The sequence below is a fragment of the Stenotrophomonas sp. AG209 genome (assembly GCF_003550055.1).
Lineage (GTDB): Bacteria > Pseudomonadota > Gammaproteobacteria > Xanthomonadales > Xanthomonadaceae > Stenotrophomonas.
In genome coordinates this window covers 979,948-1,093,643 of the sequence record NZ_QXDB01000001.1, presented here as the reverse complement: position 1 = coordinate 1,093,643, position 113,696 = coordinate 979,948, and the positions used below count along the sequence as shown (strand labels likewise).

103 protein-coding genes and 2 tRNA genes (2 of these 105 only partly in view) are annotated in these 113,696 nt (G+C 67.5%); 55 read left to right on the top strand and 50 right to left on the bottom strand.

From position 1 onward, the window contains the following. Positions 1-229, bottom strand: partial view of a ribonuclease D gene (gene rnd / locus DFO63_RS05090; RefSeq protein ID WP_119006547.1) — the 5' end (the start) only. It extends 851 nt beyond the left edge of the window; only the first 229 of its 1,080 coding nucleotides appear in the window; the start codon lies at positions 227-229; its stop codon lies off the left edge, out of view. An 84-nt stretch (positions 230-313) separates the two neighbouring features. On the opposite strand from rnd, the gene DFO63_RS05085 reads away from it, so the two are divergent. Both DFO63_RS05085 and DFO63_RS05080 read left to right on the top strand, forming a co-directional pair. Continuing rightward, positions 314-2,206: a formylglycine-generating enzyme family protein gene (locus tag DFO63_RS05085; RefSeq protein ID WP_119006546.1), complete on the top strand. Its 1,893-nt coding sequence runs from the start codon at positions 314-316 to the stop codon at positions 2,204-2,206. Positions 2,207-2,294: 88 nt separating this feature from the next. Beyond that, a complete protein-coding gene (locus DFO63_RS05080) occupies positions 2,295-3,191 on the top strand; it encodes a M48 family metallopeptidase (protein ID WP_088026614.1) in 897 nt (298 codons plus the stop codon). Between the two features lie 626 nt (positions 3,192-3,817). On the opposite strand, the gene xseA is transcribed toward DFO63_RS05080, so the two are convergent. Both xseA and queG read right to left on the bottom strand, forming a co-directional pair. Continuing rightward, positions 3,818-5,149 carry an exodeoxyribonuclease VII large subunit gene (gene xseA / locus DFO63_RS05065; protein ID WP_119006545.1) on the bottom strand — a complete coding sequence of 444 codons (1,332 nt, stop codon included), beginning with the start codon at positions 5,147-5,149 and terminating at the stop codon, positions 3,818-3,820. Between the two features lie 43 nt (positions 5,150-5,192). After that, positions 5,193-6,263, bottom strand: coding sequence for a tRNA epoxyqueuosine(34) reductase QueG (gene queG / locus DFO63_RS05060; RefSeq protein ID WP_119006544.1), 1,071 nt, complete (start codon positions 6,261-6,263; stop codon positions 5,193-5,195). A gap of 23 nt (positions 6,264-6,286) precedes the next feature. Between queG and DFO63_RS05055 the strand changes: the two genes are divergently transcribed. The 6 genes from DFO63_RS05055 to DFO63_RS05030 all read left to right on the top strand — a co-directional run bounded on the left by DFO63_RS05055 (position 6,287) and on the right by DFO63_RS05030 (position 13,897). Next, positions 6,287-7,771, top strand: a complete 1,485-nt coding sequence (locus tag DFO63_RS05055; RefSeq protein ID WP_119006543.1) for an NAD(P)H-hydrate dehydratase — start codon at positions 6,287-6,289, stop codon at positions 7,769-7,771. After that, entirely contained in the window at positions 7,768-8,250 is a 483-nt protein-coding gene (tsaE, locus tag DFO63_RS05050; protein ID WP_101765823.1) for a tRNA (adenosine(37)-N6)-threonylcarbamoyltransferase complex ATPase subunit type 1 TsaE, read from the top strand. The genes DFO63_RS05055 and tsaE overlap by 4 nt, the downstream gene beginning before the upstream one ends. Positions 8,251-8,332: 82 nt before the next feature. Next, a complete protein-coding gene (locus DFO63_RS05045; protein ID WP_119006542.1) occupies positions 8,333-9,901 on the top strand; it encodes an N-acetylmuramoyl-L-alanine amidase in 1,569 nt (522 codons plus the stop codon). A gap of 188 nt (positions 9,902-10,089) precedes the next feature. Further along, the gene (gene mutL, locus DFO63_RS05040; protein ID WP_119006541.1) at positions 10,090-11,991 is read left to right on the top strand and encodes a DNA mismatch repair endonuclease MutL; all 1,902 of its coding nucleotides are present in this window, start codon (positions 10,090-10,092) and stop codon (positions 11,989-11,991) included. A gap of 11 nt (positions 11,992-12,002) precedes the next feature. After that, entirely contained in the window at positions 12,003-12,932 is a 930-nt protein-coding gene (locus DFO63_RS05035) for a DUF1684 domain-containing protein (protein ID WP_119006540.1), read from the top strand. A 2-nt stretch (positions 12,933-12,934) separates the two neighbouring features. Continuing rightward, a complete protein-coding gene (locus DFO63_RS05030) occupies positions 12,935-13,897 on the top strand; it encodes a TraB/GumN family protein (protein ID WP_101765819.1) in 963 nt (320 codons plus the stop codon). Between the two features lie 74 nt (positions 13,898-13,971). Here DFO63_RS05030 and phaR read toward each other — a convergent pair whose 3' ends face one another. The 3 genes from phaR to gluQRS all read right to left on the bottom strand — a co-directional run bounded on the left by phaR (position 13,972) and on the right by gluQRS (position 16,366). Continuing rightward, positions 13,972-14,505 (bottom strand): polyhydroxyalkanoate synthesis repressor PhaR, encoded by a 534-nt coding sequence (phaR, locus tag DFO63_RS05025; RefSeq protein WP_041864232.1) that lies wholly within the window; start codon positions 14,503-14,505, stop codon positions 13,972-13,974. 182 nt (positions 14,506-14,687) lie between these two features. Continuing rightward, the gene (locus DFO63_RS05020) at positions 14,688-15,428 is read right to left on the bottom strand and encodes a beta-ketoacyl-ACP reductase (protein WP_014037880.1); all 741 of its coding nucleotides are present in this window, start codon (positions 15,426-15,428) and stop codon (positions 14,688-14,690) included. 17 nt (positions 15,429-15,445) lie between these two features. Then, positions 15,446-16,366 carry a tRNA glutamyl-Q(34) synthetase GluQRS gene (gene gluQRS / locus DFO63_RS05015; RefSeq protein WP_119006539.1) on the bottom strand — a complete coding sequence of 307 codons (921 nt, stop codon included), beginning with the start codon at positions 16,364-16,366 and terminating at the stop codon, positions 15,446-15,448. 93 nt (positions 16,367-16,459) lie between these two features. Here gluQRS and htpX point away from each other — a divergent pair, with 93 nt between their 5' ends. Continuing rightward, positions 16,460-17,326: a protease HtpX gene (gene htpX, locus DFO63_RS05010; RefSeq protein ID WP_049442768.1), complete on the top strand. Its 867-nt coding sequence runs from the start codon at positions 16,460-16,462 to the stop codon at positions 17,324-17,326. Positions 17,327-18,068: 742 nt separating this feature from the next. Here the strand turns inward: htpX and DFO63_RS05005 are convergent. Then, positions 18,069-18,896 (bottom strand): inositol monophosphatase family protein, encoded by an 828-nt coding sequence (locus DFO63_RS05005; protein ID WP_005417749.1) that lies wholly within the window; start codon positions 18,894-18,896, stop codon positions 18,069-18,071. A gap of 120 nt (positions 18,897-19,016) precedes the next feature. Here DFO63_RS05005 and DFO63_RS05000 point away from each other — a divergent pair, with 120 nt between their 5' ends. From DFO63_RS05000 to DFO63_RS04990, 3 genes are read left to right on the top strand one after another with little or no spacing between them, the layout of a single operon-like run. Next, complete coding sequence (locus tag DFO63_RS05000) at positions 19,017-19,787, top strand: RNA methyltransferase (protein WP_010486603.1); 771 nt, start codon at positions 19,017-19,019, stop codon at positions 19,785-19,787. Positions 19,788-19,833: 46 nt separating this feature from the next. Beyond that, a complete protein-coding gene (locus DFO63_RS04995; RefSeq protein ID WP_049442769.1) occupies positions 19,834-20,766 on the top strand; it encodes a phosphate/phosphite/phosphonate ABC transporter substrate-binding protein in 933 nt (310 codons plus the stop codon). After that, the gene (locus tag DFO63_RS04990) at positions 20,763-22,889 is read left to right on the top strand and encodes an EAL domain-containing protein (protein ID WP_014037876.1); all 2,127 of its coding nucleotides are present in this window, start codon (positions 20,763-20,765) and stop codon (positions 22,887-22,889) included. Before DFO63_RS04995 ends, DFO63_RS04990 begins: the two co-directional genes overlap by 4 nt. A 144-nt stretch (positions 22,890-23,033) precedes the next feature. Here DFO63_RS04990 and epmB read toward each other — a convergent pair whose 3' ends face one another. After that, entirely contained in the window at positions 23,034-24,050 is a 1,017-nt protein-coding gene (gene epmB, locus DFO63_RS04985) for an EF-P beta-lysylation protein EpmB (RefSeq protein WP_182474388.1), read from the bottom strand. Positions 24,051-24,170: 120 nt separating this feature from the next. Here epmB and efp point away from each other — a divergent pair, with 120 nt between their 5' ends. The 5 genes from efp (at position 24,171) to DFO63_RS04960 (ending at position 28,431) form a co-directional block, all read left to right on the top strand. Beyond that, a complete protein-coding gene (gene efp / locus DFO63_RS04980; protein ID WP_014037874.1) occupies positions 24,171-24,737 on the top strand; it encodes an elongation factor P in 567 nt (188 codons plus the stop codon). Positions 24,738-24,937: 200 nt separating this feature from the next. Continuing rightward, a complete protein-coding gene (locus DFO63_RS04975; protein ID WP_014037873.1) occupies positions 24,938-26,281 on the top strand; it encodes a TRZ/ATZ family hydrolase in 1,344 nt (447 codons plus the stop codon). A 25-nt stretch (positions 26,282-26,306) separates the two neighbouring features. Next, a complete protein-coding gene (gene ubiG, locus DFO63_RS04970) occupies positions 26,307-27,023 on the top strand; it encodes a bifunctional 2-polyprenyl-6-hydroxyphenol methylase/3-demethylubiquinol 3-O-methyltransferase UbiG (protein WP_014037872.1) in 717 nt (238 codons plus the stop codon). Continuing rightward, the gene (locus DFO63_RS04965) at positions 27,020-27,715 is read left to right on the top strand and encodes a phosphoglycolate phosphatase (protein WP_014037871.1); all 696 of its coding nucleotides are present in this window, start codon (positions 27,020-27,022) and stop codon (positions 27,713-27,715) included. The genes ubiG and DFO63_RS04965 overlap by 4 nt, the downstream gene beginning before the upstream one ends. Before the next feature lie 11 nt (positions 27,716-27,726). Next, positions 27,727-28,431, top strand: coding sequence for a squalene/phytoene synthase family protein (locus tag DFO63_RS04960; protein WP_093999890.1), 705 nt, complete (start codon positions 27,727-27,729; stop codon positions 28,429-28,431). 105 nt (positions 28,432-28,536) lie between these two features. On the opposite strand, the gene DFO63_RS04955 is transcribed toward DFO63_RS04960, so the two are convergent. From DFO63_RS04955 to yidD, 3 genes are read right to left on the bottom strand one after another with little or no spacing between them, the layout of a single operon-like run. Further along, the gene (locus DFO63_RS04955) at positions 28,537-29,382 is read right to left on the bottom strand and encodes a M23 family metallopeptidase (protein WP_182474387.1); all 846 of its coding nucleotides are present in this window, start codon (positions 29,380-29,382) and stop codon (positions 28,537-28,539) included. Further along, positions 29,382-30,728, bottom strand: a complete 1,347-nt coding sequence (locus DFO63_RS04950) for a dihydroorotase (RefSeq protein WP_049442773.1) — start codon at positions 30,726-30,728, stop codon at positions 29,382-29,384. The genes DFO63_RS04955 and DFO63_RS04950 overlap by 1 nt, the downstream gene beginning before the upstream one ends. 1 nt (position 30,729) lies before the next feature. Continuing rightward, complete coding sequence (gene yidD, locus DFO63_RS04945; protein WP_005414016.1) at positions 30,730-30,984, bottom strand: membrane protein insertion efficiency factor YidD; 255 nt, start codon at positions 30,982-30,984, stop codon at positions 30,730-30,732. Between the two features lie 271 nt (positions 30,985-31,255). Here yidD and dksA point away from each other — a divergent pair, with 271 nt between their 5' ends. Beyond that, positions 31,256-32,485 carry an RNA polymerase-binding protein DksA gene (dksA, locus tag DFO63_RS04940; RefSeq protein ID WP_049442774.1) on the top strand — a complete coding sequence of 410 codons (1,230 nt, stop codon included), beginning with the start codon at positions 31,256-31,258 and terminating at the stop codon, positions 32,483-32,485. 523 nt (positions 32,486-33,008) lie between these two features. Here dksA and DFO63_RS04935 read toward each other — a convergent pair. From DFO63_RS04935 to cysS, 3 genes are read right to left on the bottom strand one after another with little or no spacing between them, the layout of a single operon-like run. Beyond that, on the bottom strand, positions 33,009-34,256 hold the full coding sequence (locus tag DFO63_RS04935; protein ID WP_101765814.1) for an MFS transporter: 1,248 nt from the start codon (positions 34,254-34,256) through the stop codon (positions 33,009-33,011). Continuing rightward, positions 34,253-34,705 (bottom strand): SufE family protein, encoded by a 453-nt coding sequence (locus DFO63_RS04930; RefSeq protein ID WP_010486631.1) that lies wholly within the window; start codon positions 34,703-34,705, stop codon positions 34,253-34,255. Before DFO63_RS04930 ends, DFO63_RS04935 begins: the two co-directional genes overlap by 4 nt. 54 nt (positions 34,706-34,759) lie before the next feature. After that, on the bottom strand, positions 34,760-36,136 hold the full coding sequence (cysS, locus tag DFO63_RS04925; protein ID WP_049442776.1) for a cysteine--tRNA ligase: 1,377 nt from the start codon (positions 36,134-36,136) through the stop codon (positions 34,760-34,762). A gap of 188 nt (positions 36,137-36,324) precedes the next feature. Between cysS and DFO63_RS04920 the strand changes: the two genes are divergently transcribed. The 11 genes from DFO63_RS04920 to DFO63_RS04870 all read left to right on the top strand — a co-directional run bounded on the left by DFO63_RS04920 (position 36,325) and on the right by DFO63_RS04870 (position 47,735). Then, positions 36,325-36,888, top strand: a complete 564-nt coding sequence (locus tag DFO63_RS04920) for a hypothetical protein (RefSeq protein ID WP_049442777.1) — start codon at positions 36,325-36,327, stop codon at positions 36,886-36,888. 319 nt (positions 36,889-37,207) lie between these two features. Continuing rightward, positions 37,208-38,218, top strand: a complete 1,011-nt coding sequence (locus DFO63_RS04915; protein WP_014037861.1) for an N-acetylornithine carbamoyltransferase — start codon at positions 37,208-37,210, stop codon at positions 38,216-38,218. Positions 38,219-38,337: 119 nt separating this feature from the next. Further along, entirely contained in the window at positions 38,338-39,534 is a 1,197-nt protein-coding gene (locus DFO63_RS04910) for an argininosuccinate synthase (protein WP_049442778.1), read from the top strand. A 137-nt stretch (positions 39,535-39,671) separates the two neighbouring features. Continuing rightward, positions 39,672-40,760 (top strand): acetylornithine deacetylase, encoded by a 1,089-nt coding sequence (locus tag DFO63_RS04905; protein WP_049442779.1) that lies wholly within the window; start codon positions 39,672-39,674, stop codon positions 40,758-40,760. Between the two features lie 74 nt (positions 40,761-40,834). Beyond that, entirely contained in the window at positions 40,835-42,163 is a 1,329-nt protein-coding gene (locus tag DFO63_RS04900) for an acetylglutamate kinase (RefSeq protein ID WP_049442780.1), read from the top strand. 3 nt (positions 42,164-42,166) lie between these two features. Next, positions 42,167-42,769, top strand: a complete 603-nt coding sequence (locus DFO63_RS04895) for a GNAT family protein (RefSeq protein WP_049442822.1) — start codon at positions 42,167-42,169, stop codon at positions 42,767-42,769. Further along, the gene (gene argC / locus DFO63_RS04890) at positions 42,766-43,719 is read left to right on the top strand and encodes an N-acetyl-gamma-glutamyl-phosphate reductase (RefSeq protein ID WP_049442781.1); all 954 of its coding nucleotides are present in this window, start codon (positions 42,766-42,768) and stop codon (positions 43,717-43,719) included. The genes DFO63_RS04895 and argC overlap by 4 nt, the downstream gene beginning before the upstream one ends. Before the next feature lie 20 nt (positions 43,720-43,739). Next, the gene (gene argH / locus DFO63_RS04885; RefSeq protein WP_049442782.1) at positions 43,740-45,035 is read left to right on the top strand and encodes an argininosuccinate lyase; all 1,296 of its coding nucleotides are present in this window, start codon (positions 43,740-43,742) and stop codon (positions 45,033-45,035) included. Then, entirely contained in the window at positions 45,035-45,298 is a 264-nt protein-coding gene (locus DFO63_RS04880; RefSeq protein WP_049442783.1) for a YciI family protein, read from the top strand. Before argH ends, DFO63_RS04880 begins: the two co-directional genes overlap by 1 nt. Before the next feature lie 11 nt (positions 45,299-45,309). Then, the gene (gene proB / locus DFO63_RS04875) at positions 45,310-46,467 is read left to right on the top strand and encodes a glutamate 5-kinase (protein WP_049442784.1); all 1,158 of its coding nucleotides are present in this window, start codon (positions 45,310-45,312) and stop codon (positions 46,465-46,467) included. Beyond that, entirely contained in the window at positions 46,464-47,735 is a 1,272-nt protein-coding gene (locus DFO63_RS04870) for a glutamate-5-semialdehyde dehydrogenase (protein WP_049442785.1), read from the top strand. The genes proB and DFO63_RS04870 overlap by 4 nt, the downstream gene beginning before the upstream one ends. A 95-nt stretch (positions 47,736-47,830) precedes the next feature. Here DFO63_RS04870 and pgaD read toward each other — a convergent pair whose 3' ends face one another. From pgaD to DFO63_RS04820, 10 genes are all read right to left on the bottom strand, one after another. Beyond that, positions 47,831-48,301 carry a poly-beta-1,6-N-acetyl-D-glucosamine biosynthesis protein PgaD gene (gene pgaD, locus DFO63_RS04865; protein WP_049442786.1) on the bottom strand — a complete coding sequence of 157 codons (471 nt, stop codon included), beginning with the start codon at positions 48,299-48,301 and terminating at the stop codon, positions 47,831-47,833. Beyond that, positions 48,298-49,554, bottom strand: a complete 1,257-nt coding sequence (gene pgaC, locus DFO63_RS04860) for a poly-beta-1,6-N-acetyl-D-glucosamine synthase (RefSeq protein ID WP_049442787.1) — start codon at positions 49,552-49,554, stop codon at positions 48,298-48,300. Before pgaC ends, pgaD begins: the two co-directional genes overlap by 4 nt. A 1-nt stretch (position 49,555) precedes the next feature. Continuing rightward, entirely contained in the window at positions 49,556-51,442 is a 1,887-nt protein-coding gene (gene pgaB / locus DFO63_RS04855) for a poly-beta-1,6-N-acetyl-D-glucosamine N-deacetylase PgaB (RefSeq protein WP_119006537.1), read from the bottom strand. A gap of 1 nt (position 51,443) precedes the next feature. Next, on the bottom strand, positions 51,444-53,471 hold the full coding sequence (pgaA, locus tag DFO63_RS04850; protein WP_119006536.1) for a poly-beta-1,6 N-acetyl-D-glucosamine export porin PgaA: 2,028 nt from the start codon (positions 53,469-53,471) through the stop codon (positions 51,444-51,446). 341 nt (positions 53,472-53,812) lie between these two features. Continuing rightward, positions 53,813-55,018, bottom strand: a complete 1,206-nt coding sequence (locus tag DFO63_RS04845; RefSeq protein ID WP_014037847.1) for an MFS transporter — start codon at positions 55,016-55,018, stop codon at positions 53,813-53,815. Positions 55,019-55,239: 221 nt separating this feature from the next. Continuing rightward, a tRNA-Pro gene (locus tag DFO63_RS04840) sits at positions 55,240-55,316 on the bottom strand. A gap of 140 nt (positions 55,317-55,456) precedes the next feature. Continuing rightward, positions 55,457-55,533, bottom strand: a tRNA-Pro gene (locus DFO63_RS04835). Positions 55,534-55,588: 55 nt separating this feature from the next. Beyond that, the gene (gene cydX, locus DFO63_RS04830; protein WP_005410354.1) at positions 55,589-55,705 is read right to left on the bottom strand and encodes a cytochrome bd-I oxidase subunit CydX; all 117 of its coding nucleotides are present in this window, start codon (positions 55,703-55,705) and stop codon (positions 55,589-55,591) included. Between the two features lie 58 nt (positions 55,706-55,763). Beyond that, complete coding sequence (gene cydB / locus DFO63_RS04825) at positions 55,764-56,915, bottom strand: cytochrome d ubiquinol oxidase subunit II (RefSeq protein ID WP_014037846.1); 1,152 nt, start codon at positions 56,913-56,915, stop codon at positions 55,764-55,766. Between the two features lie 15 nt (positions 56,916-56,930). After that, on the bottom strand, positions 56,931-58,520 hold the full coding sequence (locus DFO63_RS04820) for a cytochrome ubiquinol oxidase subunit I (protein WP_014037845.1): 1,590 nt from the start codon (positions 58,518-58,520) through the stop codon (positions 56,931-56,933). A 227-nt stretch (positions 58,521-58,747) separates the two neighbouring features. On the opposite strand from DFO63_RS04820, the gene cydD reads away from it, so the two are divergent. Beyond that, on the top strand, positions 58,748-60,493 hold the full coding sequence (gene cydD, locus DFO63_RS04815) for a thiol reductant ABC exporter subunit CydD (RefSeq protein ID WP_049442790.1): 1,746 nt from the start codon (positions 58,748-58,750) through the stop codon (positions 60,491-60,493). Beyond that, complete coding sequence (cydC, locus tag DFO63_RS04810) at positions 60,490-62,163, top strand: thiol reductant ABC exporter subunit CydC (protein WP_119006535.1); 1,674 nt, start codon at positions 60,490-60,492, stop codon at positions 62,161-62,163. The genes cydD and cydC overlap by 4 nt, the downstream gene beginning before the upstream one ends. 98 nt (positions 62,164-62,261) lie before the next feature. On the opposite strand, the gene DFO63_RS04805 is transcribed toward cydC, so the two are convergent. From DFO63_RS04805 to ccmA, 11 genes are all read right to left on the bottom strand, one after another. Then, positions 62,262-62,606 carry a DUF1294 domain-containing protein gene (locus DFO63_RS04805; protein ID WP_101765807.1) on the bottom strand — a complete coding sequence of 115 codons (345 nt, stop codon included), beginning with the start codon at positions 62,604-62,606 and terminating at the stop codon, positions 62,262-62,264. Continuing rightward, a complete protein-coding gene (locus DFO63_RS04800; protein ID WP_119006534.1) occupies positions 62,607-63,719 on the bottom strand; it encodes a homoserine O-acetyltransferase in 1,113 nt (370 codons plus the stop codon). A gap of 152 nt (positions 63,720-63,871) precedes the next feature. Further along, positions 63,872-64,861, bottom strand: coding sequence for a cytochrome C biogenesis protein (locus DFO63_RS04795; RefSeq protein WP_119006533.1), 990 nt, complete (start codon positions 64,859-64,861; stop codon positions 63,872-63,874). Further along, entirely contained in the window at positions 64,855-65,304 is a 450-nt protein-coding gene (locus DFO63_RS04790) for a cytochrome c-type biogenesis protein (RefSeq protein WP_014037839.1), read from the bottom strand. Before DFO63_RS04790 ends, DFO63_RS04795 begins: the two co-directional genes overlap by 7 nt. 4 nt (positions 65,305-65,308) lie before the next feature. Then, on the bottom strand, positions 65,309-65,926 hold the full coding sequence (locus DFO63_RS04785; protein WP_014037838.1) for a DsbE family thiol:disulfide interchange protein: 618 nt from the start codon (positions 65,924-65,926) through the stop codon (positions 65,309-65,311). An 8-nt stretch (positions 65,927-65,934) separates the two neighbouring features. Then, a complete protein-coding gene (locus DFO63_RS04780) occupies positions 65,935-67,854 on the bottom strand; it encodes a heme lyase CcmF/NrfE family subunit (protein WP_119006532.1) in 1,920 nt (639 codons plus the stop codon). Beyond that, on the bottom strand, positions 67,855-68,316 hold the full coding sequence (ccmE, locus tag DFO63_RS04775; RefSeq protein ID WP_014647764.1) for a cytochrome c maturation protein CcmE: 462 nt from the start codon (positions 68,314-68,316) through the stop codon (positions 67,855-67,857). Then, a complete protein-coding gene (locus DFO63_RS04770; protein ID WP_049442657.1) occupies positions 68,313-68,501 on the bottom strand; it encodes a heme exporter protein CcmD in 189 nt (62 codons plus the stop codon). The genes ccmE and DFO63_RS04770 overlap by 4 nt, the downstream gene beginning before the upstream one ends. Beyond that, positions 68,498-69,268, bottom strand: a complete 771-nt coding sequence (gene ccmC, locus DFO63_RS04765; RefSeq protein ID WP_049442658.1) for a heme ABC transporter permease CcmC — start codon at positions 69,266-69,268, stop codon at positions 68,498-68,500. Before ccmC ends, DFO63_RS04770 begins: the two co-directional genes overlap by 4 nt. A gap of 43 nt (positions 69,269-69,311) precedes the next feature. Further along, positions 69,312-70,007 (bottom strand): heme exporter protein CcmB, encoded by a 696-nt coding sequence (gene ccmB, locus DFO63_RS04760; protein ID WP_006456616.1) that lies wholly within the window; start codon positions 70,005-70,007, stop codon positions 69,312-69,314. Then, positions 70,004-70,633 carry a heme ABC exporter ATP-binding protein CcmA gene (gene ccmA / locus DFO63_RS04755; protein ID WP_014037834.1) on the bottom strand — a complete coding sequence of 210 codons (630 nt, stop codon included), beginning with the start codon at positions 70,631-70,633 and terminating at the stop codon, positions 70,004-70,006. Before ccmA ends, ccmB begins: the two co-directional genes overlap by 4 nt. A gap of 188 nt (positions 70,634-70,821) precedes the next feature. Between ccmA and DFO63_RS04750 the strand changes: the two genes are divergently transcribed. The 3 genes from DFO63_RS04750 to DFO63_RS04740 all read left to right on the top strand — a co-directional run bounded on the left by DFO63_RS04750 (position 70,822) and on the right by DFO63_RS04740 (position 73,329). Continuing rightward, complete coding sequence (locus DFO63_RS04750) at positions 70,822-71,970, top strand: pyridoxal phosphate-dependent aminotransferase (protein WP_119006531.1); 1,149 nt, start codon at positions 70,822-70,824, stop codon at positions 71,968-71,970. 14 nt (positions 71,971-71,984) lie between these two features. Further along, positions 71,985-72,791, top strand: a complete 807-nt coding sequence (locus DFO63_RS04745) for an amidohydrolase (protein ID WP_119006530.1) — start codon at positions 71,985-71,987, stop codon at positions 72,789-72,791. A gap of 103 nt (positions 72,792-72,894) precedes the next feature. Continuing rightward, the gene (locus tag DFO63_RS04740; protein ID WP_014037831.1) at positions 72,895-73,329 is read left to right on the top strand and encodes a hypothetical protein; all 435 of its coding nucleotides are present in this window, start codon (positions 72,895-72,897) and stop codon (positions 73,327-73,329) included. Here DFO63_RS04740 and DFO63_RS04735 read toward each other — a convergent pair. Further along, positions 73,316-73,609, bottom strand: a complete 294-nt coding sequence (locus tag DFO63_RS04735) for a hypothetical protein (protein WP_014037830.1) — start codon at positions 73,607-73,609, stop codon at positions 73,316-73,318. The genes DFO63_RS04740 and DFO63_RS04735 overlap by 14 nt on opposite strands. A 95-nt stretch (positions 73,610-73,704) precedes the next feature. After that, complete coding sequence (locus DFO63_RS04730; protein WP_049442660.1) at positions 73,705-74,832, bottom strand: MFS transporter; 1,128 nt, start codon at positions 74,830-74,832, stop codon at positions 73,705-73,707. Between the two features lie 90 nt (positions 74,833-74,922). On the opposite strand from DFO63_RS04730, the gene DFO63_RS04725 reads away from it, so the two are divergent. Next, on the top strand, positions 74,923-75,711 hold the full coding sequence (locus tag DFO63_RS04725) for a helix-turn-helix transcriptional regulator (RefSeq protein ID WP_049442661.1): 789 nt from the start codon (positions 74,923-74,925) through the stop codon (positions 75,709-75,711). A 107-nt stretch (positions 75,712-75,818) separates the two neighbouring features. Here DFO63_RS04725 and DFO63_RS04720 read toward each other — a convergent pair whose 3' ends face one another. From DFO63_RS04720 to DFO63_RS04710, 3 genes are read right to left on the bottom strand one after another with little or no spacing between them, the layout of a single operon-like run. After that, a complete protein-coding gene (locus tag DFO63_RS04720) occupies positions 75,819-77,456 on the bottom strand; it encodes a pseudouridine synthase (protein WP_119006529.1) in 1,638 nt (545 codons plus the stop codon). After that, positions 77,449-78,324: an SMC-Scp complex subunit ScpB gene (scpB, locus tag DFO63_RS04715; RefSeq protein ID WP_101765803.1), complete on the bottom strand. Its 876-nt coding sequence runs from the start codon at positions 78,322-78,324 to the stop codon at positions 77,449-77,451. The genes DFO63_RS04720 and scpB overlap by 8 nt, the downstream gene beginning before the upstream one ends. A 13-nt stretch (positions 78,325-78,337) precedes the next feature. Continuing rightward, positions 78,338-79,243 carry a ScpA family protein gene (locus DFO63_RS04710; RefSeq protein WP_006456456.1) on the bottom strand — a complete coding sequence of 302 codons (906 nt, stop codon included), beginning with the start codon at positions 79,241-79,243 and terminating at the stop codon, positions 78,338-78,340. Between the two features lie 376 nt (positions 79,244-79,619). Between DFO63_RS04710 and DFO63_RS04705 the strand changes: the two genes are divergently transcribed. The 10 genes from DFO63_RS04705 to DFO63_RS04660 all read left to right on the top strand — a co-directional run bounded on the left by DFO63_RS04705 (position 79,620) and on the right by DFO63_RS04660 (position 93,475). Then, entirely contained in the window at positions 79,620-79,919 is a 300-nt protein-coding gene (locus tag DFO63_RS04705) for a YciI family protein (protein ID WP_049442759.1), read from the top strand. Next, on the top strand, positions 79,916-80,191 hold the full coding sequence (locus DFO63_RS04700; protein WP_014647753.1) for a BolA family protein: 276 nt from the start codon (positions 79,916-79,918) through the stop codon (positions 80,189-80,191). The genes DFO63_RS04705 and DFO63_RS04700 overlap by 4 nt, the downstream gene beginning before the upstream one ends. Positions 80,192-80,339: 148 nt before the next feature. Next, positions 80,340-81,377: a LacI family DNA-binding transcriptional regulator gene (locus DFO63_RS04695; protein WP_042358849.1), complete on the top strand. Its 1,038-nt coding sequence runs from the start codon at positions 80,340-80,342 to the stop codon at positions 81,375-81,377. A gap of 76 nt (positions 81,378-81,453) precedes the next feature. Continuing rightward, the gene (locus tag DFO63_RS04690; protein ID WP_049442663.1) at positions 81,454-84,510 is read left to right on the top strand and encodes a TonB-dependent receptor; all 3,057 of its coding nucleotides are present in this window, start codon (positions 81,454-81,456) and stop codon (positions 84,508-84,510) included. A gap of 250 nt (positions 84,511-84,760) precedes the next feature. Continuing rightward, entirely contained in the window at positions 84,761-86,365 is a 1,605-nt protein-coding gene (locus DFO63_RS04685; RefSeq protein ID WP_119006528.1) for a glucoamylase family protein, read from the top strand. Between the two features lie 4 nt (positions 86,366-86,369). Beyond that, positions 86,370-87,710 (top strand): sugar ABC transporter substrate-binding protein, encoded by a 1,341-nt coding sequence (locus DFO63_RS04680; protein ID WP_049442665.1) that lies wholly within the window; start codon positions 86,370-86,372, stop codon positions 87,708-87,710. Then, the gene (locus DFO63_RS04675) at positions 87,707-88,588 is read left to right on the top strand and encodes a sugar ABC transporter permease (RefSeq protein WP_005410323.1); all 882 of its coding nucleotides are present in this window, start codon (positions 87,707-87,709) and stop codon (positions 88,586-88,588) included. The genes DFO63_RS04680 and DFO63_RS04675 overlap by 4 nt, the downstream gene beginning before the upstream one ends. After that, a complete protein-coding gene (locus DFO63_RS04670; protein WP_049442666.1) occupies positions 88,585-89,421 on the top strand; it encodes a carbohydrate ABC transporter permease in 837 nt (278 codons plus the stop codon). Before DFO63_RS04675 ends, DFO63_RS04670 begins: the two co-directional genes overlap by 4 nt. Then, a complete protein-coding gene (locus tag DFO63_RS04665) occupies positions 89,418-92,585 on the top strand; it encodes a discoidin domain-containing protein (protein ID WP_119006527.1) in 3,168 nt (1,055 codons plus the stop codon). The genes DFO63_RS04670 and DFO63_RS04665 overlap by 4 nt, the downstream gene beginning before the upstream one ends. Before the next feature lie 2 nt (positions 92,586-92,587). Further along, a complete protein-coding gene (locus DFO63_RS04660; protein ID WP_119006526.1) occupies positions 92,588-93,475 on the top strand; it encodes an endonuclease/exonuclease/phosphatase family protein in 888 nt (295 codons plus the stop codon). A 184-nt stretch (positions 93,476-93,659) separates the two neighbouring features. Here the strand turns inward: DFO63_RS04660 and DFO63_RS04655 are convergent, their stop codons facing one another. After that, positions 93,660-96,923: an Rne/Rng family ribonuclease gene (locus DFO63_RS04655; protein ID WP_119006525.1), complete on the bottom strand. Its 3,264-nt coding sequence runs from the start codon at positions 96,921-96,923 to the stop codon at positions 93,660-93,662. A gap of 407 nt (positions 96,924-97,330) precedes the next feature. Here DFO63_RS04655 and DFO63_RS04650 point away from each other — a divergent pair, with 407 nt between their 5' ends. Then, complete coding sequence (locus DFO63_RS04650; protein ID WP_049403782.1) at positions 97,331-98,305, top strand: RluA family pseudouridine synthase; 975 nt, start codon at positions 97,331-97,333, stop codon at positions 98,303-98,305. A 287-nt stretch (positions 98,306-98,592) separates the two neighbouring features. On the opposite strand, the gene zupT is transcribed toward DFO63_RS04650, so the two are convergent. The 3 genes from zupT to DFO63_RS04635 form a co-directional block, all read right to left on the bottom strand. Next, positions 98,593-99,402, bottom strand: a complete 810-nt coding sequence (zupT, locus tag DFO63_RS04645) for a zinc transporter ZupT (RefSeq protein WP_014037815.1) — start codon at positions 99,400-99,402, stop codon at positions 98,593-98,595. A 98-nt stretch (positions 99,403-99,500) separates the two neighbouring features. Then, a complete protein-coding gene (locus tag DFO63_RS04640; RefSeq protein WP_014037814.1) occupies positions 99,501-99,917 on the bottom strand; it encodes an energy transducer TonB in 417 nt (138 codons plus the stop codon). Then, on the bottom strand, positions 99,914-100,264 hold the full coding sequence (locus tag DFO63_RS04635) for a 4a-hydroxytetrahydrobiopterin dehydratase (RefSeq protein WP_100440645.1): 351 nt from the start codon (positions 100,262-100,264) through the stop codon (positions 99,914-99,916). The genes DFO63_RS04640 and DFO63_RS04635 overlap by 4 nt, the downstream gene beginning before the upstream one ends. Positions 100,265-100,354: 90 nt before the next feature. Here DFO63_RS04635 and DFO63_RS04630 point away from each other — a divergent pair, with 90 nt between their 5' ends. Beyond that, the gene (locus DFO63_RS04630) at positions 100,355-100,954 is read left to right on the top strand and encodes an NfuA family Fe-S biogenesis protein (protein ID WP_014037813.1); all 600 of its coding nucleotides are present in this window, start codon (positions 100,355-100,357) and stop codon (positions 100,952-100,954) included. A gap of 10 nt (positions 100,955-100,964) precedes the next feature. After that, positions 100,965-102,725 (top strand): hypothetical protein, encoded by a 1,761-nt coding sequence (locus tag DFO63_RS04625; RefSeq protein WP_119006524.1) that lies wholly within the window; start codon positions 100,965-100,967, stop codon positions 102,723-102,725. A 132-nt stretch (positions 102,726-102,857) separates the two neighbouring features. Here DFO63_RS04625 and DFO63_RS04620 read toward each other — a convergent pair whose 3' ends face one another. Beyond that, positions 102,858-103,271 (bottom strand): barstar family protein, encoded by a 414-nt coding sequence (locus DFO63_RS04620; protein WP_049444791.1) that lies wholly within the window; start codon positions 103,269-103,271, stop codon positions 102,858-102,860. Next, entirely contained in the window at positions 103,271-103,723 is a 453-nt protein-coding gene (locus tag DFO63_RS04615) for a ribonuclease domain-containing protein (RefSeq protein ID WP_014037810.1), read from the bottom strand. Before DFO63_RS04615 ends, DFO63_RS04620 begins: the two co-directional genes overlap by 1 nt. Positions 103,724-103,942: 219 nt before the next feature. Here DFO63_RS04615 and DFO63_RS04610 point away from each other — a divergent pair, with 219 nt between their 5' ends. Further along, positions 103,943-104,554 carry a superoxide dismutase gene (locus tag DFO63_RS04610; RefSeq protein ID WP_101765797.1) on the top strand — a complete coding sequence of 204 codons (612 nt, stop codon included), beginning with the start codon at positions 103,943-103,945 and terminating at the stop codon, positions 104,552-104,554. A gap of 103 nt (positions 104,555-104,657) precedes the next feature. Here DFO63_RS04610 and DFO63_RS04605 read toward each other — a convergent pair whose 3' ends face one another. Beyond that, on the bottom strand, positions 104,658-105,506 hold the full coding sequence (locus tag DFO63_RS04605) for an endonuclease/exonuclease/phosphatase family protein (protein ID WP_101765796.1): 849 nt from the start codon (positions 105,504-105,506) through the stop codon (positions 104,658-104,660). 162 nt (positions 105,507-105,668) lie between these two features. Here DFO63_RS04605 and DFO63_RS04600 point away from each other — a divergent pair, with 162 nt between their 5' ends. Continuing rightward, positions 105,669-107,234, top strand: coding sequence for an oligopeptide:H+ symporter (locus DFO63_RS04600; protein WP_014037808.1), 1,566 nt, complete (start codon positions 105,669-105,671; stop codon positions 107,232-107,234). Between the two features lie 7 nt (positions 107,235-107,241). Next, on the top strand, positions 107,242-107,868 hold the full coding sequence (locus DFO63_RS04595) for a rhomboid family intramembrane serine protease (RefSeq protein ID WP_014037807.1): 627 nt from the start codon (positions 107,242-107,244) through the stop codon (positions 107,866-107,868). A gap of 43 nt (positions 107,869-107,911) precedes the next feature. Here the strand turns inward: DFO63_RS04595 and DFO63_RS22090 are convergent, their stop codons facing one another. After that, a complete protein-coding gene (locus tag DFO63_RS22090; protein ID WP_014037806.1) occupies positions 107,912-108,073 on the bottom strand; it encodes a hypothetical protein in 162 nt (53 codons plus the stop codon). A gap of 209 nt (positions 108,074-108,282) precedes the next feature. Between DFO63_RS22090 and DFO63_RS04585 the strand changes: the two genes are divergently transcribed. From DFO63_RS04585 to cfa, 3 genes are read left to right on the top strand one after another with little or no spacing between them, the layout of a single operon-like run. Further along, a complete protein-coding gene (locus DFO63_RS04585; RefSeq protein WP_005417588.1) occupies positions 108,283-108,585 on the top strand; it encodes a GNAT family N-acetyltransferase in 303 nt (100 codons plus the stop codon). 37 nt (positions 108,586-108,622) lie between these two features. Continuing rightward, complete coding sequence (locus tag DFO63_RS04580; RefSeq protein WP_049444810.1) at positions 108,623-109,504, top strand: DUF3298 and DUF4163 domain-containing protein; 882 nt, start codon at positions 108,623-108,625, stop codon at positions 109,502-109,504. Positions 109,505-109,523: 19 nt separating this feature from the next. After that, a complete protein-coding gene (cfa, locus tag DFO63_RS04575; RefSeq protein WP_119006523.1) occupies positions 109,524-110,639 on the top strand; it encodes a cyclopropane fatty acyl phospholipid synthase in 1,116 nt (371 codons plus the stop codon). 149 nt (positions 110,640-110,788) lie between these two features. Here cfa and DFO63_RS04570 read toward each other — a convergent pair whose 3' ends face one another. Then, complete coding sequence (locus DFO63_RS04570; RefSeq protein WP_119006522.1) at positions 110,789-112,957, bottom strand: M3 family metallopeptidase; 2,169 nt, start codon at positions 112,955-112,957, stop codon at positions 110,789-110,791. Between the two features lie 130 nt (positions 112,958-113,087). Here DFO63_RS04570 and DFO63_RS04565 point away from each other — a divergent pair, with 130 nt between their 5' ends. Next, entirely contained in the window at positions 113,088-113,567 is a 480-nt protein-coding gene (locus tag DFO63_RS04565; protein ID WP_119006521.1) for a glutathione peroxidase, read from the top strand. Positions 113,568-113,644: 77 nt separating this feature from the next. On the opposite strand, the gene DFO63_RS04560 is transcribed toward DFO63_RS04565, so the two are convergent. Further along, positions 113,645-113,696 carry the 3' portion of a ferredoxin--NADP reductase gene (locus tag DFO63_RS04560; protein WP_014037801.1) on the bottom strand. The gene runs 728 nt beyond the window's last position, so only the last 52 of its 780 coding nucleotides appear in the window; its start codon lies off the right edge, out of view; it ends in the stop codon at positions 113,645-113,647.

Below are 113,696 nucleotides of genomic sequence, written 5' to 3'. Positions count from 1 at the left end.
GCATCACCTTGATGATCGATTCATCGGTCAGCCAGGGCGCCAGGGCCTCGGTCATGCCGGGAATCAGCGGGTCGATCAGCAGGATGTCCTGCCCGACCGCCATCTGCACCAGGGCCAGCTGCGGCCAGAAGGTGCGTTCACGGATGAATTCGGTGTCCAGGCCAATGCGGGCCGGGCGCTGCTGGAAGTATGCATCCAGCTCGGCGGGGGTGGTGATCCAGGTTGCCACGGGTCAGGGCCTACTACTCGGGTTTGCTCAGGCAGGGGAGAATAGCCTAACGTCGGTCCGCATCCGTGCTGAAGGAGATCCTGCTTGCGTTTTCCGCTGTCGTCCGCGCTGTGCACCGCCCTGGCCGTGGCCCTGGCCGGCTGCACGCCGTCGCCCTCGGCGACGCCGGAGCCGGGATCGGCTGCTGGCGAAGACGCACGGCCGCAGCAGGGTTCGCAGGCGGACGCGACGCCGGAGGCAGGGCAGGGCAGCGTCACCATCGCCGGTGAGGATGCCGCCGAGGATGTGCAGCGGTGGACGCCACCGCGGGTCGATCGGCAGGGGCGCAGCCTGGCCCAGCTGCGTCGCGCGGCCGAGAAGGCGTTCAGCGAAGGGCACCTGTACGAAGACGCCGACGCGGCGGTTCCGCTGTGGCTGGCGGTGCAGGAGGAAGACCCGGATGACCGCCAGGCCCGCAACGGCCTGCAGCGTGCACGCCAGCGCCTGCAGCAGCAGGCCGATGCCCTGCTGGTCCGGCCGCTGCAGCAGCGCGAGGCGCTGGCCGAGGCCAGCCGCCAGGCACTGGTGCTGCTGACCCTGGCGCCGAAGGATGAGAAGGTGCGCGCGCTGCAGGGCCGGGTGGAGCTCGCCCAGCGCGTGGTGGCCTACAACCGTGCCGGTGAGGAAGACCTGCGTTCGGGGCGGATCGGTGAGGACGGTGACGGTGCGATCGGCAACTTCCGTGAAGCGCTGGCCCTGGATGAACACAACAGCCGGGCACGGCAGGGCCTGGCGGCGGCTGAGAGTGGCCTGATCCGCCGTGCCGAGGATGCGGCGCGGGTGCGCGACTTCGCCAGCGCGGGCACCTGGCTGGCCGAAGCCAGCAAGGTCCGCGACTCGTCACCGACCATTGCCGATGCCTTCGAGCGCATCGAACAGATCCGCGCGGCGGCACTGCTGCAGCTGCGCGACGATGGCCTGCGCGAGCTGGCGACGCCGCAGGGCCTGAAGCCGGCGCGTGAAAAGCTGGCCGAGGCCCTGCGCATCGCCTTGCCCGGGGACGCGGTGGTGGCCCAGTTGCGCGAACGCATCGACCTGGCCACGCATTACGGCAGCTTCCGTCCCGGGCAGGTGTTCAGCGACGCGATGCGCGATGGTGGGCGCGGTCCGCAGATGGTGGTGGTGCCGCATGGCGGCTTCCAGATGGGCGCGGGTGATGCCGAGCCCGGTGCCACCGACGCCGAGCGGCCCTCGCATTACGTGCGCTTCGACCGCGGGTTTGCGATGGCGATCACCGAGGTCACCGTCGGCGATTTCGAGCGCTATGTGAAGTCGACCAATGCGCGGCCGCGGGCAACCCGGCGCGGCCACTCGGTGGTGTATGACGAGCGCAGCGGCAATTTCATCCGCCGCAGCGGTGTGGACTGGCGTTCCGACTACGATGGCGCGCGCGCACTGGGCAATTCGCCGGTGATGCATGTGAGCGTGCGTGATGCCGAAAACTACGCGGCGTGGCTGTCCGAGCAGACAGGACGCAGCTACCGGCTGCCCAGCGAGGCCGAATTCGAATATGCGCTGCGCGCTGGCAGCAGCGGCCGCTATCCATGGGGCGACGCCGGCACGCCGCCGCCCGGCACCGGCAACTTTACCGGCAGCAAGGATGTTTCGCCTTCGGGACGGCACTGGCACAACGCCTTCATCGGCTATGGCGATGGCTGGTGGGGACCGGCACCGGTGGCCAGTTTCCAGGCAAATGCCTTCGGCCTGCACGACATGGCCGGCAATCTCAGTGAATGGGTGGCCGACTGCTGGCATGCCAGCTACCGGCGTGCGCCCTCCGATGGTGTCGCCTGGTTCAACCCGGGCTGCCGGTCACGGGTGATCCGGGGTGGCAACTGGGCCAACGCGCCCGAGCAGACCCGTGCGGCCTGGCGGCAATCGCAGGATTCGGATACCACCAACGCGCGCATCGGCTTCCGCCTGGTGCGCGGCATCTGAGCGGCCCCGGCTTCACCCGCTGCGGGCATCGGCGCACTAAGATTGCGCCGTGCCCGCCAGCCGGCGGGACCTGCCGGAAGACCGCCTGATGCGCAACGATCCCTTCTCCCGCTCGCCGCAAGGCCCGCAACGGCGCGGCCTGTTCGGCAACATCCGTTGGTGGGTGCTGCTGCTGGCGGCCGGCTATGCGGTGTTCTACTGGTTTTCCAACCGCACGGTCGATCCGTATACCGGCGAGAAGGTGATGATCGACAGCAGCCTGGATGCGCGCCAGGAAACCGCGCTGGGGCTGCAGGCCTACCAGCAGATCCTGTCGCAGGAACGGCCGATGGATCCGAATGCACCGATCGCGCGCGATGTACGCGACATCGCCCAGCGGCTGATTGCCAAGGTCGACGTGGTGGAGACCGCGCTGGCGCAGGAGCACGGCGTGCAGCCGGCGCATTTCGCACGGGATTTCCAGTGGGAAGTGAACGTGATCCCGTCCGAACAGGCCAATGCGTTCTGCCTGCCGGGGGGCAAGATGGCCGTCTACACCGGCCTGGTGCCGGTGGCGCGTACGCGTGATGCGATGGCGGTGGTGATGGGCCACGAGATCGCCCATGCACTGCTGCGCCATGGTGCACAGCGGATGGCGCAGCAGAAGCTGACCCAGATCGGGCAGATGGCCGGCGCCGCCAGCGGCATGGACGCGCAGCAGCAACAGATGATGATGTCGGCGATGGGTTACGGCTACCTGCTGCCCTACGCGCGCAGCCACGAGACGCAGGCGGATGAAGTGGGACTGATGCTGGCCGCAGCGGCGTGCTTCGATCCCCGCGAGGCGGTGCCGCTGTGGCAGCGCATGGGCCAGGCCAGTGGGGGGCAGTCGCCGCCGGAGTTCGCCTCCACCCACCCGAATCCGGGTACCCGCATCCAGAACCTGCAGGCGCTGATGCCGAAGGCGCTCGAGTACCGGCAGAAATTCTGCGAGCAGGCAAAGTAGGGGGGGGGGCGGCAGGGCTGCGCCCTGCACCTGCCGAAGCCAGAGCAACAGCAACAGCAACAGCGTGCATTCCGCGGGATGGCGGGGTGGGTCCGGTTGCGGGGGGCGCTGCAAGTACGTCCATGTAAGCTCGGTCGCCGCATCCATGCGGCTCACGCCCCCGCAACCGGACCCACCCCGCCTTCGACAGATTTCTGCGATCTGTCGGAATGGAGCGGGGTCAGATCCGTTTTCCGTAGGAAAACGGATCTGACCCCGAATTGATTCGATATCTGACAGAGATTCATCCACGCATGGCGTAGATCTACCGTGTCGACCAAGGTCGACACCTACCAACAGCCTCCGGAATCTGTCAGAGGTGGGGCGGTGTCGGAGTGCGGGGTGTCAGCCGCATGGGCCCGAGGCATGCCTCGGGCGGGTTGGGCAGGACGCCCAACCCCGGTCTTGCCGTGTGCGCAGGACTGCGCACACGAGCAAGCGGCTGCCAAGCCCCCAGGGACGGGTTAACGGCGTCCCCGCACTCCGACACCGCCCCGCCATCCCACGGAATGCATGCTTTTGACGTTGACTTTGCCTTGGCTTGAAGCCTCTGCAGGTGCAGGGCGCCGCCCTGCCGACCCCCCCTTTTACTTGACCTGCACGTCGATCACGCCGTCGCCGACGCGGGCCTGCAGGGCGTCACCGGGCTGTACCTGGTCGACCTTCCGCACCAGGGTACCGTCATCGCTGCGGGTCAGGATGCTGTAGCCACGGGCCACGGTCGCCAGCGGGCTGACTGCTTCAAGTGAACGCGCCAGCCCGCGCAGGCGCAGTCCATCGCGCTCCAGCAGACGCTGTATCGCTGCCTGCGGCCGCCCGCGCAGGGCAGCCAGACGACGCTGCATCGCATCGAGCTGGCGCTGCGGATGGTGCCCGCGCAGCACCGCCGCGGCATGGCGCAGGCGCGCGGCACGGCGTTCCTGCTGCTGGTTGAAGGCGGCATGCAGGCGCCGGCCCAGATCCAGCTGGCGTCGGCGCAGCAGGTCCAGCCGTGCCTGCGGGCTCTGGGCGTTCAGGCGCAGCAGGGCGCGGTCGGCGCGCTGCATGGCCTGCTGCATCGCATGTCGTTGCAGCTGCACCATGCGCGCGGCCGTGCGGCGCAGGCGCAGCGCCAGTTCGCGCTGGTCGGGTACCAGCAGTTCAGCGGCCACCGAAGGCGTCGGCGCGCGCAGGTCGGCGGCGAAATCGCTGAGGCTGAAGTCGGTTTCATGGCCGACCGCCGAAACCACCGGGGTGCGGCTGGCGGCGATCGCACGGGCCAGGGCTTCGTCGTTGAAGGCCCACAGGTCCTCCAGCGAACCGCCACCGCGGGTCAGCAGGATCACGTCGTAGCGGCCACTGGCATCGGCCGCCTGCAGCAGGCGGGTGATCTGCGCGGCGGCGCTGCTGCCCTGTACCAGGGTCGGCAGCAGGTCCACTTCCAGCAGCGGGAAGCGGCGGCCGAGCACGCTCAGCACGTCGCGCACGGCGGCGCCGGTTGGCGAGGTGATCACTGCCAGGCGCTGTACGTGCGCCGGCAGTGGCCGTTTGCGCGCCGGGTCGAACAGGCCCTCGGCCTCCAGCCGTGCCTTCAATTCCTCGAAGGCGCGGCGCAGTGCGCCTTCGCCGGCTTCCTCCATGTGGTCCAGCACCATCTGGTACTCACCACGGGCGTCGTACAGGGTCACCTTGCCGCGCACCAGTACGCGCATGCCTTCGCGCGGCACGAATTTCAGGTACTGCGCCTTCATCCGGAACATGGCCGCACGCAGCTGCGCGCGCGCGTCCTTCAGGGTGAAGTAGAGGTGCCCGGAGGCAGGGCGCGCCACGCTGCCCAGCTCGGCCTCGACCCAGATCGCCGGGAAGCTGCCTTCCAGCAGGTCGCGGGCCAGGGTATTGAGCTGGCTGGGGGTCAGGATGTCGTTGTTGCGTGGTTGCATGGAACAGCGTGCGGCGGGCGGAACGGGAGCTCAGGATCGCACGTCAGCGCGCCGTGTGCTGGCCCAGCGCCCATTGCACGTGTTCACGCACCAGCGGCGAGGGATCGTCGACGCGGCTGTGCAGGGCGGCCAGTGCTTCGGCCGAGGACGGTGCATTGCCCAGCGCCACGGCGATGTTGCGCAGCCAGCGCTCATGCCCGCTGCGGCGGATCGGGCTGCCCTCGGTGCGGCGCAGGAATTCGGCCTCGTTCCAGGCGAACAGCTGGTCCAGGCGCGCCGTATCCAGATTGTTGCGGGCGCGGAAATCGGCTTCGTCGGTGCGCTTGGCGAATTTGTTCCAGGGGCAGACCAGCTGGCAGTCGTCGCAGCCGTAGATGCGGTTGCCCATCAGTGGCCGCATGTCTTCGGGAATGGCGCCGTCGTGCTCGATGGTCAGGTAGGAAATGCAGCGCCGCGCATCCAGCCGCTGCGGGCCGATGATGGCCTGGGTCGGGCAGACATCGATGCAGCGCGTGCAGGTGCCGCAGTGCGCCGTGGCTGGCGTATCGATCGGCAGCGGGATATCGATGTAGATCTCGCCGATGAAGAACCAGGAACCACCATGGCGGTCGATCAGGCAGGTGTGCTTGCCGATCCATCCGAGGCCGGCATTGCGTGCCAGTGCACGTTCCAGCACGGGGGCGGAATCGACGAACACGCGATAGCCCAGCGGTGCCACTTCATCATTGATCTGCGTGGCCAGCTTCTGCAGGCGGTTGCGCATCAGCTTGTGATAGTCGCGGCCCAACGCGTAGCGGGCCACGTAAGCGCGGCCCGGATCGGCCAGGGTCGCCCAGGCTTCGGTATCGTCCTTGTGACTGTAGTCCATGCCCACTGAAATCACGCGCACGGTGCCGGGCAGCAGCTCGGCCGGGCGCGCGCGCAGCGTGCCGTGGCGCGCCATCCAGTCCATCGTGCCGTACAGGCCCTGGCCCAGCCAGTCGGCCAGGTGCGCTTCATCCTCGCCCAGTTCGATACCGGCGATGCCGCAGCGCTGGAAGCCATGCGCACGCGCCAGTTCGCGGATGCGCTGCACGGCCTGGGCCGGATCGACAGGGGTGAGGGCGGGGGACATGTGCACCAGTATAAAATCCCTGCATGGCCAACCTTGCCGATCTGTTCGATTCCGCTGCCGCGCGTGCGCTTGATGCGCAGGCTTCGGCGCTGGCCGCCGACGGCGGCTGGGGCCTGATGGCGCAGGCCGGCCAGGCCGCCTGGCAGTGCCTGTTGCAGCATTGGCCGCAGGCGCGGCGGATCGGCGTGGTGGTCGGCGCTGGCAACAATGGGGGCGACGGCCATGTGCTGGCCCGTCATGCGCTGCAGGCCGGGTGCGAGGTGACGGTGATCGCCCTGCCGGGCAGGCCGCCTTCGACCGCGCTGGCACAGCGTGCGGCGCTGGAGTTCAGGTCCGCAGGCGGCGCCATCGCCGAGTTCGACGGCGCGCTGCCCGGGGCTGACATCTGGGTCGATGCCCTGTTCGGGCTGGGCTTCGATCGCGCGCCGGAGGGTACGGCGCAGGCGCTGATTGCCGCGCTCAACGCGCAGACAGCGCCGGTGCTGGCGCTGGATGTTCCCAGTGGTGTCGATGCCGACCGTGGGGCGGTGCCGGGCGAGGCGGTGCGTGCCACGCTGACCCTGCAGTTCATCGTGGCGCATCGCGGGCTGTATTCCGGCGATGCGCTGGATCATTGCGGGCGGAAGGTCCTGGCGCCCCTGCAGTTGCCCGCGACGGCCTGGCAAGGCGTGGTACCCGCTGCGGAGCACTGGACGCAGGTGCGGTTGCGGGCCCTGTTGCCACCACGCCGCGCCAATACCCACAAGGGCGAATCCGGGCACGTGCTGTGCGTCGGCGGCAACCACGGCAGCGGCGGTGCCATCGCGATGGCGGCCGAAGCCGCCTTGCGCGCAGGTGCGGGGCTGTTGAGCCTGGGCACCCGCCGCGACCACGTCGGTCCACTGCTGGCCCGGTTGCCCGAGGCCATGACCCATGCACTGGAAGACGGCGATGTGCTGCCGGCGCTGCTGGACAAGGCGAAGGTGGTGGCGATCGGACCCGGGCTGGGCCAGGACGAATGGGCACGCGCCTTGTTTGCGCGGGTGCTGGCCAGCGCCAAACCATTGGTGGTCGATGCCGATGCCCTGAACCTGCTGGCGCAGGATCCGCGAGCCTTGCCCGATGCCATTCTCACCCCGCACCCGGGCGAGGCCGCACGCCTGCTCGGCTGCAGCACGGCTGAAATCCAGGCCGATCGCTATGCCTGCGCGCAGAGGCTGGCCGAACGTTTCCACGCCGTAGTGGTACTGAAGGGCGCCGGCAGCATCGTGGCGGCGCCTGGGCAAACGCCGCGGTTGATCGCCGCCGGCAATCCCGGGATGGCCGTGGGTGGCATGGGCGACCTGCTCACCGGCATCATCGCCAGCCTGCGCGCGCAGGGCCTGATGGCCTTCGATGCCGCGGCCGCGGGTGCGTTGCTGCACGCGCTGGCCGGCGACGTGGCTGCCGCCGATGGCGCGCGCGGCCTGCTTCCTACTGATCTGCTGGTGCCGCTGCGGCGACTGGCCAACCCGGACCTCTCCCCATGACCGAATTCTTCCTTGCCGACAGCGACGCCACCGAACTGCTCGGGCAATGGCTGGCGGCCACCCGGCCGCCGCAGGCGCTGATCGAACTGCGCGGCGACCTGGGTGCCGGCAAGTCCACCACGGCCCGTGCGCTGCTGCGTGCGCTGGGCGTGCAGGGCGCGATCCGCAGCCCCACCTACACCCTGGTCGAGCGCTATCCGCTGGCCAGTGGCGGTGAGGCGTGGCACCTGGACCTGTACCGCATCGGCCAGGCCGGCGAGCTGGATTTCCTCGGTCTGGACGAGGGCAGTGCGGTGCTGTGGCTGGTGGAATGGCCGGAACGGGGCGCCGGCGCGCTGCCGCCCACCGACCTGGTGGTGGCGCTGGAGATCGAGGGGCAGGGGCGTCGCGTCCGTCTCACTGGGGCCAGCGACGCAGGACATGAATGGCTGGAACGGCTGCCCCAAGGGGGCGACTTGCAGGCCATTTCTGTCGGCTGACGAGAACAAACACCGGCAGGTTACGGATTATTAAGGAAAAAGGTGTTGCATTCCGTTCAGCGCGGTGATTGAATCCTGAGCCATGCGCCCGGGGAACCGTCTCATCGCCATCTGTGCCGCCGTCGGACTGGGTCTGGCGAGCGTCAGTGCGTGGGCGGGTGAAGTCCGCCAGGTCCTGCTGAATACCGGCGCGACCGGCACCCGTGCCGAGATCTCGCTGGTCGGCAGTGGCGGCTACAAGACCTTGTCGCTGGCCGGCCCGAACCGGCTGGTGGTCGATTTCCCCGACTCCAGCGCCATACGCAACCTGAAGATGCCGGCCGCGCAGGGCGTGGTCACGGCGGTGCGTACCGGACAGCCGGTCCCGGGTACGTTCCGTGTCGTTTTCGACCTCGCGGAATCGGTGGCGCCGTTCCGCCCGCAGATGCAGCGCGAGGGCAATGAATCCAAGCTGGTGATCGAATGGCCGGGTGATGGCCCGGCCGTGGCCGCCAGCCGCCCGGCGACGCCGCCGGCCGCGCAGCCGCAGGCACCCGCTGCGGGTGCCTCGCCTGCGCCCACGCCGGCCGAGAGCGCGCAGTCGCGCACCGATGCCGCGCGTGCCACGGCCTTGCTGACCGCACAGGTACAGCAGCAGGCCAGCGCCACTGCCGCCGCACCGGCCACGCCAACCCCGGCACCGACCACCGCACCGGCCCAGGTTGCTGCGGCCGGCGTCACCGCCACCAGCTCGTCTTCGTCCTCGCCGGCCGCGATCCTCGCCGGCCAGCGCACCGCAGCGGTGGTGACCACGCCGCCGGCCACCGTGCCCACACCGGCACCAACGCCGGCGGAGCCGCCGCGTCCGGCCATGCCCAGCGATGCGTCGCGTATCCGCATGCAGGCCGGCATGCGCCACCTGGTGGTGGCGATCGATCCCGGTCATGGCGGCCAGGATCCGGGTGCGATCGGCCCGACCGGCAAGCGCGAGAAGGACGTCACCTTGGCAGTGGCGCGCGAGCTGGCCCGCCAGGTCAACGCCACGCCGGGCCTGAAGGCCTACCTGACGCGCGACAGCGACGTGTTCATTCCGCTGCCGATGCGTGCGCAGAAGGCGCGTGCGAACAAGGCGGACATCTTCATCTCGATCCATGCCGACGCGGCCGAAAACCGTTCGGCCACCGGTTCGTCGGTCTACGTGCTGTCGACCAAGGGTGCCTCTTCGCAGCGCGCCCGCTGGCTGGCGGACAAGGAAAACGCGGCCGACCTGGTGGGTGGCGTGCGCCTGCAGCAGACCGAAGGCACCCTGGCCAACGTGCTGCTGGACCTGGCGCAGAGTGGCTACATGAAGGCGTCTGAAGACGCGGCCGGCCACGTGCTGGGCGGCCTGAAGCGGATCGGCAACAACCACAAGCCGAACATCGAGCGCGCCAACTTCGCGGTGCTGCGCACCTCGGACATGCCGGCGATGCTGGTGGAAACCGCGTTCATCTCCAATCCGGATGAAGAGCGCCGCCTGATGGATCCGGCGTACCAGCGCAAGATCGCTGGTGCCGTGCTGGATGGCGTGCACACCTTCTTCAGCCGCCAGCCGCCGCCGGGTACGTTGTATGCCGCCCGCGCCCAGGCCGAGATCGACGCGGCCGGCACCATGGCCGGCGGCAGCAAATAACCCGCCCAAGCTGGATTGCCGTTTTCTGTAGAGTCGAGCCGCGCCCCATGACCGATGGGCGCCCTTCTGATGAACGCATCGCCATGCGCGCGGACCCTGCTGCTGGGCACGCGGCATGATCCATGCCCGGCGGACGACGGGCTGCTCCGCTATCATCGACCCATGAAGTCTGCTGCCCATCACCTCCCATGAGCGCGCCCGGTCCGCGTCCGATCCGGCCGTTGCCGGACATCCTGATCAACCAGATCGCCGCTGGCGAAGTGGTCGAACGGCCCGCGTCGGTGGTCAAGGAACTGGTCGAGAACGCGATCGATGCCGGCGCCAGCCGCGTCGACATCGACCTGGAAGAAGGCGGTGTACGCCTGATCCGCATCCGCGACAACGGCAGTGGCATCGCGCCCGAACAGTTGCCCCTGGCGGTGTCGCGGCATGCGACCAGCAAGATCGCCGATCTGGACGATCTCGAATCGGTGGCCACCCTTGGTTTCCGGGGTGAGGCGCTGCCGTCGATCGCGTCGGTCAGCCGCTTCACCCTGTCCTCGCGCCGCGCGCACGACGAGCACGGTTCGGCGCTGCATATCGAAGGCGGCAAGATCGGCGAGGTGACCCCGCGCGCGCATGCGCCGGGTACCACGGTGGAAGTGCGCGAGCTGTTCTACAACGTGCCGGCGCGGCGCAAGTTCCTGCGCGCCGAGCGTACCGAACTGGGCCATATCGAAGAGTGGCTGCGTTCGCTGGCGCTGGCACGGCCGGATGTCGAGCTGCGCGTATCGCACAACGGCAAGGCCTCGCGCCGCTACAAGCCGGGCGATCTGTACTCCGATGCGCGCCTTGCCGAAACGCTGGGCGAGGATTTCGCCAACCAGGCCGTGCGCGTGGACCACAGCGGTGCCGGCCTGCGCCTGCATGGCTGGATCGCGCAGCCGCATTATTCGCGTGCCAGCGCGGACCAGCAGTACCTGTACGTCAATGGACGTTCGGTGCGTGACCGCAGCGTTGCACACGCAGTGAAGATGGCCTACGGCGATGTGCTGTACCACGGCCGCCAGCCGGCCTATGTGCTGTTCCTCGAACTGGACCCGACCCGCGTCGACGTCAACGTGCATCCGGCCAAGCACGAGGTGCGCTTCCGTGATTCGCGGCTGGTCCATGATTTCGTCTACCGCACGCTGAAGGATGCGCTGGCTGATACCCGTGCCGGCATGTCGGCGCAGGAGATCGGTGCTGGCCCGGTGCATCCGGCGGATGCCGTGGCTGCAGCCACGGCATCGAGCGCGGGCGCCTCCGGTTTCGGGCTGGTGCGCGGTCCGGCACCCGGTGCCGGCTCCGGCGGTGGTGGTGGATTCTCCGGGTGGCGACCGCAGCAGCCACTGGGCCTGCAGGTAGCCGATGCACCGGCAGCCTACGCTGCGCTGTATGCCGCGCCGGCCGGTGCCGAACGCGGGGTGGCACTGCCACCGATGCCGACCGAGAACGGGCTGCCGGTGACCAGCGCCGACGCGGGCGTGCCACCGCTGGGCTACGCGATCGCGCAGCTGCACGGCATCTACATCCTGGCCGAGAATGCCGAAGGCCTGATCGTGGTCGACATGCATGCGGCACACGAACGCATCGGCTACGAGCGCCTGAAGAACGCGCACGATGGCATCGGCCTGCAGTCGCAGCCGCTGCTGGTGCCGATCACGCTGGCGGTGGGCGAGCGCGAGGCCGATACCGCCGAAAGCGAAGCCGAAACCCTGGCGGCGCTCGGCTTCGAGGTGACCCGTGCTGGCCCCGGTTCGCTGCACGTGCGCAGCATTCCGGCACTGCTGGCGCATGCCGAACCGGAAGGGCTGCTGCGCGACGTGCTGACCGACCTGCGCGAGCATGGCCAGAGCCGCCGCGTGGCCAGTGCACGTGACGAACTGCTGTCGACCATGGCCTGCCATGGCGCGGTGCGTGCCAACCGGCGCCTGACCGTGCCGGAAATGAACGCGCTGCTGCGCGACATGGAAATCACCGAACGGTCCGGCCAGTGCAACCACGGCCGACCGACCTGGGCCCGTTTTTCGCTGGCGGAGATCGACCGCTGGTTCCTGCGCGGACGTTGAGGGGAGCATCGATGCGTTATCGGGGAATGGCGGGCCTGCTGGCCGCCGTGGTGTTGGCCGCCTGCAGCCCGGCAACACCGCCGGCACCGACGGTCGCTGAAGATCCGGCCTACGCGGCCGCGCAGCAGCAATGGCGTGTGGCGCGCTACCAGGACCTGACCCGGCCCGATGGCTGGACGGCCCTGGTCGGCCTGCACTGGCTGCAGAACAGATCCCATTTCGTTGGCAGCGGCGCCACCAACGGCATCCGCCTGACGGTTGGCCCGGACAAGCTGGGCCTGCTGCGTCGCGAAGGGACGCAGTGGTGGTTCACGCCTGAAGCCGGTGTCGATGTCAGTCATGATGGCCAGCCGGTGCGCGGCCGCATCCGCGTCGACACCGACAAGGACGCGCAGCCGACGCTGCTGGCCTTCGATGGCGGCAAGGGGCAGCTCAGCATCATCCGCCGGGGGCCGCGTGACGCGCTGCGGGTCAAGCATGCCGATGCGCCTGCGCGGCGTGATTTCGCTGGCCTGCAGTACTGGCCGGGCGGCGCGGACTGGCAGGTGCAGGCGCGCTTCATCGCGCACCCGCCGGGCAAGACCCTGCCGATCGTCGACATCACCGGCCTGACCACCGAGATGCCCAATGCCGGCGCGGTCGAGTTCGAGCGCGACGGCCGCAGCTGGCGGCTGGAAGCGATCGGTGCGCCCGGGCAGCCGCTGTTCCTGATCTTCGCCGACCGCACCAGCGGCCGCGGCAGCTATCCGGCCGGGCGCTACCTGGACACCGATGCGCCCGCCGCAGACGGCACCGTGCGCATCGATTTCAACCATGCCTACAACCCGCCGTGCGCGTTCACCGCCTACGCCACCTGTCCGCTGGCGCCACCGGAAAACCGGCTGGACCTGCGCGTGGAAGCGGGCGAGAAGGCTTACCACCTGCCTGAAGGAGAAGGCTGACCATGCCGATCAAACATCTGTTCCGCGCCGCGCTGCTGATGGCGGCGTGCGCGATGGCGCCACTGGCCACTGCCCGTGACGCGCCGGGCACCACGGCTGCGGCCGCGACCGCCGCGGCGGCCAAGCCGCCCGTACCGCTGTTGTGGAAAGTCACCGGCCCGGGCGATGCACGCGTGTACCTGCTGGGATCGTTCCATCTGCTGAAACCGCAGGACTACCCGCTGTCGCCCGATGTCGAACAGGCGTTCGAAGCCTCGCAGCGGGTGGTGTTCGAACTCTCGCCGGAAGACATGCAGTCGCCACAGCTGGCCAGCCGCATGGTGCAGGCCGCGACCCGCACCGATGGCAGCGAGCTCAAGCGTGATCTCGATGCGGCGACCTGGCAGAAGCTGCAGGCCTTTGCCACCGAGAACAAGCTGCCGCTGGCACAGATGCAGGGCATGAAGGCCTGGTTCGTCGGCCTGAGCATTTCGGTCGGGCAGATGCAGAAGCTGGGCCTGGACCCGGCGCTGGGCCTGGACCGCCACTTCATGGAGCGCGCGCAGAAGACCGGCCGCAAGACCGCTGGCCTGGAGGACATCGATACCCAGATCGGCATGCTTGACGGGATGACGGTGCAGGAACAGCGGCAGATGCTGGCCGAAGCGCTGGACCAGGCCGGCAAGGCCGATGAGCAGGCGCGGCTGCTGCATGATGCATGGCGCCGCGGCGACGAACGCCTGCTGTGGACCAAGATGGCGGCGGAGATGCGCCAGCAGTATCCGCAGCTGTATCAGCGCATCAACACCGGGCGCAACGATGCCTGGGTACCGAAGCTGCAGCCGTACCTGCAGGCCGGGCAGGGCGGTACGCTGGTGGTGGTCGGCACGCTGCACCTGCTGGGCAGTGATGGCGTGGTCGAGAAGTTGAAGGCCAAGGGCTACAAGGTCGAGCGCGTGTGCACGGGGTGCAAGGCGAAACGCTGACGCATCGTTGGCGCGATGCCAAGCAAAACGGCGCGCCAGGGGCGCGCCGTTTTCGTATCAGCCGTAGCTGCCGCTCAGCGGCGGGTCTTGCCGCCGGTGCCGGTGCCCGGTTCGCCGGGCTTGTTGCCGGTGCCGGTGCCCGTTCCGGTGCCGCCCGGGCGCGGGCCACCGAAACCGCTGCCCATGCTGCGCTGGAATTCCTGCCACAGCTCCAGGTTGCGCTCGGTCAGCTGGTTCATCATCGCCCACGGGGTCTGGCCCAGCAGGTTGCCCATCTGCTGGCGGAACTGCTGCTGCTGGTCGAGGAAGACCTGCATGCTGCGCTCCAGGTAGTTGCCCATGAAGCCCTGCAGGGAATCGCCGTAGAAGCGGATCAGCTGGCTCAGCAGCTGGGTGGACAGCATCGGTTCGCCGTCCTGTTCCTGGTCGGCGATGATCTGCAGCAGGACCGATCGAGTGAGGTCGTCGCCGCTCTTGGCGTCGCGGACTTCGAAGTCTTCACCGTCCAGGATCAGCTGGCGCACGTCCTCGATGGTGATGTAGCTGGAGATCTCGGTGTCGTAGAGACGGCGGTTCGGATACTTCTTGATGATGCGGGTCGCAGCCATGAAGCGGTACTCGTCACAGTAGACGCGCAGCATGGCGCAGTGCAGCAGCGGTTGCAACCGCCCCAGCCCCCGCCAGGCTTGGCTTTCAGGGGCGATCATGTTGCGCAACAAGGGTTTGCGTGCTGCGCAACATGACTCTTGGCAGGGGCCGGCGGTGATCGCCGCAGCGCCCCCTGCGCGGCTCACCAGCCCATGTGGTGGCCGCCGTTGATGTCCAGGTTGCTGCCGGTGATCCACGAGGCTTCCTCGGCCACCAGGAAGGACACGCCATAGGCGATTTCCTCCGGTTTGCCGAGGCGTCCGGTGGGGATGTCGGCGATGATCTTGGCGCGCACGTCCTCCGGAACCGCCATCACCATGTCGGTGGCGACGTAGCCGGGCGAAATGGTGTTCACGGTGATGCCGAAGCCTGCGTTCTCGCGCGCCAGCGAGATGGTGAAACCGTGCATGCCGGCCTTGGCCGCGGCGTAGTTGGCCTGGCCGTACTGGCCCTTCAGGCCGTTGATGGAGCTGATCTGGATGACCCGGCCCCAACCGCGGCGGCGCATGCCTTCGATGACCGGCCGGGTGACGTTGAATACCGAGTTGAGGTTGGTGTTGATCACATCGTGCCACTGGTCCGCGCGCATGCGGTGGAAGGTGGTGTCCCGGGTGATGCCGGCGTTGTTGACCAGGATCTCGACCGGGCCCAGCTCGGCCTCGACGGCGCGCACCAGCGCTTCGGCGCTGTCCGGATCGGAGACATCGCCCGGGAAGATCGACACGCTGTAGCCGCGTTCGGTCATCGCCTGCTGCCAGGCGCGGGCCTTGGCCTCGTCGCGGTAATTGGTGGCGACCCGGTGGCCCTGGTCGGCCAGGCGTTGGCAGATGGCGGTACCGATGCCGCCGGTTCCGCCGGTGACCAGTGCGACGCGAGATGTCATGGAATGCTGTCCGGGTATCAGGTGGGGGAAGGGGGATTCTGCAACATCGGCGCGGAAAGTGCGCCGGCTGGCAACAGGATGTCGGCACGCGGCAGCCGCGCCGGGTCGAAGGCCTGTCGAGCGGCGGCCAGCAGCGCGTCCAGATCGTGTGCCTGCGCCAGCGCCTCAGGGGCTTGGCCGAGCAGCTGCCAGAGCTGGCGCAGCACGGGCAGCGGGCGCGAGCTGTCCACCGGCAGCGCCGCCAGCGACTTGGACAGTTTGTGGCCCGGGGCATCGAGCAGCAGCGGCAGATGCCAGTAGCGTGGCACCGCCAGGCCCAGCGCCTGCTGCAGCAGGATCTGCCGCGCGGTGGAATCGAGCAGGTCGGCGCCGCGCACCACTTCAGTCACGCCCTGTGCGGCGTCATCGACCACCACGGCCAACTGGTAGGCCCAGCAGCCATCCGCACGGCGCAACACGAAGTCGCCAACCTCGGCATGCACGTCCTGGTGCTGCGGCCCGCGCAGGCCATCATTGAAGTGCACGATGCTGCCGCGCGGCACGCGGAAGCGGACGGCAGGGTCCGGTCGTGGCTGTCGCGCAACGCAGCGGTGGTGGATGCCGCCGCTGGCGGCCAGTTCGCTGCGGCTGCAGTGGCAGACGAAGGCCAGGTCGCTGGCCAGCAGCACGTCCAGGGCCGCCTGGTAGGCCTCGCCGCGCGAACTCTGCCAGAGGATCGGGCCGTCGTGGACCAGGCCGAACGCGGCCAGTGCTTGAAGTTGCGCATCCGCTGCGCCGGGCACGGTGCGCGGCGGATCGACATCTTCAACGCGCAGCCGCCACAGGCCGCCATGATGGCGGGCGAGCAGCCAGCTGCCGAAGGCGGCAAGCAGGGATCCGGGGTGGAGCAGGCCGGTCGGTGAGGGCGCGAAGCGGCCGCAGGGAATGGGGGAGGTCATGCTGGCTGAATCGTCGGTCAGGTTGGCGCTTGAATTCAAGCTGACCACACCGCAAATTGACCGGTATCGACCCCTTCCAAGCCGGATTTTCCCATGTTTACCCGCATTGCCCTGTTCCTGGCGACCAACTTCGCGGTCCTGATCCTCGCCAGCATCGTGATGTCGTTGCTGGGGGTCAATCCGAGCCAGATGAGCGGCCTGCTGGTCATGGCTGCGATCTTCGGCTTCGGTGGCTCCTTCATCTCGCTGCTGCTGTCCAAGTGGATGGCCAAGCGCTCCACCGGTGCGGTGGTGATCACCGAGCCGCGCAACCAGACCGAGCGCTGGCTGCTGGCCACGGTCGAGCGCCAGGCCAAGGCGGCCGGCATCGGCATGCCCGAAGTGGCGGTCTATGACGGCCCGGAAATCAATGCCTTCGCCACCGGCGCCAACCGCAACAACGCGCTGGTGGCAGTGTCCACCGGCCTGCTGCACAACATGAGCGAAGACGAGGCCGAAGCGGTGCTGGGCCACGAGATCGCCCACGTCGCCAACGGTGACATGATCACCATGGCACTGCTGCAGGGCGTGTTGAACACCTTCGTGATCGTGCTGGCCCGTGTGGTCGGCGGCATCATCGACAGCGCGCTGTCGGGCAACCGCGAAGGCGGCGGCCGCGGCTTCGCCTACTACATCATCGTGTTCGTGCTGGAGATGGTGTTCGGCCTGTTCGCCACCATGATCTCGATGTGGTTCTCGCGCCACCGCGAATTCCGTGCCGATGCGGGTGGTGCCTCGCTGGCGGGCCGCCAGAAGATGATCGCCGCGCTGGAGCGCCTGCAGCTCAACCACGGCCAGAGCACGCTGCCGACCCAGATTGCGGCGTTCGGTATTGCCGGTTCGACGGCGAAGAAGCTGTTCATGAGCCACCCGCCGCTGGAAGAGCGCATCGCCGCGCTGCGGGCGTCGACGGTGGCGTAAGCCTCCGTACTTCCACGGTAGTGCAGGAACGCCTGGCCTCGCGCCGGGCGTTTTTGTTTGCGTGCCCGCGCATGGGTGGCGCCGGGTACGACCCGGCGAGAGTCATTTCCGCGACCGCGGAGGGGTGTCACTTTCTTTGCTCGTGCAAAGAAAGTAACCAAAGAAACACGCCGCCAGGGCGCGAGCCGTCGCTACGCGACGGTTCCCTGCGCTTCTCGGTGAATCAGGGGGCGGCGCCGAACTCGCTTCGCTCAAACATCGGCGCCTCTTCGCCCCTGATTCCCCTGCGATGCTCGGCTCGCTCTAGGCGGACCCAAGGTCAATTGCCACAGCTGCACCCAGTAGATCCACGCCATGCGTGGATGCTGTTGCCCTTGATCTTGATTTTCCAGTCCGCCTTGAGCGAGCCGAGCACCGCAGGTCCGGCGAGGGCGAAGAGGTGCGGGTGTCTGAGCGCAGCGAGTTCCCGTACCGTCCCTCGACGGGCCGAGGAGCGCAGGGAACCGTCGCGTAGCGACGGCTCGCGCCCTGGCGGCGTGTTTCTTTGGTTACTTTCTTGATGGCGCACATCCATGTGCGCCACCCTACGGGCCGGCTACGCCGTTCCACGCTGCTCCTGCAGCGCGGTGCACGAGCAAAGAAAGTGACACCCCTCCGCGGTCGCGGAAACGAATCTCCGTGCGCACAAACGAAAACGGCACCCTCGCAGGTGCCGTCTCCATGAACCGCTTTACACGAGATCTCAGAACTTCGCGTCGAACTCGGCAGCGTAGCCGGTGTTCACCAGCACCTTCTGCAGCGACTCGGCCACCTTCAGGTTGCCGGCCACGATCTGGTGGGTCTCCGGGCCACGGTTGTCCATGCGGCCCAGGGTCGCGCCCTTGAAGTCGCAGACCTTGCCACCGGCCTCGCGGACCAGCAGCAGGCCGGCGGCGATGTCCCACGCCTTCACGCCGGCTTCGAAGTAGGCGTCGGCGCGGCCGCAGGCCACGTAGGCCAGGTCCAGTGCTGCCGAACCGGTGCGGCGGATGTCCTCGCCGTGCACCAGCAGGGCGTCGACCGCCTTCAGCTGGGCGCTGGCACGGCTGCGCTCGCGCGGGGCGAAGCCGGTGTGGATCATCGTGCCTTCCAGATCCTTGCGGTCGGCCACGCGGATGCGGCGGTCGTTCAGCACGGCGCCGGCGCCACGGCTGGCGGTGAACAGTTCATTGCGCAGCGGGTCGAAGATGACCGCATCGGTCGGCTCGCCATTCTCGACCAGGGCGATCGACACGCAGTAGTGCGGCACGCCGCGCAGGTAATTGCTGGTGCCGTCCAGCGGGTCGATGACCCACATCTGGCGGCGCTCGCCCTGCACGCCACCTTCTTCGCCGAAGATGCCGTAGTCCGGGTAAGCGCGCTTGAGTTCCTTGACGATGACCTTTTCCGCGTCCGCATCCACTTCGCTGGCGTAGTCCATCCGGCCCTTCTGCACCACGTTCAGTGCCTCGAGCTTGTTGATGTTGCGCAACAGGACGTTGCCGGCGAGGCGGGCGGCCTTGACCATGACGGTTACGGCGGGTTTCTGCATGGCGTGGGCTCCCGGAAAGGCAGAAGAGATGGACTGGCGGGGGAAAAGAGCGGGTCCGGCGCAGTGGCCGGCCGCACAGTTTACCATTGGTCATCGTCCAGCTCGACCTTTTCCCTGTTCATGTCCCAGTTTCCCGCCGCCACCCGCCTCCGATTCGTCCTGGTCGGTACCCAGCACCCCGGCAACATGGGCGCTGCCGCCCGTGCCCTGAAGACCATGGGCCTGGCCCGCCTGGTGCTGGTCGCCCCCGAAAAACCGCTGGACGAGGAGGCTTTCCGCCGCTCGGCCGGTGCCGAAGACGTGCTGGGGGACGCCCCGGTGGTGGCCACCCTGGCCGAGGCCGTGGCCGATTGCCGTCTGGTGCTGGGCTGCACCGCCCGCGCCCGCCGCGTCCAGCTGGAGGAGTACCTGCCGGCCGATGCCGCCGCCCGTGCGGTGGCCAAGGCCGGCGAAGGGGCCGAGGTGGCGCTGGTGTTCGGCCGTGAGCGTACCGGCCTGACCAACGAGGAACTGCAGCTCTGCCACGCGGCGGTGCATATCCCGTCCGACCCGGAGTTCAGCTCGCTCAACCTGGCTGCCGCGGTGCAGGTGCTGGCCTATGAAACGCGCATGCAGCTGCTGGGCGCGCAGCCGGCCGCCGACGCCGAACCGGGTTTCCGCGAACAGGCGGCCAGCCACGAGCAGATGGAGAGCTTCTTCGCCCAGCTCGGCGACACGTTGGACGAGATCGATTTCCACAAGGGCCGCGCGCCGGAATCGGCGATGCGCAAGCTGCGCCGCCTGTTCCTGCGCAGCGAGCCGAGCGAGCAGGAAGTGCGCCTGCTGCGCGGCATCCTGGCCGACACCCAGCGCATGGCGCGACTGGCACAAGCGGGCAACAAGGACAGCTGACGACGTTCTCATTTTTTCGGGTAGTCTGTCTGGATACCCAGGGGGGATGAAGCCTGTGTCGGGTCTGCGAAGGGCAGTGCAGAGGGGACTGCTGAGCCTGGTCATGATCCTGCTGGCCGGGACGGTGCATGCAGCACCGGACCCGGTGCTGGTGCTGGGCCGGATCAGCGATGATCCCAAGGCCCATTACGAGCAGCTGCAGCCGTTGCTGGACTATGTGGTGGCACGCATGCATGACGTCGGCATCAAGGAGGGGCGGATCCTGATGGCGCGCGACCCGCAGCAGATGGCCAGCTATCTGCGGCGGGGGCGGGTCGACTGGGTCACGGAAACGTCGGGCACGGCGGTGGCGCTGGGCCAGCGCAGTGGCGCGCGGCCGCTGCTGCTGACCGAGCGCAACGGCGTGCGCGAGTACCAGACCGTGTTCTTCGTGCGCCGCGACAGTCCAATCCAGCGGATCCAGGACCTGCGCGGGCATCGCCTGGCCCTGCAGAACACGGCGTCCACCAGTGCCTACCTGGTGCCGGTGATGACGCTGCTGCAGGAAGGGTTGTCGCCGCAGATCCTGGCGGGTACGTGGGACATGCCGGGCCGGGACAGCGTGGGGTATGTGTTCGCGCGCAGCGAGTTGAACATCGCTACGTTCGTGCACAAGGGCGTGGTCGAGGTGGGGGCGGTGAGCAGCGTGGACTGGAACGACGAGCGACGGGTGCCGGCGGCATTCCGGCGCGACTTCCGCGAGCTGCTGCGCACCGAGCCCTACCCGCGGGCGGTGGAGATGGTGCGCGCCGACCTCGACCCGCGGGTGCGTGACCGGCTGCAGGAAGTCCTGCTGCAGGCGGCCAGTGACCCGCAGGCGCAGGGGGCGTTGCATCGGTTTTTCGGCACTTCCGGTTTCCACCGCGTCGATGCGCATGCGCAGCAGCGGCTGGATGAATTGAAACAAGGATTGACGCGCGTGCGGATGGAAGTGGAATGAAGTGGCTCGGCTCGGGAATGCAGGCCCGGTTCCTGCTCGCGATGGGCGGGGCGATGGTCGTAGTGGTGGCGATCCTGGCGGTGTTGCTGGGGCGTCAGGCGGCAATGCAGGGCGAAGTGCGCAACCTCAGTGGTGGCGTCATCCATGAACTGTTCGACCGCAGCGTGCGCAGCCGCGGCGAAGCGATGGCGCGCGAGCTGTCCGACGCGCTGGCCAACCCGTTGTACTACCGCGACCTGGACCAGGTTGGTGCGCTGGTGCGCAGCACCGCACGGCAGCCGGTCGTGCGCTATGTACTGGTGTTCGACGAACGTGGCCGGCTGGTGCATGACGGCTCGATCGAGGTGTCCGGTTTCGGCCAGCCGATGGCCGATCCGTTGGCGCCCAAGGCCGCCGTGGCGCAGGCGCTGGTGGTGCAGGAATCGCCCAAGGTGCTCGATAACACCATGCCGATCATGGTCGGCAACCAGCGCATCGGCGGCGTCCGCGTCGGCATGGCGCTGGACGAGGTGCAGCAGCGCGAACAGGCCGCCAATGCTACGCTCGGCGAGCGCCTGCAGCAGGTCGGCAGCCGCCACCTGGGCTGGCTGCTGCTGATGCTGGGCCTGCTGGTGGTGATCGGCGTGGTGGTGATCCTGTACGTGCAGCGCACCCTGGTGGCGCCGATCCGTGACCTGGCCGCCGCGGCGCGCCGCATCGAGGCCGGTGACTACCAGGCGCCGCTGGCCGAGAACACCCGTGACGACGAGGTCGGCGAGCTGGTGCGCGGCTTCGCCCGCATGCGCGATTCCATCGCCCGCCATGACCGCGAGGTACGGCGCATGGCCTATACCGATGCGCTGACCGGGTTGACCAACCGGCTGGCGTTCCGGGAAGCGCTGGACCATCGCCTGATGGCGGCGCGCGCATCCAATCATCGGCTGGGCCTGCTGTTCGCCGATATCGACGATTTCAAGCGCGTCAACGACACCCTCGGTCATGAGGCCGGTGACGAGGCGCTGTTGCAGTTCGCGCAGCGCATCGGGCGCGCGGTTACCGAGGCGGGCGGCGATGAGGCGCTGCTGGCCCGATTCGGCGGCGACGAGTTCGTGATCCTGGTCGGTGATGGCGACGTGGCCGCGAATGCGCGGCTGCTGGCCGAGGTGCTGGTGCGCGAACTGGGCAAGCCGCTGGTGGTGCAGGGCAGGGAACTGTTCCTCGGGACCTCGATCGGCGTGACCCTGTTCCCGGACGATGCCGCCGATGCGACCACGCTGCTGAAGAACGGCGACATCGCCATGTACCAGGCGAAGATGGCCGGCAAGAACTGCTATCGCTACTACAGCCGGGCGATGGACCATGCGGTCGAGCGCCGCGTGCACATGGAGCAGGAGCTGCGCGGGGCGTGGGAGCGCGGCGAGCTGCGCCTGGCCTACCAGCCGATCTTCCGCATGCGCGACCGCCGCATGGTCGGCGTCGAAGTGCTGCTGCGCTGGCAGCACCCGACCCTGGGCACGATTCCGCCGTCGGTATTCATCGAAGTGGCCGAGCAGAGTGGGCTGATCGAGATCATCGGCCCGAAGGTGCTGCGTGCGGCCTGCATGGAAGCCTCGCAGTGGCCACGGGGTGCGGGCGGCGACGATCTGTTCGTGTCGGTGAACGTATCGCCGCGGCAGCTGCGCGGCGGCGAGCTGCCGGCGCTGGTTGCGCAGTGCCTGCACGAGTCCGGGCTGCCGGCCTCGCGCCTGCACCTGGAACTGACCGAAACCGCGGTGATCGGCGACGAGATGGTCGCCGCGCAGCTGCTGGACAAGCTGCACCGCACCGGCGTGAAGGTCTGGCTGGACGATTTCGGCACCGGCTTCTCCGGTCTCAGCCACCTGCGCCAGGTGCCGGTGGACGGGGTGAAGATCGACAAGAGCTTCGTGGCCGACATGCAGCGCGATCCCGATGATCTGGCACTGACCACGGCGATCATCGCCATGGCCCACGCGCTGGGCATCACGGTGGTGGCCGAAGGCATCGAGCAGCAGGCACAGTTCGAGCTGCTGGCCCAGCGTGGTTGCGACCTCGGCCAGGGCTACTGGCTGAGCCATCCGGTGACCGCCACCGAAGTGGTGCGGATGATCGAATCGGGCGTCTGACTGTAGATCACGCCATGCGTGGATGGGAAGTCCAGTAGATCCACGCCATGCGTGGATGGGAAGTCCAGTAGATCCACGCCATGCGTGGATGGGCTTTCCTAGCCGAAGCATCCACGAATGGCGTGGATCTACCACGGCGCCGCGTTACACCGGGCGCTTGCTCGGGTCGCCGGGCAGTTCGCGCACCAGCTTGGGGATCAGGTAGCCGGACAGGCGTGCGGTCAGGCCAGCAATCAGTGCCTTGGCCTGGCTATCTTCCACTTCGAAGTGGGCCACGCCCTCGACCCGGTCCAGCTGGTGCAGGTAGTAGGGCAGCACGCCGGCGGCGAAGCTGCGCTCGCTCAGGTCCTGCAGGGCCTGCACGCTGTCGTTGACCCCGCGCAGCAGGACGGCCTGGTTCAGTAGCTGGGCGCCGATGCCGCGCAGGCGAGCCATCGCTGCGTCCACGCTGGCGTCGAATTCGTTGGCGTGATTTGCGTGGACCACGATCGCCAGCGGCCAGGGCAGGCTGTCCAGCCAGGAGACCAGTTCATCGTCCACGCGCTCCGGCAGCACGATTGGCAGGCGGGTATGGATGCGCAGTCGGCGGACATGCGGGATCGCGCGCAGGGCATCGGTCAGCTCGACCAGCTTGTGGGTGGCCAGCGACAGCGGGTCGCCGCCGGACAGGATCACCTCGTCGATGTCCGGATCGGCCGCGATGGCGGCTACGGCCTCCTGCCAGCCGCCCTTGGCGGCGTTTTCCGCGCCATAGTCGAAGTGGCGGCGGAAACAGTAGCGGCAGTTGATCGCGCAGCTGCCGGTGGCGACCAGCAGGGCGCGACCGCGGTATTTCTGGATGACCCCGGTGGCCTTCCTGGCGGCGCCATCGCCCACCGCATCGAAGCTGAACCCGGGTGCCGGGCGCATTTCCTCGTCGATCGGCAGCACCTGACGCAGCAGCGGGTCGGCCGCATCGCCCACGCGCATGCGCGCCACGAAGCCCTCGGGCACGCGCAGCGCGAACTGGGCGATAGCCGTCTCCGAGACGCCCAGCGCGGCCGGGTCCAGCTGCAGCCGGGCCAGCAGGGCGTGCGGGTCGCGCAGCGCCTGGCGCCAGAGCTGCTGCCAGCGCGCGGGCGCGCCTGGCGACTGGGGCCGGGGGAAGGCGGAAAGCTGCATGGAGAGGGGGCCTGCGGTTATCATGGGGGCAGAAAAACAGTCGCCCACCGGCATCCGGTGGGCTTTCCATTCTAACGGCTCGCCGCACCCGCGGCGTTTTTGCCACTCAGGAGTTTACGCATGGCCAGCTACGGCATGAACGACGTCAAGAACGGGATGAAGATCCTGGTCAACAACCAACCGGCCGTCATCATCGACACCGAATACGTCAAGCCGGGCAAGGGCCAGGCCTTCACCCGCGTGAAGTACCGCCTGATCAAGGACGGCCGTACCCAGGAAGTCACCATGAAGTCGACCGACTCGCTGGATGCAGCCGACGTCGTCGATACCGACATGAACTTCATGTACAGCGACGGCGAGTACTGGCACTTCATGGACCCGGAGTCCTTCGAGCAGGTCCAGGCCACCAAGGCCGGCATGGGCGGCGCCGAAAAGTGGCTGAAGGGCGAAGAGTCCTGCGTGGTCACCCTGTGGAACGGTGAGCCGATCTTCGTGCAGCCGCCGAACTTCGTCGAACTGAAGATCACCGAAACCGATCCGGGCGTCCGTGGCGACACCTCGGGCGGCGGCGGCAAGCCGGCCACCCTGGAAACCGGCGCCGTGGTCCGGGTGCCGCTGTTCGTCAACCAGGAAGAAGTGATCCGCGTCGACACCCGTTCGGGCGAATACTCCGCACGCGTCAAGTAATCCGGCGCAGCCGGATTACGGTAGTGCCGGCCGCTGGCCGGGTACGCGCCATCGCATTCGCGCTGGCGCTCCCATGATCTGCTTCGGCAGATCATGGGCCCCGCTTCACGGGTCCCCAGACCCCGCCGCTTCGCGGCAGCCCCTGACTCAGGGGCGTGTCCCCCAGAAGTATCTCGCCGCCCCCCAGCCAGTGAGCCCGCATGAGCGATAGCCCGCACCTCCCCGAAGCCTGCGACCTGCTCATCGAAGCCGGTTACGTCGTTCCGATCGAGCCGCACGCGGTGGTGCTGGAAGACCATGCCGTTGCCGTGCGTGGCAGCGAGATCGTGGCCATCCTGCCGCGTGCCGAGGCGCGCGCACGGTTCCGCGCCACCCAGGTGGTGAGCCGCCCCGAGGCTGCGCTGATGCCGGGCCTGGTCAACGCGCACACGCACAACCCGATGACCCTGCTGCGCGGCGTTGCCGACGACCTGCCGCTGATGACCTGGCTGCAGCAGCACATCTGGCCGGTGGAAGCGGCGGTGATCGGCCCCGAATTCGTTGCCGACGGCACCACCTTGGCCATCGCCGAGATGCTGCGCGGCGGCACCACCTGCGCCAACGAGAACTACTTCTTCGGCGACGTGCAGGCCGCGGTCTACAAGAAGCATGGTTTCCGCGCGCTGGTCGGCGCGGTCATCATCGATTTCCCCACCGCCTGGGCCAAGACCGACGACGAGTACTTCGCCAAGGCCGGTGAACTGCACGACCAGTGGCGCACTGATCCGCTGATCGGCACCGCGTTCGCGCCGCATGCGCCGTACACGGTCAACGATGCCAACTTCGAGCGGGTGCGGATGCTGTCCGACCAGCTCGACATGCAGGTGCACCTGCATACCCACGAGACCGCGCAGGAGATCAACGATTCGATCAAGCTGCACGGCCAGCGCCCGCTGGCGCGGCTGGACCGGCTCGGCCTGGTCAATGACCGCCTGATCGCGGTGCACATGACCCAGCTGACCGATGCGGAAATCCACCTGTGCGCCGAACGTGGCGTCAGCGTGGTGCATTGCCCGGAATCGAACCTGAAGCTGGCCTCCGGTTTCTGCCCGGCCTGCGCCCTGCAGCGTGCCGGCGTGAACCTGGCGATCGGTACCGATGGCTGCGCCAGCAACAACGACCTGGACATGTTCAGCGAGAACCGCACCGCGGCGATCCTGGCCAAGGCCGTGGCCGACGATGCCACTGCACTGGACGCGGCGACCACGTTGCGTGCGTCCACGCTGGGTGGCGCGCGCGCGCTGGGCTTCGGCGACCGCATCGGCTCGATCGAAGTCGGCAAGCAGGCCGACCTGGTCTGCGTCGACCTGTCCGCGCTGGAAACCCAGCCGCTGCACAACGTACTGTCGCAGCTGGTGTACGCCACCGGCCGCCAGCAGGTCAGCGACGTCTGGATCGCCGGCAAGCCGAAGCTGGTGCAGCGCGAGCTGGTCGGCATGGACCTGCCGGGCATCATCGCCAACGCGCGCCAGTGGCGCGAGCGCATCCGTCATATCCGCGCCTGAACCCCGGCGCCGCAAGGACTCCCTCATGACTGCCCCCCACGCTTCCTCCAATTTCGATCAGGCCGAGCTGGACAAGTTCGCCGCGCTGGCCAACCGCTGGTGGGACGCTGACGGCCCGCAGAAGCCGCTGCATGCGCTGAACCCGGTACGCCTGCAGTACGTGGCCGACCGCGTGCCGCTGCGCGGCGCACGCGTGCTCGACATCGGCTGCGGTGGCGGCCTGTTGAGCGAAGCGCTGGCGCAGGCCGGTGCCGACGTGACCGCCATCGACCTGGCCCCGGAACTGGTCAAGGTCGCGCGCCTGCATGCGCTGGAAAGCGGTGCCAAGGTCGACTACCGGGTGCAGGCCGCCGAGGACCTGGCCGCCGAGCAGCCGGGCAGCTTCGACGTGGTCACCTGCATGGAAATGCTCGAACACGTGCCGGACCCGGGCGCGATCATCGAGGCCTGCAAGCGCCTGCTGAAGCCGGGCGGCCACCTGTTCCTGTCGACCATCAACCGCACCGCTGCCGCCTTCGCGGTGGCGATTGTCGGCGCCGAGTACGTGGCGCGGCTGCTGCCCAAGGGCACCCATCACTACCAGGAATTCATCAAGCCGGCCGAGCTGGCGCGCTGGCTGCGCGAGGCCGACATGCAGCTGGTGGATGTCAGCGGCATGGCCTACGAGCCGTGGCGCAACCATGCCCGCCTGAGCAGCCGTACCGACATCAACTACCTGGCCTACGCGGTCAAGCCGGCATGACCGCGGCCCGCTTTCCGCGCGCGGTGCTGTTCGACCTGGATGGCACGCTGCTGGACAGCGCACCGGACTTCGTCGCCACCTGCGACGCGATGCTGGCCGAGCGCGGTCGCGCGCCGATCGATCCGGCAATGTTGCGGCCGGTGGTCTCCAAGGGTTCGCGTGCAATGGTGAGCGCCGCCTTCCCGGAACTGGATGTTGCCGCACGCGATGCGCTGATTCCGGAGTTCCTGCAGCGCTACGAAGCGTTGATCGGCCAGCACGCGGTACTGTTCGATGGCGTGGCCGGCATGCTTGCCGCGCTGGATGATGCCGGCACCGTGTGGGGCATCGTCACCAACAAGCCTGAGTACCTGGCGCGCTTGATCCTGCCGCAGCACGGCTGGCAGCAGCGCTGCGCGGTACTGGTTGGCGGTGACAGCCTGGCCGAGCGCAAGCCGCACCCGCTGCCGCTGCTGCACGCCGCGCAGGCGATTGCCGTTGCCGCCGAAGACTGCGTGTACGTGGGCGACGACGAGCGCGACATCATTGCTGCGCGCGCCGCGGCGATGCCGTCGGTGGCGGCGCTGTGGGGCTACCGCCTGCACAGCGACGACCCGCTGGCCTGGCAGGCTGACGTGCTGGTCGAGAACGCCGAACTTCTGCAACTGGCCAGTCTGTGGCCGACCCGGCCGGCAGCCCCGGCCCAGCCGTAAGGAATCACGTAGTGAGCAGTACCGCGCTGGACAGTTTCCTCGACAAGTGGCGCAGCCGTTGGCCGGAATGGTCGGTGGCCGCCCCGTTCGTGGCCGAATCGCAACGCGAGCTTGCAGTGGCGTGGTTCGCGCTGCTGCAGGAATTCGACGACATGCTCAACACCAGCGGCGACCCGTTGCCGGCCGACGCCAAGCTGGCATGGTGGGGCGAGGAGCTGCGCAGCTGGGCCGCACATCGTTCGCGCCATCCGCTGGGTCGCCTGCTGGAGCCGGTGCGTGCGCCGTGGGCACAGTTGGCTGAAGCACTTCCGGACCTGGTTGAAGCGCGCACGGTCGCGCTGGATGCGGCCGGTGCCGAGCGCGCGCTGGCGAATTACGCCGAGGCCGTGGCCGCGGTGGAGGCGGCCTTGTTCGCCGACAAGCCGCGTACCGGCGCCGGCCGTGCGGTGCAGCTGCAGACCCTGGCCCAGCGCCTGCAGGATGCGGGCGTGGCCGGTGTGCCGCGCAGCCTGCTGGACGAAGACGCCAGCAATGCCGCACAGCGCTGGGCGCAGCATCTGTTGAAGGGGTGGGGCACCCGCGTGCCCGGCCCGCGCCCGCGCCGCGTGTGGTCCAGTCTGGCGCGTGCGCGCGTTGCAGCGCAGGCCGCAGGCAAGCCGATCGAAGCCACGCCGGTGCGCACCCTGCTGCGCGTATGGTGGGCCGCGCGCGGTTGATCGATCGGCCCTGCTGACTGCTTCTGGTGGGTGCGGACCTTGGTCCGCACGCTCTGAGGGATTGTGCCGACCAAGGTCGGCACCCACCAAAGCGCATTACGCGCGTTATTTGCGTTCCAGCACCAGCAGCGGGTCGATACGGGTATCGAACCAGTTCATGCCCCAGTGCAGGTGCGGGCCGGTGGCACGGCCGGTGGCGCCGACCGCGGCGATCACCTGGCCCTGTTCCACTCGGTCGCCGACCTTTACGTCGATGCGCGACAGGTGCAGGAAGTTGGAGCTGACCCCGAAACCGTGGTCGAGCAGCAGCGTGCCGCCGGTCAGGTACAGGTCCGGGCCGGCGAAGGTGACGATGCCGGCAGCCGGTGCTTTCACCGGCGTGCCGGTCGGCACCGCGATATCCATGCCGGAATGACCGGCGCCGGGCTGCCCGTTGTACACGCGCGCATTGCCGAAGCGGCCGCTGATGCGGCCCTGCACCGGCCAGATGAAGGTCTGGGTGAAGTCGGTGCGGTCGTCATCGCGGGCGCGTGCGGCGGTCACCTGCGCCTGTTCGCGCTTGATCCGCTCGGCAATCGCCGACGGCGGATTGACCGTCTTCGGCGGCACGCCGTTGACCCGCTCGGTCGGCCAGTCGCGCGGCGTCACCGCAATGGTCGCGGTCTCGCTGCCACCATCGGGGCGCTGCACCTGCACGCGCAGCGGGCCCTTCTCGTCACGGCCGATGCCGAACACCACGCTGCCGTAGCCGCTCACCCGCAGCTGGCGGCCGGCGTACTGCACGCGGCTGCCGGCGGGTACCTTGCCGATCACCAGCGCGCCCTGCGACGCGCTGGCCGGGAACACCACGCGGCTGTCGATCAGGCTGCCGATGCCATCCTGCGCCTGCGCCGGGGATGAGGAAAACAGGGGCGCGGCCAGCAGCGCCCCGATCAGAAGTGCGGAGCGCATCAGCGGTCGTAGGTCATGCGCTGGCCGGCGGGTTCGCCCACCAGCTTGCTGCCGTCCCACACCTGCTGGCCGTTGACCCAGGTGGAGGCGATGCGCGAACGGAAGGTGGTGCCTTCGAACGGCGACCAGCCGCACTTGGACAGCACATCCTCGCGCTTGACCGTGAACGGCACGTCCTCGACCAGGACCAGATCGGCGAAGTAACCCTCGCGCAGGAAGCCGCGCTCTTCCACGTCGAACAGCTGCGCCGGGGCGTGGGCGAACTTCTGCACCACCTGCTCGCGGGTCAGCTTGCCTTCGTGCACGCGCTCCAGCGCGGCCACCAGCGCGTACTGCACCAGCGGCAGGCCCGACGGCGCCTGCGCGTAGGGCTTCTGTTTCTCTTCCCAGGTGTGCGGTGCGTGGTCGGTGGCCAGCACGTCCAGCACGTCATCGGCCAGCGCGGCGGTGATCGCCTCGCGGTCGGACACTTCCTTGATCGCTGGGTTGCACTTGATCAGGTTGCCCTTGGTCGCATAGTCCGGGCGCGCGAAGTGCAGGAAGTGCACGCAGGTTTCGGCGGTGATCTGCTTGCGGCTGCCGTCGGCGCGGATCAGCGGGCCCTTCTCGAACAGCGCCAGTTCGTCGGCTGTGGAAATGTGCAGCACGTGCAGGCGGGTGCCGTGCTTGCGCGCCAGCGACATCGCCAGGCGGGTCGACTTGATGCAGGCCTCGCGCGAGCGGATGTCCGGGTGCATGTCCGGGGTCAGCGCGTCGCCGTACTTCTCCTGGAAGGCCTTCAGGTTGGCATCGATCATCGGCGTGTCTTCGCAGTGCGTGATGATCGGGGTCGGGCATTCGCGGAAGATCGCGTCCAGCGTTTCCGGGTTGTCGACCAGCATGTTGCCGGTCGAAGCACCCATGAACACCTTCACGCCGGGCGCCTTCTTCGGGTCCAGCGCACGGATCGCGTCCAGGTTGTCATTGCTGGCGCCGTGGTAGAAGCCGTAGTTGGCCCAGGCGCGGCCGCGCGCGAGCTCGTACTTGGCTTCCAGGATGGTCGAATCCAGCGTCGGCGGGTTGGTGTTGGGCATGTCCATGAAGCTGGTCAGGCCACCGGCCACGGCCGCGGCCGATTCGCTGGCGATGTCGCCCTTGTGGGTCAGGCCCGGCTCGCGGAAGTGCACCTGGTCGTCGATCATGCCGGGCAGCAGCCAGCGCCCGGCTGCGTCCACCACCTGCTCGCCGTCGCGCGGCGCCAGCCCGCTGCCGATCTGCGCGATGCGGCCGTTCTCGATGCGCAGGTCGCCGTCGAAGGTGCGGCCTTCGTTGACCATGCGGGCGTTGGTGATGAGAGTGGAGGACATGTCAGTGTTTTCCTGTGCAACGGCAAGAGGGGGCGTTGGGGGACTCGGGCACGGGGTCGAAGCCGCCGGGATGGAACGGGTGGCAGCGGCCCAGCCTGCGCGCAGCCAGCCAGCTGCCGCGCAGCGGGCCGTGCCGCGAGATGGCCTCCATCGCGTATTCAGAACAGCTCGGCACGAAACGGCAGCGTGGCCCCAGCAGGGGGCTGATGAAGCGCTTGTAGAAGCGCAGCAGGGCGATGAGCAGGCGCGAGATCACCCAGTCATCTTATGCCAGTTGGCATGAAGGCCGCATTTGTGCAGGATGGGCCGTTGGTCGCATGTCGCCGATGGCCTGCGACCGGTACCAGCACCTTCGGGTGCTGGCCAGGTTCCGTACCGCGCAAGGCGGTCCGTGTTCGTCGGACTGCCCCTTGGGCGCCTTGACTCCAGGACTGAATGGAGCAGGGTGCCGAGGTTGCTGCTGCGGGTCGGGTAGGCTATAAAGGCCCGCTTTCCCGGGCCCCGGGGAATCCAAGGAAGAGCGTTTCGTGGCTGCTAAAAAAACTGCAAAGAAGGCCGCAACGGCCGCCAAGAAAACCGCCAAGCCTGTTGTGAAGAAGTTGGCGGCAAAGCCCGTTGCCAGGAAGCCGGCCAGCAAGCCGGCGACCAAGGCAGCGTCCTCGCAACCGGCGGCCAGGAAGGCCACCGCAAAGAAAACGCCGGTCAAGGCGACCAAGCCGGTAGCGAAGAAGGCCGCTGCGCCCGCCAAGGCCAAGCCAGCCGCCGCCAGCAAGAAGGCGCCGGTGGTGAAGAAGGCTGCCAGCAAGGCTGCGCCGGTGAAAAAGGCCGCCGCCAAGCCGGTAGCGAAGAAGGCAGCAGCCAAGCCAGCGCCGAAGGCGGTGGTGAAGAAGGCTGCAGCCAAGCCGGTCGCAAAACCGGCGGCAAAGAAGGTCGCTGCGGCCAAGCCGGTCGCCACGCCTGCCGCTGTAAAGAAGGTTGCCAAGAATGTTGCCGCGCCGGCCGTAAAGCCGACCCCGGCCCCAGTAGTGAAGTCCGCACCGAAGCCTGCTGCCAAGCCGGCTCCGGCCAAGCCTGTCCCGGCCAAGACCGTGGCAGTGGCAGCAGCCCAACCGGCCTCCAAGCCGGCCCCGGCCGCCGCTCCTGCCGCCTCGAAGGCCCCGCAATCCAAGAATCCCGTGCCCGTTTCGAAATCGCCTGCCAAAACCGCCGTGAAATCCGATTCCGCCCCGAAGACCGTGTCGCGCCCTGTCGGCAAGGTTGCCGTGGCCGTCGCCGCCCGTTCGGCGGCACCGGCCCCGCGCAGCAAGTACAAGGTGGTCGAGTACAAGACCGACGAGGCCACTGGCCGCCCGATCCTGCCGGCTGGCTACAAGCCGTCCTCGGAAGAGGAATACATGAGCCCGCTGCAGCAGGAATACTTCCGCCAGCGCCTGCAGAACTGGCGCGCGGACCTGGTGGAAGAGTCCAAGCAGACCATCGAGAACCTGCGCGAGGAAGTGCGTGACATCGGCGACGAAGCCGAGCGCGCGACCCGCGAGACCGAGAATTCGCTGGAACTGCGTACCCGCGACCGCTACCGCAAGCTGATCGGCAAGATCGACAGCACCCTGAAGCGCCTGGAAGCCGGCGACTACGGTTACTGCGTCGACACCGGCGAAGAAATCGGCCTGGAGCGCCTGGAAGCGCGCCTGACCGCTGAGCGCACCATCGACGCCCAGGAGCGTTGGGAGCACCTGCAGAAGCAGCAGGGCGACTGATTCCCGATCGTTGTGATGTCATGCGAAAAACCCGGCCTCGGCCGGGTTTTTTGTTGGGAGGTGGTTGGCTGGGTAGAACGGCGCCTTCCGGGTATCGGACCCACCCGCAGGCTCTCGACGGTTTCCTGCGTGCGCGGTTGCTGTAAAGCCGAGCCCATGCTCGGCTCAGGCCGAAGCCAGAGGGCAAGGAAGAGCAAAAGCAAAAGCAGCCAAGCATGGCTTGGCTCTACCAAGGGCGGTCATCCGTGCGCTCGCGGCTGTTGGGTCCGCCTTGTAGCGAGCCGAGCACCGCAGGGGAATCAGGGGCGAAGAGGCGCCGCTGTTTGAGCGCAGCGAGTTCGGCGCCGCCCCCTGATTCACCGAGGAGCACAGGGCACCGGCGCGCAGCGCCGGCTCGCGGATGGCGGCGCGTTTCTTTGGTTACTTTCTTTGCGCGCGCAAAGAAAGTGACAAACCCATTCATCGAGGGAAAGTGACGTGGCCAGTCAAACGCCCGGCGCCGCCGAACGCGCTCTCCGCGGGGTCACTGCAGATCACGCAGATTCAGTTTCCGCAACGTCGGGTTCTTCCACGCGGTGATCCCGGCCACGCTCAGCACCGCGAACCCACCCAGCACTACTGCCGGCACCAGGCCGAGCAGCTTCGCCATCGTGCCGGCATAGAACGCGCCCAGTTCGTTGGACGAACTGATGAAGATGCCGTTGATCGACGACACCCGGCCGCGCATTTCCTCAGGCGTGGCCAGCTGCAGGATGGTCGAGCGGATCACCACCGAGACGCCATCGAAGGCCCCGTAGAACAGCAGGATCAGCGCCGACAGCCAGAAGTGCTGCGACAGCCCGAAGCTGATCACGCACAGGCCGAACCCGGCCACCGCGAACAGCAGCACGCGGCCGGCATTGCGGTGCAGCGGGTGGCGGGCCAGCCACAGGCCCACGCAGACCGAGCCCAGCGCCGGCATTGCGCGCAGGATGCCCAGGCCTTCCGGCCCGTGGTGCAGGATCTCGTGCAGGAACGCCGGCAGCATCGCCACCACGCCGCCCAGCAGCACCGAGAACATGTCCAGCGCCATCGCCCCGACCATGATCCGGTTGCCGACCACGAAGCGCGCGCCTTCAGCGATGCTCTTGAAGATCGGGGCGGCCGGGCCGGTATGCACCGGTTCTTCCACCTTCAGCGTGGCCAGGCAGGCCATCGCCACCAGTGCGAAGACGGTGGCCACCGCGTAGGACAGGCCCTTGCCGCCGAAACCCACCAGCACACCGCCCAGTGCCGGGCCGGCGATCATGCCGGCCTGGAATACCACCGCGCCCAGGCCGGCGCCCCGCGCGAACTGGTCACGGGCCAGTACGCGGGCGAACAGGGCGTTGTAGATCGGCGACAGGAAGGCGCGGACCATGCCGGTCAGCGCGATGGCTGCATAGATCGGCCACACGCCGTCGATCGGCAGCCAGCCCATGGCCACGCTGGTCAATACCAGTGCGGTGGCGACCAGTCCGCAACAGGCGACCATGCCGAGCCGGCGGCGCGGCAGATGGTCCACCAGGTAACCGGCAAACGGCGCCACGCAGAAGAACGGCACGACCTCGGCCAGGCCGATCAGGCCCAGCGAGAACGGATTGCGGGTGACTTCGTAGATGTGCCAGCCGACGGTGACCGCGACCACCTGGTAGGACAGCATCGCGAAGATGCGGTACGCCAGCAGCCTGGCGAATCCGGGCCGGGACAGCAGGCCCAGCGCGCTGTCTTCGGCTGTGGCAGGTTCGCTCACGACGGGTCGCGCTGCAGCTGCGCCTGCGCGGTCTCGCGGATGAAGGCCAGCATGGCCGCCACGCCGTTGCTGCGGGTCGGCGAGAGGTGGCGGGCCAGGCCGATGTCCTGGATGTAGCTCGGTTCGGTGGCCAGGATCTCCTGCGCCGAGCGCCCGGAGTACACGCGCAGGGCCAGGAAGATCAGTCCGGAGACGATGGCCGAATCACTGATGGCGTGGAAGCGCAGCGACTGCGCGTTGCCTTCGGGCACGATCCAGACCATCGACTGGCAGCCGAGCAGGCGATGCTCTTCGGTCTTCCACTCTTCCGGGAAGGCCGGCAGCTTGCGGCCAAGGTCGATCAGGTACTGGTAGCGCTCGGACCAGTCGCCGAAGAAGCCGAATTCCTCGGCGATGGCGGTCTGGGCCTCGGCGGCGGTGGGTTCAAGCGGGAACGGGGAGTCGGTCACAACAGTCTCTACGGTGGGGGCGTGGCCGGCGTGCCGGCCACGGGGCAGGGCGGGTCAGCCGCGCTTGCGCGACCAGCGCACGCCCTGCGGGGTGTCTTCCAGCACGATGCCTTCGGCGGCCAGCTGGTCGCGGATGGCGTCGGAACGGGCGAAGTCGCGCGCCTTCTTGGCAGCGGCACGCTCATCGATCAGGCCCTGGATGCGGGCATCGTCGCCGTCTTCGCTGGCCGCGGTGCCGAACCACTGCGCCGGATCGGCCTGCAGCAGGCCCAGTGCCAGGCCGGCGCCGAGCAGTTCACCCTTCAGGCGCGCCTGCTCGGCCGGGTCGGTGGCACGACGCGCATCGGCGGCGATGCGGGCCACTTCAGCCAGCGCCTGCGGGGTGTTGAGATCGTCGTCCAGGGTCGCTTCGACCGTGGCCGGAATCACTGCAGTGGCCTCGACCGATGCCAGCTCGCGCAGAGTGCCGTACAGGCGGTCCAAGGTGCGCACCGACTGTTCGATCAGGCCATCGGACCAGTCCAGCGGCTGCCGGTAGTGGGCCGACAGCAGGGCCAGGCGCAGCGCTTCCGGCGGGTGTTGGCGGACCAGATCGTGCACGCGCTCGATGTTGCCCAGCGACTTGCTCATCTTGGCGCCGCCGAAATTGAGCATGCCGTTGTGCAGCCAGAAACGGGCGAAGATCTTGCCGCCATGGGCGCATTCGCTCTGCGCCAGCTCGTTCTCGTGGTGCGGGAACTGCAGGTCGACGCCGCCGGCGTGGATGTCGATGGTCTCGCCCAGGTGGGCGGCAGCCATCGCCGAGCACTCGATGTGCCAGCCAGGCCGGCCCCGGCCCCACGGCGATTCCCAGCCGGGCAGGTCGTCACTCGACGGCTTCCACAGCACGAAATCACCCGGGTCACGCTTGTACGGGGCGACGTCGACGCGGGCACCGGCCAGCATTTCGTCCGGATCGCGGCGCGAGAGCTTGCCGTAGCCGTCGAAGCTGGCCACCGCGAACAGCACGTGGCCCTCGGCGGCGTAAGCATGATTGCTGGCGATCAGCTGCTCGATCATGGTGATGATCTGCGGAATGTGCGCGGTCACTTCCGGCTCGATGTCCGGTGGCACCACGCCCAGCGCGGCCATGTCTTCACGGTAGGCGGCGGCGAACTTGTTGGTGATGGTGCTGATCGGCACGCCCTGCTCACGCGCGGCGGTGTTGATCTTGTCGTCCACGTCGGTGATGTTGCGGGCGTAGCGCAGCGCGCCGAAACGGCGTCGCAGCAGGTCGGCCAGCACCCCGAACACCACCGGGCCACGGGCGTTGCCGATGTGCACGTAGTTGTAGACCGTCGGGCCGCACACATACAGGGTCGGACAGGCCGGATCGAGCGGGGTGAACGGTTCGAGCTGGCGAGTCAGGTTGTTGTGCAGGCGCAGGGTCATGGGGCTGTGGCTGGGGGACAAGCCTGTGATTTTAGAACGTGTCGGCCCCCTTTGGGGGCACCCGTTGCCACCGGTGGACGCCGGGGTCACCCAGGGTGGGGTGGGCAGGAGCGGCGTGGACGGGTAATGTTCAGCCCCTTGCGCTCGCCACTGCCTACACTATTGCCGTGTCCTTGCTCCCGTCGCCAATGAAATCCACCGCGTTGCTGACCCTGGCCTGCCTGTCGGCGCTGCCCGCCGTGGTGCTGGCGCAGGAGGCCGAGCCCCGCAACCGGGTGGTGATCGTGGAGAACGTGAAGTTCGACTATGCCCAGGTCCTGAACGTCGAGCCGGTGTTCCAGACCCTGCGTGCGACCCGCACCGAAGAGCACTGCGAGCCGGTGTCGACCCGGACCCTGGCCCCGGTCAACGTGACGGGCGAGGAGCCGGTCGAGGACAAGGGCCGGATCAGCCGCTTCTGGGACTCGGTGCGCTCGATGTTCAAGCGCAGCGACGAGGAAGCCGTTGAGGAGACCGGAGCCGAGACGCCGGCCCCGGCGCCGGCCAACACGGGCCCGATGCTGACCCGCGACTGCCGCATTGTGCCGGTGGGGCGTGAATTCCGCCGGCCCATCGCCTACGACGTGGATTACGTCTACAAGGGCACCAAGTACCGCTCGCGGCTGCCGGAAGACCCCGGCAACCGGCTCAAGATCCGGGTGTCGATCACTCCCTGGGTCGGCCCCGAGCAGGGTACTGCCAGCAATCCCTGATTCTGCGACCCCGGCCCCTTGCGCCGGCCCCGGGCGCATGCAAAGATATTTGACCATGAAGCTCACCGACTTCCAGCACGACAGCAGCGCAGCCCGACAGGCGTCTGGCATGACCTCGCGTGCGCGTCGACCGGAACCCCACATCCTCGCTGGGTAACCGGAGCTTTTTGCTGTTCGTCCGAAAAAAACCCAGCCCGCCGGCTGGGTTTTTTCGTTTCTGCGTTCTGAAAGCTGCAACTGCAACCTTTTCGCTCCACCTTTGGTTCCTGCTTTTCCCTTCCACTGCGTCGAACCCGGCGCCGCCACGCAAGGAAAGATGATGTCCCCCAAGCACTTCCTGAACACCCAGGACTGGAGCCGCAGCGATCTCGACGCGCTGCTGACCCAGGCCGCGCTGTTCAAGCGCAACAAGCTCGGCGACCAGCTCAAGGGCAAGTCGATCGCGCTGGTGTTCTTCAACCCGTCCATGCGCACCCGCACCAGCTTCGAACTGGGCGCGTTCCAGCTCGGCGCCCACGCGGTGGTGCTGCAGCCGGGCAAGGATGCGTGGCCGATCGAGTTCAACCTCGGCACGGTGATGGACGGCGATACCGAAGAGCACATCGCTGAAGTGGCCAAGGTGCTGGGCCGTTACTGCGACATCATCGCCGTGCGCGCGTTCCCCAAGTTCATCGACTGGGCCTACGACCGCCAGGACATCGTCCTCAACAGCTTCGCCAAGTACTCGCCGGTGCCGGTCATCAACATGGAGACCATCACCCATCCGTGCCAGGAGCTGGCCCACATCATGGCCCTGCAGGAGCACTTCGGCACCCAGGACCTGCGCGGCAAGAAGTACGTGCTGACCTGGACCTACCACCCCAAGCCGCTGAACACCGCCGTTGCCAATTCGGCGCTGACCATCGCCACCCGCATGGGCATGGACGTGACCCTGCTGTGCCCGACCGCCGACTACATCCTCGACGACCGCTACATGGGCTGGGCCGAGCAGAACGTGGCCGAGAGCGGTGGCTCGCTGAAGATCAGCCATGACATCGACAGCGCCTACGCCGGCGCCGACGTGGTCTACGCCAAGAGCTGGGGCGCGCTGCCGTTCTTCGGCAACTGGGAACCGGAAAAGCCGATCCGCGACCAGTTCAAGCACTTCATCGTCGACGAACGGAAGATGGCGCTGACCAACAACGGTGTGTTCAGCCACTGCCTGCCGCTGCGCCGCAACGTGAAGGCCACCGATGCGGTGATGGATTCGCCGCAGTGCATCGCCATCAACGAAGCCGAGAACCGCCTGCACGTGCAGAAGGCGATCATGGCCGCGGTTGCCGGGCGCTGAATCAAACAAGGGGTAGAGCCGACCGTTGGTCGGCTGCTCCCGCAGCGGCGCATCCAACATTTCAGCCGACCAGCGGTCGGCTCTACCGAATTCCCATCCCCCAAGTGGACCTGATCCCCATGAGCAACAAAGACGTCGTTCTCGCCTTCTCCGGCGGCCTGGATACCAGCTTCTGCGTGCCGTACCTGCAGGAGCGCGGCTACAACGTGCACACCGTGTTCGCCGACACCGGCGGCGTGGATGATGAAGAGCGTGATTTCATCGAGAAGCGCGCCGCCGAGCTGGGCGTGACCAGTCACGTCACCGTCAACGGTGGCCCGGCCATCTGGGAAGGCTTCGTCAAGCCGTTCGTGTGGGCCGGTGAGGGCTACCAGGGCCAGTACCCGCTGCTGGTCTCGGATCGCTACCTGATCGTCGATGCCGCGCTGAAGCGTGCTGCCGAGCTGGGCACCAACATCATTGCCCATGGCTGCACCGGCATGGGCAACGATCAGGTCCGCTTCGACCTGGCCGTGAAGGCACTGGGCGACTACCAGATCATCGCGCCGATCCGCGAGATCCAGAAGGAACACACCCAGACCCGCGCCTACGAGCAGAAGTACCTGGAAGAGCGCGGCTTTGGCGTGCGCGCCAAGCAGCAGGCCTACACCATCAACGAGAACCTGCTGGGTGTGACCATGTCCGGCGGCGAGATCGACCGTTGGGAAGCCCCGGGTGAAGGCGCGCGTGGCTGGTGCTCGCCGCGCAGCGAATGGCCGGAACAGGCGCTGACCGTGACCCTGAAGTTCGTTGAAGGCGAAGCCGTCGAACTGGACGGCAAGGCGCTGCCGGGCGACCAGATCCTGGCCCAGCTCAACAAGCTGTTCGCCCCGTACGGCGTTGGCCGCGGCGTCTACACCGGCGACACCGTGATCGGCCTGAAGGGCCGCATCGTGTTCGAGGCCCCGGGCCTGGTCTCGCTGCTGGCCGCGCACCGCGCGCTGGAAGATGCCGTGCTGACCAAGCAGCAGAACCGCTTCAAGCCGGACGTCGCACGCAAGTGGGTGGAGCTGGTGTACGAAGGCTTCTACCACGACCCGCTGAAGACCGACATCGAGGCATTCCTGAAGTCCTCGCAGGCCAAGGTCAATGGTGAAGTGGTGCTGGAAACCCGCGGCGGCCGCGTCGATGCAGTGGCGGTGAAGTCGCCGCACCTGCTCAACGCCAAGGGCGCCACCTACGCGCAGTCGGCCGACTGGGGCGTGGAGGAGGCTGAGGGCTTCATCAAGCTGTTCGGCATGAGCTCGACGCTCTTTGCTCAAGTCAACCGTGGTTGACTTGAGCACGAGCCCGCGCATTTCACCTTAACCCTGCGCCTTCGGCGCGCCCCCTTCAACAAGAAGGGGGCTCTCCACCAGACGCATTACGGTAGCGCCGGGCCATGCCCGGCGGAATTCCACAGGATCTTTGATTCATGCTTGAACAGACGATCTCGCATCTGCAGGCGCTGGTGTCCTTCGACACCCGCAACCCGCCGCGTGCGATCACCACCGGTGGCATCTTCGATTACCTGCGCGCGAACCTGCCCGGCTTCAACGTCGAGGTGATCGACCATGGCGCCGGTGCGGTCAGCCTGTACGCCGTGCGCGGCACGCCGAAGTACCTGTTCAACGTGCATCTGGACACCGTGCCGGATTCGCCGCACTGGAGTGCCGACCCGCACGTGATGCGGCGCCTGGACGACCGCGTGGTCGGCCTGGGCGTGTGTGACATCAAGGGCGCCGCCGCTGCACTGGTGGCGGCGGCCAACGCCAGCGATGGCGATGCCGCCTTCCTGTTCTCCAGCGACGAGGAAGCCAACGATCCGCGCTGCATCGCCGCGTTCCTGGCGCGTGGCCTGCCGTATGAAGCGGTGCTGGTGGCCGAGCCGACCATGAGCGAAGCGGTGCTGGCGCATCGTGGCATCAGTTCGGTGCTGATGCAGTTCGCCGGCCGCGCCGGCCATGCGTCCGGCAAGCAGGATGCGGCCGCCAGTGCGCTGCACCAGGCCATGCGCTGGGGCAACCGCGCGCTGGACCATGTGGAATCGCTGGCCTCGGCCCGCTTTGGCGGACTGACCGGCCTGCGTTTCAACATCGGCCGCGTCGAAGGCGGGATCAAGGCCAACATGATCGCGCCGGCTGCCGAGGTGCGCTTCGGGTTCCGGCCGCTGCCGTCGATGGACATCGACGGGTTGCTGGCAACCTTCGCCGGTTTCGCCGAGCCGGAAGCCGCATTGTTCACTGAAACCTTCCGTGGCCCCAGCCTGCCGGCCGGTGACATCGCCGAGGCCGAGAACCGCCGCCTGCTGGCGCGCGATGTGGCCGATGCGCTGGAGCTGCCGATCGGCAACGCGGTGGATTTCTGGACCGAGGCTTCGTTGTTCTCGGCCGGTGGCTACACCACGCTGGTGTTCGGTCCGGGCGACATCGCCCAGGCCCACACCGCCGATGAGTTCGTGACGCTGGAGCAGCTGCAGCGCTACACCGACGCCGTGCATCGCATCATCGCCGCCGGCGCCTGATCGACCCCACAACGCCGCCCGGCCCTGCCGGGTGGAACTGCAACGCGGCGACCGCCGCCTGTGACGAAACCGAAATGTCTCCTGCCCTCCAGCCCCACCGCCAGACCCGCCAGACCATCGTGCGCCTGCTTTCCAGCATGGCCAGCGCGAAGGAGATCAGCCAGTACCTCAAGCGCTTCTCGCAGCTGGACGCCAAGCGTTTCGCCGTGGTCAAGGTTGGCGGCGCGGTGCTGCGCGACGACCTCGACGCGCTGACCTCCTCGCTGTCGTTCCTGCAGGAAGTCGGGCTGACCCCGATCGTGCTGCACGGCGCCGGCCCGCAGCTGGATGCCGAACTGTCCGCCGCCGGCATCGAGAAGCAGACCGTCAACGGCCTGCGCGTGACTTCGCCGGAAGCGCTGGCGATCGTGCGCCGGGTGTTCCAGCAGTCCAACCTGCGCCTGGTCGAGGCGCTGCAGCAGAACGGCGCGCGCGCCACCTCGATCACCGGCGGCGTGTTCGAGGCCGAGTACCTGGACGTGGACACCTACGGCCTGGTCGGCGAGGTGAAGAAGGTCAACCTGGCACCGATCGAGGCCAGCCTGCGTGCCGGGTCGATCCCGGTCATCACCAGCCTGGGCGAAACCGCGGGCGGCCAGATCCTCAACGTCAACGCCGACTTCGCCGCCAACGAGCTCGTACAGGAGCTGCAACCGTACAAGATCATCTTCCTGACCGGCACCGGCGGCCTGCTGGACGAGCAGGGCAACGTGATCGATTCGATCAACCTGTCCACCGAGTACGACCACCTGATCGCGCAGCCGTGGATCCACGGCGGCATGAAGGTGAAGATTGAACAGATCAAGGATCTGCTCGACCGCCTGCCGCTGGAGTCGTCGGTGTCGATCACGCGCCCGGCCGACCTGGCCAAGGAACTGTTCACCCACAAGGGCTCGGGCACGCTGGTGCGCAAGGGCGAAAAGGTGCTGCGCGCCACTGCCTGGAGCGAGCTGGACCTGCCGCGCCTGAAGGGCCTGATCGAATCCAGCTTCGGCCGCACCCTGGTGCCGAAGTACTTCGAAAAGACGAAGCTGCTGCGTGCCTATGTCAGCGAGAACTACCGCACCGCGGTGATCCTCACCGACGAGGCGGAGGGCGTGTACCTGGACAAGTTCGCCGTGCTCGACGATGCGCAGGGCGAGGGCCTGGGCCGCGCGGTCTGGAACGTGATGCTGGAGGAAACACCGCAGCTGTTCTGGCGTTCGCGCCACGGCAACCCGATCAACCACTTCTATTACGCTGAATCCGACGGCTGCTACAAGCAGGACCACTGGAAAGTGTTCTGGTTCGGTGCCGATGGCATCGACCGGATCAGCACCTATGTCGACCATTGCGCCCAGCGCGCACCGAGCCTGCAGGACTGAATGATGGACCATTCCGATCACTGGACTACGATTCCCACTCTGCGCGGCCAACACGTGACACTGCAGCCGCTGCAGCCCGAGCATGTGCCTGGCCTGCGCGCCGCCGTGGAGGGCAGCGGCCTGGACCAGCTCTGGTACACCCAGGTGCCTTCGCCGGAGCGGGTCGAACACTATGTGCAGGCCGCGCTGCAGGCGCAGGCGGAAGGCAAGGTGTTGCCGTTCGTGATCCTTGATGCGGCGGGTGACATCGTGGGTACCACCCGCTTCTACGACCTGGATGCCGGCGTGCCCAAGCTCAGCCTGGGCTACACCTGGTATGCACCGCGCGTGCAGCGTACCGGCGTCAACACCGAAACCAAGCTGTTGCTGCTGCAGCACGCCTTCGAAACCATGGGCTGCATCAGCCTGGTGCTGGAAACCAGCTGGTTCAACTTCACCTCGCGCACCGCCATCGCCCGCCTCGGCGCCAAGCAGGATGGCGTGCTGCGCAACCACAAGCGGCACGCCGACGGCACGCCGCGCGACACCGTCATCTTCTCCATCATCGATGCGGAATGGCAGGGCGTGAAGCGCCACCTGCAGTACCGCCTGGACAGTCACGCATGAACGATTCGACTTTCACCCTGGGCATCGTCGGGGCCCGTGGCCATACCGGCGCCGAGCTGATCAAGCTGGTGGCCGCGCATCCGCGCCTGAAACTGGCCTTCGTCTCCTCGCGCGAGCGTGCCGGGCAGCGCCTGTCCGACCATCACCCGGAATTCCAGGGTGAGCTGCAATACGAGAACCTGGACGCCGACGCGGTGGCCGCCAAGGGCGTGGACGCGGTGATCCTGGCCCTGCCCAACGGCCTGGCCGCTCCATTCGTGGCGGCACTGGAAGCGGTGAAGCCGGACACTGTCATCGTCGACCTGTCGGCCGACTACCGTTTCGACAACAGCTGGTACTACGGCCTGCCGGAGCTGACCCGCGGCCGTTACAACGGCCAGAAGCACATCAGCAACCCGGGCTGCTATGCCACGGCGATGCAGCTGGCGGTGCATCCGCTGCTGGACCTGCTGGCCGGCCCGCCGCAGTGCTTCGGTGTGTCAGGCTACTCCGGTGCCGGCACCACGCCGTCGGACAAGAACAACGTCGAACTGCTGGCCGACAACCTGATGCCGTATGCGCTGACCAACCACGTGCACGAGCGCGAGGTGTCGGTGCAGCTGGGCGTGGCGGTCGAGTTCATGCCGCACGTCGCGCCGCATTTCCGTGGCATCACGCTCACCGCCAACCTGTGGCTGAACCGCGTGCAGACCCGCGAGCAGATCGTCGAGCGCTTCCAGCAGGCCTATGCCGGCGAACCGCTGATCGAGGTGGTGGATGAAGCGCCGTGGGTCAGCCGCATTGCCGGCCGCCACGGTGCCCAGGTCGGCGGCTTCACCCTGGCCCCGGGCGGCAAGCGGGTGGTGGTGGTGGCGACCCTGGACAACCTGCTCAAGGGCGCGGCCACCCAGGCCATGCAGAACCTCAACCTCGCGCTGGGCATCGACGAACTGACGTCGATCCCGCACTGAACACGCATTCCGGAGCCCCCATGGCAGACCTTCTTTGGCAGAAGCCCGGCGTCGCTGTCGACGCCCAGATCCAGACCTTCCTCGCCGGCGACGACGTGATCCTCGACCGCGAGTTCTTCCTGCATGACATCGCCGCCAGCGCCGCGCATGCACAGGGCCTGCAGCACATCGGCATCCTCAGCGCCGACGAGCTGGCCGGCCTGCTGCGCGAGCTCGACGTGCTGGCGCAGGATTTCCGTGAAGGCCGCTTCGTGCTGGACACGCAGTACGAAGACGGTCACTCGGCGATCGAAGCGCGTTTGACCGAACGCCTCGGCGATGCCGGCCGCAAGATCCACACCGGCCGCAGCCGCAATGACCAGATCCTGGTCGCCACCCGCCTGTGGCTGAAGGAGAAGCTGCTGCGCGTGGCCCAGCTCAGCGCCGACGTGGCCAAGGTCGCGCTGGACCGTGCGCAGGCCGAGAAGGACCTGCCGATTCCTGGCTATACCCACATCCAGCGCGCCGTGGTCTCCTCGGCCGGCATGTGGTGGGCCGGCTGGGCCGAGGCCTTCATCGACAACGCCATCCGCGCCCGCGACACGCATGCGCTGGTGGATGCCAATCCGCTTGGCACCGCCGCCGGTTACGGTGTGAACCTGCCGCTGGACCGCGAGCACACCACGGCGGCGCTGGGCTTCGCGCGCATGCAGGTCTCGCCGATCTACGCGCAGCTGTCGCGCGGCAAGTTCGAGCTGGCCGCGCTGGAAGCGCTGGGAGGCGCCACGCTGGACCTGCGCCGCATCGCGTGGGACCTGTCGCTGTTCACCAGCGCCGAATTTGGTTTCGTGGCATTGCCGGCGCAGTACACCACCGGCAGCTCGATCATGCCCAACAAGCGCAACCCGGACGTGATCGAACTGATGCGTGCGACCCACGCCAGCGTCGCCGCCGCACGCACCGAGATCGAGCAGCTGCTGTCGCTGCCGTCCGGCTATCACCGTGACCTGCAGTCGTCCAAGGGTGCCATCTTCCACGGCTTCGGCCGTGGCCTGGCCGCGCTGGAGCTGCTGCCGGCGCTGCTGGCCAACCTGGAATGGCGCGACGACAGGCTGCGTGCGGCGATCGATTCGGGCATGTATGCCACCGACGTGGCCGTGGAAGCGGCCGTGGCCGGCGTGCCGTTCCGCGAGGCCTACAAGGCCGCCGCGGCGGGCGCCGACAGCGCAGGGCAGGGACGCACGCCGGAAGGCAGCCTGGTCGCACGCGTGTCGCCGGGTTCGGCCGCTGATCTGCGCCTGGATGAACTGCGTGCACGCTGGCAGGCGTTGTCCTGATGGCGGCCACGGTGTATCTGGTGCTGGCGATGCGCCGCCCCGACTTCAACGCCGCGGCGGTGCAGCCGCACCGTGATTTCCTCGATGCGTTGCAGGCACAGGGCAAGCTGCAGCTGACCGGTGGTTTCGCCGATGGCAGCGGTGGTGCCTATGTGCTGTGCAACGTCGAGAGCCTGGAACAGGCGCAGGCCATCGTCGCTACCGATCCGCTGGTGACGATGCACGCTTCCGAGCTGACCGTGCACGAATGGAATACCCGCTGAGGCCCTGACCGATGACCCTGCACGCCGCCAACGTCGCCTCGCCGTTCCCGCAACAGGCGCTGCCGCCGTGGCGGCGTGCAGTGCTGAAGGTCGGCAGCAGCCTGCTGGCGGCCGATGGTGGCGGCCTGTCGCCACGCCACGCGCTGGGCCTGGCCCAGTTTGTTTCCGCCAACGTACTGGCCGGGCGCGAGGTGGTGATCGTCTCCTCCGGTGCGGTTGCGGCGGGGCGCGCGATCCTGCCGCGGGCCGATGAACCCGGTGCGGCGATGGCGGCGCGGCAGGCCCTGGCCGCGCTCGGCCAGGCGCAGCTGATCGGGCTCTGGCAGCGATTCTTCGAGCGCCCGGTGGCGCAGGTGCTGCTGACCCACGACGACCTGCGCAACCGCCGCCGCTACCTCAACGCACGCGCTACGCTGAGCGAACTGCTGCGCCTGGGTGCGCTGCCGGTGGTCAACGAGAACGACACCGTGTCGGTGGACGAACTCAAGCTCGGCGACAACGACAACCTTGCCGCGACCGTGGCCGCACTGGTCGATGCCGATGCGCTGTTCATCGCCACCGACATCGACGGCCTGTACAGCGCCGACCCGCGCACCGTGGCCGACGCGCGGCCCCTGCACGACGTACCGGAACTGAGTGACGATGTGCTGGCGATGGCCGGTGGCGCTGGCTCGCGCGCCGGTACCGGCGGCATGCGGACCAAGCTGGAGGCGGCGGCCAAGGCGGGCCGTCTTGGCATCGAGACCTACCTGTTCAACGGCCGCAGCAGCGACGTGGTGCGCGCGCTGGCGCAGGACCGCCTGTTCGGCACCCGCATCCATGCCGCACGCAGCCGCGAGGCCGCCCGCAAGCACTGGTTGCGGCACGCGCCGCTGGCCGAGGGCGCGATCATCATCGATACCGGTGCGGCACAGGCGATGCGCGAGAAGGGCGCCTCGCTGCTGCCCGGTGGCATCACCGGTGCTGAGGGCGCGTTCCGCCGCGGTGACATGGTGCAGGTGTGCTGGATCGCGCCGCAGGGGCGTGTCTGTGTCGCCCGCGGCGTCAGCCAGTACGCCGCCGATGACGTGCGCCGGATCGCCGGCCACCATTCGCGCGACATCCAGGCCGTGCTCGGCTACAACTACGGCGGCAGCGTCGTCCATCGCGACGACCTGGTGCTGCCATGAACGGTTTGAAGGACACCCCGATGAGCGAAATCGAAGCGCAGGTGCGCGCCTGCCGCGATGCGGCGCAGATCGTTGCCGGCCTGGACAGCGCGGCGCGGCGCACGCTGCTGCTGGCGATGGCGCAGGCACTGGAAGTGAATGCAGGGCTGATCCTGGCCGGCAACGCGCGGGACCTCGCCGCCGCGCGTGACAAGGGCGTTGGCAGTGCCATGCTCGATCGCCTGGCGTTGGACCCGGCGCGCCTGTTCGCGATGGCCGAAGCGGTACGCGAAGTGGCGGCACTGCCCGATCCGGTCGGCCAGGTCACCCGCGACGAGGTACGTCCGAACGGCATCCGGGTGCAGAAGGTACGCGTTCCGCTGGGGGTGATCGCGATGATCTACGAAGCCCGCCCGAACGTGACCGCCGAAGCGGCCGCGCTGTGCCTGAAGGCGGGCAATGGCGTGATCCTGCGCGGTGGTTCCGAAGCGATCCACTCCAACACCGCCATCGCCCAGGCGCTGGCCGGTGCATTGAAGGCCAACGGCGTACCGCCGGCGGCGGTGACCGTGCTGACCGACCTGCGCCGTGAAGCGATGCTCGAACTGCTGCAGCTGCATGAGCTGATCGACCTGGCCATTCCGCGCGGTGGCGAAGGACTGATCCGCTTCGTTGCCGAGCATGCGCGCGTGCCGGTGATCAAGCATTACAAGGGCGTCTGTCACCTGTTCGTGGATGCCAGTGCCAACCTCGGCAAGGCCATCGACCTGCTGGTGGACGGCAAGTGCAGCCGTCCTGCGGCCTGCAATTCACTGGAGACGCTGCTGGTGCATCGTGATGTGGCCGAAGCGTTCCTGCCGCGCGTGGCGCAGGCGCTCGGCGAGCGCGGCGTGCAGCTGCGTGCCGATGCACTGGCGCAGCCGCTACTGCCGGGCAGCATATTGGCCACCGAAGACGACTATGCCGCCGAGTTCCTTGATCTTGTGCTGGCGGTGCGCGTGGTTGACGATCTCGACGCTGCCATCGCGCACATCCGTACCTACACCTCCGACCATACCGAAGTGATCGCCACCGAAGACGCGGGCAACGCCGAGCGCTTCGTCACTGCACTGCGCTCGGCGGTGGTGATGGTCAACGCTTCGTCGCGTTTCTCCGACGGTGGCCAGCTGGGCCTGGGCAGCGAGATCGGCATTTCCACCACGCGCCTGCACGCCTACGGCCCGATGGGGCTGGAAGCGCTCACCGTCGAACGATTTGTCGTGCGCGGGGAAGGGCAGACGCGCAAGTAGATCCACGCCATGCGTGGATGCTCTTCGCGGTAGACCCCGGTGCCGACCAAGGTCGGCACCCACCAGAGAGAACGCCGACCAAAGTTGGCATCGGTCTACACCACCTCGCGGCGGATGCCGATCGGCCGCGCGTGATCGTCCATGTGCAGCGTTGCGGCCTTGCAGCCCAGCAGGCGTTCGGCCAGCCCGGTGCTGGCGCCCAGGTCGGCGGCCACCTCGTTGAGGCTGGCCAGCGGCCGCGGCAGGCGGCGCTCGCGGCCACGGAAACGGGCGCGGTTGTACTCGGCCCAGCCGATCAGCAGCACGCTGGCGCACAGCAGCATCAATGGCAGCGCGACCAGCACGTACGGGTCGAACTGGTTCTGCCGTTCGTACAGTTGCCGCCAGGCCAGCTGGCCACCGATCAGCCACGAGAGCAGGGTCACCAGGGGCGCCCACAGGTAGAAGTAGAAGCCCCAGAACGCCAGGGTGACGAAGCCCCAGGCAGTGCGCTGGAAGCGTGGCTGGCGGTGCGGCTTGCGGATCATCCGCGAGTCGAAACGGTTGGACGGGCGTTGCGCGTTCATCGGATCCCCCGGTCAGGGCTGGTCCAGGTGGCCCGCTTGCTGCGACGGCGCAGCAGCGTCTTCGGCAGCGCCACCAGGGTGGTGGAAAGGCTGATCAGCCAGTACGCCATCGGGTACCAGATGACCCAGAAGTAATTGCGTCCAATCTGTGTCTCGTAACGCCGGTCGATGATCAGGCTGCTGGCGAACTGCAGCAGGCAGACCAGTGCCAGGATCACGCCATGCCACTCCGGCAGCAGGCTGGCGATATGCAGCTGCGGCGGCAGCTCGATGAACTTGCCGAGTGCCCACAGCAGCACGATGAACAGCATGGTGTAGGCCCACACCACGCTCAGCACGTACTCCAGCAACACGCCCCACATGCGGCGCTCTTTCCAGTGCAGCAGCGAGCGCGCGTGGCGCAGCATCACCTCCACGCCACCCTGGGCCCAGCGCAGGCGCTGCCGCCACAGCCCCTTGAGCGTTTCCGGCATCAGGATGAAGCACAGCGCGTTGGGTTCGTAGCGGATATCCCAGTGCGCGCGCTGCAGGCGCCAGCTGATGTCGATGTCCTCGGTCACCATGTCATCCGACCACCAGCCGACCTGGTGCAGGGCGGTGCGGCGGAAACCGGCGATCACGCCGGAGATGGTGAAGATGCGCCCGTACACCCGCTGCGCCCGCTTGATCATGCCGATGATCGAGGAGAACTCGGCCACCTGCAGGCGCCCGAGCAGGGTGGAGCGGTTGCGGATGCGCGGGTTGCCGGTGACCGCGCCGACCCGGTTGCCACTGACCAGGTGCCAGATCATCCAGTGCAGCGCGTGTTCTTCCAGCATTGCATCGCCGTCGATGCACACAAGATATTCCGAGCGTGCCGCCAGCGCGCCCATGCGCAGGGCGTTGGCCTTGCCCAGGTTGCGATCCAGGTGCAGCACGCGCAGCCGCGGGTACTTCGCGGCCAGCGCATCCAGGCGGGCACCGGTGTCGTCGCTGCTGCCATCGTCGATGGCGATTACCTCGTAATCGGCCGGATAGCGCTGTGCCAATGCCGCACCAAGCGTGTCGCCCAGGTTCTCCGCTTCGTTGTGGCAGGGAATCAGCAGGGTGGCGAACGGTGGATCGATCATCAGCGGTGGATCGTTGCGTGGCCGCGAATGCCGCTCGCGCCGGAAGTAGTAGTAGAGGCCACCGGACATCCAGAAGAACGCCATCACCATCGGGTAGTAGAAGGCGAACTGGAACAGGACCTGCAGCAGCGGATGCATGTCCATGTCACTTCTCCGGGTACGGGAAGTTGCCGGCGGACATCGCCGCGCGGGCATCGCGGGTGGAGGGCTGGTCGGCGATGAAGTCATCCGGGTACCAGGCGAAGTGGTGCACGCCCTGCGCCTGCAGCTGGCGGATCTGCGCACGCAGGCGCTCGGCGGGAATCGGCTGCCCGCTGCGCCAATCGACGGTCTGCAGCTCGAACAGCGTGTGCTGAAGCTGCGGGTCGTGTGTGCGTACCGCGGCCAGCAACTGATCGAGCCAGCGCTCGGGGTGCTTGCTGCCTTCCATCCACGGCATCGCCATCAGCGCCGTCTGGTCGTAGGCCTTGTTGAACAGGTCCAGGCGCTGCGCGAACCAGGCTTCGCTCTGCGGGCGGAGTACCGGCTCGGCATACAGGTTGCGCACCGTTGCCAGTTTCGGCCGCCAGCGCTGCGCGCTGTCGCGCAGGGCCAGGGTGAAGTCGATCAGTGCCTGGGTACGTGCGCTGCCATCCTCGCCGGCCGCCAGCGCGGGCAGCTCGGTGTCGCGCAGGTAACCGTCGTCATGGAACAGCAGGCCTTCGAAGTAGGAATTGACCGCCAGATCCTCGTAGATGTCGAGCATGATCTGCCTGGCCTTCGGGTTGGTGAAATCCAACCGGTACATGCCGTCGGCATCACCATTTCGGATCGCCAGCGCCTTGCGCTGCACCGGGTCGGGCAGCTCGAAGCCGAGCACCGGCAGCCACGCGTAGACCTTCACCCCGGCGCGGGATTTCAGCTGCCAGGCGACGCGGCTGAACAGGTCCGCCCGCATCGGCATGTGCCGGTTCGGGAAATACAGCGCATCGGCGGTGTTGTTGCCGTCCGGGTCGGCGAAGGCCTGCAGATAGACATGGGTCGGCGCGATGCGCTTGACCCGCTCGATCAATGCATCGAGATTGCGTGCCTGCTGCGCCGGATCCGGGTCATATACATCGTCCAGGTCGATCTGCAGGGCGCGGATGCCATCGAGCGCGATATCACGGCGCAGCTCATAGGCCAGGCCTTCCACCGTCGGGTTGTCGCTCACCAGCAATCGCGCCAGCCCGTGCAGGTCGCTGGCCACCGTGGTGCTGCGGCCTTCCAGGTCGAACGAGACCGGCATGCCCAGCTGCTCGGCGATGTCGTTGCTCAACTGGTTGTAGGCCGCGTACGGCCAGACGATCGCGCGCGGACGTACGCCGAGATGCTGTTCGATGCGCTGCGCGCTGCGTGTGAGGTCGGTGCGCAGGCGCTGCTCATACTGCGCCTCGCTTTCGTAGCTGTGCGTGGCGGGGGTGTAGATGCGGGTGACCACGGCGGGCGTGGAATTGCCCTGTGGGTTGGCAATCACGCCGTGGTGCAGGTCGTCGGTATGGCTGGCCACTTCGATCAGGCCGCTGTCGTGCATCTGCTTCAGCTGCGCCCAGGTGACGAAATCATCGTGGCCGAACGGGCGGTAGCCGTAGTCGATGGTGCGGCCCGGTGCCATGTCCACGTAGTCGGTGATCACCGCCACCAGGGCCGGGTAATGGTAGGCCTGCAGCAGCGGGAAGGCCTTGTCGTAGACGCTGCGCAGGCCATCGTCGAAGGTCAGCAGCACCGGTTTCGGCGGCAGCGTGGCACGGCCCTGCGAGGCTTCGATCACCTGCGACAGCGAGACCGGGTGATAGCCATGCGCGCCCAGCCAGTCCAGGTGCGCGGCGAAGTTCTGCGTGCTCACCGCATAGGTATCGGCATCGCCCTTGGCGGCCACCTGGTCGCGGATGTCGTGGTAGCTGAGGATCAGCAGGCCGTTGTCGATCGCATCAAGATGCAGGGGTTGCTGCGCGAACGCCGGCGGCACGCTGGCCAGCAGCAGGAGCACGATCAGTCGCAGGATGCGGGCCATGTCAGTCTCCCCAGCGCAATGCGGCTTCGAAGCCGATATGGCGTTCGCGATGGCCGTCGTAGACCGGCCGTGACCAGCGCACGCCGTACTCGAACACGCGGCCGGGGCCCAGCTGCCACTCATGCATGTAGGACACCGACGGCACCAGTGCGCTGCCGAAGCCGTCCTGCCAGTAGTCGCCCAGCGAGACGGTCAGCCGGTGCCGGAAGTGGCGCTCGTAATGCCGCCACAGCTGCTGGTCGATGCGCAGGCCGATCTCGACCATGCGGTCGCGTTTCGGGTTGAAGTAGGGCGCATCGTCGCGGCTGCCACGACTGGTGTAGGCGCTGGCCAGGCCATCGATCAGCCAGCGGGGGCGGGTCAGCAGGCGCTGTTCCAGGCTGGTGCTGAACAGCTCGCGATGGTTGCCATCGTCATAGCGGAAGCGGCTGGCGCCGAACATCCAGTGGGTGAGCTCGCTGCGCCGGTAGTCCACCTGTGCGCTCACGCTGTCGGCGGTGATGCCGGCCGCGCGCGCCTGCATCGAGGCGTCCGGATCATTGCGCGCGGCCACCACGCCGGCATGCCAGTAATCGTTGAACTGCCAGCCGACACCGGCGCGCAGGCCGGTATCGCCGATGTGGTCGTTGGCGCGCAGTACGGCTGCTTCTGCGTCCAGCCGCCCGAAGCGGTAACGCACGCCCGCGCCCAGCCACAACGGATCAATGCGCTGGTCCTGGAAGTCGGTCGAACGCCGGTCGGCGAGGGCGAACAACCGCCAGCGGTCATCAAGGATCGGCGTCTCCACTTCCACGCCGTAGTGGCGATCGTTGTTGCCCAGTGGCGAGGTGCCACCGCCCCCGGAGCTGTGGCCGATGTCGGTCCATGCCTTCAGCTGCCAGCCGCGATGCGCACGCCAGGCCTGGTCCATGCGTTCGACCGCCGGCTGGGTGGGATAGCGCGCGACCAGGTCATCGTGCAGCGGTCGCGCCAGGTCGTCGCGCTGCAGGGCAACGTAGGCTTCTTCCATGCCCAGTCGCGGTTCGATGTCACGCGGGTCCAGCGCGTGCGCCATCTGCTGGCGCTGCAGCGCCCTGCGTGGCCAGCCGCGCATCATGTAGACGCTGCCCAGCGCACTCTGCAGCCCGCCGTTGCCGGGTGCGATCTCGACCATCGACTCCAGGTCGTGCTGCGCGGTGTGCAGGTCACCGCTGTAGGCGCGCACCATCGCCAGGTTGAGGTCGGCCTCGTAGCGCGACCAGTTCGCGTAGGGCGACTTGCCGTTGCTCCAGCGCCAGGCCGGCTCCTTGTCACGCCATGCCTGCAGCAGGTCGATGGCCTTTTCCTGCTGCTCGCTTTCCAGGTAGGCGTAGGCCAGCTCCGAATGCGAGGCGTCGCGTGTCGGGTCGCCGGCCACGGCGGCCTGCAGCACCGGAATGGCTTCCTCCGGGTGCAGGGTGCCCATCAACGAATCGCCCACTGCGGGCAGCACGTAGTCGGGCAGGGTGTGGCCTTCGGCCTGCAGTGCCCGGGCTTCCTCGCGGACCTGTGCATGGCGGCCCAGCCGGTTGAGCAGGATCAGGCGGTCCATGCGGATCCGCAGCGGTGCCTGCGCGGGCGGCGTGCCTTCGCCGCCAAGGTAGCGCTGCATGCGGGCCAAGGTCGATTCGGCCTCTTCCAGGCGGCTGTCCTCGCTGCTGCTGTAGGCCAGGCTCCAGACCACCAGCTTGGCCAGGTAGTCGCCTTCAAGGCGCTGTTTCTGTGCATCGTCGAAGAGTTGCGGGCGCTGCTGGTACAGCTCCCACGCGCGCCAGGCGTTGCCGATGTCGCCCAGCGTCAATACGCGCAGCTTGAACAGCAGGTCGTCGTTGGGTTGCTGCTGGCTGGCGCGCTCGATCGCGCCCAGGGCGTCCAGCCAACGCGCCTGGTCTCGATAGCGGCCGATCTCGGCCAACGCCGCGTCGCGGTCGGGCGGGGCAGCGCTGCTGGCCCAGGCCAGGGCGGTGCAGGCAAGGCCGACGCAGAGCGCCAGCCGGCTGTGGACAACCATTGGGGACCCCCTTGGCTTCCGAACCAGACAACCTGTGAAAATGTGACGCACATCACATGCCAGATTCTGGGATGGCCGTGGCCTGCGTCACTCCCTTCGTGCATGCCGCCCAGCAAGGGCGGGTACAACCCGGACAGCGACCTGCAATGTCTTGTCTGAAACGAAAGTCCCCCGCACACCGAGTGGTGTTCCGGGCGGCGACGCCGCCCCCATGCCCGATGCCGGCACGCGGCAAGGATGGGCATTCACCGGCACTATCCGCCCGGAATTGTCAGTCCAGCGTCAAGATGCGTGTGAAGACGGATGGCGGGTCGACGAGGCCGGCAGGCGGCCCCGGCCGCTTACCAGAGATCTTCCAGCTTGCGCGGCTTGCAGGCCACCCACGAGGCGCACAGCATCAGGGTGGCGCAGCCGAACAGGAAGCTGAACGGGAGGGTCCAGCCGTCGCTGACCGTGTGCAGCCAGCCCACCAGGAACGGGCCCAGGCAGCTGAAGCTGTAGCCCACGCCCTGCATGAAGCCGGACAGCGCCGCCGAGCCGGTCGGGGTGCGCGTGCGCAGGTTGATCAGCGTCAGTGCCAGCGGGAAGGTGGACGGGCCGACACCGAGCAGGCAGGCCCACAGCAGTGGCGCCTTCATCGGTGCCAGCAGCAGGCCGGTGAAGGCGATCACGAACGAGAAGAAGCCGATCAGCACCAGCGGGAACGGGTTCTGCAGACGCACCGCCATCGATGGAATGACCAGCGACGGCAGCAGGCCCAGCGCCGAGAACACGGCGACCATCACGCCACCGAACGCGGGCGTGCCACCGGCCTCGACCACGATGCGCGGCAGCCAGGTGAACATCGAGTAGGTCATCAGCGAGGTCATGCCGAACATCAGCGTCATGCTCCAGCCCAGCGACGTGCGCCAGACCTTGCCGTGCGGCTGCGCGGTCGGATCGGACGCGTCGGTCTGCGGCTTCGGCGCGCGCGTGGCCAGCACCAGCCACGGCAGTGCGGCAGCCAGCGCCAGCAGCGCCCACATGCCCAGCGAGACGCGCCAGCCTGCGGCGTTGGCCACCGGCACCGCCAGCAGCGCCGGCAGCATCGTGCCCAGCTGCAGCACGCTGATGTAGAGCGTGCTCATGGTGCCGACCTTGTTGGCGAAATAGCGCTTCACCAGCGGTGGCACCACCACGTTGCCGATGCCCATGCCGGCCAGTGCCACCACCGAACCCAACAGCAGCGTGCCGACGTTGCCGGCGCTGGAGCGCAGCAGCAGGCCGGCCATCGCCATCACCATCGCCAGCAGCGTGGTGCGCTCCAGCCCGAGGCGCCGCGCCAGTGCCGGCGTGGCGACGCCGAACAGCGCGAACGAGGCGGTCGGCAGCATGCCCAGCACGCCGGTCATGGTGGTGCCGAAGCCGAACTGCTGGCCGAGCACGTCCAGCAGCGGGGTGATCGAGGTGACCGCGGTGCGCAGGTTGATCGCTGCCAGCAGGATCGCAGCGAACGCGAGGACGCGCCCGTGCAGCAGCGACGGCGAATCGGAAGTGGAGGAACTCATCGGTGGTCCTTGCAGGTGTCGCACGCCGGGGCAATGGCATGCAGCGCCGGCATCGGTCTACGCCGAAGCGGCAGGTGGGGGAGGGGCTGCTGGCGGGCCGGCAGCGCGGCCATTGTACGTGCGGGCTCCGGCAAGGTCCCGTCATGCGGGCGGCCGGGTGCCTGATACAAAAAAACCCGGAGGACAGTGATGTCTTCCAGGCTTCTTGGTGACCACCGAAGTGGTCGGGGAGACAGGATTCGAACCTGCGACCTCTACGTCCCGAACGTAGCGCTCTACCAGACTGAGCTACACCCCGAAGGGAGCCGCCTATTCTAGCGATTTACCCCGATGGCGGCAAGGGGTAAATGCCGTTTTCTTCACACTACCGAAGCAGTGCCACTTCAGGGAACAAAAAAGCCTGGACGACTTCCCCAGGCTTCAATGCGACCACCGAAGTGGTCGGGGAGACAGGATTCGAACCTGCGACCTCTACGTCCCGAACGTAGCGCTCTACCAGACTGAGCTACACCCCGAAGGAGCCGCCTAAGATACCGTGTGAAGGCCAGGGCGGCAAGGTTTTTTTACAGCTCAGCGACGATTTTCTTTCTCGATGCGGTTCTGCTCGCGGGCTTCGAACCACATGCCGTTGAGGATGGCCACCGTCGAGGCGAGGCCGGCGCCGAGAATCCAGGCGAAATACCACATGATCAGTCTCCTTCATTCCGGGTAGGTGCCGACCGTTGGTCGGCACACGTGCAGGCGATCAATACGCGTTCGGGTTGTTGCCCATTTCTTCAGTGGTGGTCTTGCCCTTCAGCACGCGGTACACCCAGGTGGTGTAACCGATGATGATCGGCAGGAACACCGCCGTGGCCAGCAGCATGATCCACAGGGTCAGGTGGCTGGACGAGGCATCCCACACGGTCAGGCTGGAGGTGGGCTGGCTCGAGGACGGCAGCAGGAACGGGAAGATGGCGAAGCCGACGGTCAGGATGATGCCGGCGATGGCCGCACCGGAGGCAATGAAGGCCAGGCCGCCGCGACGGGCACGCAGCAGCACCGCACTGGCCAGCAGGCCGGCCAGGCCGAGCAGCGGGGCCAGGATCGTGGCCGGCATCGTGCTGTAGTTGCGCATCCAGCCACCGGCGGCGCCGAGTTCGGCGGTCTTCAGCAGCGGATTGGTGGCGCCATCGGTGACCACCTGCGAGGTGATCTGGTAACCCGGCAGGCCGAAGGCCACCCAGGCGCCACCGACCGCGAACAGCACGAAGGCGATGATCGCGGCGATGCTGCCGAAGCGGGCCGCACGCTCGGCCACCGGGCCATCGGTCTTCAGCACCAGCATGGCGGCACCGTGGGCGACCAGCATCGACACGCTGAGCAGGCCGGCCAGCAGCGCGAAGGGCATCAGCAGGCCGAAGAATGAGCCGGTGTAGAAGATGCGCATGCTGTCATCGAAGTGGAACGGCACGCCCAGCACCACGTTGCCCACCGCCACGCCCATGATCAGCGCCGGGATGAAGCCACCGATGAACAGCGCCCAGTCCCAGGTGTTGCGCCAGCGTTCGCTGGGCATCTTGCTGCGGAACTTGAAGCCGACCGGACGCAGGATCAGGGCGAACAGGATCACGAACATCGCCAGGTAGAACCCGGAGAAGCTGACCGCATACAGCGGCGGCCAGGCGGCGAAGATCGCACCGCCACCGAGCACCAGCCATACCTGGTTGCCTTCCCAAACCGGGCCGATGGTGTTGATCACCAGCCGGCGCTCGGCATCGTTGCGGGCGACGAAGGGCAGCAGGGTGCCCACGCCCAGGTCGAAACCATCCATCACGGCGAAACCGATCAGCAGGATGCCGAGCAGCAGCCACCAGATCACGCGCAGCGTGGTGTAGTCCAGAAGAATGAAATCCATCTTGGTTCTCCTGCCTCAGGCCTGGCCGGCGGCCGGCGCCGAGGCATTGTGGGAAGCATGCGGCTGGGGCGACTGCAGCGACGGCAGCACCTCGTCCGGACCCTTGCGGATCGCCTTGAGCATCAGCTTGATCTCGACCACGATCAGCGCGGTGTAGATCGCGGTGAAGCCCGCCAGGGTCAGCACGATTTCATGCAGGGCCAGGCCCGATGCCGCATAGAAGGTCGGCAGCACGCCGTCGACCGCCCACGGCTGGCGACCGTATTCGGCCACGAACCAGCCACATTCGATCGCGATCCACGGTGCCGGCAGCGTCCACAGGGCCAGCTTGAGGAACCAGCGCTTGTCCTGGAAGTTGTTGCGGCAGGAGTAGTAGAAGGCCAGCGCGAAGAAGGCGATCAGGTAGAAGCCCAGGCCGGCCATCACGCGGAAGGTCCAGAACAGCGGCATCACGCGCGGCACGGTGTCCATCGCCGCCTGCGAGATTTCCTGCGGGGTGGCGTTGAGGATGTCATCGCGGTAGCGCTTGAGCAGCAGGCCATGGCCCAGGTCCTGCCAATGGCGGTCGAACATCTCGCGCGCCTCAACGTCGTTCTTGTTGGCGCGCAGGCGTTCCAGTGCACCGTAGGCCAGCTGGCCACCGCGCACGCGGTGCTCGGCACGATCGACCAGTTCCAGGATGCCCGGGATCGGCTGGTTCAACGAACGGGTGGCGATCAGGCCCATCAGGTACGGGATCTTCACCGCGTAGTCGTTCTGGTGGGTTTCCTGGTTCGGGATGCCGAAGGCGGTGAAGTCGGCCGGTGCACGCTCGGTCTCCCACATCGCTTCGATCGCGGCCAGCTTCATCTTCTGGTGTTCGCTGGCGGCGTAACCGCTCTCGTCACCCAGCACCACCACCGACAGCGACGACAGCAGGCCGAAGGCTGCGGCCACCGCGAACGAACGGCGGGCCAGGTCCTTGTGCTTGTTGCGCAGCAGGAAGAGGGCGCTGATCGCCATCACGAACACCGCACCGGTCACGTAACCGGCACTGACGGTGTGCACGAACTTGGCCTGCGCCACCGGGTTGAACACCACGGCCATGAAGTCGACGACTTCCATGCGCATGGTTTCCGGGTTGAACACCGCACCCGTCGGGTTCTGCATCCAGCCGTTGGCGATCAGGATCCAGATCGCCGACAGGTTGGTGCCCAGCGCCATCAGCCAGGTCACCATCAGGTGCTTGACCTTGGTCAGGCGGTTCCAGCCGAAGAAGAACAGGCCGACGAAGGTGGCTTCCAGGAAGAACGCCATCAGGCCTTCGATGGCCAGCGGCGCACCGAAGATGTCACCCACGTAGTGGCTGTAATAGGACCAGTTCATGCCGAACTGGAATTCCATGACGATGCCGGTGGCGACGCCCATGGCGAAGTTGATGCCGAACAGGACGCCCCAGAACAGGGTCATCCTGCGCCAGATCTCCTTGCCGGTCATCACGTACACGCTCTCCATGATGGCCACCATGAAGGACAGGCCGAGGGTGAGCGGTACGAATAGGAAGTGGTACATCGCGGTCAGCGCGAATTGCAGCCGCGACAGTTCTACGACTGTCTGATCAATCATGGCCTGGCTACCTCGTGGATAGTGCCGTTGCAGGTGGCGGGAAGGGTGGTCTACGACGCGAATGATGTGACCGACTACTTCAAACAGCCTTGATCCAGATCAATGTATGAACAGGTGTGCGAAGGGATCGTATGCGAACCTGATGAAGACTGCGACCGCCGGCCGCAGGGGCCGGCTATTGCCTGTGCCTACAATGCCGTGTCTCCCCCGTTGCCCGTGAAGACCTCTTGAGCGCTGCCGAAACGACCCCTGACGGCCTGTCCCCGGAAGCTGAAACCGCCCGCCAGCGGCGTGTGCGCACGGCCTGGCTGGCCGATCTGGCACGCTCCGCCCGCGGCCGCCAGCGTCTGGCCGCGCTGTGCATCAGCCTCTCCGGCGCGCTGTTGATCGGCCAGGCCGCCGCCATCGCCTGGCTGGTGCAGCAGGTGCTGGTGGAGCACGCGCCGCTGGCCTCGGGGCTGCCGGTGCTGGCGGGACTGGCGGTGATCCTGGTGCTGCGCACCTTGCTGGGCAGCGCCACCCAGGCCGCTGCCGGCGATGTGGCCGACGCCGCCCGCCTGGCACTGCGCGAACGCGTGTTCGCGCGCCTGCTGGGCCATGGCCCGCTGTGGCTGCGGCAGCGCCGCACCGGTGAACTGGGCGAACTGATGCTGCATCACGGTGATGCGATCGAGAGCTATTACAGCGGCTTCCTGCCGGTGCGCACCGAAGTGGTGGTGGTGCCGCTGCTGATCCTGGCCGCGGTGGCCTGGGTGGACTGGGTGGTGGCGCTGATCCTGCTGTTCACCGCGCCGCTGGTGCCGTTCTTCATGATGCTGGTGGGCTGGGGCGCCGAAGCCGCCGGGCGCGCGCAGCTGGGTGAACTGGCGCGCATGAGCGGCCATTTCGCCGACCGGATCAAGGGCCTGGGCCTGCTGCGCCTGTATGGCCGCGGTGACGCCGAGCTGGAGGGCATCGAGGCCGCCGCCGAAGGCGTGCGCGTGCGCACGCTGAAGGTGCTGCGCATCGCGTTCCTGTCGTCCACGGTGCTGGAATTCTTCGCCTCGGTCAGCGTGGCGATGGTCGCGTTGTACCTGGGCCTGAGCTATCTGGGCATGATGTCGCTGCATGCAGCGGTGCCGACGCTGGGTGCGGGCCTGTTCTGCCTGTTGCTGGCGCCGGAGTTCTATGCGCCGCTGCGACGGCTGGCCGCGCACTACCACGATCGCGCCAATGCACTGGCCGCCGCCGCCGAAGTGGAGCGCCTGCTGCAGTCGCTGCCGGACGAGCAGGGCCTGATCGAGAACGAGGTTGCACCGCTGGCGGTGGAGCCGGCCGAGGCCGCCTTGCCGCCGCTGCAGGCACAGGGGCTGGTGTTGCGCCCGCTGGGCGCGCCGCAGGATGTGTTGCAGGATTTGGACCTGCTGCTGGAGCCGGGCCAGCGCCTGGCCCTGGTCGGTCCCAGCGGGTCCGGCAAAAGCACGCTGCTGGAGGCGCTGGCCGGCTGGTTGCCGCCGCGCGCCGGCAAGCTGCAGTTGCGGCCCGGCGTGCAGGTGGCCTATGCCAGCCAGCGACCGTACCTGTTCCACGGCAGCATCGCCGACAACCTGCGGCTGGCCGATCCCGGTGCCAGCGATGCGCGGCTGCGCGCGGTGGCCGAGGCCTCGCAGGTCCTGCAGTTTGCCCAACGCCTGCCGCAGGGGCTGGACACGGTGATCGGCGAGCGCGGCTTCGGACTGTCCGGTGGCGAAGCCCGCCGCATCGGCCTGGCCCGCCTGTTGCTGCGTGATCCGCAGGTGCTGCTGCTGGACGAGCCCACCGCATTCCTCGATGCCGATACCGAAGCGGCCCTGCTGCGCAGCCTGGCCGCGTATGCACGCGGGCGCAGCGTGGTGGTCGCCACCCACAGCCCGGCGGTGATCGCGTGGGCTGACCGTTGCCTGCTGTTGCCGGAAGGCCGCCTGGTGGAACCGGCACAGGCGGTGCGCGCATGAGCCGTTCGCCTGATTCGCTGCGCGCGGTGTTCCTGCGCCACCGGCCGCGCCTGTTGCTGACCATGCTGCTGCTGTGGATCACGATGCTGGCCGGCACGGCGCTGCTCGGCCTGTCCGGTGGTTTCCTCACGGCGGCTGCGCTGGCCGGTGCGGCCGGCCTCGGCCAGGGCTTCAATTTCTTCTCACCCTCGGCCGGCATCCGTGGCCTGACCATGGCGCGCATCGTGTCGCGCTACTTCGAAAAGCTGGTCGGCCACGATGCCACGCTGCGCATCGCCCGCGACCTGCGCGTGTGGTTCTTCCGCCGCGCGCTGCCACTTGCCCCGGCACGGTTGGGGGCCACGCGTACCGGCGAGCTGCTGGCGCGGCTGCTGGGGGACATCGGCGAAGTGGATGGACTGCTGGTGCGTGCGATCGGGCCGCTGGTGGCGCTGGGTGCGCTGTCACTGGTGGCGGTCGCCTCGGCAGCGCTGATCCTGCCCTCGGCAGCGGTACTGCTGGCGGTGCTGGCGCTGCTGATCGCCTTCGGCGTGCCGTGGCTGGGCGTGCGTGGCCATGACGACGAAGAGGCCGATCGTGCCGCGCATCGTGCCGCATTGCGTACCGCCGCATTCGAAGGGCTGGAAGGTGCCGGTGATCTGGCCGCGCTGCATGCCGATGCGGCCTGGCAGCTGAAGGTGCGCGTGGCTGCCAAGCAGCTGGCCTCGCGTGATCGTCGTCGGCGCTGGCGCCTGATCGCGGCCTCGACCCTGCACGGCCTGGTCGCCGGGCTGGGGCTGGTGGCGATGCTGGCGTTGGCGCTGCACGCCGCCGAACAGCAGCACATCGCGCCGGAAATGGCCGCGGGCCTCGTGTTCCTGACCGTGGCGCTGATCGAACTGTGGGCCGGCATGGGCCTGGCCTGGCAGTCGCTGCAGTCCGGGCGCATTGCGGCCGATCGCCTGCAGGCCATCGTCGAACAACCGCCGACGGTGCAGGATCCGCAGGCGCCGCAGCCGGTGCCGCAGGCGGCGCGCGTGCATTGGGATGACGTGCATTTCCAGTGGCCGGGTGCCGCGCGGCCGGTGCTGTCCGGCCTGCAGCTGACCCTGGCGCCGGGCGAACGCATCGCGATTCGCGGCGACAGCGGCAGTGGCAAGACCACGCTGTCCAGCCTGCTGCTGCGGCTGTGGGATCCGCAGCAGGGGCGAATCACCTATGGTGGACGCGACCTGCGCGACGTCGCCCAGGCCGAGTGGCACCGCCAGCTGGCCTGGCTGCCGCAGAACGCACCGGTGTTTGCCGGCACGGTGGCCGAGAACCTGCGGCTGGGTGATCCCGACGCCAGCGATGCCGCGTTGTGGGCGGTGCTGCGCCGCGTTCGCCTGGGTGACTGGGCCGAGCACAACGGTGGCCTGCAGGCCTGGGTCGGCGAGAACGGCGCGACGATGTCGGCAGGCCAGGCGCGACGGCTGGCGCTGGCGCGCGCGCTGTTGCGCGATGCGCCGATCCTGCTGCTGGACGAACCGACCGAAGGCCTGGACGTGGATACCGCACGCGCGCTGTTGCAGGACCTTTCCGGGTTGCTGGACGGGCGCAGCCTGCTGATGATCACCCACGACGACCTGCCCGACGGCGTGGTCGATGTGCAGTACCGGTTGCGTGATGGGGTGTTGGAGCGCGAAGCGTGAAAACATCCCGGTAGTGCCGGCCGCTGGCCGGCAACCTCATGGCGTTTCACGCGGATACCTGATTGCCGGCCAGCGGCCGGCACTACCGATTGCGAGGGTTACCGCGAGAACTCGCGCAGCATCACCGCGATCGAGGCGACGTTGGCCAGCACGCACAGCCAGAACACCCACTGGAATCCGGTTTTGCGGTGCTTGTGGCGGAACAGCGCCTGGCCCAGCAGCGCGCCGGGCCAACCGCCGGCGAAGGCCAGCAGCTGCAGGGTGCGCTCGGGAATCCGCCATTGCTTTCGCTGTGCCGCGCGCTTGTCGTGGCCATACAGCCCGAAGGACACCGCGCTGGCCAGCAGGCACCAGCCACCCAGCCACAGAGGCAGCACTCCGCTGATCATCAAGGCGGCCAGCGCGCCGAATGCGGCCAACGCGAGATTACGCCGCCATGCCACTTACAGCGCGTCGAGGAAGCCGCGCACGGCCGGGCCGAAACGCTCGAAATCGACGAGGAAGGCGTCATGGCCCTGCGGCGATTCCAGTCCGACGAAGCGCGCATCGGCACCGCCGGCACGCAGGCCGTCGGCGACCTGTTGCTGCTGCTGCACCGGGAACAGGATGTCGGTGTTGGCGCCGATCGCCAGTGCCTTCTCCACCCGGATCTTCGCCAGCCCGGCCAGCACGTCGCCGTCGGCGTACTCGGCCAGGTCGAACCAGTCCATCGAGCGGCTCAGGTACAGATAGCAGTTCGGATCGAAGAAGCGCACGAAGCGCCGTGCGTGGCCTTCCAGATAGCTTTCCACCTGGAATTCGAGGCCGAACGGATCGTCGTCGGCCTGGTCCGAATCCAGCCGCACTCGGCCGAAACGGCCATCCCATTCCAGGGCCGAGCGGTAGGTGATCACGCCCAGCTTGCGCGCCATGCGCATGCCGGACTCCGGGTACTCGGCATCGTCGTAGCGACCGCCATTCCAGCGCGGATCGAGACGGATCGCCTCGCGCTGCAGCGAGCGGATCGCGATCGAGAACGGCAGTGCCTGCGCACTGCCGGAAATGTTGACGTGGCTGCGCGCGATGCCCGGGTGCAGCATCAGTACCGCCAGTGCGGTCATGCCGCCCATTGAATTGCCGACCACGCAGGCCAGCTGTTCGATGCGCAGTGCACGCACGACTTCGATCGCGGCGCGTGCGCCGTCTTCGATCGACAGCTCGGGGAAGTCCAGGCGATAGGGCTCACCGCTCGCCGGGTTGAGCGAAGCGGGGCCGGTCGAGCCCTTGCAGCTGCCCAGCGAGTTCACGCACACCACGAACCAGCGATCGGTATCGATCGGCTTGCCGGGGCCGACCATGCCTTCCCACCAGCCCGGTGCCGGGTTGGCCTCGTTGGCCGCTGCATGCGCGTCCGGCGACAGGCCGGTCACGATCAGGATCGCATTGCTGGCGTCCGCCGCCAGCGTTCCCCAGGTTTCATAGGCCACGCGTGCGCCATGCAGGGCGCCACCGCGCTTGAACGGGAATGGCGAGGGCAGCGCGTGGAAGCGGGTGCCGGGCGGGATGAATTCGGTCATGCAGTCATTCTAGCGGGGCCGCATGTGGAGCTGGCGACACGCTGGTTTCCATCGGCGATGCACCCGGTGGTGCCGGCCGCTGGCCGGCAACCTCATGAACCGTGATGCGCCCGCGTGGCTGCCCGCCAGCGGCCGGCACTACCTGCGGAGCGTCAAGGGAACCGCAGTTCCACCACGCCTTCATGCGGCAGGCTCACCTTCACCGGAACGCTCTGCAGGTCATCCTCGCTGCGGTTGGCGCTGCCGCTGCGCGAGATGCGTGCCAGCACTTCCACCTCACGATGGGCCGACAGCGGTGCGGTCGGCATCGGGCTGTCACCGTCGCCCAGCCCGACCATGGCCGGGAAACCGGCCAGGGGCAGCTTGCGCGCGGCCACCGGCATCGGCGGTCCGCCTACGGCGCGGGCCAGTACGAACACCTGGGTGCTGGCGGGCCATTCGGTGTTGTTCAGCGCAGGCAGCTGCACACGCACCTGCAGCAGCGCCTCTGGCGCCGCAGCGGCAGCATCGGGCGCCTGGCCGGCGGCTTCACGGGCGATGGCGATCTGCGCCTGCAGCGCCTGCGCGGCGACGGGTTCCAGCCGTGGCAGCAGGCCACTCCACACATCCGCGGCCTCGGCATTCTTTCCGCGCTGGCGCAGGGCGATGCCCAGCAACCAGCTGGCGCGCTCGGCATCGGGTGCCTGTGCACGGGCCTGGTGCAACCAGGCCATCGCGGTGTCATCGAACTGCTTGCCGGCATCGGCCTGCGCGCGCGCCTGCGCGGCCTCCACCAGCACGCCCGGATCATCCGGTGCCAATGCGGCGGCCCTCGCGAAGGCGTCTGCCGCGGCCGAGACATTGCCCAGCTCGGCCTGTGATCGGCCCAGCAGCGCCCAGCCATCAGCCCGCTGCGGGTCGCGCTTCAGTGCATCCTGCAGGGCCTGCACGCCATCGCGCAGGGTGGCTACCGATGGCGTCGGTTGTACCTGTGCTGCACGCGGATCACCGACCAGCAGATACAGGCAGGCACCGGCCACCCCCAGCGCGAGCACGCCCACCACGAAACCGCGGCGCCCCTGCTGGCGCAGTGGCCACAGCACCAGCGCCGCCATCAGCGCGGCCACCAGCCCAGCCAGCATCGGCAGCCAATGGCTCACCATCCATCTCCCTCATCGGCCTTGCTGGCCGGCACGGCGGCGACCGCGCGGCCACGGCGGCGGACGATGCCCAGCACCACTAGTGCGCCGGCGCCGAGCACCAGCAGCGGGCCACCCCACAGCAGCCAGGTACCCGGCTGCAACGGTGGCTGGTAGAGCACGAACTCGCCGTAGCGGGCGACCAGGAACTGCTTGATCTGCGCGTCGTCGTGGCCCTGCTGCATCAGCTGCAGCACCTCGCGGCGCAGGTCCTGGGCGATCTGCGCGTTCGAGTCGGCCAACGACTGGTTCTGGCACTGCACGCAGCGCAGCTGCGCAGCCAGGTCATGGAAGCGGCGCTCTTCGGCGCCATCGCGGAACTGCAGCGGCTGCGGATCGTGCAGCGGCTGCTGGGCCAGCACGGCCAGCGGCAGCATCAGGAGCAGCAGCGCCAGCAGCCAGCGCATGGGCTCAGGGCGCCGTATGCAGGGTGTTGCCGGCACTGGCCTGGGCCTTCTCGATCTTCTGCAGCGCCGGGATCAGTTTCTCGTCCACCACGCGCTGGGTCATCGCGCCACTGTACTTCCAGCGCACGATGCCGCTGCCATCGACCAGGAAGGTCTCCGGTGCTGCGGTCACGCCCCAGTCGATCGCGGTGCGGCCTTCAACGTCGCTGAGCACCACCATGAACGGGTTGCCCAGCTGTTCCAGCCAGTGCAGCGCGTCGGTCGGGTCGTCCTTCCAGTTGTAGCCGATCACGCGCACGCGCTTGCTCTCGGCGAACCGGGTCAGCACCGGGTGTTCCTCGCGGCAGGCCGCGCACCAGCTGCCCCACACGTTCAGCAGGTAGGGCGCGCCGCGCAGGTCATCGCTGTGCACGATCATTTCCGGGTCGTGCAGCACCGGCAGGGCGAAGGCCGGCGCCGGCTTGTCGATCAGCGCCGACGGCAGTACGTCGCGCTGCGGATCACCCGATTTCATCACCCCGTAGATCATCAGCCCGAGCAGGCCAAAGAAGAACAGCACGCCGATCACGATGGCTACCGGCGGCAGCGGGCGGGAGGGGCGCGGGGCGGGGGACTCGGACATGGGAACTCCTACGGACGACGGAAACGGCGGTCGGCGGCGGTGATGAATCCGCCCAGGGCCATCAGCAGCGCGCCCAGCCAGATCCAGCGCACGAACGGCTTGATGTGCACCCGGACCGCCCATGCATTGTTGCCCAGCGGCTCGCCCAATGCCACGTAGACATCACCATCGAAGCGTGCATCGATGCCGGCCTCGGTCATCACCTGGCCACCGCTGGCGTACTGGCGCTTCTCCGGGTGCAGCAGCGCCAGCTCGCGGCCGTTGCGGAACACGCGCAGGTGCCCACGGTCGGCGATGAAATTCGGCCCTTCGCGATGGTCCACGCCCTCGAAGCGCACTTCATGGCGGCCGACTACCAGCTGCTGGCCCGGTGCCAGTGCCACCTCGCGCTGCACGTTCAACGCTTCCACCAGCAGTGCGCCGGCCAGGAACACGGCGATGCCGGCATGGGCGACGATCATGCCGAGCATTTCGGCGGTGAAGCGGCCATTGCCGCGCAGGCGCTGCCAGACGAAGCGCGCGGTACCCAGCCCGACCCACGCCGCAGCGGCTACGCCGATGCCGGCCTTCCAGCCGTTCTGCGGCGCCTGCCACCACGCCAGCGCGCCCAGCAGCAGCGCCAGGCCCAGCCACGGTGCCAGCAGCGCGAACGCGCGCGAGGGCTGGTCGCGTTGCCACTTCACCAGCGGGCCGAACGGCAGCAGCAGGATCATCGGCGCCATCAGCAGCAGGAACAGGCTGCCGAAGTAGGGCGGGCCGACCGAGATCTTGCCCAGCGACAGCGCATCGGCCAGCAGCGGGTACAGCGTGCCGAGCAGCACCATCGCGCAGGCGGTGGCCAGCAGCAGGTTGTTGGCCAGCAGCAGGGTCTCGCGCGAGGTGGCGGTGAAGCCACGGCGCGGATCGTCGGCGTCCACGCTCAGCTGGCTGGCACGCAGCGCATACAGCAGCAGGCTGCCGCCCACCAGCACCGACAGGAACACCAGGATGAACAGGCCGCGCGAGGGATCCGCGGCGAACGAATGCACGCTGGTCAGCACGCCTGAGCGCACCAGGAACGTCCCCAGCAGCGACAGCGCGAAGGCGGCGATCGCCAGCAGCAGGGTCCAGCTGCCGAAGGTGCCAAGCTTTTCGGTGGCGGCCTGCGAATGGATCAATGCCGCACCGACCAGCCATGGCATGAAGCTGGCGTTCTCCACCGGGTCCCAGAACCACCAGCCGCCCCAGCCCAGCTCGTAATAGGCCCACCAGCTGCCCAGCGCGATACCCAGGGTCAGGAAGCCCCAGGCGACGTTGGTCCATGGCCGCGTCCAGCGCAGCCAGCGTGCATCGACGCGGCCTTCCAGCAGTGCGGCCACCGCGAACGCGAATGGCACCGCGAAGCCGACATAGCCCAGGTACAGCATCGGCGGATGGATGATCAGCCCCGGGTCCTGCAGCAGCGGATTGAGGTCGCGGCCTTCCAGCGGCGCCGGGTTCAGGCGCAGGAACGGGTTGGAGGTGAAGATCAGGAAGGCGAGGAAGCCGACGCTGACCACGCCCATCACCGCCAGTACGCGCGCCTGCACCGGCGCCGGCAGGTGCCGCGAGAACAGCGCCACCGCGCCGGTCCACAGCGCCAGCACCAGCGCCCACATCAGCAGCGAGCCCTCGTGCGCGCCCCAGACCGCCGAGTAGCGGTAGACCATCGGCAGCAGCGAATTGGAGTTCTCGGCCACGTAGCGCACCGAGAAGTCCTGCTGCACGAACGCGGCGGTCAGCACGGCGAACGCGCCGGCGACCAGCAGCAGCTGCGCGAACGCGGCAGGTCGTGCCACCGCCATCCACGCGGTGTTGTTGCGCTGCGCGCCGACCAGCGGCAGGCCGGCCTGCAGCAGCGAGGCCAGCAACGCGCACAGCAGCAGGATCTGACCCAGTTCGGGCAACACTCAGCGCACCTCGGGTGCCGTCACCGGCACGTCGTGCTTGCGATGGGCGTCGCCCATCTTGTCGGCCACTTCCTTCGGCACGTACTTCTCATCGTGCTTCGCAAGCACCTCGTCGGCGACGAAGGTGCCGTCCTGCAGTCGGCCGCTGGCGACCACCGCCGTGCCTTCGGCGAACATGTCCGGCAGGATCCGCGACGTGGTCACCGCCAGTTGCGCGTCGCCGTCGGTCACTTCAAATCGTGCCTCCAGCGAGCCGACCGGTCGGTTGAAGGAGCCTTTCACCACCATGCCGCCGAGGCGGAAGCGCGATTGCGCATCGACATCGCCGCGCAGCACTTCCGAAGGCGTGTACAGGTAGGCGATGTTGCGCTCCAGTGCCATCGCCACCAGCGCAGTGGCCAGGCCGGAGGCGAGCAGGGCCAGCAGCACCCACACCAGGCGGCGACGCTGTACCGGGGTCATCGTTCCAGCTCCGTCGACAACGGCGCCGCTGCGTCCTGCCTGCCGGCGCGGGTCTGTTGCCGTTGCTGCCGGGCCAGTGCCAGCCGGCGCGCCACGCGCAGGCGCAGCCACGAACCGACGGCATCGGCGCTGAGCACCAGCACGAACACGGCGTAGGCGCCGATCACATAGGGCAGGTGGGTCATGGCTGGGCCTCCCGGGCCGGGCGTTCGGCATCGACGCGGCCACCGACCCAGGCTTTGCCGGCCTCGCGGTCGAGATTGTCGGCGCGGGCCTTGGCCAGCACCGAACCGGCGAACCAGAACTTGGTGCCGATCACCATCCACCACAGCGGCGCGATCATCGCGCTGCTGATCGCCGATTCACCGAACACGCTGATCGACTGGCGCTGGTGCAGGCCGCCCCACCAGTCCACCGAGTAGCGGATCACCGGCAGCAGGCTGACGCCGACGATGGCCAGCAGCCCGGCCGCGCGCGCGGCGCTGCGGCGGTCCTCGATGGCGTGGTACAGGCCGATCACGCCCAAGTACAGGAACAGCAGCACCAGCTCGCTGGTCATGCGCGGGTCCCAGTCCCACCAGGTGCCCCAGGTGCCCTTGCCCCAGATGCTGCCGGTCAACAGGGTGATCAGGGTGAAGCCGGCGCCCATCGGCGCACAGGCCATGGCCAGGATCTCGCAGACCTTGATCCGCCAGATCAGCGCGATGGCCGCATACAGCGCCATCAACGCGAACACGAACAGGCTCATCCAGGCACTGGGCACGTGGATGTAGAGGATGCGGAAGCTGTCCAGCTGCTTGGCTTCCGGCGGTACCACCAGCAGCGCCTGCCACATGCCGACCAGCAGCACCGGCACCGCCGCGAGGTAGAACACCCGCGACCAGCGGGCAGCGAAACGGTCGAACGTGGGGGGCGAACCGAGTTGGTGGAACCAGCGGACAATCGGATTCATGCGTGGCGGCTATCCAGCAGGGGTGGATTGGCTCTCAGCTCGGTCAACTCAGAGAAATACGTATTGCAGCGGCAGTGGCCAGCGGCGCCAGCACCAGCGCGACCAGCAGGCCAGCGCCCAGCATCAGCAGCGCACCGACCGGATCCTGCCCGCGTCCGGCTGCCGCCAGGCTGCCTGCACCGAACACCAGCACCGGCACGTACAGCGGCAACGACAGCAGCGCCACGAGAATACCAGAGCGTCGGATGCCTACGGTCAGCGCGGCGACCACGCCACCGATCAGGCTCAACAATGGTGTTCCCAGCAGCAACGATGCCAGCAACATCGGCAGCTGGTCATGCGGCAGATGCAGCATTTCGGCCAGCAGCGGGCTGACCACGATCAGCGGCAGCGCAGTGGTGGCCCAATGCAGCAGCACGCGCACCAGCACCAGCCAGGCCAGCGGTACCGGCGCCAGCAGCCATTGTTCCAGCGAGCCGTCCTCGGCGTCGGAACGGAACAGCGAATCCAGCGACAGCTGCCCCGCCAGCAGCACGGCCAGCCACAGCACCGCGCCGGCGGTGGCGGCCAGCAGCTGTGGTTCGCGGCCCTGGGCCAACGCGAACAGCACCACCACCAGCACCGCGAACAGCAGCGGCTGCAGCGCATCGCCGCGGCGGCGCCAGAGCAGGCGCAGGTCGCGCTTGAGCAGGGCGCCCGCGGTCTGCCACAGGCCCGGCTCCGTACCCGGCGCGATCATGCGGCACCGCCGAGGTCGAGCTGGCGGGTACGCACCGGCGGTGCGGCATAGGCGCCATGGGTGGTGACCAGCGCAGCGCCTCCGGCGCGCAGGTGTGCCGAAATCATCCGGTTGACCAGGGTGATGCCCTCCAGGTCGAGGTTGGCATAGGGTTCGTCCAGCAGCCACAGCGGCGCCGGCGACAGCCAGATGCGCGCCAGTGCCAGCCGCCGCTTCTGTCCGGCCGACAGATGCCGTACCAGGGTGTCCTCATAACCGGCCAAGCCGACGATGGCCAGCGCGTTGCCGGGCATCTGCCGCGCACGCCGTCCGTGCAGGCCACACAGGAAATGCAGGTTTTCCAGCGTGCCGAGGTCTGGTTTCAGGGCCGGCAGGTGGCTGAGGTAGGCGACATACCGCGCGCGCTCGGCATTGCTGGCCGGCTTGCCGTCGATCCGCACCTGGCCAGCACCGGGCCGGGCCAGGCCGGCCAGCACGCGCAGCAGGGTGGTCTTGCCAGCGCCATTGCCGCCCTGCACCAGCAGGGCTTCGCCGGCGTCCACATGGAAGTCCAGCGGGCCGAACACCGGCTCGTCATTGCGGGAGAAGCTCAGGCCGCTGGCGGCCAGCAATGCAGGGGTGTTCAAGGGGCAAAGGTCTTCATGCCGGAGTGCGGCGGCAATTGTAGCGGTGAATGCCTGCGGTAGTGCCGGCCGCTGGCCGGCAATTCCCCAGGGTGCCAGTCGCGTGGGCCGGCGTTGCCGGCCAGCGGCCGGCACCACCGTCGCGCGGATTGCGTAAACTCGGATCCCTTGTTCCCCCACAGCCCAGGCCGATGCAACCCACCACCAAGCTGCCCAAGGTCGGTACCACGATCTTCACCGTGATGTCCCAGCTCGCCGCCGAACACGGCGCGGTCAACCTGGGCCAGGGTTTCCCCGACTTCTCGGCGCCGCAGCGCCTGATCGACGAGACCGCCAGGGCGATGGCCGCCGGGCTGAACCAGTACCCGCCGATGACCGGCGTGGCGCCGCTGCGCCAGGCCATCGCACAGAAGGCGCTGGACTGCTACGGCGCACAGGTCGATGCGGACAGCGAGATCACCGTCACCAGCGGCGGCACGGAGGCCATCTTCAACGCCATCCATGCCGTGGTGCGTGCCGGCGAGGAAGTGATCGTGCTCGACCCGGCGTATGACTGCTACGAACCGGCGATCGACCTGGCTGGCGCCAAGGCCGTGCATGTATCGCTCGATCCGCAGACGTTCGCGGTCGACTGGGATCGCGTGCGTGCAGCGATCACCCCGCGCACCCGCATGCTGATCGTCAACACCCCGCACAACCCGTCCGGCGCGATGCTGTCCGCGCAGGACATGCAGGCGCTGGCCGAGCTGCTGCGCGGCACGCAGATCTACCTGATCTCCGATGAGGTGTACGAACACATCATCTACGACGGACGCCGCCACGAATCGGCGCTGCGCTACCCGGAACTGCGCGAGCGCGCGTTCGTCATCTCCAGCTTCGGCAAGACCTACCACTGCACCGGCTGGAAGATCGGCTATGCGATCGCCCCGCCGGCGCTGACCGCCGAGTTCCGCAAGGTGCACCAGTACAACACCTTCACCAGCTTCGGTCCGGCGCAGTATGGCTTCGCCGCGATGATCCGCGACGAGCCCGAACACCACCTGGAGCTGGGCGCGTTCTACCAGGCCAAGCGCGACCGCTTCCGCGAGCAGCTGACCGGCACCCGGCTGAAAGCACTGCCGGTGCCGGGCGGTTACTTCCAGCTGGTCGACTACTCGGCCATCAGCGACCTGCCGGACCATGAGTTCGTGAAGTGGCTGACCATCGAGAAGGGCGTCACCGCCATTCCGCTGTCGCCGTTCTACGAGAACCCGCCGGCCGGCCAGCGCCTGGTGCGGCTGTGCTTTGCCAAGAACGAAGCGACCATGGACGCGGCGATCGAACGCCTGCGTCTGCTGTGAGCGGAGACACGGACATGCAGGACCTGCGCATTTCCCTCGTCCAGGGCGACACCCGCTGGCATGACCCGGCGGGCAACCGCGCCTACTACGGTGCGTTGCTGGCACCGCTGGCCGGCACCACCGACCTGGTGATCCTGCCGGAGACCTTCACCAGTGGCTTCTCCAACGACGCCATCGCCCAGGCCGAAGGCATGGACGGTCCGACCGTGGCCTGGGTGCGTGAACAGGCCAAGGGCTTGAACGCGGCGGTGATCGGCAGCGTGCAGCTGCGCGAGGGCGACGGCGTCTACAACCGCCTGCTGTTCGCCACCCCCGATGGCGACCTGCAGTACTACGACAAGCGCCACCTGTTCCGCTACGGCGGTGAGCACGAACGCTATGCCGCCGGCCGTGAGCGCCTGAGCGTGGAATGGAAGGGCTGGCGGATCAATCCGCAGGTCTGCTACGACCTGCGTTTCCCGGTGTTCTGCCGCAATCGCTACAACGTGGAGCGTCCGCAGCAGCTGGATTTCGACCTGCAGATCTTCGTCGCCAACTGGCCGTCGGCGCGCGCCTATGCGTGGAAGACCCTGCTGCGTGCGCGGGCGATCGAGAACCTGTGCTTCGTCGCGGCGGTGAACCGCATTGGCGTGGACGGCAACCAGCTGCACTACGCCGGCGACAGCGCAGTGCTGGATTTCCTTGGCCAGCCGCAGGTGGAGATCCGCGAGCGCGAACAGGTAGTCACCACCACCATCTCGGCCGAGGCGCTGGCCGCGCACCGCGCGCGTTTCCCGGCGATGCTCGATGCCGATGCCTTCCACCTGGACGAACAGGCCTGAGCGACGGCCTGAACACTGCCGCACCAGCGCGCGCGCCTGCATCCAACGTGCACGCGCGCGCTGCTAGATTCGCCGGCAGTCCGACCGAACTGGAAGTCCCGCCATGAACAAGCCCTTCGCCCTGCTGCTGGCCCTGTCCGCTGCAACGCTGGCCCCGGCCGCGCACGCTGCCGGCAACCTCGATTGCCAGCTGCGCTACAACCTGTCCGGTTGGTCACTGATCTACAAGACCGCCTCCGGCAATGGCACGGTCAGCTGCAGCAACGGCACCAGCCTGCCGGTGCGCATCGAAGTGAAGGGCGGCGGCCTGACCGTGGGCAAGTCGAAGATCACCAATGGCCGTGGCAGCTTCACTGGTGCCGTGAGCGTCAACGAGCTGCTGGGTACCTATGCCTCGGTGGGCGCACATGCGGGCGCAGTGAAGTCCAGCAATGCGCAGGTGATGACCAAGGGCGACATCTCGCTGGCCCTGTCCGGCACCGGCAAGGGCTGGGACCTGGGCGTGGATGGCGCCGCCTTCACCATCAGCCGGCGTTGAGTGGGGCCGGCTGGGTCCCTTCCCAGCTGATGCGGATGTAATGCTGCTCGGCGTCGCTGGGCAGTTGTTTGACCTCGAAGCCATTGTTCAGCAACTGCGCGACGACGCCCTCGACGAGCCGCTCGCTGGCCAGTGCCTGGCTGAAGCCGAACACGATGTAGCGGCGACCATTCTCCGAGCCGGCCCGGATCGACGTGTCGAGATCGCGGTAGTACTGGTCGATGGGACGCGTAGCGGCATCGGCGTTGGCGCGCGCCTGTTCGGCGGTAATGGTGACCATGGGCATCTGCCTCGTTGGGGAGAACGCGCACGATAGCCAGCGCAGTGGCGTTGATTCCGGAAGCAGCGCACAGTGCGCGGTCTTTGCAGCAATTCCTAGACCGTAACCGGGCGCGGCCGCTGCAACCACAATGCAAGCAGGCCGCACACGATGAGTGTCGGTGCCAGCAGTTGCAGTGTACCGACCACCGCCATCGCCACGCCGATCAAGAGGTAGTAGAGCAGTCCGAACAGGGCGCCCGCGCTGCCCAGGCAGTGCGGATATCCGCGCAGGGCCTGGCCCAGCACATTGGGGATGGCTAGGCCAAACCCGGCCACCACCGGTACCATCGCCGCGACCAGTGCCGGTTGATTGCGCAGCAATGCAGCCAACAGCCCGCCGGCCAGCACCAGTCCTGCGGCGAGCCGGATGCGCGTGGCGGAGGCAATGCCTGCGCGCAGCAGGCGACCATTGCCCCATGCGCCCAGCGCCGAACCCAACGCCAGCACCGCGCCGCTTGCGCCGAACCAGGCCAGCGGCCAGTGCAGGCGTTCGAACACGAACGGGCCCAGCGCGTACCAGCTGTACATGGCCACGTTGAACGCCATCACCAACAGCGCTTGTGACCAGATCCAGCGATCACGCAGCAGTTGTCGCAGCAGTGGCAGCAGGGGCGTGTGCGCGACTTCGGCAGGGCGGCTCTCCTGCAGGCCGGATGCGCATCCGAGCATCAGCAGGATGACAATCAGCAGCAGGCCGGCCTGCACGCCGGCATAGCCGTGGTTGGCAACCAGCAATGCCCCCAGTGCCAGCCCGATCGCCGGGCTCAGGGCCAACGCCATGCCGATCCACGAGAACGCCTGCGCCAACGCGGGTCCCTTCAGGTGGTCGCGCAGTACGGTCTGGGTGACCACCGAGGCCGTCGCTGCACCCAGCGCGGCCAGTGCCTGGGCCAGCAGGACCTGGCCGAACGTGCTGGCCAGCAGCCCGCCGCAGGCCGCCAGTGCGAACACGGCCAGGCCGCAGAGCAGGGCAGGGCGACGGCCGATATGGTCGGCCAGCCGCCCCCATAGCAGGACACCGGCGGCGAAACCGAACAGGTACAGGCTCATGGCCTGGCTGGCGGCGCTGGGGGGCAATGCGAAGCGCCCGGCCAGATCGGCCAGGGCAGGGCTGTACAGGGTCTGCGCAAGCTGGGGGAACATCAGCAGCGCGATGGTGAGCAACAACAGGCGGCGCGACATGCGGGCGCTCCAGGAACAGGGCCGCGCATTGTGGTCGCGTTCCTGATGGCGCACCCTGTCTATCCTGTCATTGAATGGATGAAATCAGACATGGCCTGGTTGCAGCCGGATGCGCACTTCGATGCCGATGCCTGGAGCGCGCCGGTGTTGGGGATCGCGGCCTCACTGGCGGATCACGACTCGGGTTGGCACCAGCATGCACGCGCGCAGTTGCTGTACACCCGGCAAGGCTGTACGCGCCTGACCTACGGTGACCGCATCAGCCTGCTGCCGCCCGCGCGCGCGGCGTGGATTCCGGGTGGGCTGCGCCATCGCGCGCAGATGCGCCAAGCGGTCGACTACCGTTCGTTGTACTTCGAGGCCACCCTGTCGGCCCAGTTGCCGCAGCAGCCGGCGATCGTCGGTGTGGGTCCCCTGCTGCAGGCATTGCTGGAGCCAATCGCGCAGGCGCCGTTCGACCATGACTGGCGGGTGCCGCGTGCGCACCACCAACTGGCGTTGTGCATGCTGGAGATCGCAGCCGCCCCGGTGGCCCCGATGGACCTGCCGCTGCCACGCGACCCACGGATCGCGCGCTGCCTGCCAGTGGCCGAGCAGTTGCCGCCCGAACTGGGCGAGCTGGCCGAGCGTGCGGGCTTGAGCGTGCGCACCGTTGGCCGGTTGATGCAGCGTGATACCGGCATGGGCTACCAGGCTTGGCGCCAGCAATGGCGACTGATGCGGGCCATGGAGTTGCTGCTGCTGGGCCATCGCGTTGCGCATGTGGCGCAGGACACCGGCTTTTCCGCCGAGAGCCCGTTCATCGCCTTTTTCCGCAGCATGACCGGCACCACGCCCGCCGCCTTCCAGCGCCATGCAAAAGGGGACGGAGGGGATTAAGTCGCTTTCGCCCCTTTGAGGCAAAAACGACTTAATCCCCTCCGTCCCCTTTTCCAAAGAAAAACCCCGGCCGGAGCCGGGGTTTTTCATTTCAGCGTGGCCAGCGATCAGCCGCCGCGCGGGCCGCTGCGGCGCGGGCCGCCCGGACCGCGGTTGCCACCGGGGCCGCCTGGGCCACGGTTGCCACCCGGACCACCGGGACCACGGTTACCGCCCGGGCCACGGTTGTTGCCACCGCCCGGGCCGCGACCGCCCGGACGGGCGCCCTGTGCCGGCTTCGGGCTGCCATACGGGTTGAAGCCCGGCGTGGCGTGGTCGGACGGGAAGCTCGGGGCGTTGCCCGGATGGCCGTACGGGTGCTTGTTGCCCTGGCCCTGCGAGCGGTTGCCGGCACCGGCCGGACGGCCCTGGCCGCCTGCGCCGCCACGGCCTTCACCACCGAAACCGCCACGGCCCTGGCCGCCACCGGCGCCAGCGCCCGGACCCTTTGGCTTGCCGTACGGACGGCCCTGGCCGCCTGCACCCGGACCACGGGCACCGGGGCCGCGTGCGCCCGGACCGGCGTTGCGATGGCCGCTCGGGCCGGTGCTCACGCCATCCGGCACGTACCAGGTGCGGAACGCCGCCGGGTTGCCTTCCGGCAGCGAGCGATCATTCTTCTGGGCGCGCTGCTTGAACGGCTTCTGCGACTGCTTGGCTGCCGCTTCACCGCTGACCGTCAGGCCGTCCTTGAAGCCGCCACCCTTGCCGCCGCGACCACGGCCGCGGTCTTCGCGGACGTTGTCGAAACGACGCAGCTCGCGGCCTTCGTCAGCGGTGTTGTGGCCGTTGACGTAGGCGTTGCCACGGCCACCTTCGCGCACGCGCACGGTGGTCTTGGCGGCGCGGCGCTGGCCGATCACCGGCTGCAGCGTCAGTGCCGACGGTGCGCCTTCTTCCAGCTTCAGCTGCGCGCGCAGGGCTTCAACCTGTGCGGTGCCCAGTTCCACCGAATGGCCACGGGCCAGTTCGCGCGGCAGGCTCACCTTGCCATAGCGGGTGCGCTTCAGGCGGCTGACCTGGCAGCCCTGCGATTCCCACAGGCGGCGCACTTCGCGGTTGCGGCCTTCCTTCACCACGACGCGGAACCAGTCGTGCGAATCGGTGCCGCCGATGCGTTCGATCTCATCGAACTTGGCCGGGCCGTCTTCCAGCGCGACGCCACGGGTGAGGCGGTCGACGATGGCGTCGGAAACCTTTTCCTCGCCTTCCGGCGCCCGCACGCGCACCACGTACTCGCGCTCGACCTCGAACGACGGGTGCATCATGGCGTTGGCCAGCTCACCGTCGGTGGTGGCCAGCAGCAGGCCGGTGGTGTTGATGTCCAGGCGGCCGATGGCGATCCAGCGCGCGCCCTTCAGCGGCGGCAGCGACTCGAACACGGTCGGGCGGCCTTCCGGATCATCGCGGGTGGTCACTTCGCCTTCCGGCTTGTTGTAGACCAGCACGCGCGACGGCTCGGCCAGGGCGGTGGCGACGAAGCCACGGCCATCCAGTTCGATCTTGTCGCCGCTCTTGACCGACATGCCGGTCTGCGCGACTTCACCGTTGACCTTGACCAGGCCTTCGGCGATGCGCTGTTCCAGCGCGCGGCGCGAGCCGAGGCCGGCCTGGGCCAGCACCTTGTGCAGGCGCTCTTCCAGCTTGAACTGTTCGGAGGTGGCTTCGCGCTTCAGCGAGAGCTTGTTACGGGGGGTGTCACTCATCAGTTTTGCTCCGGCCGACGGTTTCGAGGTCGGCCTCTGGTTCGGAATCGGCTTGGTCAACAGCCACGGTCGTCATCGCGACGGCGTTGTCTTCGCGTTCGTTCACTGGCACCGCGCGCTCGCCCGGCGCGGAATCGGGGTGCCCATCATCGAGGGGCGAAGGTGCTTGCTCATCGGAGGCCGACGCAGGGGCTGCATCGACGGAATCGGGGGTGTCACTGCCGGCCAGGCCGGCGTCATCGTTCGCGGCAGCGCCATCGGCGCCGGCCGAGATGTCCGGACCGTCGGCACTGGCGGCCGCCGGTGCATCGCGGTCCAGGGACAGCTGCGGTTCCAGCTCGCCCAGGTCCTTCAGTTCCGACAGTGGCGGCAGCTCATCCAATCGCTTCAGGCCGAAATAATCCAGGAAGCCCTTGGTGGTGCCGAACAGCGCCGGCTTGCCAGGCACGTCGCGGTGGCCGACCACGCGGATCCATTCGCGTTCTTCCAGCGCCTGGATGATGTTGCTGCTGACCGCCACGCCGCGCACCTGTTCGATCTCGCCGCGGGTGATCGGTTGCCGGTAGGCGATCAGCGCCAGGGTTTCCAGGGTGGCACGGGTGTAGCGGGTCTTGCGCTCGGTCCACAGCCGGCTGATCCAGCCATGCACTTCGCCGGTGACCTGGTAGCGGAAGCCGGAGGCGACCTCGACCAGTTCCACGCCGCGGCCTTCGCAGGCTTCGCGCAGGCGTTCCAGCGCGCGTTCGATGCTGCCTGGCGGTGCCGGTTCCTCTTCCGGGAACAGGTCCTTCAGCTGGGCCAGAGTGAGCGGCTGGCTGGAAGCCAGCAGGGCACCCTCGACAATGCGGTTGATCAGCGATTGATCCATCGGCAGTCAGCGCTCACTCGTCTGCATTGGCGGCGTCGTTGTCGTCGAACTCGCTGCTGAACTGCAGCGGGGCGTTGGTGTTGCCGGCCGCCAGCGACTTCACGTAGATCGGCGCCAGCGGTTCTTCCTGGACGATGTCCAGCAGCTGTTCCTTGGCCAGTTCCAGCACCGCCAGGAACGTGACCAGCACGCCCAGCTTGCCTTCTTCCGCCGTGAACAAACCTTCAAAACGATAGAACTTGCCGTCTTCCAGGCGTCCCAGCACTTCGCCCATGCGTTGCCGCACGCTCAGTGCCTCACGCTTGATGGCGTGGCCGCTGAACAGCTCGGCGCGCTTGAGCACGTCGTGCAGGGCCAGCAGCATTTCCTTCAGGTCCACCGGCGGCGGCAGCTTCACCGTGGCGCGTTCGGGCATGAAGGCGTGTGCCAGGCTGGTATCGCGGTCCTGGCGGGGCAGGGCGTCGATGTCCTCGGCGGCCTGCTTGAATCGTTCGTACTCCTGCAGCCGGCGCACCAGCTCGGCGCGCGGGTCGGCCTCGTCGCCTTCCTCGCTGACCGGGCGCGGCAGCAGCATCCGCGACTTCACCTCGGCCAGGATCGCGGCCATCACCAGGTATTCGGCCGCCAGCTCGAAGCGCAGCTCACGCATCACGGTGATGTATTCCACGTACTGCCGGGTGATTTCGGCGACGGGAATGTCCAGTACATCCAGGTTCTGGCGGCGGATCAGGTACAGCAGCAGGTCCAGCGGGCCTTCGAAGGCATCCAGGATGACTTCCAGCGCGTCCGGCGGAATGTACAGGTCCTGCGGAATCTGCAGGACCGGTTGCCCATGCACCACGGCCAGCGGCATTTCCTGCTGCTGGGGGGCGGGCGGCCGGGTTGGCGGGTTCGCGTCGAGCGCGAGTTCGGAAGTCATCTAATGGAGATCAGGATTGCAACGGACCAGTCGCGGCACCGGGTTCGCCGGGCCAACGCCACGGAGCCCCAGGGCACCAGACACGCCGGGATCGGCGCGATTCCACACATATCAAACAGCAGGACGCGCCGCAGTAAACGGCAGCGACAGAACTACGGGGAGGTCGTCTACGTGGCCCGGCCGGGTGGTCCGGTTTGAAGCAGCGGGACGGTCGTCGGGGGCTGCGTTGGCCGCAAAAACCGACGGGCTGCTGCATCCAGCCACGTGCAATGGAGTCTAGGGTAAGCCTTTGCCGCGCCAGTGTCCAGCCGGGGCCGGGACAGGGTCGGCATTGGCTAGAATCTGCGGACCCGACAACGCAAGCGAGGAAATGCCGGTGTGGTATGTGATCGAAGGGTATGACGGCCAGGATGTGCTGGCGCAGCGGCTGCAGGCGCGGCCGGAACACCTGGCGCGGCTGCACGCGCTGCGCGACGAGGGACGCCTGCTGCTGGCCGGGCCGTGCCCGGCGGTGGACAGTGAAGACCCGGGCCCGGCCGGTTTCAGCGGCTCGGTGGTGATCGCGCAGTTCGAGTCGCTGCCGCAGGCCCAGGCCTGGGCCGATGCCGACCCGTACGTGGCTGCCGGCGTCTACACCCGCATTCAGGTGCGCCCGTTCCGCAAGGTCCTGCCGTGAACGCGGAACGGATCGAGCGGATCCGTGATGCGCTGCAACAGGCGCTGGCGCCCAGCGTGCTGGAGATCGAGGATGACAGCCATCGCCATGCCGGCCATGCCGGTGCCCGCGACGGGCGCGGCCATTTCAACGTGCATGTGGTGAGTGAACGCTTCGCCGGATTGGCTCCACTGGCCCGGCATCGCGCGGTCTATGCCGCGCTGGGGTCGATGATGGACACCGATATCCACGCGCTGTCCATCCGCGCACATACCCCGTCAGAACAGGGCTGAGCCCTTGTCCCGCACTGTCCTGGCCGGTCCGCACGGGCCTCGCCACGGACAGATTTTCATGTCCATTTCGGGACATTCGCCTAACGGACTGTTTACAAGCCCAGATGGAAACGCTTACATTCCGCGCCAATGCTGGTAGGTCCAAGCCGTGGAGGGCGGCTTCGTGAACAAGGCAGCTATCACAATCAAAGACGTCGCACGCGAAGCCCGGGTCTCCGTGGCCACGGTTTCCCGCGCGCTCAACGGGCATGAAAATGTCGCCGAACCGGTCCGCCAGCTCGTGCTGGAGGTGGCCGCACGGCTGCGTTACACCCCGCACGCCGCCGCCCGCAGCCTGAGCAGCCGCCGCACCAATACGGTGGGCGTGGTGCTGCCTGACCTGTACGGCGAATTCTTCTCCGAACTGATGCGCGGCATCGACGGGGTGGCCCGCAACCGCCGCCAGCACCTGCTGGTGTCCAGCTACCACGGTGACCAGGAACAGCAGGGCGCGGCCCTGCGTGCCATGCGCGGCCGCGTCGATGGCCTGCTGGTGCTCTCGCCCTATGCCGAGAGCCCGGGCTTCCTGACCGACAACCTGCCGCAGTCGTTGCCGACGGTGTTGATCAACACCTATCTGCCCGGGCAGGACCATCCGGTGCTGAGCATCGACGACCACGCCGGTGCGATGGCGATGACCCGCCACCTGCTGGACGCCGGCCATCGCCGCATTGCCTTCATTTCTGGCCCGGACCTCAACTTCGACGCGCGCGAGCGCCTGCGCGGCTTCCGTGACGCGCTGGTGGCGTTTGGCAGTGGCGCCGAGGGCATCGAGCTGCCCGGTGATTTCGACGAAGCTTCCGGCCATCGCGCCGGTCAGGAGTTGCTGGCAGCCGGAGCGCTGCCCGATGCCGTGTTCGCCGCCAACGACATGATGGCCCTTGGCTGCCTGTATGCGTTCACGCAGGCAGGGGTCCGTGTCCCGGCCGATGTGGCCCTGGCGGGTTTCGATGACATTCCACTGGCGCGTTTCGTCCACCCGTCGCTGACCACCATGCAGGTCAGCATCGCCGAGCTCGGCGACCGGGCCATGACGCGCCTGCTGCAGTTGATGGACGGCACCTCCACGGATGGGACAGGGGACAAGCAGACCCTGGTTCCCCGCTTGATAGTTCGCGATTCCACCACTCCGCCATCGGGCCGTTGAAGCCAGAGGCGTTCCTTCTTTTTTGATTGATCGCAGGGACCGCGCAAGCGGTTACCGCCACCCGGAGATTGAGTTGATGATGCATACCACCTTCCGCACGCCGGCACGCCGGCTGCTGAGCACCGCGCTGGTCAGCTGCCTGATGCTGGCTGCTGCTCCGAACGTCATGGCGCAGTCGGCCAATGCCAGCCTGCGCGGCCAGGTTTCCGGCGCCCAGGCCGGCGCCGAAGTCACCGCCACCAACGTGGCCACCGGCACCGTCCGTCGCGGCACCGTCCGTGCCGATGGCAGCTACTCGCTGATGGGCCTGGACCCGGGCACCTATGACGTGGTCGCCAACGGCCAGTCGCAGAAAGTCACCGTCACCGTGGCCTCGACCGCGACCCTGAACTTCGCCGGCGCGGCCAGCAGCACCCCGGGTGCGACCGCGGCGACCAACCTGGACACCGTCAACGTCGTCGCGCCGACCCTGCTGCAGGAAGTGCGTACCTCCGAAGTCGGCAAGACCGTCAGCCTGCAGCAGATCCAGACCACCCCGCAGGTCTCGCGCAACTTCCTGGAGTTCGCCGACGCGGTGCCGGGCATGATCTTCACCCGCGACGCCAAGGGCAACACTTCGCTGCGCGGCGGCGCCACCAACTCTGACGGTACCAACGTCTACATCGACGGCGTGGGCCAGAAGAGCTACGTCAAGGGAGGCGGCGTGGCCGGTCAGTCCGGCAGCGCCGGCAACCCGTTCCCGCAGCTGGCCATCGGCGAGTACAAGGTCATCACCGGCAACTACAAGGCCGAGTATGGCCAGGTGTCCAGTGCTGCAGTCACCGCGGCGACCAAGTCGGGTACCAACGAGTTCAAGGGTGAAACCTTCTACCGTTACACCAACGACAGCATGCGCGCGATGACCCCGGCCGAGCGCCAGCCGGGCAAGGGCAAGGAAGATTCGGCCGAGAAGGAATACGGCTTCGCCCTGGGTGGTCCGATCATCCAGGACAAGGCCCATTTCTTCGTCACCTATGAGGCCAAGCGCTTCGACCTGCCGGTGACCATCGCCCCGCATGGCGCGGTGACCAGCAAGGCCGACCGCGTTCCGGCCGATGCGCAGGCCGGCCTGGGCCCGGCCAGCCAGCCGTTCCAGCAGGACCTGATTTTCGCCAAGGTCGACTTCGAGCCGACCGACAACGACCGCCTGGAGCTGACCTTCCAGGATCGTGACGAAACCCAGCAGCAGTTCTCGGACCAGACCGCGCCGATGCACGGCAAGGAAACCAAGAACACTGACCGTCGTTACGCGCTGCGCTGGAACCACAGCGGTGAGCGTTACTACAACGAGCTGATGGTCACCCACGAGGATTCGTTCAACAACCCCAAGCCGCTGAGCATGGGTAACGGTTTCAACTACACCGCACCGGACGGCAAGAGCGAGGAGCGCGCCATTGTCTCGATCGGCGGCTCGTCGGCGATGTCGTCGCAGGTGAAGGGCCAGAAGGGTTGGTCGATCGAAGACAACCTGACCCTGGACGGCATCGAGTGGGCGGGTGACCACACCATCAAGATGGGTGCCAAGTACAAGCAGATCGATCTGTACGCTTCCGACGCGGCGCAGATCAATCCGCAGTTCTACTACACCATCGACAATCCGGCCTTCCCGGACAGCATCCCGTACAAGGCACAGTTCGTGAAGCCGGTCACCGGCGTGTCCGGCGTGTCCGGTGAAGTGCGCTCGAAGGTGAAGCAGATCGGGCTGTTCATCCAGGACGACTGGCAGGTCAACGACCACCTGCAGCTGAACCTCGGCCTGCGTTGGGACTACGAAAAGAACCCGTCCTACCTGGACTTCGTGACGCCGCCGGAAGTGGTCAATGCGCTGTTCGCGCAGGATCCGCGTGCCGCCGCTGGCCAGAGCTACGCCGATACGCTGGCGTTGAGCGGTCTGAATATCAACGACTACATCAGCAACGGCCACAACCGCAAGGCGTTCAAGAATGCCTGGCAGCCGCGCCTGGGCTTCTCGTATGACATCAACGCCGACGAGCAGCACGTGATCCACGGCGGTGCCGGCCGTTCCTACGACCGCGACCTGTTCGACTACCTGCAGCTGGAAACCACCAAGCTGGCCCTGCCGCAGCCGACCATCTACTTCCGCAATCCGGCCACCGGCCAGTGCTTCCAGGGCAACGCCGCGTGCTATGACTGGAACCCGAACCTGCTCAACGGCATCGGCAACCTGCAGAGCCTGGTCGGTTCGACCAGCAATGCCGGCCTGGAAGTCGACCTGCTGAACAACAACCTGAAGGTTCCCTATGCTGACCAGTTCAGCCTGGGCATGAGCAACCAGATCGGCGACTGGCTGACCGACGCCACCATTTCGCGCACGCTCACCTACGATGGCTTCGCCTTCACCCTGGGCAACCGTTACCCGACCGGCAATTTCTTCGATGACCCGCGCCTGTGCGGCGGCACCGAAGCCGGCCTGAGCCAGGCCTGGAGCTGCAACGTGCCGGGCTTCGGCAGCCTGATCATCGGCCAGCAGGGCATCAAGACCCGTGCGACCCAGATCCTGCTGTCGGCGCAGAAGCCGTTCACCCAGGAAAGCGGTTGGGGCACCTCGATCGCCTATACCTGGACCACCGCCCGCCACAACCGTGACATCAACGAGCACTACGCATTCGATCGTGGCGTGATCGGTGACTACCCGACCATCCGCTCCAACGGCGCACCGCGCCACCGCCTGGTGGTGACCGGTTCGTACGCGGGCTTCTGGGGCATCACCTTCGGCGGCAAGATCACCCTGGCTACCCCGACTGCGATCAACGACTGGTACGGTGTGCCGCAGGCCAACGGCTTCGATCTGCCGACCCCGATGGCGGCGGTTCCGGGTGGCAACGGCCGGTTCCTGCTGGGTGGCAAGATCTTCGGTTACCGCTCGGTCGACCTGCAGGCCACGAAGACGTTCAAGATGCCGGGTGATACCGAGCTGTATGCCCGTATCGACATCATCAACGTGTTCAATTTCGACAACTTCTCGAACTACAACTACTACAAGAACGGCAAGTTGACCGCGAGCTACAACGAGACCGGCGACATCGTCGGCACGCCGCGCCAGGTCAAGGCGGAGGTGGGCTTCCGCTTCTAAGCGGAGCCGCCTGATGCAGTACCCCGATGCCGCCGGTCCGCCGGCGGCATCGGGCGCGTGAAAACGGCAATGGCCGGCCCCGCGCCGGTCCATTGCCCACGCCGCTGCCGGGCAGGGGGCAGCGGCGTGGGCAATGATCGCGGTGTCAAACCACGTTTTTCGTGGTTTTTTCAGGACGCACCTTGTAAACGATTTCAGATCATTGGACGTTATGCTTTCCCATCGATCAGACCACCGGAGGAATCGCGCCATGCAGGCACGCCATCTGTTGTCCGCCGCGGCGTTGAGCCTGGCCGTTGCTGCCTGCCAGCCGGCCCAGCAGGAGCCTGCCAAGCCTCGCCCGCCGGTGATCCTGATCGAGGCCGACGCACCGCCGCGGCCGATGAAGCCGGAGCTGCCGCCGCTGTTCGATGACATCGAGCGCCGCACCTTCCAGTTCTTCTGGGATACCACCAACGAGATCAATGGGCTGACCCCGGACCGCTATCCGTCGCGGCCGTTCGCCAGCATCGCCTCGGTCGGCTTCGCGCTGACCGCCTATCCGATCGGCATCGAGAACGGCTGGGTCAGCCGCAACCAGGCGATCGACCGCACACTGACCACGCTGAAGTTCTTCCGCGACGTGCCGATGGGCCCGCAGCGCACCGGCAAGGCCGGTTACAAGGGCTTCTACTACCACTTCCTGGACATGCAGGAAGGCCGTCGCTACGACAGCTGGGTCGAGCTGTCCTCGGTGGATACCGCGCTGCTGATGATGGGCGTGCTGTTCGCGCAGTCTTACTACGACGGCGACGATCCGCGCGAGAAGGAAATCCGCCAGATCGCCGATACGTTGTACAAGAAGGTCGACTGGCCGTGGCTGCAGCAGCGTGCACCGCTGATCTCGATGGGCTGGTTCCCGGAGAGCGGTTTCATCGACCATGACTGGATGGGCTACAACGAGGCGATGATGGTCTACATCCTCGCCCTGGGCTCGCCGACGCACCCGGTCAGCCCGGATGCGTGGACGGTGTGGACGCGTACCTACGACAACGACTGGGGCGTCTACCAGGGGCAGGAATACCTGTCCTTCGGCCCGCTGTTCGGCCACCAGTACAGCCACGTCTGGATCGACTTCCGCGACATCCAGGACGCGTACATGCGCGAGCGCGGCAGCACCTATTTCCTCAACAGCCGCTCGGCCGCGCTGGCCCAGCGCGAGTACGCCATCGCCAACCCGATGCAATGGAAGGAGTATGGCGAGAACGTGTGGGGCCTGACCGCCAGCGATGGTCCGCAGAACACCACGCAGGACTACCGTGGCGAGCAGCGCCAGTTCCGCCACTACTCTTCGCGCGGCGCCGGCCTGCGCGAGAACTTCGATGACGGCACCATTGCCCCTACCGCCGCGATCGCCTCGGTGGTGTTCGCCCCCGAGCAGGTGATCCCGGCCACGCTGGAGATGCACAAGCGCTTTGGCGATTACATCTATTCCAGCTACGGCTTCCTGGATTCGTTCAACCCCAGCTTCAACTACGACATCCCGATCAAGACCGGGCGCCTGGTTCCGGATCGCGGCTGGGTCGCCAGCGACTACATCGCCATCGACCAGGGGCCGATCCTGACCATGATCGCCAACTACCGCGATGACTTCGTCTGGGAAGTGATGAAGAAGAACCCGTACATCCGCAAGGGCCTGGAGCGGGCCGGGTTCAGCGGTGGCTGGCTGGCGCCGGAAGGCTCGTTCCAGCCGCTGGAACTGCAGAAGGACGCAAAGGCCGCGGCGGCACGCGCGGTGGGTATCGCCGAATCACGCGCGGCTGCCGCGCAGGAACAGAAGAACAATGCCAACCGCACCACAGGCCAGGGCAAGTAACCCGATGCCGAACTGGATCGACCGCCTGCGCCGCTGGGCGCTGCCTGCCCTGGCCGCACTGGCCGTGGCCGGCTGCGCCCGTACCGAACCGGGCACCACCACCGTGCGCTTCTGGGCGATGGGCCGCGAAGCCGAGGTGGTCAGCGAACTGATCCACGAATTCGAGGCCGAAAACCCGGGCATCAAGGTGGATGTGCAGAACATCCCGTGGACCGCCGCGCACGAGAAGCTGCTGACCGCGTTCGCCGCCGACGGCCTGCCGGACGTGTGCCAGCTGGGCAACACCTGGGTGCCGGAGTTCGCCGAACTCGACGCGCTGACCCCGCTGCAGCCGTTCGTGCAGCGCTCCGCCGTGGTCGACCCGAAGGACTACTTCCAGGGCATCTGGGATACCAACGTGATCCACGGCGAGCTGGTCGGCGTGCCGTGGTACGTCGATACGCGCCTGATCTACTACCGCAAGGACCTGCTGGCCAAGGCCGGCTACGACCACCCGCCGCGTACGTGGCAGGAATGGGAGGAGCAGATGGCGGCGATCAAGCGCATGCAGGGCCCGAACCGCTATGCGGTGCTGATGCCGATCAACGAATTCGAGCAGCAGCTGTCGCTGGCATTGCAGCAGCCCGACCCGCTGCTGCGCGACGACGACACCCGCGGCAATTTCGCCAGCCCGGGGTTCCGCCGCACGCTGGCCTTCTACGCCAACATGTTCGAGCAGGGCTGGGCGCCGAAGATGTCCGAAACGCAGATCTCCAACGTCTGGGACGAATTCTTCCGCGGCTTCAACGTGTTCTACATCTCCGGCCCCTGGAACATCCGCGAGTTCAAGAAACTGCAGCCGAAGGAACTGGAAGGACAGTGGGGCACCGCCGCGCTGCCGGGGCCGGACGGCCCGGGCGCGGGCATCGCTGGTGGTACCAGCCTGGTGATCTTCCGCAAGTCGCAGCAGAAGGAGGCGTCCTGGAAGCTGATCGAGTTCCTGTCGCGGCCAGAGATCCAGGCGCGCTTCCATTCCATCATCGGCGACCTGCCGCCGCGCCGCAGTGCCTGGAGCGCGCCTTCGCTGGCCAATGATCCGCTGGCGGCCGCGTTCCGCGATCAGCTGGAGCGGGTCAAGCCGACGCCGAAGGTGCTCGAATGGGAGCGCATCGTGCAGGAAATGCGCATCGTCACCGAGAAGGTGGTGCGTGGTGGCCTGGCGCAGGACAAGGCCGTGGAAGAGCTGGACCAGCGCGTGGACAAGGTGCTGGCCAAGCGCCGCTGGATGCATGAACAACAACGCCTGCAGGAGCGCGCGCCGTCGCCGCAATCAAGCAGCGCCGTGGCCGCCGGGAGCGCGCAATGAAACGTACTTCGCTGGCCGGCTGGATCTTCGCCGGCCCCTCGCTGATCGTGCTGGGCGTGTTCTTCGGCCTGCCGGTCGCTTCGGCGCTCGCGCTGAGCGTGACCGACTTCGACCTCTATGCGCTGGCCGACAGCAGCAACCTGCGCTTCGTCGGCCTGGGCAACTACATCGACCTGCTGCAGACGCCGATGTTCTGGAAGTCGCTGTGGAACACCACCTACTTCGTGCTGATCGGCGTGCCGTTGTCGATCGGCGTGTCGCTGGGCGCGGCGATGCTGCTCAATGCGCCGGCCGCGCGCTTCAAGGCCCTGTTCCGCACGGCCCTGTTTGCGCCGGTGGTGACCACGCTGGTGGCGGTGGCGGTGATCTGGCGCTATCTGTTCCATACCAGCTATGGCCTGGTGAACTACGGCCTGGGCCATCTGGGCATCAGCCCGATCGACTGGCTGGGTGATCCCAACTGGGCGATGCCGACCATCATGCTGTTCGCGGTGTGGAAGAACTTCGGCTACAACATGGTGATCTTCCTGGCCGGCCTGCAGGCGATCCCGCATGACCTGTACGAAGCGGCGCGCATCGACGGTGCCTCGCGCTGGAAGCAGTTCCTGCACATCACCCTGCCGATGCTCGGCCCGGTGCTGCTGGTGGTCGGCGTGATTACCGTGTCCGGCTACTTCCAGCTGTTCGCCGAACCCTACGTGATGACCCGCGGCGACCCACTGCAGAGCACCGTCAGCGTGCTGTATTTCATGTTCGAGGAAGGCTTCAAGTGGTGGAACCTGGGGCGCGCCTCCGCGGTGGCGTTCCTGCTGTTCCTGATCATCCTGGCGGTGACCACCGTGATGCTGCGTTTCGGCCGCAAGAGGCAGTTGGTATGAGTCGTGAAATCGGCCAGTCGCGCTGGTACCCGTGGTTGATCAATGGTGCGTTGCTGGTGCTGGCCCTGGTCAGCCTGGCGCCGCTGCTGTGGATGCTCTCGGTCTCGTTCATGCCGCAGGGCGAGGCCAGTCATTTCCCGCCGCCGCTGCTGCCGTCGAGCATCACCACGCACAACTACCATGAGCTGTTCGCGCGCACCGGCATGGGCGGCAACTTCGCCAACAGCCTGCTGGTGTCGCTGGGCATCACGATCGGTTCGTTGCTGCTCAACACCATGGCCGGTTATGCGTTCGCCAAGCTGAATTTCGTCGGCCGCGAGCGCCTGTTCCAGGTACTGATGGCGGCGCTGGTGATTCCGGCGCAGGTGGCGATGCTGCCGCTGTTCCTGCTGATGAAGCAGCTGGGGCTGGTCAACAGCTTCGGTGGCGTGATCGTGCCGGCGCTGGCCAGCGTGTTCGGCATCTTCCTGGTACGCCAGTACGCGCGTTCGATCCCGGATGAACTGCTTGAAGCGGCCCGCATCGACGGGGCAGGGGAGCTGCGCATCTTCTTCCAGATCGTGCTGCCGATGCTCAAGCCGGTGCTGGTGACCCTGGCGATCTTCACCTTCATGGGCGCATGGAACGATTTCATGTGGCCGCTGATCGTGTTGACCGATCAGGAGCACTACACTTTGCCGGTGGCGCTGGCCACCCTCTCGCGCGAACACATCATGGACGTGGAAATGATGATGGCCGGCGCGGTGGTCACCGTGGTTCCGGTGCTGGCGCTGTTCCTGGTGCTGCAGCGGTACTACATCCAAGGTCTGTTGCTGGGGAGCGTCAAGGGATGAAGCGAGCGATCGCCGTTGGACTGGGACTGTTGTGGACCTCCCTGGCGATCGCCGCACCACCGGCACTGCCGGCGCCGAAAGTGCTGGACGACTTCGACGATATCGGCGCCTGGAAACTGGTGCTGTCCGACCAGGTCAGTGGTTCGCTGCGGCCGGTCAGCGGCGCCGGCGGTGGCCGCGCGCTGTGCCTGGACTACGATTTCCACAAGGTCTCCGGCTACGTCGGCATCCGCCGCGCGCTGAACATCGAGTACCCGGTCAACTACCGTTTCGGCTTCCAGCTGCGCGGTGATTCGCCGGCCAACGACCTGCAGTTCAAGCTGATCGACGCCAGCGGCGACAACGTCTGGTGGGTCAACCGCCCGGGCTACAGCTTCCCCAAGGCGTGGACGCCGGTCGAGTACCGGCGTCGCCAGATCGACAAGGCGTGGGGGCCGTCGCCCGAGAAGGAGATGGCACGCAGCGTCGCGGTCGAGTTCACGATCTACAGCAAGGTCGGTGGCCGCGGCACGGTGTGCTTCGACAAGCTGACCCTGCAGGGCCTGCCGCCGCAGGATGATTCGGCGCTGGTGCCATCGGTGATCGCCGACACCGCCACCGCGCTGCAGGACCGCATGATCGATGGCAAGGGCGACACGTTCTGGATCAGTGGCGGGGTCAAGCAGCAGACCATCAGCCTGGATCTGCACAAGAGCCGCGAGATCGGTGGTGCGGTGATCGACTGGCTGCCGAACCTGGAAGCCAACCGTTACACCGTGCGGACCTCCGAGGATGGCCGGGACTGGCGCACTGTGCGCGAGGTGACCGGCGGCGCGGGCGGTCGTGACTGGCTGGCACTGCCGGATACCGATGCACGCTACGTGCGCTTCGACCTGCTCGATGGCCCGAACTGGCGCTATGGCATCCGTGACATCGCGCTCAAGCCGCTGGCCTTCGCCGCCACGCCGAATGCGTTCCTGTCTTCGGTGGCGGCCGATCTGCCGCGCGGGTCGTTGCCGCGTGCCTATGTGGGCGAACAGCCGTACTGGACCCTGCTCGGCCTCGATGGCGGCCAGGAACAGGCGCTGATCAGCGAGGATGGCGCGCTGGAGCCGGCCAAGGGCAGCTTCAGCATCGAGCCGTTCATCCGCCTCGACGGCAAGCTGCTGGACTGGTCGAAGGTGGCCATCACCCAGTCGCTGCAGGATCACTACCTGCCGATCGCCAACGTCGACTGGGTGCACGAGAAGGCCGGCCTGGCGGTGACCAGCTTCGTGCAGGGCACGCCGGAGCGCGCGCAGCTGATCGGCCGCTACCGGCTGAGCAATCCGGACAAGGTGGCGCACGAATACACCCTGGCGCTGGCGATCCGCCCGTGGCAGGTCAACCCGCCGACCCAGTTCCTCAACACCGTTGGCGGCTTCAGCCGCATCGATGCGCTGGATGTGGGCGAACAGCTGGTGCGCATCAACGGCGAGCCGCGCATCTACCCGCTGCAGGTGCCGGATGCCCGCTTCGCCAGCACGTTCGATGGCAAGCTCGATGCGATGCATCTGGCGTCCGGAAAGTACCCGGCCAGCACGGCGGTGAAGGACAGCACCGGCATGGCGTCCGGCGCGCTGCTGTATACGATCAAGCTGGAACCCGGCCAGAGCCGCGAAGTGGCGGTGGTGCTGCCGCAGACCGGCGGCTGGGCGCCACAGGCGCTGGACGTGGCCAAGGCGCAGGCGCAGGTGGCCGAGCAGTGGCGGCAGAAGCTGGGCGTGGTCTCGTTGCAGGTGCCGGCGGCGGGCCAGGCACTGGTCGACACCCTGCGCACCGCAGTGGCGCACATGCTGATCTCGCGGGTTGGCCCACGCCTGCAGCCGGGCACGCGCTCGTACGCGCGCAGCTGGATCCGCGATGGCGCGATGATTTCCGAAGGCCTGCTGCGCATGGGGCGCAGCGATGCCGTGCGTGACTACATCAACTGGTATGCGCCGTACCAATTCGAGAACGGCAAGGTGCCGTGCTGTGTCGATGCACGTGGCAGCGACCCGGTGCCGGAGAACGACAGCCATGGCGAGCTGATCTACAGCATTGCCGAATATGGGCGTTATATCGGTGACAGCACCTTCGCCGAGCTGATGTGGCCGCATGTGCAGAGCGCCTACAGCTACATGGAGCAGCTGCGCGCCAGCGAGCGCACGGACGAGAATCGTGCGCGCAATCCGGCGTTCTACGGGATGATGCCGGCCTCGATCAGCCACGAAGGCTATTCGGCCAAGCCGATGCATTCGTACTGGGATAATTTCTGGGCGTTGCGCGGCTACAAGGACGCGGCATCGCTGGCGGCCCAGCTGGGCAAGGTCGAGGCGATGCAGATCGCCGAATCGCGTGACCAGTTCCGTGATGACCTGCAGGCTTCGCTGCTGTCGGCGATGCAGCAGCACAACATCGATTACCTGCCAGGCTCGGCCGAGCTGGGCGATTTCGATGCGACCTCGACCACCATCGCGCTGGCCCCGGGCGGTGAGCAGGGGCGCCTTCCGCAGCAGGCGTTGGACGCAACCTTCGAGCGCTACTGGAAGGAATTCGTGGCCCGTCGCGATGGCAAGCGCGAGTGGAAGGACTACACGCCCTACGAGTGGCGCAACGTTGCTGCCTTCGTCCGCCTGGGCTGGCGTGATCGCGCCTGGCAGGCGACCGAGTTCTTCTTCAAGGACCGTGCGCCGCAGGCCTGGAACCAGTGGGCCGAAGTGGTTTCACGCACGCCACGCAAGCCGTTCTTCGTCGGTGACCTGCCGCATGCCTGGGTGGCCTCGGACTTCGTGCGCTCGGCCTTGGACATGTTCGCCTACAGCCGAGACATGGACGATGCACTGGTGCTTGCCGCCGGCATTCCGACCGCCTGGCTTCAGGGCGAGGGCATCGCCGTGCAGGGCCTGCGCACGCCGCAGGGCCAGCTCAACTACCGCCTGCAGCGCAGCGACAAGCAGCTGGTGCTGGAGGTGCAGCCGGGCCTGGTGCCACCGGTCGGTGGCGTGGTGCTGCCGTGGCCGTATGCGGGCGATCCGGGCGAGGCGACCATCAACGGCGAAGCGGCCGAGTGGGTCAACAAGGAACTGCACGTGCACCAGCTGCCGGCGCGGGTCGAGATCGACGTACCGAGCGCGGTGCGCCGCGCCGAACGCAAGGGGCAGTAACGATGAAGCAACAGGGGGCAGGGGTGCGCGCGACGGTGCGCGCCCTGGGGCTGGCCATTGCATTGGCATTGCCGGGCGTGATGATGGCGGCCGAACCGGCTGCCACGACCGCGGCGTCCGACGTCGCCAGCGCGCCAGGCATGAGCATGGTGACCTTCAACCTGCATCATGACCGCGAAGACTGGCCGAGCCGGCGCCGCACCATCCTGGCCGAGCTCAAGCGCCTGCAGCCGGATGCGGTTGCCCTGCAGGAGGTGATCCAGCGTCGCAACGTGCGCAACCAGGCGCAATGGCTGGCCAGCCAGCTCGGCTACAAGTACGTGTTCGTGTCCACCGATCCGGTGGGCGCACCGAAGCGCTACGGCAATGCGTTGCTGACCCGGCGGCCGATACTCGCCCAGGGGGATCATCTGCTGCAGCCATTGAATGATTACCGCACGGTGGCCCACCTGCGCATCGACGTCGACGGCACGCCGGTGAACGTCTACGCCACGCATCTCAACGAGCGCAACGACGAGAGTGGTCAGCGCATTCGTCGCAGCCAGGTCGAGGACCTGCTGCGCTTCATCACCGCTACCTCGGCCGGCGCGCCGGTCGTGATCGCCGGCGACTTCAACGCGCTGGTGGACGCAGGCGACCTGAGCGAGCTGCGCAGCCATTACGGCGACAGCTACGGCAGCGTGCACGTCAACACCGACCTGGCCGGCGTCAGCACCTTGAACCGGCACTATTACCAGGCGCCCTCGCGCATCGACCACATCTTCTTCCAGCAGGACCGGATGGTCGCGCGCGAAGCGAAGCTTCTGTTCGACCAGCCCGATGACAGCGGTCGCTGGGCGTCGGATCATTACGGGGTCTGGACCCGCCTGCAGTTCGCCCCGGCGCGCTGACGCTGCGGGGCCTCATGCTCTGGTAGGTGCCAACCTTGGTTGGCACGGGCGTGTCCACGTGCATTGAATCAACGGCGCCAATCAAGGTTGGCCTCTACCAGAGCGCTGCACGCGCTGTCCGCACAAACAAAAACGGCGGGGATCATCGATCCCCGCCGTTTCGTTCTACCCGATCAAAGAACGATCAGTTCGCCGGTGGCGTGCGCTTGGCGGCTTCTTCGTCTTCGTCCGATGCCTGGGCATCCGCGGCCTGGCTGGCCGAATCGGCATGGCCATCGGCAACCGGATCGATCGACGGCGTCACCACGGCTTCGGCCACCGGTGCGGCAGCTTCGATCGGCGCGGCTTCGACGGCCACCGGCGCTGCCGGCTGCTCGACGACCGGTGCGGTTTCGACCACCGGGGCGGCCTCGATGACCGGCTTCGCTTCCACCACCGGAGCGACATCGGCCACGACCGGAGCGGCTTCAACCACCGGGGCGGCTTCAGCAATCACCGGCTTGGCTTCGACGACCGGAGCCACTTCCACCACCGGAGCGGCTTCGACGACCACCGGTGCCGGCGCGGCCACTACGGCGGCCTCTTCGACCACCGGCTTGGCTTCAGCCGCCGGAGCGACCGGTGCTTCCGGCTGGGCCGGGGTTGCGGCGTCGATCTGGTCCAGCATGCTGGTCTGCACCGGCTGCGGGGCCGGCTCGGCCTTGATGACCGGTGCCGGGGCCGCCGCTTCCTGCGGAGCGACTGCTTCGACCACGGCGCTGCTCACGGCAACCACCGGGGCGGCAGCGGCAACAGCGACCGGTGCACGGACGGGCTTTTCAGCTTCCACGGCCACCGGCTCGACTTCGTCATCGAAATCGAACTCCGGCTGCGAGCGCGACGGCGGCGCGGCGGCGGCCGGAGCGGCCTCGGCGGCAGTGTCGGCAGCCTGGTCGGCGCTGTCATTGTCATCGCCTTCGTCACCGTCGTCCTGGTCATCGCCCAGGCCGTCGTTGCCGACAGCGTTCTCGGCGCCACCGCGACGACGGCGACGGCCACCACGACGGCCACGGCGGCGGCGGGTCGCGCCTTCACCGGCCTGCTCGCCGTTGGCGTCGAGGGCAGCCTCTTCACCGGTCACGGCAATCGCCTCGGCCTCGTTGCCGGCGTTGGCAGTGGTGTCGGCCGGTGCGGCGGCCTCAGGCGAAGCGGCAGCCAACGGTGCAACCGGCGCCACCGGCGCGGTCGCTTCCTGAGCGGTCACCACGTTGGCGGCGACCGCCGTGGCGGCCACGGCGGCAGCCGCGGTCACGGCCTCGGCCGGTGCCTCGGCGGCGCTGCGCTGCGGCTTCTCGGCCGGCTTGTCACCGTCCTGCTGCTGGCGCGGCTGCTTGGGCTGCTTCAGCTTCGGCTGCTGCTGGTTCTGGCCCTGCTGCTCGTTGCGCGGCTTGTTCTGCTGCTGCGGCTGCTGGCCGTCCTTCTGCTGCGGTTCCTTCTGCTTGCCCTGCTGCGGCTGCTGCTGGGCATTGCCGTTGTTGCCGCCCTGGCGACCGTCCTTGCGCTGCTCACCACGGTCCTTGCGGTTGCCGCCGTCCTTCTGCTGCTGGGCATTGCCGTTGCCGCCGTTGCCACGGCTGTCGTCGCGACGGTCCTTGCGATCCTTGTTGCGATCCTTGTTGCGGTCCTTGCGGCCGCCATCCTGCTGCGGCTGGCGGGCTGCCGGGGCCGGAGCGGGGGCCGGAGCCGGCTCGCCACCGAAGATGCGCTTCAGCCAGCCGACCACGCCACCACTGGCGGCCGGTGCCGGGGCAGCGGCGACCGGTGCCGGGGCCGGAGCGGTCACCGGTTCGGCTTCGGCACGCACCGGGGCCGGTGCAGTGTGCTTGACCTGGGTCACGGCCGGCGGCGGGATGTTCAGCTGGCCCTTGGTCAGGGCGTGCACCGGCAGCTTGCGCGGGGTGCCACGCTGGTAGCTCGGCTTGTTGCTGTCTTCACCCAGCTCGTTCTCGCGCAGGCGGGTCACGTTGTAGTGCGGGGTGTGCAGCTGCTCGTCGGCGACGATCACGATCGGCGCCTCGTGGCGCTGTTCGATCTCGCGCAGGGCGCTGCGCTTTTCGTTCAGCAGGTAATTGGCGATCTCCACCGGGGCCTGCACCAGCACCTGCCCGGTGTTCTCCTTCATCGCATGCTCTTCGGCAACGCGGATGATCGACAGCGACAGCGACTCGACGCTGCGCATGCGGCCGTGGCCGTCGCAGCGCGGGCAGACGATCTGGCTGGATTCACCCAGGCTCGGGCGCAGGCGCTGGCGGCTCATTTCCAGCAGACCGAAGCGCGAGATGCGGCCGACCTGGACGCGGGCACGGTCGTACTTCAGCGCGTTGGCGAGGCGGTTCTCGACTTCGCGCTGGTGCTTGTTGGAGGCCATGTCGATGAAGTCGATCACCACCAGGCCGCCCAGGTCGCGCAGGCGCAGCTGGCGGGCCACTTCCTCGGCCGCTTCCAGGTTGGTCTGGAACGCGGTGTCCTCGATGTCGCTGCCCTTGGTGGCGCGCGAGGAGTTCACGTCGACCGCGGTCAGCGCTTCGGTCTGGTCGACCACGATCGAGCCGCCCGACGGCAGGCGCACGTTGCGCTCGTAGGCACCTTCGATCTGCGATTCGATCTGGAAGCGGTTGAACAGCGGGATGTCGTCCTTGTAGTGCTTGAGCTTGCGCAGGGTCTGCGGCATCACCTGCTGCATGAACTCGCGGGCGTGCTCGTACATCTCCTCGGTGTCCACCAGGATCTCGCCGATGTCGGCGCGCAGGTAGTCACGCAGGGCGCGCACGATCAGGCGCGATTCCTGGTAGATCAGGAACGGGGCCGGCTTGCTCAACGCGGCTTCGGCGATGGCGCGCCAGACGTTGAGCAGGTAGTCCAGGTCCCACTGCAGCTCTTCCGCATCGCGGCCGACGCCGGCGGTACGGATGATCACGCCCATGTCGTCGGGGATGTTCAGCTTGTCCAGGGCGTCCTTCAGCGCGGCCCGGTCTTCGCCCTCGATGCGACGGGAGACACCGCCGGCGCTGGGCGAGTTCGGCATCAGCACCATGTAGCGGCCGGCCAGCGAGATGAACGTGGTCAGGGCGGCGCCCTTGTTGCCACGCTCTTCCTTGTCCACCTGGACGACGATCTCCTGGCCTTCCTTCAGCAGCTCGCGGATGCCGGCCTTGTTGTGGTCGACACCGGCCTGGAAGTAGTCGCGGGAGATTTCCTTCAGCGGCAGGAAGCCATGGCGGCCACCGCCGTACTCGACGAAGGCGGCTTCCAGCGAGGGCTCGATGCGGAAGATCCGGCCCTTGTAGATGTTGGACTTCTTCTGTTCCTTCGACGGCTGTTCGATGTCGATGTCATACAACGACTGGCCATCCACGATGGCAACACGCAGCTCTTCAGCCTGCGTGGCGTTGATCAGCATTCGCTTCATTGTTGCGTTCCTCGCAAGCGGCTACCGCGCGGAACGCCATGGGGTTTCGCCTCTGGACACGGTTCGCCGCCCATTCGCGCAAGCGCGGGGAGGGCGGCTTGGGTTTCCAGCGCTACGACACCACGGCAGGCCGCGGGAGCGCTTCACTCTTATGGGTTTTGGGGTGTTACAGGCCGCAGGCAGCTGTCAGCCAGGCTGGAGCGCCACGCGGGACATGTTCAGCACGGTTGCGTGTCAGGCATCCGGCGATGGCCGGGAAGGCCGGTGAGCCGCTAACATGGCCGCCCCGCGGGCGGTGGTCGCGCACTGTGCCGGATTCGTCGGAAGCTGGGCTTCTGGCCCTGAGTAACTTCCAACGAAATCAATCCCTTATCTCGCCCCCCGAGTGTAACAGAATAAACAGCCTGATGACTGCCCAAGACCCCACCAAACCCGCTGGCGACAAGCCTTCCGTGCGCATGATCACCGTTCCCGCCGACCGCGCCGGCCAGCGCCTGGACAACTTCCTGCTCGGCCAGCTGAAGGGGGCCCCGCGCAGCCTGGTCTACAAGCTGGTGCGCAGCGGCCAGGTACGGGTGAATGGTGGCCGCGCCAAGGCCGAACGCAAGCTTGAGGCGGGTGATGAGGTGCGTGTGCCGCCGGTTCGTCTCACCGAAGAGGGAGACAAGGCCGGTCCGCCGGAGGCGTTCATGCGCCGCCTGGAGCAGGCCATCGTCTTCGAGGATGCCCGCCTGCTGGCCCTGAACAAGCCGACCGGCGTGGCCAGCCACGGCGGCAGCGGCATCAGTTTCGGTGCCATCGAAACCCTGCGTGCCCTGCGCCCGGGCCAGACCCTGGAGCTGGTCCACCGGTTGGATCGCGACACGTCGGGTCTGCTGATCGTCGCCAAGAAGCGCTCGGCGCTGAGCGAGCTACAGGCGCTGCTACGTGAAGACCATGGCGCCGGCATCCGCAAGCGCTACCTGACCCTGCTGGCCGGGCGCATGCCCGACGGTGTGATGACGGTCGACGCGCCGCTGCACGTGGGCCTGCGCCAGGGCGGCGAGCGCCATGTGCAGGTCAATGCGATCGGCAAGGAATCGATCAGCCACTTCCGGGTGCTGGAGCGTCGCGGTGGTCATTCCTACTGCGAGGTGCGCATCGAGACCGGCCGTACCCACCAGATCCGCGTGCATGCCCAGCACCTGGGGCATCCGGTGGCCGGTGACGACAAATACGGCGATCCTGCGGTCAACAAGCGGCTTCGTGAGCAGATCGGGCTGAAGCGCCTGTTCCTGCACGCGGCCTCGCTGGAGTTCGCGCTGGACGACGGCAAGAGCCCGTACGTGCTGAACGCGCCGCTGGCGGACGAGCTGGTCGAGGCGCTGGACCGCTTGAAGTAACCCGAAAGGGGGCATACACGGAACCCTTGTAGAGTCGAGCCACGCTCGACTCACGCGCGCAGCGCGCGCTTCGCTCTTCAATCTTTTCATCGCGCGGCTGGCGTGCACGGAAAAATGACGGGGCACGGGCGGGGGCGGCTTGCAGGGGTGTCTGCGGCATGGATGCCGCGGACAAGCCCCCATGGATGGGTTCACGGCGTCCCCTGCAAGCCGGCCCCGCCCGTGACCTCGACCGATGCCCTCGATAGCCAGCCGCGAGGGGGCTCAGCCCGCTGGCCGCAAACCCCTCACCACTTGAACAGCACCAGGCTGATCGCCAGCGTGCCCATGCCTGCGACCAGTCCATAAACCGTCTCGTGGCCCTTCGCATAGCGCTTGGCCGCCGGCAGCAGCTCGTCCAGCGCCAGGAACACCATCACGCCGGCGATCAGCCCGAACACCCAGCCGAACGTGGCGTGCGACAGCGATCCGGACAGCAGCCAGTAGCCCAGCGCCGCGCCTACCGGTTCGGCCAGGCCCGACAGCAGACTGGCGCTGAACGCGTAGAACTTGTTCTGGGTGGCGAAGTACACCGGCACCGCAATGGCGATGCCCTCGGGGATGTTGTGGATGGCGATGGCGAAGGCCAGCGGCATGCCCACCGACGGGCTCTCCAGCGTCGCGAAGAAGGTTGCCAGCCCTTCCGGGAAATTGTGCGCGGTGATTGCGATCGAGGTCAGCAGGGCGACGCGCTTCAGGTACTCGCGGCTGTTCTCGCGGAATGCCGGGTCCTGCTTGTCCAGGCTGTCATGCGGGTTGGGAATGAAGTGGTCGATCAGCACGATCACGATCACGCCCAGCAGGAAGGCCAGGGTGCCGTAGGTGAAGCCGGTGCGCTCGCCATAGGCCAGGGCGAACGACGCAATGGACTTGTTGAGGATCTCCGACAGCGACACATACACCATCGCGCCGCCGGCGAAGGCCAGGCCAAAGGCCAGCAGGCGCGGATTGGGCCGGCGCGAGAACAGCACCAGCAGGCTGCCGATCGCGGTGGCGAGGCCGGCCGCAAGGGTGACCGCCAGCGCGATCCAGATGTTTTCGGGGGGAATCTGCAGCATCTACCGACGCAGTCCTGGTCAACAGACAACCGCCCCGGGCAGTGCCGGGGCGGCGAGGGCGAGGCGGGCGTCGGCTGGCCTCGTCGGGGTGCGCGCGATCAGCCGCCGCGGCGCAGGCGTTCTTCGATGGCGAAGCACTGGTCCGGCTTCGGCTGTGGCGGGTTGAAGCTGACCGGTACCTGGATGGTGGCCGGCACCGGCTGGCCGTTGCGGGTGGCGGCATTGAACTGCCAGCCCTGCACGGCGGTCTTGGCCAGCTCGTCCAGCTGCGGGTTGCCGGCGCCGGTGAGCAGGGCGACCTCGCTCGGCTTGCCGTCGGTGCCGATGGTCACCTTGAAGGTGCTGGTGCCACCCACGCCCATGCAGGCCAGTTCCAGCGGATACTGCGGCGGCGGCGTCTTCACCGCGGCCACTTCGGTCGGCGGCGGCGGTGGCGGTGCCGGCGGTTCGGACGTGCCGCAGCCGGCCAGGCCGGTCGCAGCGATCAGGGACAGGCTCAGCAAGCGTACGTTCATGGCAGTTGCTCCGTCAGGGCCGAAGTCTTTGCCGCGCAGATGAAGTCGTTCTCGCTCAGGCCGCCCACGTCGTGGGTGGAGAAGCGCACGACCGCGCGGTCGTAGTGCACGCCCAGGTCCGGATGGTGGTCCTCGCGGTGGGCAATCCAGGCCAGCGCGTTCACGAAGGCCATGGTGGCGTAGTAATCCTTGAAGCGGAAGGTGCGCAACAGGGCCTGGCCACCCTCGCTCAGCTCCCAGCCGGGAATCTGCGGCAGCAGTTCGGCCAAGCGGGCTTCGCCGAGCTTGTGGTCGCTGCCTTTGCGTGGCACGCAACGGGCCTGGGCCAGTGGAATCAGGTCGGCCATGGGAATCTCCACCTCGTGTTGACTGAACAATGCGCCGGACGGTGTATAAACCGAATGAGCGGCTGACGCTTACTTGGCTAGAATAGCCTGATGATCCAGATCTCCGACACTGCCCAGACCCATTTCCGCAAGTTGATCGAACGCGAGGGCGTGCCCGGCATGGGCGTGCGCCTGAGCGCGGTCGACCCCGGTACCCCGCGCGCCGATGCCCGGCTGGAATTCGCCGAACCGACCGACCTGCTCGGTGACGAGTGGGCGGTGGACTGCGATGGTTTCACCCTCTATGTCGACGCCGGCAGCGTTGGCTGGCTCGATGGTGCCGAGATCGACATCGTCGCCGGCACCGCCGGTGCCCAGCAGCTGACCATCAAGGCGCCGCGCATCAAGGGTGAAGCGCCCGGTGATGCCGCCTCGCTGGTCGAGCGCGTGCACTGGGTGGTGGAGAACGAAGTCAATCCGCAGCTGGCCTCGCATGGCGGCAAGGTGGCCGTGCAGGAAGTCTCGTCCGACGGCGTGGTGCTGCTGCGCTTCGGCGGTGGCTGCCAGGGCTGCGGCATGGCCGACGTGACGCTCAAGCAGGGCATCGAAAAGACCCTGATGGGCCGCGTGCCCGGCGTGACCGCCGTGCGCGACGCGACCGACCACGACAGCGGCCATGCGCCGTACATTCCGCGCGGCAACGTCGCCTGATCGCTGACGCGTGCCTCTGACCCGGGCCGAGCAACTCATTGACCTGCTGCTGGCGCGCCAGCAGCCCCGCGCCGTCCTCGAGAAGTCCACGCGCCTGCCCTACGGTTGGGCGCTGTGGCTGCGCTCGCTGGGGCCGCTGCCGCGGCCGTTCCATGCCCGCGACGTGATCGCAGTTTTCCTGCCGCGCCCGCTGCCGGGCCCGCCCGGACAGTCGCCGCGGTTGTCGCCGTGGCAGGCGCTGCGCCGTTTGTTCTGGCAGGACTGGGACGCCGCGCCGCGCGACCAGCGCTGGATGCGCTGGACCTCGGCACTGGTCAGTGCACTGCTGCACCTGCTGTTCTTCATGCTGCTGCTGTGGGTGGCGGTGATCCGTACCACCGCGCCGGACGAAGAGGGCGCCGAGGGCGAGCGCGTGCAGGTGGAGTTCGTCGGCCGCGCCACCCAGCAAGGCGGTGGCGATCAACCGGGCGCCGAAGCGGCTGCGGCTGCGGCGGCGGGTCGGGTTGCGACGGGCCAGGAAGCGGGCGCTGCCACGGCCCCTGCACCACGTCCGGTCGCTGCCGAAGCCGCCGCCTCATCCCCGGCATCCGCGCCGACCGTCAGCGTTCCACCATCGCCGGCCGAAGCGGAGCCGGCGCCGGTTGCCGCGCCGCCGCCTTCGCCTGTCCAGGCCACCGAAGTGGCGCAGGCCAGCACCGATTTCGTGGTGCCGCCGGTCAGCGTGCCGCGTACCGAAGTGAGCGTCGTGCCGCGTGACAGCACACCCGTTGTGCGCGAGCGCAGCGTGCAGCCGGTGCAGGCGCCGCCGACACCAAGCCAGGTGCGCACCCCGGAACTGGCCGTGCGCACGCCGCAGGTGCGTGACATCCAGGTGCGCGAACGCGAAGTCAGTACGGTCGATGCGCCGGTCGCGCCACAACCGTTGCGTAGCGCGGAAATGCAGGTGCGCGTGCCGCAGCAGGACGTGCAGGTGCGCGAACGTGAAGTGCAGGCCGTGGCCGATCCGCAGGTGCGGATGGCGGCGGTGGCCGGACGTGAGCCCGCCGTACGCGCGCCCACCGGCCGCGACGTGCAGGTGCGCGAACGGGAGGTGGCCTCGGCACCGGTGGCAGTACCGGCATCTTCCAGTGGCAGTGCCACGGCGGCGCCTGCAACTGCGGCCCAGGGCAGCGCGACGCAGGCGAGCAGCAGCACGCGTCCGTCAGCGTCCAGCAATACACCGGCGAACGCAGGAGCGCGCCCGGCGCCCGATCCAGGCAACTGGGCGACACCTGCCAAGGGCGATGACTGGGGGTCTTCCAGCCGCAACCGTGACGGTGCCAGCAGTGGTGCCCGCCAGGCCAGCACTGCCGGCAAGGGCAGCGGCCTGTTCAATGCCGATGGCAGCGTGCGCGTGCCGGGCCAGGAAGGAGATGGCCATGCCGAGCGCGGTGCGCCCGGTGGTGCCAACGATGGCTGGAGCAAGGAGCGCATCGCGCAGTCCGGCACCTGGCTGAAACGCCCGCCGTACGACTACACACCGACCTCGTTCGACAAATACTGGGTGCCGCAGGAATCGCTGCTGGCCGAATGGGTGCGCAAGGGCGTCAAGGCGATGGAGATTCCATTGCCGGGCACCAACACGAGGATCTCCTGCGTCATTTCGATCCTGCAGGCCGGTGGCGGCTGTGGCCTGACCAACCCCAACATGCAGGACCAGCCGGCCGTGGCACGACCGCCGCCGGACATCCCGTTCAAGAAAGAGCTGCAGGAAGATAACGGGAGCCGCTAGGACGGCGCATCCACGCATGGCGTGGATCTACTGTGCATCCAGCTGCGCCGGGTAGATCCACGCCATGCGTGGATGATCCATGCGGGGACACGCCCATGCCGACCAGGGTCGGCATCCACCAGGGCAGTGCTCTTACGCGCTCTGCGACAGGAACACCCAGAACGGTACGTCGCGGCCGACCCAGTCACGGCTGGTCTCGTCCATCACGTCCAGCAGGGTGTCGAAGTCCTTCTGCGCACCGGTGCGCAGCGCGTCCACGTCGGCCAGAAACAGCGCGTAGCCATTGGCCGGCAGCCATTGCAGGTCGCGCAGGTTGTCCGACAGCGCATCCCAGTTGCCGCCGAAGCCGGCCGGGAAATCCAGCTGTGCGGCCAGCCGGGCGAGCAGGGTGCGCTTGTCCGCGACGCCCTCCAGATCGATGCGGATCACCTTCAGGCCGGCATCGCGCATCGCCGCGGCCAGTGCGCCGATGTCGTCGCTGTCGATCGCGTAGACGCCGGCATTGTTGATGTCGTGCAGGCCGAGGCCGAAATCATCGTGGCTCATCACTGCGCTCCCTGGGCCGGTACGGTGAAGCTGCGGAATGACGCGTAGTGGTCGTCGGTGTAGTACCACGCTTCCGGCGGATCGCCGCCGGTGACGATGCGGCGCGTGCCGCGGGTACGCGCGCCGGGGGTATCGACGGTGTATTCGCGGTAATAGCCGCGTGCGCGCTGCGGCAGTTGCTGCTCGCGGTTGCCGAAGGTGCTGCCGTCCTGGCGGTGCGGGAACGGACCGCCACGCTGGATCAGGGCGATGGTCGCGCGCGCTTCGGCGGGCAGGAACGCGGGAAGTCCGCTGTCCTTGCCGGGCGAGGCGGTGGCCGGCGCGCGTGCGGCGGGCGTGCCCTGCAGGTCGGGCGCGAACTGCGGCGCCGGCGGCCGCTGCAGGAAATGGTTGGCGACCAGGCCGAGCAGCAGCAGGGCGATGGCGGTGATCAGCAGCCGGGGGTTGCGCATGGGCAGGGGCGGGCGAGGGTGGTGCACGCACTGTAGCGCCTGTGCGCTGCACGGTGCATGAGGAGAGCGCTGCGTCACTGCTGCGTAACAATTGCCGTCGTGCTCACTGGCAGGACGCAATTTCCTTTACATCCCCCTTGGTAATCTGGCGGTCTGTCCCCATCATTCACCGCGCACCGCCCGACACCGTCGGGTGCCCTCGCAATCAGGAGATGCATCATGGCCTACACCCTGCCCAAGCTGTCCTACGCCTACGACGCGCTGGAACCGCATATCGATGCGGCGACGATGGAAATCCATCACACCAAGCATCACCAGACCTACATCAACAACGTCAACGCGGCGCTGGAAGGCACCGAGTACGCTGACCTGCCGGTCGAAGAGCTGGTGAAGAAGCTCAAGTCGCTGCCGGAGAACCTGCAGGGCCCGGTGCGCAACAACGGTGGTGGCCATGCCAACCACTCGCTGTTCTGGACCGTGATGGCCCCGAATGCCGGCGGCAACCCGGTGGGCGGCGTGGCCAAGGCCATCGACAAGGACCTGGGCGGCTTCGACAAGTTCAAGGATGCCTTCACCAAGGCAGCGCTGACCCGTTTCGGCAGCGGCTGGGCGTGGCTGAGCGTGACCCCGGACAAGAAGGTCGTGGTCGAGAGCACCGGCAACCAGGACAGCCCGCTGATGGAAGGCAACACCCCCATCCTCGGCCTGGACGTGTGGGAACACGCGTACTACCTGAAGTACCAGAACCGCCGCCCGGAATACATCGGCGCGTTCTTCAACGTCATCGACTGGAACGAAGTCGAGCGCCGTTACCAGGAAGCGATCGCCTGATCGCGGTAGCGGGATGAACTGAAGAGGCCGGGGGAGACCCCGGCCTTTTTTGTTTGCCAGCGTCTGGACGCCGGGCAGGACCTGGTGGGTGCCGAAGGCGGGGCTATTCGGCCGTCGCCGTGATGCCCTGCAGGCGAAGGGTGGCCAACACGCCCAGGCGCAGGCCGGGCAGGTCGCCGTCGGCCGGCAGCAGGATCGGCTGCTGGCGGATGCCGCCGAAGTGCTTGACCTGGAACAGCACATCCAGGCCGTGGCCGCTGCTGCCACCGCCACTGGCGGCCGGCGCTTCGGCGCGGCCGCCGGGATTGCGCCGGGCCGGCTGGAAACCCGGCGTGCTGCGCACCAGTTCCACCGTGTTGGCCGAGAAATCGCCGGCAATCAGGCTGGGCATGCCTTCGGCGGTGGCGCCGATCCAGGTCATCAGGTCGCTGGTCTGGTGCTGGCGGGCGGTGGCCTCGTCCGGGTCCGGACGCAGCCGCGCCACATAGATGTTGACCAGCGCCTCGCCCAGCTTCAGCCGCATCATGCCGGCCGCGCTGAAGGTGCCGGGAGGATGCAGCAGGGTCACGCCGTCCTCGCTGACCGGCAGCCGGGTCAGCATGGCGTTGCCATGCCGCAGCGGCTGGCTGGGCGGATCGGCGGTAACGAAGTCGCAGCTGTAGCGCAGCCGGCTGGCCAGCCAGCAGGCCGGGTTGCGGCCCTGCTGCTGCAGCACCTGCTGCACCGAGATCACGTCCGGTTGCAGCTCGGTCAGCAGCTGTGCGACCTGCTCGCGGCGCTGCTTCCATTGCGCGTCATCGCGGCTGGGCAGTTCCAGCGCGGCCACGGTCAGTTGCCGGGGCTCGCTCTCGCTGGCGGCGGCGGTCGGCGCCTGCGGGCGGGCCTGTGCCTGCAACGCCAGCAGCAGCAAGAGACAGCTGAGCAGGAGGCGGGCGTGGGCGAGGGGGCGCATAACGATAAGTTTACGCTTTTGTCGTGCAGGTGCCGTGACTTCCGGCACGGCCGGGATGGCCTGCCACGGATTGGCACCGTTGTCATGCAGCCCTGCAGCGTGCTTCGCAAGCCCCGGTTCCGGTAACCTTGCGCCTTTCGCTTTGCAGGAATGCCTTACAGGATGAGCCACGACGCAGTCGCCCCCATCGCCGGCCAAGGAAAGATGCCGCGCCAGATTCCGTACATCATCGGCAATGAGGCCTGCGAACGGTTCAGTTTCTACGGGATGCGCAACATCCTGGTGCAGTTCCTGATCACCTCGCTGCTGCTGCAGGAAATCACTGCAGAAGGCCGTGCCGGTGAAGCCAAGGACATCATGCACAGCTTCATGATCGGCGTGTATTTCTTCCCGCTGCTCGGTGGCTGGCTGGCCGACAGGTTCTTCGGCAAATACCACACCATCCTCTGGTTCAGCCTGGTCTACTGCGCCGGCCACCTGTGCCTGGCGCTGTTCGAGAACAGCCGCGAGGGCTTCTTCCTCGGCCTGGGCCTGATCGCGCTCGGCGCCGGTGGCATCAAGCCGCTGGTGGCCTCGTTCATGGGCGACCAGTTCGACCAGAGCAACAAGCACCTGGCCAAGATCGTCTTCGACGCCTTCTACTGGATCATCAATTTCGGCTCGCTGTTCGCCTCGCTGCTGATTCCGCTGGTGCTGAAGAACTGGGGCCCGCAGTGGGCGTTCGGCATCCCGGGTATCCTGATGTTCATCGCTACCTTCGTGTTCTGGCTGGGCCGCAAGCGCTACGTGCTGGTGCCGCTGCCGCCGAAGGATCCGCACTCGTTCGCCAACGTGGTGCGCACCGCGCTGACCGCGCGCGTGGCCGGCCAGGGCCGTCCGGGCCTGGTGATCGCCGTGCTTGGCCTGGTGCTGGCGGTGGCCTCGTTCGGCCTGGTCGGTTCGCTGGGCATCGTGATCTGCCTGTGCCTGGCGCTGGTGGCCATCCTTGCCGGCATCGGTGGTGGCACCTGGCTGCAGCTGGACCGCGCCCGTGGCCAGCATCCGGCCGAAGCCGTGGAAGGCGTGCGCTCGGTACTGCGCGTGCTGGTGATCTTCGCGCTGACCACGCCGTTCTTCTCGCTGTTCGACCAGAAGGCCTCGACCTGGGTCCTGCAGGGCCAGCAGATGCAGATGCCGAGCTGGTTCACCGCCTCGCAGATGCAGGCGCTGAACCCGCTGCTGGTGATGATCCTGATTCCGTTCAACAACCTGGTGCTGTACCCGGCCCTGCGCCGCTTCGGCTTCGAGCCGACCGCGCTGCGCCGCATGACCGCCGGCATCGCCTTCAGTGGCCTGGCCTGGATCGTGGTGGGTGGCATCCAGGTGGTGATGGACGGCGGCAACGCCATGTCGATCTTCTGGCAGATGCTGCCGTACGCGCTGCTGACCTTCGGTGAGGTGCTGGTCTCGGCCACCGGCCTGGAGTTCGCCTACAGCCAGGCGCCGCAGGCGATGAAGGGCGTGGTGATGAGCTTCTGGAACCTGACCACCACCATCGGCAACCTGTGGGTGCTGCTGTCCAATGCGGCGGTGCGCAACGACACGGTGACCCACCAGATCGCCGGCACGGGCCTGAGCGAGGCGGCGTTCCTGATGTTCTTCTTCGCCGGCTTCGCCTTCGTCGCGGCGTTGGCCTTCGGTTGGTACGCGAAACGCTATCGTATGGTCGACAACTACCGTAGCGCCTGAGCCTGACATGACCCCCGTCAATCTGCTGTTGATCGCCATCACCGCCATCCTGTCGTGGATGGCGTTCAACAACCGCAAGCTGGCCGACCGCCTGATCCTGTGGCCGCCGGCCATCGACCGTCACCGCCAGTACGACCGGCTGGTGACCTATGGCTTCATCCATGCCGACTGGTCGCACCTGATCTTCAACATGATCACCCTGTTCTTCTTCGGGGGATTCATCGAGAGCGTGATGGTGCAGCTGACCGGCAGCTACCTGACCTACCCGGCGTTCTATATCGGCGCGCTGCTGGTCTCGATCCTGCCCAGCTACCTGAAGAACCAGAAGAACCCGAACTACCTCAGCCTCGGGGCGTCCGGGGCGGTGTCGGCGGTGCTGTTCGCCTTCATCCTGATCAAGCCGTGGTCGATCATCCTGGTGTTCTTCATTCCGGCACCGGCGATCATCTATGCCGCGTTCTACGTCGGCTACAGCATCTGGATGGACAAGCGCGGCGGCGACCGCATCAACCACAGCGCGCACCTGGCAGGCGCGGCGTTTGGCGTGATCTTCATGCTGGCCATGCAGCCGAGCATCTTCAACCACTTCCTGCGCGAGCTCTCCAACCCGACCTTCCGCCTCGGCGGCGGTTGATGCAGGTAGCGGGGCGGATCGGGTCCGATCCGCCCCGGCCGGGTCAGGCCGCGGTCTGCTGGCCGTAGGTATCCAGCAGGCGGGCGAACACTTCCTCGCCGATGCGCTGGAAATCCTGATCCTCGGTCTGCCCTTCCACCGCCAGTTGCAGCAGGCCCTCCAGCAGGGCGCGGTCGGTATCGGAATGGGAATTGCTGGCGTGCATGGGGGCCTCCACGGTGGTGCGCATGGTCAACGGTCGCAAGGGTCGTGCCAGCCTGGCCGTACCCCTCCATAGGCGATAGCGGCCGGCCCGCCTCCAGCTTGAGGGGCGAAAACTGACGTGAATGGACTGGACTTGCCCCTGTTCAGGCTTCACGCGATCATGGCGCCCGGCTGCGCACCATCCACGCAGTCGCTGCAGGAGACAGTTCCATGGCTTCGGTCACGCCCCCCGGTCTGGCCTACGAGGTCGAACACGACCTGGCCAACCACCGCTTCACCGCCCGTGTGCGAGGACAGCTGGCGGTGCTGGACTACCAGATCAAGCGCAAGCGCATGGTCATCACCCACACCGAGGTACCCGAGCCGATCGCGGGCCGTGGCATCGCCGGTGAGCTGACCCGTGTGGCGCTGCGTTTCGCCCGCGAGCAGAAGTACAAGGTGGTGCCGGCATGTTCCTACGCCGAGGCCTTCCTGCAGCGGCACGAGGAGTACCACGACCTGCTCGTTGGCTGAATGCCAGCGGGCCACGCTTCAGCCATGGCAGGCGATGATGTACAAACATGAACAGGGGATCCCGATGAAGATTGGAAACAACCGGCCACTGCACGGCAGCGTGCTGGCCGGCGTGGTGGGCGTGCTGTTGCTGGCCGGTTGCCAGCGTGAAAGCGAGCCGGCACCGGCGACCGACGCGGCGCCCGCCGCCGAAGCCACCGCCGCAGGCGAAACGCCGGCCACGGAAGCGCCGCTGGACCTGCGCGACGTGATCGAGAACAACGAGCGCGAGGTGGTGGGCATCAGCTACCCGGCCGGTATCGACCGTTATCCGGGCCTGGCCCGCGCGCTGCAGAGCTATGCGACGAGTGCGCGCAGCGACCTGCAGCAGGCGCTGGACGGGCTGGGCAACGACAAGCCGACCATGCCGTACGAGCTGTCGCTGAGCTTCGAGAAGCTGCTGGAAACCCCGCAGCTGGTGGTGATCAGTGCCGATGGCAGCCGCTACACCGGTGGCGCCCACGGCGAGCCGCTGGTGGCCCGCTTCGTGTGGCTGCCGCAGCACCAGCAGATGCTCAGCGCCGAAAAGCTGGTGGCTGATGCCAAGGGCTGGAAGGCGATCAGCGATTTCGTCGCCGACCAGCTGCGCGAACGCGTGGCCACGCGCCTCAGCGGCGAGGACATGGATCCGGCCCAGCTGCAGGAATCGCTGCGCAACGCATCGCGCATGATCGCCGACGGCACCGGCCCGCAGGCCGACAATTTCAGCCAGTTCCAGCCGCTGACCGACGACAAGGGGCAGATCACCGCGCTGCGCTTTGTTTTCCCGCCGTACCAGGTGGGTCCATACTCGGACGGCACCCAGACCGCCGATGTACCGGCGGCGGTGCTGTTGCCGCACGTGGCCAGGGACTACGTGGAGCTGTTCGCACGCGGTTGACCGCAGTCGAGGAGGTGGCGTGGATACAGGGTTGCAGGAGCGGGTCGCCGGCCTGCTCCACGAAGCCGGGGTCCGCATCGGCGGCACCCAGCCACAGGACATCCAGGTGCATGACCCGCGTTTTTTCGCGCGGGTCATGGGCCACGGCTCGCTCGGCCTGGGCGAGAGCTACATGGAAGGTTGGTGGGATGCCAACGTCCTGGATGAATTCCTCGTCCACCTGATGCAGGCGCATCTGGATGAGCGGGTGCACGGCTGGCGCGAAGTGGCGGACGCGCTGAAGGCGCGCCTGTTCAACCTGCAGGTGGGGCAGGGCAGCTACGAAGTCGGTCGTCGCCATTACGACCTGGGCAATGATCTCTACCAGGCCATGCTCGGCCAGCGCCTGGTCTACAGCTGCGGCTATTGGCGCAACGCTGATGACCTTGATGCAGCGCAGGAGGCCAAGCTCGACCTGGTCTGCCGCAAGCTGGGCCTGCGCCCGGGCCAGCGCGTGCTGGACATCGGCTGTGGTTGGGGTGAAGCCCTGAAGTTCGCCGCCGAGCGCTACGGTGTCAGTGGCGTCGGCGTGACGATTTCGCAGGAGCAGGCCGAGTTCGCCCGCGAACTGTGTGCGGGCCTGCCGATCGAGATCCGCCTGCAGGACTACCGCGAGCTGGACGAACCGTTCGATGCGATCTTCTCGATCGGCATGTTCGAGCACGTCGGTGACAAGAACTACAGCAGTTTCTTCGAGGTGGCCAAGCGCTGCCTGTCACCGCGCGGCCTGCTGCTGTTGCACAGCATCGGCACCAACATCTCCCGGCATCGCACCGATCCGTGGATTGCGCGCTACATCTTCCCCAACTCGATGCTGCCATCGGCGGTGCAGATCACCAGGGCGTTCGAAGGCCGTTTCGTGCTGGAGGACTGGCACAACTTCGGCACCGACTACGACCTGACCCTGCAGGCGTGGCGACGCAACGTGGAAGCGGCGTGGCCGCAGCTGGATGCGCACTACGACGAGCACTTCCGGCGCATGTGGCGTTTCTACCTGGCCGGGTCGATGGCCACCTTCCGCTGCCGGCACGCGCAGCTGTGGCAGCTGGTGCTGTCGCCGGAGGGCGTGCCCGGTGGGTACGTGGCACCGCGATGAAGCCAGAGCGGGGTCGGAGCCCTTTCCGTGGAAAGGGATCCGACCCCGGGGTCAGATCCCTTTTCGCAGAGAAGGGCTCTGACCCCAATCACAACAAAAAACCGCCCGGTCTCCCGGGCGGTTTTCGTTTCACGCTACCGCGCTGGCGATCAGTTGCCGGCGCCGGTCAGGCCACGCTTTTCCAGCAGCGGTTCGATCTGCGGCTCGTGGCCGGCGAAATCGCGGAACAGCTGCATCGCGTCGACGCTGCCGCCCTTGGACAGCAGGGTGGCGCGGAAGTGGTCGCCGTTCTTGCGGCTCAGGCCGCCGTTGTCCTTGAACCACTTCTGGGTGTTGGCGTCGAGCACTTCCGACCAGATGTAGGCGTAGTAGCCGGCCGAGTAGCCGCCCATGATGTGGCTGAAGTACGGAGTCTTGTAGCGCGGCGGAACCGGCGCATAGTAGATGCCGTCCTTCTCCAGCGCGGCGCGCTCGAAGGCCATCACGTCCTTGGCCGCCGGCACCTGGTCCGGGCCGATCTGGTGCCAGTTCTGGTCCAGCATCGCCGCACCCAGGTATTCGGTGGTGGCAAAGCCCTGGTTGAACTTCGATGCGGCAATCACCTTGTCCAGCAGCGCCTGCGGCATCGCCGAGCCGTTCTGGTAGTGCTTGGCGTAGTTCTTCAGGATGACCGGGTTGTCCGACCACATTTCGTTGACCTGCGACGGGAACTCGACGAAGTCACGCGGCACCGAGGTGCCCGAGAAGTACGGGTACTTCACGTTGGAGAACATGCCGTGCAGGGCGTGGCCGAACTCGTGGAAGGTGGTGTTCACCTCATCCCAGGTCAGCAGGGTCGGCTGGCCGGCCGGCGGCTTCGGGATGTTCAGGTGGTTGGCGACCACCGGCTTGAAGCCGGTCAGCTTGGACTGCGAGACGTAGGAGTTCATCCACGCACCGCCACGCTTGGAGGCGCGCGCATACGGATCGAAGATGAAGATCGCCAGCTGGCTGCCATCGGCGTCGAACACGTCGTAGACGGTGACGTCATCGTGGTAGACCGGCAGGTCGGTGCGCTGCTTGAAGGTCAGGCCGAATTCCTGGCCGGCAGCGTAGAACACGCCGTTTTCCAGCACGTTCTTCAGTTCGAAGTACGGCTTCAGCTGCGACTCGTCGAAGTTGTACTTGGCCTGGCGCACCTTCTCGCTGTAGAAGGCCCAGTCCCACGGTTCCAGCTGGAAGGTCGGCTTGCGCGCGGCCTTCTGCTCCTTGTCGATCATCGCCTGCAGGTCGGCGGCTTCGCGCTTGGCATTGGCCACCGCGGCCGGGGCCAGCTTGCCCAGCATCGCGTTGACCGCTTCCGGGGTCTTGGCGGTCTGGTTGGTCAGGTTGTAGGCGGCGAAGTTCGGGAAGCCCATCAGCTTGGCCTTGTCGGCACGCAGCTGCATGATGCGCGAGACCAGCGCGGTGTTGTCGAACTCACCGCCGCGGCTGCCGCGGGTGGTCGAGGCTTCGTAGATCTTCTGGCGCAGGGCGCGGTTGGCCAGGTTGGTCAGCGGCGGCTGGCCGGTGGTGTTGAGCAGGGTGATCACGTACTTGCCTTCCAGGCCACGGGCCTTGGCGGCTTCGGCGGCGGCGGCGATCTGCTCCTTGGACAGGCCGGCCAGCTCCTTGACGTCGTCGACGGTGATCGCCGAAGCGTTCACTTCCGACTGCACGTTCTGGCTGAACTTGGTGCCCAGGTTGGCCAGCTCGGCGTTCATCGCCTTCAGCTTGGCCTTGTCGGCCTCGGACAGCTTGGCGCCGGCGCGCACGTAGTTGTCGTAGTACTTCTCGACCAGGCGCACGCCTTCGGCGTCCAGGCCCAGCTGGCTGCGGGTGTCGTACAGCGCCTGGATGCGGGCGAACAGTTTGCCGTTCAGCGCGATCGCATCGCTGTGCGCGGCGAACTTCGCCGAGTAGTCGGCCTGCAGCTTCTTGCGGGTGTCGTTGGTATCGGCGCCGACCAGGCTGAAGAACACGGTGGTCGCACGGTCGAGGATGTCACCGCTCTTTTCCAGGGCGATGATGGTGTTGTCGAAGGTCGGCTTGGCCTTGTTGTTGGCGATCGCCTCCACTTCCTTCAGCTGCTGCGCCATGCCGGCGTCGAAGGCCGGGGCGAAGTCGCTGTCCTTGATCTTGTCGAACTGCGGGAAGTGCAGCGGCAGCGGGCTTTCGGCGAAGAACGGGTTGGCCTGCTGGGCATTGGTGCTGGCAGCCGGGGTGGCGGCGCCGGCCGAGAAGGCGGGCAGGGCAAGGCCGAGGGACATGGCCACGGCAAGGGCAAGTCGAGTGGTCAAGGTAGAAGCTCCGGTAAGGCAAACAAGGGCCCGAGGGTAACCCGGCCGGCGGCGCCTGCACTTGTGTCAAAAGGCATGTTGCCTGGGCCGGGCGCGGGTACCATGCATTCACCGCCCACGGCCCGCCATCATGACAACCGCCTACGATTTCAGCTTCCGTGACCTCGACGGCCAGCCGCAGGCGCTGGCCCGGTACCAGGGCCATCCGTTGCTGCTGGTGAACGTCGCCAGCCGTTGTGGCTTCACCCCTCAATACACCGGGCTGGAGCAGCTGTGGCAGGAGTACCGCGAACGCGGCCTGGTGGTGATCGGCTTCCCGTGCAACCAGTTCGGCGCGCAGGAGCCGGGTGATGCCGCGCAGATCCGCCAGTTCTGTTCGCTGGACTATCCGGTCAGCTTCCCGCTGTCGGAAAAGATCGAGGTCAACGGCGACGGTGCCGACCCGCTGTGGGCGTGGCTCGCGCGCGAGAAGCGTGGCCTGCTCGGCAGTGCCCGCATCAAGTGGAATTTCAGCAAGTTCCTGGTCGACCGCCAGGGGCGGGTGGCGTCGCGACATGCGCCCACCACCAGGCCGGAGCAGCTGCGCGACGAGATCGAAGCGCTGCTGTGAGATGAACCGAAAAAGGGGACGGAGGGGATTAAGTCGTTTGTGCACAAACGACTTAATCCCCTCCGTCCCCTTTCTGCTTATTTCTCGACGAACGCGCGCTCGAACACGTAATGGCCCGGCTGGCCAATG

Excerpts from the sequence above, each read along its gene's own strand:
- DFO63_RS05080 (WP_088026614.1), top strand. The coding sequence starts at position 2,295 with ATGCGCAACGATCCCTTCTCCCGCTCGCCGCAAGGCCCGCAACGGCGC.
- xseA (WP_119006545.1), bottom strand. The coding sequence starts at position 5,149 with ATGCAACCACGCAACAACGACATCCTGACCCCCAGCCAGCTCAATACC.
- queG (WP_119006544.1), bottom strand. The coding sequence starts at position 6,263 with ATGTCCCCCGCCCTCACCCCTGTCGATCCGGCCCAGGCCGTGCAGCGC.
- DFO63_RS05055 (WP_119006543.1), top strand. The coding sequence starts at position 6,287 with ATGGCCAACCTTGCCGATCTGTTCGATTCCGCTGCCGCGCGTGCGCTT.
- tsaE (WP_101765823.1), top strand. The coding sequence starts at position 7,768 with ATGACCGAATTCTTCCTTGCCGACAGCGACGCCACCGAACTGCTCGGG.
- DFO63_RS05045 (WP_119006542.1), top strand. The coding sequence starts at position 8,333 with ATGCGCCCGGGGAACCGTCTCATCGCCATCTGTGCCGCCGTCGGACTG.
- mutL (WP_119006541.1), top strand. The coding sequence starts at position 10,090 with ATGAGCGCGCCCGGTCCGCGTCCGATCCGGCCGTTGCCGGACATCCTG.
- DFO63_RS05035 (WP_119006540.1), top strand. The coding sequence starts at position 12,003 with ATGCGTTATCGGGGAATGGCGGGCCTGCTGGCCGCCGTGGTGTTGGCC.
- DFO63_RS05030 (WP_101765819.1), top strand. The coding sequence starts at position 12,935 with ATGCCGATCAAACATCTGTTCCGCGCCGCGCTGCTGATGGCGGCGTGC.
- phaR (WP_041864232.1), bottom strand. The coding sequence starts at position 14,505 with ATGGCTGCGACCCGCATCATCAAGAAGTATCCGAACCGCCGTCTCTAC.
- DFO63_RS05020 (WP_014037880.1), bottom strand. The coding sequence starts at position 15,428 with ATGACATCTCGCGTCGCACTGGTCACCGGCGGAACCGGCGGCATCGGT.
- gluQRS (WP_119006539.1), bottom strand. The coding sequence starts at position 16,366 with ATGACCTCCCCCATTCCCTGCGGCCGCTTCGCGCCCTCACCGACCGGC.
- htpX (WP_049442768.1), top strand. The coding sequence starts at position 16,460 with ATGTTTACCCGCATTGCCCTGTTCCTGGCGACCAACTTCGCGGTCCTG.
- DFO63_RS05005 (WP_005417749.1), bottom strand. The coding sequence starts at position 18,896 with ATGCAGAAACCCGCCGTAACCGTCATGGTCAAGGCCGCCCGCCTCGCC.
- DFO63_RS05000 (WP_010486603.1), top strand. The coding sequence starts at position 19,017 with ATGTCCCAGTTTCCCGCCGCCACCCGCCTCCGATTCGTCCTGGTCGGT.
- DFO63_RS04995 (WP_049442769.1), top strand. The coding sequence starts at position 19,834 with ATGAAGCCTGTGTCGGGTCTGCGAAGGGCAGTGCAGAGGGGACTGCTG.
- DFO63_RS04990 (WP_014037876.1), top strand. The coding sequence starts at position 20,763 with ATGAAGTGGCTCGGCTCGGGAATGCAGGCCCGGTTCCTGCTCGCGATG.
- epmB (WP_182474388.1), bottom strand. The coding sequence starts at position 24,050 with ATGCAGCTTTCCGCCTTCCCCCGGCCCCAGTCGCCAGGCGCGCCCGCG.
- efp (WP_014037874.1), top strand. The coding sequence starts at position 24,171 with ATGGCCAGCTACGGCATGAACGACGTCAAGAACGGGATGAAGATCCTG.
- DFO63_RS04975 (WP_014037873.1), top strand. The coding sequence starts at position 24,938 with ATGAGCGATAGCCCGCACCTCCCCGAAGCCTGCGACCTGCTCATCGAA.
- ubiG (WP_014037872.1), top strand. The coding sequence starts at position 26,307 with ATGACTGCCCCCCACGCTTCCTCCAATTTCGATCAGGCCGAGCTGGAC.
- DFO63_RS04965 (WP_014037871.1), top strand. The coding sequence starts at position 27,020 with ATGACCGCGGCCCGCTTTCCGCGCGCGGTGCTGTTCGACCTGGATGGC.
- DFO63_RS04955 (WP_182474387.1), bottom strand. The coding sequence starts at position 29,382 with ATGCGCTCCGCACTTCTGATCGGGGCGCTGCTGGCCGCGCCCCTGTTT.
- DFO63_RS04950 (WP_049442773.1), bottom strand. The coding sequence starts at position 30,728 with ATGTCCTCCACTCTCATCACCAACGCCCGCATGGTCAACGAAGGCCGC.
- cysS (WP_049442776.1), bottom strand. The coding sequence starts at position 36,136 with ATGACCCTGCGCCTGCACAACAACCTGACTCGCCAGCTCGAACCGTTC.
- DFO63_RS04920 (WP_049442777.1), top strand. The coding sequence starts at position 36,325 with ATGAAATCCACCGCGTTGCTGACCCTGGCCTGCCTGTCGGCGCTGCCC.
- DFO63_RS04915 (WP_014037861.1), top strand. The coding sequence starts at position 37,208 with ATGTCCCCCAAGCACTTCCTGAACACCCAGGACTGGAGCCGCAGCGAT.
- DFO63_RS04910 (WP_049442778.1), top strand. The coding sequence starts at position 38,338 with ATGAGCAACAAAGACGTCGTTCTCGCCTTCTCCGGCGGCCTGGATACC.
- DFO63_RS04905 (WP_049442779.1), top strand. The coding sequence starts at position 39,672 with ATGCTTGAACAGACGATCTCGCATCTGCAGGCGCTGGTGTCCTTCGAC.
- DFO63_RS04900 (WP_049442780.1), top strand. The coding sequence starts at position 40,835 with ATGTCTCCTGCCCTCCAGCCCCACCGCCAGACCCGCCAGACCATCGTG.
- DFO63_RS04895 (WP_049442822.1), top strand. The coding sequence starts at position 42,167 with ATGGACCATTCCGATCACTGGACTACGATTCCCACTCTGCGCGGCCAA.
- argC (WP_049442781.1), top strand. The coding sequence starts at position 42,766 with ATGAACGATTCGACTTTCACCCTGGGCATCGTCGGGGCCCGTGGCCAT.
- argH (WP_049442782.1), top strand. The coding sequence starts at position 43,740 with ATGGCAGACCTTCTTTGGCAGAAGCCCGGCGTCGCTGTCGACGCCCAG.
- DFO63_RS04880 (WP_049442783.1), top strand. The coding sequence starts at position 45,035 with ATGGCGGCCACGGTGTATCTGGTGCTGGCGATGCGCCGCCCCGACTTC.
- proB (WP_049442784.1), top strand. The coding sequence starts at position 45,310 with ATGACCCTGCACGCCGCCAACGTCGCCTCGCCGTTCCCGCAACAGGCG.
- DFO63_RS04870 (WP_049442785.1), top strand. The coding sequence starts at position 46,464 with ATGAACGGTTTGAAGGACACCCCGATGAGCGAAATCGAAGCGCAGGTG.
- pgaD (WP_049442786.1), bottom strand. The coding sequence starts at position 48,301 with ATGAACGCGCAACGCCCGTCCAACCGTTTCGACTCGCGGATGATCCGC.
- pgaC (WP_049442787.1), bottom strand. The coding sequence starts at position 49,554 with ATGGACATGCATCCGCTGCTGCAGGTCCTGTTCCAGTTCGCCTTCTAC.
- pgaB (WP_119006537.1), bottom strand. The coding sequence starts at position 51,442 with ATGGCCCGCATCCTGCGACTGATCGTGCTCCTGCTGCTGGCCAGCGTG.
- pgaA (WP_119006536.1), bottom strand. The coding sequence starts at position 53,471 with ATGGTTGTCCACAGCCGGCTGGCGCTCTGCGTCGGCCTTGCCTGCACC.
- DFO63_RS04845 (WP_014037847.1), bottom strand. The coding sequence starts at position 55,018 with ATGAGTTCCTCCACTTCCGATTCGCCGTCGCTGCTGCACGGGCGCGTC.
- cydX (WP_005410354.1), bottom strand. The coding sequence starts at position 55,705 with ATGTGGTATTTCGCCTGGATTCTCGGCGCCGGCCTCGCCTCGACGGTG.
- cydB (WP_014037846.1), bottom strand. The coding sequence starts at position 56,915 with ATGGATTTCATTCTTCTGGACTACACCACGCTGCGCGTGATCTGGTGG.
- DFO63_RS04820 (WP_014037845.1), bottom strand. The coding sequence starts at position 58,520 with ATGATTGATCAGACAGTCGTAGAACTGTCGCGGCTGCAATTCGCGCTG.
- cydC (WP_119006535.1), top strand. The coding sequence starts at position 60,490 with ATGAGCCGTTCGCCTGATTCGCTGCGCGCGGTGTTCCTGCGCCACCGG.
- DFO63_RS04800 (WP_119006534.1), bottom strand. The coding sequence starts at position 63,719 with ATGACCGAATTCATCCCGCCCGGCACCCGCTTCCACGCGCTGCCCTCG.
- DFO63_RS04795 (WP_119006533.1), bottom strand. The coding sequence starts at position 64,861 with ATGGTGAGCCATTGGCTGCCGATGCTGGCTGGGCTGGTGGCCGCGCTG.
- DFO63_RS04790 (WP_014037839.1), bottom strand. The coding sequence starts at position 65,304 with ATGCGCTGGCTGCTGGCGCTGCTGCTCCTGATGCTGCCGCTGGCCGTG.
- DFO63_RS04785 (WP_014037838.1), bottom strand. The coding sequence starts at position 65,926 with ATGTCCGAGTCCCCCGCCCCGCGCCCCTCCCGCCCGCTGCCGCCGGTA.
- ccmE (WP_014647764.1), bottom strand. The coding sequence starts at position 68,316 with ATGACCCCGGTACAGCGTCGCCGCCTGGTGTGGGTGCTGCTGGCCCTG.
- DFO63_RS04770 (WP_049442657.1), bottom strand. The coding sequence starts at position 68,501 with ATGACCCACCTGCCCTATGTGATCGGCGCCTACGCCGTGTTCGTGCTG.
- ccmC (WP_049442658.1), bottom strand. The coding sequence starts at position 69,268 with ATGAATCCGATTGTCCGCTGGTTCCACCAACTCGGTTCGCCCCCCACG.
- ccmB (WP_006456616.1), bottom strand. The coding sequence starts at position 70,007 with ATGATCGCGCCGGGTACGGAGCCGGGCCTGTGGCAGACCGCGGGCGCC.
- DFO63_RS04750 (WP_119006531.1), top strand. The coding sequence starts at position 70,822 with ATGCAACCCACCACCAAGCTGCCCAAGGTCGGTACCACGATCTTCACC.
- DFO63_RS04745 (WP_119006530.1), top strand. The coding sequence starts at position 71,985 with ATGCAGGACCTGCGCATTTCCCTCGTCCAGGGCGACACCCGCTGGCAT.
- DFO63_RS04740 (WP_014037831.1), top strand. The coding sequence starts at position 72,895 with ATGAACAAGCCCTTCGCCCTGCTGCTGGCCCTGTCCGCTGCAACGCTG.
- DFO63_RS04735 (WP_014037830.1), bottom strand. The coding sequence starts at position 73,609 with ATGGTCACCATTACCGCCGAACAGGCGCGCGCCAACGCCGATGCCGCT.
- DFO63_RS04730 (WP_049442660.1), bottom strand. The coding sequence starts at position 74,832 with ATGTCGCGCCGCCTGTTGTTGCTCACCATCGCGCTGCTGATGTTCCCC.
- DFO63_RS04725 (WP_049442661.1), top strand. The coding sequence starts at position 74,923 with ATGGCCTGGTTGCAGCCGGATGCGCACTTCGATGCCGATGCCTGGAGC.
- DFO63_RS04720 (WP_119006529.1), bottom strand. The coding sequence starts at position 77,456 with ATGAGTGACACCCCCCGTAACAAGCTCTCGCTGAAGCGCGAAGCCACC.
- scpB (WP_101765803.1), bottom strand. The coding sequence starts at position 78,324 with ATGGATCAATCGCTGATCAACCGCATTGTCGAGGGTGCCCTGCTGGCT.
- DFO63_RS04710 (WP_006456456.1), bottom strand. The coding sequence starts at position 79,243 with ATGACTTCCGAACTCGCGCTCGACGCGAACCCGCCAACCCGGCCGCCC.
- DFO63_RS04690 (WP_049442663.1), top strand. The coding sequence starts at position 81,454 with ATGATGCATACCACCTTCCGCACGCCGGCACGCCGGCTGCTGAGCACC.
- DFO63_RS04685 (WP_119006528.1), top strand. The coding sequence starts at position 84,761 with ATGCAGGCACGCCATCTGTTGTCCGCCGCGGCGTTGAGCCTGGCCGTT.
- DFO63_RS04680 (WP_049442665.1), top strand. The coding sequence starts at position 86,370 with ATGCCGAACTGGATCGACCGCCTGCGCCGCTGGGCGCTGCCTGCCCTG.
- DFO63_RS04675 (WP_005410323.1), top strand. The coding sequence starts at position 87,707 with ATGAAACGTACTTCGCTGGCCGGCTGGATCTTCGCCGGCCCCTCGCTG.
- DFO63_RS04670 (WP_049442666.1), top strand. The coding sequence starts at position 88,585 with ATGAGTCGTGAAATCGGCCAGTCGCGCTGGTACCCGTGGTTGATCAAT.
- DFO63_RS04665 (WP_119006527.1), top strand. The coding sequence starts at position 89,418 with ATGAAGCGAGCGATCGCCGTTGGACTGGGACTGTTGTGGACCTCCCTG.
- DFO63_RS04660 (WP_119006526.1), top strand. The coding sequence starts at position 92,588 with ATGAAGCAACAGGGGGCAGGGGTGCGCGCGACGGTGCGCGCCCTGGGG.
- DFO63_RS04655 (WP_119006525.1), bottom strand. The coding sequence starts at position 96,923 with ATGAAGCGAATGCTGATCAACGCCACGCAGGCTGAAGAGCTGCGTGTT.
- DFO63_RS04650 (WP_049403782.1), top strand. The coding sequence starts at position 97,331 with ATGACTGCCCAAGACCCCACCAAACCCGCTGGCGACAAGCCTTCCGTG.
- zupT (WP_014037815.1), bottom strand. The coding sequence starts at position 99,402 with ATGCTGCAGATTCCCCCCGAAAACATCTGGATCGCGCTGGCGGTCACC.
- DFO63_RS04640 (WP_014037814.1), bottom strand. The coding sequence starts at position 99,917 with ATGAACGTACGCTTGCTGAGCCTGTCCCTGATCGCTGCGACCGGCCTG.
- DFO63_RS04635 (WP_100440645.1), bottom strand. The coding sequence starts at position 100,264 with ATGGCCGACCTGATTCCACTGGCCCAGGCCCGTTGCGTGCCACGCAAA.
- DFO63_RS04630 (WP_014037813.1), top strand. The coding sequence starts at position 100,355 with ATGATCCAGATCTCCGACACTGCCCAGACCCATTTCCGCAAGTTGATC.
- DFO63_RS04620 (WP_049444791.1), bottom strand. The coding sequence starts at position 103,271 with ATGAGCCACGATGATTTCGGCCTCGGCCTGCACGACATCAACAATGCC.
- DFO63_RS04615 (WP_014037810.1), bottom strand. The coding sequence starts at position 103,723 with ATGCGCAACCCCCGGCTGCTGATCACCGCCATCGCCCTGCTGCTGCTC.
- DFO63_RS04610 (WP_101765797.1), top strand. The coding sequence starts at position 103,943 with ATGGCCTACACCCTGCCCAAGCTGTCCTACGCCTACGACGCGCTGGAA.
- DFO63_RS04605 (WP_101765796.1), bottom strand. The coding sequence starts at position 105,506 with ATGCGCCCCCTCGCCCACGCCCGCCTCCTGCTCAGCTGTCTCTTGCTG.
- DFO63_RS04600 (WP_014037808.1), top strand. The coding sequence starts at position 105,669 with ATGAGCCACGACGCAGTCGCCCCCATCGCCGGCCAAGGAAAGATGCCG.
- DFO63_RS04595 (WP_014037807.1), top strand. The coding sequence starts at position 107,242 with ATGACCCCCGTCAATCTGCTGTTGATCGCCATCACCGCCATCCTGTCG.
- DFO63_RS22090 (WP_014037806.1), bottom strand. The coding sequence starts at position 108,073 with ATGCACGCCAGCAATTCCCATTCCGATACCGACCGCGCCCTGCTGGAG.
- DFO63_RS04585 (WP_005417588.1), top strand. The coding sequence starts at position 108,283 with ATGGCTTCGGTCACGCCCCCCGGTCTGGCCTACGAGGTCGAACACGAC.
- DFO63_RS04580 (WP_049444810.1), top strand. The coding sequence starts at position 108,623 with ATGTACAAACATGAACAGGGGATCCCGATGAAGATTGGAAACAACCGG.
- DFO63_RS04565 (WP_119006521.1), top strand. The coding sequence starts at position 113,088 with ATGACAACCGCCTACGATTTCAGCTTCCGTGACCTCGACGGCCAGCCG.